Origin of the sequence: Streptococcus henryi DSM 19005 (assembly GCF_000376985.1) — a bacterium.
Lineage (GTDB): Bacteria > Bacillota > Bacilli > Lactobacillales > Streptococcaceae > Streptococcus > Streptococcus henryi.
Genome location: NZ_AQYA01000029.1, coordinates 1 through 108622, shown reverse-complemented (window position 1 = coordinate 108622; position 108622 = coordinate 1). Strand labels below are relative to the sequence as shown.

Below are 108622 nucleotides of genomic sequence, written 5' to 3'. Positions count from 1 at the left end.
TAGGGATACTGTCCACGAAAAGACTGATGAGTCTAACTTCATGGTTCATGGGAATATCGTAAGCAAGATTTAGTTCCAAACTTAACTGATTTGTGTTATACTCTTTATACATAGTCATGGCTTTCTAATTGTTTTGTCGTTATTATAATTATAAACCATGACATAGGAAAACGAGCATCTCCAACTGCGGAAATGCCCGTTTTTTTTGTGTTCTGAAGCTAGTTTTTGCCCAGCCTCTTTTTGGTGCTATTAAAGTCATCCACTACAGTTGACAAAGAGCCCTTTTAAAACAAAAAAACTAGAGATAAAATCTCCAGTTTTCTCATATTCTAAAATTAGAATTTTTTACGTTTGCGAGCTGCTTCTGATTTACGTTTACGTTTTACAGAAGGTTTTTCGTAGAATTCACGTTTACGTGATTCTTGAAGAGTACCAGCTTTAGTTACAGAACGTTTGAAACGACGAAGTGCATCGTCAAGTGATTCATTTTTACGAACTACTGTTTTTGACATGTGTTTCACCTCCTCAAGATATTGTAACATTTTCACGTTCCATACTAGAATACCTGATTTTCAAGGCCTTGTCAAGAAATCTGAAACATTTTTTCTAACTTTTTCTTTATAGTCCTCTTGACCTACCATATAAAAATCAGCCTGCATACGATTACGGAACCAGGTCAACTGTCTTTTTGCGAAACGACGCGTGTTTTGTTTGAGCTTATCCAAGGCTTCATCAAGACTTTGTTCCCTAGCAAAATAAGGGAAAAGTTCCTTGTAACCAATAGCACGCGCAGCCTGGACCTGAGGATAGTTATCATATAGCCACTTAGCTTCTTCAAGCAAGCCGCCTTCAACCATAGCATCCACCCGCTGATTAATGCGCTCATAAAGGACTGGTCTTTCATCGTTTAGGGCAATAAGCAGAGCATCATAGTCTGTTTGACTGTTCTCCATATTTTGACCAAACTTGGCCAATTCAAGTGCCCTAATGGCGCGGCGGCGATTAAGTTGGGGAATATCAAGGTCCAGCTCTGCTATTTTTCCAAATAAATCTTGATCAGATAAACTTTCCAACTCTGTACGATAAGCCAAGAGCTCCTTCTGATCTAACTCCCCGCCTAAATGATAACCTTCCAGCAGGCTCTGTAAATAGAGACCAGTACCTCCCACAATAATAGGGAGCTTGCCACGGCTAGTAATATCATTGATTGCAGCCTTTGCTTCTTGGACAAAATCATAAACGGAGTAAGTCTCGTCCACATCTCGGACATCAATGAGATGATGGGTAGCCGCAGCTTGTTCCTCAGGGCTTGCTTTGGCTGTTCCAATGTCTAAATTTCGGTAGACTTGCTGGCTGTCACCGCTGATGATTTCACCATTAAATGCTTGGGCCAGTTCAATCCCAAGAGCTGTTTTTCCCACAGCTGTCGGCCCAACAACAGCAAGTATTTTGATTTTCTCTGACATGACATTCTCTTTCTGAAAATTTTCTCGGTCCTAAGCCTGATTTTTCTTTAAGTAAACATTTTCACTTGAAATTTAGGCTTTTTTTCGTTACCATTATTATAACATAAGATGAAGAGACTTCTCAAAGAGTCAAATTTTCTTCATCAAAAGGAGACTATTATGGCTAAAAAATTTTCATTCGTTAAAGGTTTGGCAACAGGCGTTGTCGCTACTGCTGCTACTGTAGCTTGTGCTGTTTTCGCTGTTAAGAAAACAATCATTGATCCAGAAGAAGAAAAAGCAGCTTTCATCCAAGAAAACCGCAAAAAAGCAGCACGCCGTCGCGTGTCACACTAATTCTATAAAAGAATCGTTCCAAAGTGGAGCGATTTTTTGTTTTTTAGTCATAAGATTAATCTCCACCCTAGCATTTGTCATCTAAGCTTATAGACATAAAAAGTATCATCGACATCTAAAAGTGGGAAATCATTTGGAAGAGAGCCTTTAAGAATTTTTTCAAAGCCATATTGCTGTGCTGATACAAAACGCTGAGTGGTGCCAAGGTAGATTTCTTCAATTCCTTCTTCTTTACAAAATCACCCAATGTATCAACCAACTGTTTACCAAGTCCTGATTTACGATAATCTTTAGCAACAAACATTTCTTCAAAGCAGCTCTGCCATTTTCCAAAGCAATTAATGCAATAGAGCCTACCACCTTTCCGTCTCCTTCAGCCAACCAAAATTGTCCGCCATTTTCTTGATAGTACTTGCCAATTTGAAGCAAGTCCGACTGTTGCTCTAGGCCAATATCTAAACCAAATTCTTCCTGCTGAATAGTTAAGATTAGCTTGATAAGTTCTTCTTGATAGCTATCTTCATATCTAATAATCATCTTTCACTTCCTTAAAAATTGATTTTTCTACTACAAAATTATTGGCAGATTGATTGACAATAATATCAAAAGAGGATTTATATGGCTCCATATTCAACCTCCCCAATTTTTCAAAATATTATAACAAAACCTTTAACCAAAGACAATCATATTTTAAAGACTGTTACTTTTGTCATTGAATTGTCAGTATCTTCTTACAATTTTTTAGTTGACTTGTTTTTGAGATTGTGTGACAATTATAATATTAAATGAAAGAGGTTTCAATAATGATAATTGGTATTCCAAAAGAAATTAAAAATAATGAAAATCGTGTCGGTATTACACCATCAGGTGTTTTGACACTAAAACAAGCCGGACATGATGTTTGGGTTGAAAAAGGTGCCGGACTTGGTTCTGGTTTTTCAGATGAACAGTACACTGAACAAGGAGCTATTATTAAGAATAGTGCTGAAGAAACTTGGGCTGCCGATATGGTATTAAAAGTAAAGGAACCATTAGAAAGTGAATATAAATTCTTCCGTCCTGGACTCCTGCTCTTCACTTATCTCCATCTAGCACCCGCACCTGAATTAACACAAGCTTTACTTGATGGTGATGTTATTGCTATCGGATATGAGACAGTTGTTGACAACGGCACTTTGCCACTACTAAATCCTATGAGTGAGGTTGCTGGCCGTATGGCTACACAACTAGGTGCACACTTCCTTACAAAGATTGAAGGTGGATCAGGAATTCTCCTTGGAGGAGTACCTGGTGTTAAGAAAGGTAATGTTGTCATTGTTGGCGGAGGAAATGTCGGAGTTAATGCTGCACAAATGGCTGTAGGTCTCGGAGCAAATGTAACCATCCTTGATATCAATCCAAAACGTCTTGCTGAGCTCGACACACAATTTGATGGTAAAGTACAAACCCTTATGTCTAATCCACTAAACATCGCCGAAAGCGTTAAAGAGGCTGACTTACTGATTGGCGCTGTACTTATCCCTGGCGCGCGCGCTCCAAAATTAGTCACTAAAGAGATGGTTGCTACAATGAAACCTGGCTCAGTTATTATTGATGTAGCAGTTGACCAAGGTGGTATCATTGAAACAGCTGACCGTGTGACAACACATGACAATCCAACTTATCTTGTTGACGGAGTTGTTCACTATGCTGTTGCAAATATGCCTGGAGCAGTTGCCCGTACATCTACACTTGCCCTAACAAATGCAACAATTCCTTACGTACTTGAACTTGCGAATAAAGGAGCTGATAGAGCTATTGCTGAAAGTTCTGCCCTACGTACTGGACTTAACATTTATCGAGGAAAAATCGCAAACAAAGCTGTTGCCGATTCCCTAGGCTTATACTTCTTCGACATGTAATTAAAAACTTGCATCTCACGAAAGCTATAATGTGTGCTACCAAAGCTTAATTTTTATAAGAATAATAGCAAAGCAGATGTTTTCGCTTTCTCGCTCTGCTATGTTACAATAAATAAAAACAAGCAAGGAGCTCCACATGACCTATGAACTTTGTCTCGAATACGGCACTTATCCACTAACACTTGTCGATGCTTACCTTGGTCAAGACCAAGAGGCACCTGACTTTATTTCAGAAGATGCCGAACTCATTGAGAAAATTGATACAATGAATGAACTCTTTCATGAGCTATTTCTAACCATCGAGTGCCAATTTCACTACATTGGTTCTGAATTTCCTGAAAAACGTGCTCAGATTAAAGACTTATACCAAGAAGTTACTGATATCTTAAAGAAAAAATACAGTGACTACGATATCAAAATTGAGCACTTTATCTTACATTAAAGACATACTACAAAAAGTTGACCCACAAATTGTGAAGGTCAACTTTTTTATGATCTACTATGCTTTTTGTACAACGATTTCCCAAGATGCTTGACCAATTTGCTCAAATCGGGTTACTGGATAATCATTTTCAGCAGCCCAATTGGGAATGCTTTCAGTTGCCTGCGTACAGTCAAACTTAATGAGCAGTTCATCACCAATCTCTAGCTCTGCCATTTTCTTTTTAGCGTCGATGAGGGGGAAGGGACAAACCAATCCGCCTGTTTCGAGTTTTACTAAAGCCATAATTTCTTTCCTCCTACTGTTTGTTAGGTTTAACAAAGACAAAATACGATGCAGTCCACACTCCAAGAATAGTCACTGGTAGCGCAATCCAACCTTTTGTTGAGAAAACTGCAGTTGCTGTCAGTCCATTACCAATGGTACATCCGCCAGCCCATGCTGCTCCGATTCCCATGAGAATACCACCACTAACACTCTTACCTAAGGTTTTAATGTCAGGTAAGCGCCAGCGAAATTCTCCCGAACCCTTAGCAGCCAAATAAGAACCAACTAAGATCCCAAGAACAAGGAATACTCCCCAATTCAATAGAGAAGAATCGCCAGTTGTAATATAGGTAATGAGGTTAGCAGACGGTGTCGTGATTCCCAAGCCACCAACACGGCCAGTAATCTCACTTGCAGGCCAAGCAATTAAAGCAATAAGGCCGATAATAAAACCTGCTAAGTACTTATGATAGGTTTTTTCAAATAAGTAATGACGGATTCCAGTGTGTTTCGGCGGCAATGTCGCCACGACTTTTTTAGGTTTTCTAACTTCTCTGTAGATAATATATCCAGTAATTAAGACAAGCAAAGCTAGAAAATACCAAACTGAGATCCCTAAACTTCCAGCTAAATCCTCATTGATTACCCAATGTTTAGCAATCAGTTGATTTAATGGAAGGAGCGAACCTTTCTTCATGCTAGCTGCGCTTAACATATAGAAGAAAAGAGCCACCCAACTACCAATTAATCCCTCACCAGCTCGATACCATGTACCAGTTGCACAACCACCAGCCAAGACAATACCGATACCAAACAAAAATGAACCGACTAGCGCTCCCAATACTGAAAAATCTTCATAAGGATTAGAGACAATCCCAAACTTTACAAGAGTGAGAACACCAATACTTTGAACCGTAATAGCAATCAAGAAAGCATTGAAAAGAGTAAAATTCTTAGCAATGTACATATCACGGAAACCGCCTGTCATACAAAAACGAGTCCTCTGTAAAACAAAACCAAATATCAAACCAACTAAACCACCAGAAATGATTGTTAAAGCCATAAAAACCTCCTTTTTTGTTGTTTTTTATATCTTAACAAATCAAGTGAAAGCTGGGAAATCTATATTATTTATATCTGGTTATCAGAAAAATATATAGTGGGGAGGTGATTAAAGCATATAAATTATTTTTTAAACAACAAAAAGAGCTTGGAATTCCAAACTCTTTATAATTGATAATATATCTGCCTTGCAGATTAGAAACAAAACTTCAACTGACTATTGATGTTACAATTCAAATTTTAAAAGTCAAATTATCTCCCCTTCTCCTATCCCTTTTTCATCCAAGATTTCTTGAATACGGTCAAATTTAAGGCGGAAGTGTTCCAGTTTGTGACCGTCAGAACCGATTGAATATTTGTGGCAACCCAACTCTTTAACCAAGTCTAGGGCATAGAGATAGAGATGCTCATGGTCATAGAGGTACATGGATTTGCTGTTGAGTTCGAAAGCCAAATCATGGTCAATCATTTTTTGAAAAATGCGGCGGAGCTGGTCTTCATAGGTCTTTAATTCATCAACACTGACTTGGAAAAGACGGAAGCCATAGTCGAAATGCGCCAGCACATCAGCTTCCACGCGCCCAATGGCATATTCTAGCTTGTCCAAGTATTCTTGAATAATGGCATCTTTATCCATGTCTGCTACTTCATCATCTAAATAGTCGTTAGTACCATTATGGTGGACGGACAAGAGTTTGAGGTCATAGTCTTTGCCATCTAGGAAGCTGATGATATCTGCTTCTCGCGGTTGGTAGTAGCCGATTTCAATGCCACGCTTGATGCGGTTGTCATAGCTTTTGTTGAGCTCTGCTATTTCTGCCGAATAAGCCTCATAATCGGGAACATCATCCTGCTTAGTGTAGGGATTAGACAGGTCGTAGTGCTCAGTCGTCACAATGCTACCATCGTAATTATCCAAATAATCTTTAAAATCTGCATCAGAATCGTATGAAAAATGGGTATGTAGGTGGTTGTCGCGCATAATCTTCTCCTTTGGGCTTTTCTTACATTATACTCTATTTTTGAGAAAAGAAAAGGGAGTGGGACAGAACTCGACAAGTGTAAAAGAGTTCGTAGTCCCACCCCCGCTAGGCCTAGTAAGATAGTTCGAGCTTTGAAAAAGCGAAGGATTATCCACTAGGCTACTGCGTCTTGGTCATATTCCGAAAATTTATTACAGTGGCTTGGACTTGAGCCCAGCCTCCTATAATAATTACAAGTTTTCAGCCACTGCTGCAAGAAGAGCGTCGATTGCTGAAGCATCTGAACCACCGGCCATGGCCATGTCTGGTTTACCACCACCGCGACCTGACACGATTGGTGCCAAGACTTTGATGAGGTTGCCGGCATGAACATCCTTAGACTTGCTTGCCACAAGGACATTAACTTTCTCACCGATAGCTGCTACAAGGACTAAGACATCAGAGTAGTCTTTTTGTTTCCAGTTGTCTGCGAAGGTACGAAGGGCACCTGCATCTGAAACAGAGACTTGGCTTGCGATGTAGCGCACAGCTCCAGCTTCTTTGACATCTTTGAAGACATCACCAGCTGCCGCTGCTGCTGCTTTTTCTTTAAGCTCTGCATTTTCTTTTTGTAAATGGCGGAGCTCTTCAGCAAGACTAGCTACCTTGTTTGACACTTCCTTGATTTGTGGAGATTTGACTGTAGCTGCAATAGCACGCAAAGCGTCCTCTTCTTCACGGTAGGCTAAGAAAGCTTCACGGCTTGTTACAGCAAGGATACGGCGAGTTCCTGAACCAATACCTTCTTCTTTGACAATCTTGAAGAGTCCGATTTCAGAAGTGTTCTTGATGTGGGTACCACCACAAAGTTCTACTGAATAGTCACCGATTGTAACAACGCGAACATTCTTACCATATTTTTCACCAAAGAGGGCCATGGCTCCCATTGATTTGGCAGTATCAATGTCTGTTTCGATAGTCTCAACAGGGATAGCATTCCAGATTTGCTCATTGACTTCTTCTTCAATGCGGCGAAGTTCTTCAGCCGTTACAGCTTCAAAGTGAGTGAAGTCAAAACGTAAGAAGTCAACTTCGTTCAATGAACCCGCTTGAGTTGCGTGTTCTCCGATAACATTGTGAAGAACTGCGTGGAGCAAGTGAGTCGCTGTGTGGTTTTTCATGACACGGTGACGACGGCTGCTATCGATTTCAAGTGTGTAGCTTGTTCCTACTGACAAGCTAGCTAAGACTTCAACTGTATGAAGGGCCTGACCATTTGGTGCTTTTTGAACGTCAGTCACGCGGGCAACTGTATCGCCTTTATCGTTTTTGATAAGACCGTGGTCAGCAACTTGTCCACCCATTTCAGCATAGAATGGTGTTTCCGCAAAAACAAGAAGGGCTTGACCTTCAGAAACAGCTTCTGAGCGTTCATTGTCAGTAATGATAACTGAAAGTGTGCTTTCTAGAGTTTCCTTTTCATAGTTGAAGACTGAAGACTCAACAATACCAGCCAGGGTTTCGTTTTGCATCCCCATTGAACCGCCTTTGACAACAGCTGCACGGGCACGGTCTTGTTGTTCTTTCATAGCTGCTTTGAATCCTTGGTGGTCAATCTTATAACCGGCATCTTCTGCTAATTCCTCAGTCAATTCAACTGGGAACCCATAGGTATCGTAAAGTTTGAAGATATCTTTTCCTTCAAGCGTGTCTTTTCCAGCTTCTTTAAGCTGCGCAAGCAATTGATCCAAATGACCTGAACCAGCATCGATAGTACGAGCAAAGGTCTCTTCTTCGCGTTTAACGATTTTCTCGATGAAATCACGTTTTTCAAGGACTTCTGGGTAGTAAGATTCCATGATTTGACCAACTGTCACAACCAATTTATAAAGGAATGTTTCATTGATACCAAGACGGCGACCGTGCATAACGGCACGACGGAGAAGACGACGAAGAACGTAGCCACGGCCTTCATTTCCTGGAAGGGCACCATCACCGATAGCAAAGGCAAGCGCACGAATGTGGTCAGCAATGACCTTGAAGCTCATGTTGTCGCCATTTGGATCGTAAGTTTTACCAGAAAGCTTTTCAACTTCACGGATGATTGGCATGAAGAGGTCCGTTTCAAAGTTAGTTTTAGCCCCTTGCATCACGGCTGCCAAACGTTCCAAACCAGCTCCCGTATCAATATTTTTGTTAGGAAGTTCTTTGTATTCTGAACGTGGCACAGCTGGATCAGCATTAAATTGTGACAAAACGATATTCCAGATTTCGATATAACGGTCGTTTTCGATATCTTCTTCAAGAAGACGGATGCCGATGTTTTCTGGGTCAAAGTCTTCACCACGGTCAAAGAAAATTTCGGTATCTGGTCCTGAAGGCCCAGCACCAATTTCCCAGAAGTTATCTTCGATTGGAACCAAGTGATCTGGCTCAACTCCGCAAGCAATCCAGCGGTTGTATGAATCTTTATCGTCTGGATAGTAAGTCATATAGAGCTTATCTTTAGGGAAATCAAACCAGTCTGAACTAGTCAAGAGCTCAAAGCCCCACTCGATAGCCTCATCACGGAAATAATCACCGATTGAGAAGTTACCAAGCATTTCAAACATAGTGTGGTGACGAGCAGTCTTACCAACATTTTCAATGTCATTGGTACGGATTGATTTTTGAGCATTGGTAATACGTGGATTTTCAGGAATGACAGATCCATCAAAGTATTTTTTAAGGGTCGCAACTCCAGAGTTAATCCAAAGCAAAGTTGGGTCATTTACTGGAACCAAGTTGGCAGAAGGCTCAACAGAGTGCCCCTTAGACTTCCAAAAGTCTAACCACATTTGACGAATCTGAGCAGAAGATAATTGTTTCATAGTATAAGATACCAAGCCCGATTAGAAGGCGACTGAAAAATAGGAAACTGGCGGGAAATCCTGATTTCCCAGACAGTTTATCTTTTTTCCGAGCCTTCCGGGCGGGTTCAGTTTAGCATATTAACTAAACTAAACTTCCTTTCTTTTAGTGTTTTTTTGTCATTTGAAAGAATTCAGAAACTGACAATCACAGGACGAATTCATTGACTTTCTTTTGGATATATATTATTTGAGAAGTTTATTTTCAAGACATTAATTTGAGGCTGAGGAGCTTGCGGCCTGTTGTTCTTTGACATAGTCAATTGCAATAACCAGTGAAATGACCAAGCCCGCATATGAATCCTCGTATACTTCAACATTATAGGTAGATGTCATACGCAGCCATTCTTGTGAAATTCTAGCAATTTCTTGACCATTCTTTCTTAGAACGAAATCCATATCCCAGATATTTCCTTGGACTTCAATTCCCAACCCTTCAATAGTATAGCGAGGTTTAAAAAAAGTGAATTCTTTTTTGATGGTAAATGATCTTCCATCAGCCAAGATAACATCGAATTTGGGTAAAAAAGTCATAAATTGTTTATCAATCTTGCTGACTAAATTCCCCTGCATATCGGAAATCGTAAAAGACTTAGGTATTTTAAAGAAAGATCCTTCAACGAGATATGTAGGAATACCTAACTCGTCTGAAATGGTAAATTTCCCACCGAGTGACCACATTTTTTGCTTAACCTGAAAAGTTTTCATTTCAACCTCCAATGCAAAAAAAGACAAGTTCACTTCACGAAGGGCGAAAAACCGCGGTACCACCTTCATTCAATGAACTTGTCATTCTCATTATGTCTTAAATTGTTAAACTGAGTAGCATGTTTTCCTACCATCCATGGCTCGCAGCAACCGCCATTTTTCTGAATCTGGTTTATTGGAAGACAATTCTCAATAATTTATTATACTTATTTTTACGTCCTTGGTCAAGCAAATTATTCAGCTGATGAACTTTCTGTTGACTCTTCAGTTGTTGAAGATGTTGAAGTTATTGAAGATGATGAGCTTGCTGTACTATCAGTTGACGCATATTGTGACAAGATGCTTGCAAAGGCATCATCTTTAACTTTAACGTTTGATTTTTCAAGTGCTTTCGCAATTACAGTATTTTGGAAGTTAGAATCACTTTGGTATTTAGCCATAAGAATTTTCTTCAAACGTTTTTTGTAAGTTTTCCAATCTGAGTCTTTTTCAGTTTTCTCAGTTGTTTTCACAATATAATATGAATATGTGTAAGTTGAAGAATCAAGAACTGAGATGACATCAGAAATACCGTCCTTGTCCTGACTGAAAGCAGCTGACATAACATCACTTGGCAAGTCAGTGTCTGCAGAGTCAAAGGTATATTTGACTTTTTTATCAGTATCAGTTGTTTTCTCTGTAGCAATTTTCTCAAAATCAGCTCCATCTGCTTTTACAGATTCCAAAACTGAATTTGCTGTTTCTTCGTCTGACAACTTGATAACAAGCGCTGTTGTATCAGGGTTGTAAGTCTCATAAGCAGATTTGTAGTTTTCAGTTGTTAGTTCTTTTTTGGCTGCTTGTTCAACAGCATATTCAACTAACTTAGTCGTACGAATTTGTTGTTTATAAGAATCACTTGTTAATCCAGCTGACGCTAGTGCTTCTGAGAAAGAATCTCCGTATGATGCTGCTGTAGTATTGTAAGCATCAGTTACGTCTTTATCAGACACTTTATCACCATACTGTTGTTCAAAGACACGTGTCAAAACAAGTGTAAGCATTGATTGTTGAGCTGATGAAGTTGTTTTAACATCATTGTAAAAATCAGAAACAGTGATAGTATCACCTTTAAGTGTAATCAAGTTAGTATCTTCTGAATTACCGCCTTTTACAGCCAAATATGTAACTCCTGATGCTAATAGCGCTGTAACAGCTACTGTAGCAATTCCTGTAACAGCTTTATTCAAGCCTTTTCCGTTTTTTGCCATTTAATAAGACTCCTTAATTTGTCATTAACTCTATTATTGTACCACATTTTCTTAAAATTGCCTTAACTTTTACAAGCTAATCTGCTCTGCATTTTTTCGAATCATAAGTAGGCCATCACCAAGGGGAACTAGTGTTGCTGTCAAATCTGGATTTTTTAGGGTTGCATCAAATAAATTTTGAAGCCCACGGTAGATGGTTCTTTGGCCTCGTCTCACTTCCATAATCGGCTTAGCAACATCTCCTCCTTGGAAAATATCATCTAAGACAACAACTCCTCCAACTTCCAATTTTTGTAAAACTTCTGGCAAGAAAACAATATATTTAGATTTTGCAGAGTCCATAAAGACAAAATCAAAAGTCTCATCTAGTGTTGAGAGCATATCAACTGCATCTCCTTCAACCAAAGTAATTTGATTACGGACATCGTACTTTGAAAAGTTTTCCTTAGCAAAGCCAATCATCTCCTCATTTCGGTCAATTGTTGTAATTTTTGCATCCGGTGCATTATCTGCCATTAATAGAGCAGAAAAACCAATGGCTGTCCCAATTTCTAAAATTTTCTTGGGTTGCATTGTTTGCATTAACAGTCGGAAATAAGAAACGGTTTCGTGGGGGATTATAGGAATATTTTCTTTTCGTGCAAAAGCTTCTAATTCAGCCAAATGTCCTTCATTTTCCTTTTGACGTGTTCTCATAAAATGAACAATATTTTCAGATACAACTGGACGTCGCATGTTATGATTAGCATTTTTACTGTATGATTTAACCAAATTCTCTCTCTTTTCTATAAGGTTTTGACTAGAAACGTCAACTTTTCTATTATATCAAAAATATCAAAAGTGAAAAGGAGCAACTGACACATTACTCCTAATTGAATCTTTAAACTTTATTCACCAAAAATATCAATAATTTGAGATAAGTTCTCAATTTTTTGATTGATTTTTGATTCTGGCTGCCCTAAATTAATAGATTGTATTCCAGAATTTTCAGCAACCTCAACATCCAATCTGCGATCTCCGATATAGTAGGTCTGCTCCTTGTCCAAATCATACTTTTCAATCAGATAGTCCACCCCCTGAGGATGAGGCTTACGGATAAATCCATTAGCCGAGGTAATAACTTCCGTGAAATATTGGTCAATTCCCAATCGAGCCAGCACTGCTCCTGTTGTCGCACCTTTATGGGTATAGATAAAAAGTTGAATTCCTTTTTCTTTGGTAAATTGCAGAGCTTCTTTGGCATGTGGCATGAGATTAATCATGTGGTCACGCGCTTCTTGTTCACGGTTAAAAAAGCGCAGCAATTCTTCAAAAGGCAAATTATGCTCCGCTGCTAAACGTCGAAGGAGAGCACCGACGGACTCTTTTATTATAAAATCAAAAACGAAGTCTTCATCAAGTTCAATTTGATAAGCCTCATAAAGTAGGACCAGTACTTCTCTTATAGCGTCGTAAGACTCGACTAAAGTACCATCAAAATCCCAGATAAAGGTTATCTTGTGCAATTTTTCTTACCCCCCTTTCTTTCTGATTATTGTTTCTATTGAGGATTAATAGTCAAATAAATACGAGTCTAGGGTCATTCTTGTCCTAGACTCTTTCTTTATGTTACAGTTCTTCCGCAATTTTGTTCAGCCTGCGCAAACGATGGTTTACACCACTCTTTGTTAAAGGCGGTTCCATATTGTCTGCAAGCTGCTGGATTGAAGAATCTGGATTAGCAACGCGAATTTGAGCGATCTGCTGCAATTCAATGGGTAAACTTTCTAATCCTACAGTATCCATAATCTTTATGATATTGTTTATGGTCTTCATGCTAGCTGTAATAGTTTTTGCAATATTGGCCGTTTCCGCATTATTTGCTCGGTTGACATCATTACGAGTTTCACGCATAATCTTTACTTCTTCAAAGGCTTGACGGCAATCCATAGCATCAATAACGATTAAGAAGTCCATAATGTCTTCAGCTTTTTGTAAATAGGTAACAGCACCATTTTTATGTTCAATCACCTTAGCATCCAGCATGAATTTTCGCATCAAAGAGGCTAAGTCTTCTGCGTGATCCTGATAAACTGAAAAGATTTCTAATTGGTATTTCCCTGATTCAGGATCTCTGATTGTACCTGTTGCCAGAAAGGCTCCGCGAAGGTAGGAACGTCCTTTATCATCGTTTTCAAGGATACTTGGTTTAATACCAGTTTCAATGCCAAAAAAGGAATCAGCTAATTGCAAGTCTGACAATATCTCGTTAACATCTTTATCAATAAAAACGGTGTATACACGATTCTTTTTGAGATTTGTTTTTTGATGGTATTTGATTTCAGGTACAACGTTATAAATGCCTTCAATAAGGTTATAGATGTGTCTGGCTATTTTAGCATTTTCAGTTGTTATTGAAAGTGTCAAGCCTTGGCCTGTTAGTCCGAGACTTCCTGACATTTTGATAATTGCTGACAACTCACTCTTATCAATTCCACTTTGACTGAGGATTTCTTCTTTAACTTTTATCGTAAAACTCATAAATGTTTAATCCTCACTAAATTCATCAATTCTTCAACTACTGAGTCGCCATGGTGAAAAGCTCCGCCATTTTTCAAATGCAAAAAATTCGAAGAAATAACGCGCTTGGCTAATTGACGTAAGCCATTAAAATCATGCTCAACTTGGACTAAATACTCATCGAATTTATTGGAATTCATGTAATCTTGTGGCACTTTTTCAATATTAACCAAAACTGAGTCAATAACATCCACACCTAGGTGGCGGTTAAGAACAGCTACATGGTCTGCATCTGTGAAATGCTCGGTTTCACCATGTTGTGTCATGATGTTACATACGTAGGCCACTTCTGCCTTTGTCTCTAGCAAGGCTTGTTTAATTTCTGGAATAACAAGGTTTGGCAAGATTGAAGTGTAGAGAGAGCCTGGTCCGAGAACAATCATGTCACTGTTCATGATAGCATCAACCACTTTTCGACTGGCTGAAGGTTCTTCTTCATTGTATGTATTTGTCACGTAGACGTGGTCAATCATACCTTGGTAATTTGCGATGTTACTTTCGCCTACCACTTCATGACCATCTTTAAAGACAGCGTGCAGGGTCAAGGGGTTTTCACTGGCAGGATAAATTTTTCCAGTTACGTGGAAGAATTTTGTCAGTATTTGCATAGCATTATAAGTTGACCCCTGCATTTCTGCAATTCCTGCAATGATAAGGTTTCCTAGGGGGTGACCTGAAAGAGCACCATCTCCATCTTGAAAACGATATTGAAAGATTTTTTCATAAAACTTTGGCATGTCACTCATGGCAACAAGAACATTTCGCAAATCACCTGGCGGTGTCAACTGCATGACAGAACGAAGTTCTCCTGATGAACCACCATCATCAGCAACAGTAACTATAGCTGTAATCTCTACGTCTTCATGACGCAGGCTATTGAGGATAACAGGGATACCCGTTCCACCCCCGATAACAGTTATTTTTGGTTTTTTCATGAACGGTTCACAGTCTCCTTACGGCGATCTTTATCACGGTGTGTCTCATTGACAGACCAGTCGTCTTTTAAGTCAGCAGCTAAACGGTGTGCAAAGGCGGTGCTTCGGTGTTGACCACCTGTACATCCAATTGCAATGGTTAAAACAGTCTTACCTTCCTTCTGATAACCAGGCAGAATGGGTTTAATTAATGCTGATAAATGTTGATAGAATTCTTGAGAGGACTCATGACTCATAACATAATCATAAACTGGTTCATCGAGACCTGTTAAATCACGCAACTCAGGTTTATAATACGGATTTGGCAAAAAGCGAACATCAAAAACTAAGTCTGCATCAAGGGGCAAGCCATATTTAAATCCAAAACTCATGACTTCAATACGAAATGATGTTTGGTTGCGGTCACCAGAAAACTCCTCTGAAATGGTCTTGCGTAATTGGCGCGGTGTTAGCTCAGTAGTGTCAACAACATTCTGACTAAGACTCTTCAATGGTGCTAACAGTTCACGTTCAAGCTTAATTCCATCTAGAATACGACCATCAGCAGCTAGAGGGTGACTCCTGCGAGTTTCTTTATAACGAGAAACTAATTCACCATCTGTTGCGTCTAAGAATAAAATCTTAAAGTCAATATTTTCATTGGATTCAATCTTATCTAAAACAGACGTGATTTCATTGAAAAATAAGCGACTGCGCATATCGACCACTAATGCTACTTGGTTGTTATCATTAGCTTGTTCAATCAAATCCAAAAATTTTGGCATCAAAGTGGGTGGCATATTATCAATTGTAAAATAGCCTAAATCCTCAAAAGACTGAATGGCTACAGTCTTTCCTGCCCCACTCATCCCAGTAACAATAACTAAATTTAATTTACTTTTTGTCATTTTTTCTCCTCTCGCTGTTTCTTTTACAATAAGCACTTACTCTACTTTATCTTCTTTATTTTTTAATGACTCCGAGAGCACCTGGTAATTCCTCTCTAGAGTATCTAACTGAGCGGTAATGTCAGCTAGCATCTCAGTTTGCAACTTTTGAATTTCTAATAAGTCAGATTGATCTTGCAAAACCAAGTGATCTATTTTAGCGTGCAATAGACGAATCCCTTCCTCGGATTTACGATTGACACCGTAATCATTCTTTGCTTGTAGTCTATCGTAATCAGAAGCTCGATTTTGACTCATCATAATTAGCGGAGCTTGTATAGCCGCAAGGGTTGACAAGGCTAAATTAAGCAAGATAAAAGGGTAAGCATCAAAAGAAAGACCAAAAGGATTGATAACATTAAAAGCCATCCATACTATCATTAGTAAGACAAAGGAAATTATAAAGGTCCAAGAACCTCCAAAACGAGCAACCAAATCAGCGACCTTCTGTCCAAAAGTCACCTTACTATCCCACTCTTCTTGGACATCGAGAGCTTGATAATCTTGATGTTTTGAAACATCAAAGACTGTTTCTCTAACAAAGTCATTCTTGCGGTTAGCTTTGTCAATAACTTGCTGTGCAAATAACAAGCGATATTTTGCTAAATTCGGATAACTGATAAAACTTTGAGCAGTTAAGTTTGGATGATCATGTAAGATAATCTGCTGCAAACGACTATTGAGTTCTGAAAGAAATACTCCTTCAGCTAGCTTTTTCTTCTTACCATCAACTGCATCAATTAGATATTCCTCTTCTACCATTGTGCTCCTTCTTTCATTAGCCTATTATAGCAGAAACTCACTGAATTCTCAGTGTTTTTACTCTCTATTTATAGTAATTCCCATAACTGTCAAATGACCATTACTGATTAAGGTAATAACAAGACGAGCAAGTTCTTTTGCCGGCATAGAGAAACCCGATTTAATCCACCAAGCTAGCGTCCCAGTAAAAATACTGGTCAAATAAGAAACGATAAAGTCAGTTGGAACAGGTTGACCGGACTCTGTCACATTGAGTTTGCTCAAAATGTGGGCATATTTTTGTCTGACCATGTCTCCAAAATTTTTCTGCATCAATTCTTGTGAGACACCCTTGAGCGCCAACTGAGCCAAAGAAGAATTTATTTCCAAGGCATGGTAAAAGTTGAACAACAATTCTTCCGCTTTTTTGACCATAACTGTGTCCTCGGTCGCCACTTGTGCCGCATCAATCATATCAGACATTTGCTGCAAGAGTTGATCTTGAATCCCTTTTTGGAGAGCATCTTTATCAGCATAATGGGTATAAAAAGTTGCACGATTAATCATTGCTTCATCAGCAATATCCTGTACAGTAATTTTCTCATAATCCTTCTGACTTAGTAATTTCGTGAAGGCATCAAAAATCAATTTTTCCGTTCTTAAGTAACGAATATCAGTTAGTTTCATTTTTTCCTCCGAGATAATCAACAGATTGTTGACTAAGTGTTGTTTAAACAACAGATTACCAAAAATCAACGATTGCAATTAAAAATGAAAGTTTTATAATAACATTATAACAAACAGACTGTTTAATAAGCAACAGAATGTTGATAGGATTGAATTGATATCCTAGAATTTAGAGGTAAAACATGTATAGAGCAGGTATTGATGTCGGATCAACAACAGTTAAGCTAGTTGTCTTCGACCAAGATAATCAATTGATTTTTTCTAGATATGAACGTCATTTCTCAGACGTTAAGTCTGCAACCATTAAAGTCTTAAGCGAAGCCATTGATGAAATCGGGGATAAAACGGTCTCCATCGCCATCACTGGTTCTGGTGGAATGGGCTTGTCAGATGCCGCTGAAATCCCTTTTGTCCAAGAGGTTATCGCAGCTACAACGACAGTTGAGCACCAAATTCCCCAAACCGATGTGGTTATTGAACTAGGCGGTGAGGATGCCAAAATGACCTTTTTCGGCGATTCCCTTGAGCAGCGGATGAACGGGACTTGTGCTGGTGGAACAGGCGCTTTTATTGACCAAATGGCAGAGCTTCTTAAAACTGATGCCAATGGGGTAAATGAACTAGCCAAAAACTATGAAACCATCTACCCTATTGCCAGCCGTTGTGGCGTTTTTGCCAAAACTGATGTTCAGCCACTCATCAACGAAGGAGCCAGAAGAGAAGATATCGCAGCCTCTATTTATCAAGCTGTGGTCAATCAAACCATTGCTGGTTTAGCTTCTGGCCGTAAAATTACTGGCAATATCGCCTTTCTTGGCGGCCCACTCTATTTCATGAGTGAACTGCGTCAGCGTTTCATCGAAACCCTTGATATCAAGGAAGAAAATATCATTTTCCCAGAAAATCCTCAACTCTTTGTTGCTATGGGAGCAGCACTTGATGAGGAACAAACACAGCTTTCGTTCTCTCAAATCATGACTAATCTCAAGCATAATTCTTCGGATTCACTGGTTCCCAAAAACACCCTAGATGTCCTCTTTAAAAGCCAAGAGGAACTTGATACTTGGCGTCAGCGCCATAACCAAGCAAGTGCCCAATATCGTGACATAACAACTGTTTCTGGACCACTCTTTCTTGGCATCGATGCGGGTTCTACTACTTCAAAAGTTGTTCTCATCGATCCAGAAGGCGCAATCGTCTTTGAGCACTATGGCAACAATCAAGGACAACCCCTTGAAAATGTTATTTCCATTCTCAAGGAAGTGTACCAGCAATTGCCAGAACAGGCCTATATCGCTAGATCATGTGTGACAGGTTATGGAGAAAACTTAATCAAAGCAGCTCTCCGTGTTGATTACGGTGAAGTTGAAACCGTGGCTCACTTTAAGGCTGCCAATTACTTTAACCCTGGAGTTGATTTCATCTTGGATATCGGCGGTCAAGATATGAAGGCTATGTTTGTTCAAGATGGGGCTCTTTCAAGTATTCAACTCAATGAAGCTTGTTCCTCAGGCTGTGGCTCCTTTATTGAAACGTTCTCTAAATCCCTCAAATATGATGTCAAAGATTTTGCCCAAATCGCTCTTCTGGCTGAGTATCCCGTTGACTTAGGATCAAAATGTACGGTCTTTATGAATTCAAAAGTTAAACAGGTTCAAAAGGAAGGTGCTAGCGTTGCAGACATTTCTGCTGGTCTATCCTACTCCGTTATCAAGAATGCCCTTTATAAAGTAATCAAGCTTAAGAGACCCGAAGACCTGGGAGAAAAGATTGTTGTCCAAGGTGGAACCTTCTACAATGAAGCCGTCCTTCGAGCATTTGAACTCGTTAGCGGTCGCGAAGTTGTCCGTCCAAGCATTGCTGGACTCATGGGAGCCTATGGCTGTGCCCTCATTGCCCAAGAAAAATATGAAGATGAAATGGCTCATCTGACCCAAGACCAAATGGCCATGGCCTAAGGAGGAAAGAAATGATAAATGAAAATTTAATAAACTCTAAAATGGGCTCCGGTCTTATGGGCTTAGAGGAGCTTGAAAATTTCAGCTCTGAAAAAGAATTCACTCGTTGCGGACTTTGCGAAAACAATTGTGCCCTAACCGTCACTATCTTTCCTGATGGCTCTAAATTTGTAACGGGTAATCGCTGTGAACGCGGTGCTGAAAAAGTCACCAAGATAAAATTCGACCGTAGCAACGCCAAAGAAAACCTCGTTGATTACAAGTACAAAAAATTATTCAAATACAAAGCATTGTCAAAACGTGATGCCATCCACGGTGTCATTGGTATTCCACGTGTTCTCAACATGTATGAAAACTACCCACTCTGGCATACTATTTTGACAGAACTTGGCTTCCGTGTACAAATTTCACCGAAATCAGATAAAAAACTCTTTGAAAAAGGGATTGAAACCATTCCTTCTGACACTGTCTGCTACCCTGCTAAGATGGTTCACGGCCATATCCAAGCCCTTATTGACAAGAAGGTGGATGCTATCTTCTATCCTAGTGTCATTTATGAGCAAATTGAAAATAGCAAAGCTCCAAACCATTATAACTGTCCTATTGTCCAATCCTATCCTGAAGTCATTGAGAAGAATGTTGACCCTATCCGTGATGGAGAGATTAAATACTTCCATCCCTTCATTAATTTGGCGGATGAGGAATCTGTGGTCAAATCTTTAGTTAAAGCTTTTGCAGATTACCAAGATATTAGCTCTGAAGATATTAGGTCAGCAGTTGCAAATGGTTTCCAAGCGCTAGCTGATTTCAAAAAAGACCTACAAGACAAGGCAGATGAGCTTTTGACTAGCCTTGCCATCAAGGGTGAGAAAGCCATCGTCTTATCTGGTCGCCCTTACCACCTCGATCCTGAAATCAATCATGGTATCGCTAATATTATCACTCAAGAAGGTTTCCATGTTCTGACTGAGGATATGGTTTCAAGCCTAGAAGAAGTCAATGGCTTGCGCGTTGTTAACCAATGGGTCTACCATTCACGCCTTTATGCTGCTGCTAAAGTTGTTGCAAAAAATCCTAACTTAGAACTGGTTCAGCTCAATAGTTTTGGCTGTGGATTGGATGCCGTTACCACTGACCAGGTTGAAGAAATCATGCGAGGTCACAATAAGCTCTACACTGTTCTCAAAATTGACGAAGGCAGCAATATGGGAGCTATTCGTATCCGCCTACGTTCCCTCAAGGCAGCTGTTGAAGAACGTGACAATAAGCTCAAAAAAGCCAATCTTGACCATATCTTCAACCAAGCTCCGCAATTTAAGACACCAGATGAGGAGATAGCTCCACAAGAACCTGTCTTCACCAAGGAAATGAAGAAGACTCACACTCTTCTCATGCCAATGCTATCCCCAATTCACCAGAATGGATTGATTGAAGAAGCCTTCAAACAGGCAGGCTATAATGTGGTTATCCTACCTGCTATGGATCGTCAAGCTGTTGATGTCGGCCTAAAATTCGTTCATAACGACGCCTGCTACCCAGCAATTATCACAATCGGGCAGTTGGTTGAAGCACTGCAATCGGGTGACTACGACCTTGACAACACCAGTGTCATGATGACCCAAACCGGCGGTGGCTGTCGTGCAACAAACTATATTCCACTGCTACGCAAGGCTCTTAAAGACGCAGGTTTCCCTCAAATTCCAGTGGTTTCCATCTCCATGGGTAATCAGGGGACTGAGGAAACACCAGGCTGGAATATCACCCTCCCATTTGTCAAGCGCCTGCTTATCAGCGTTCTCTATGGCGACCTCTTTGAGCGCGTCCTCTATCGCGTCCGTCCTTACGAAGCTGTCCCTGGCTCTGCCAATGCCCTTTATGAAAAATGGCTGAGCAGCGCTAAGAAAAACATCAAGTCAGGCTCCTATTTTGAATTCAACCGCAATATGAAGCGTATCATCAAGGACTTTGACAACCTAGCAACAGTCGATTTTGGTCAAAAACCAAGAGTCGGCGTTGTGGGTGAAATCCTGGTTAAATATGCTCCAACTGCCAACAATGACATCGTTGCTATTATTGAAAATGAAGGCGGTGAAGCTGTTGTCCCAGACCTCATTGGCTTTATGAATTACTCTCTTTTCAATAATATCTGGAAGGCTGATGAACTCAACATGAGCCAAAAAGCAAAACGTTTTGCTAAACTTGGCATTGATGCCATCAATCTCTTGGAAAAACCAATGAACAAGGCACTAGAAAAATCTGAGCGCTTTGAAGGCATTGAATCCATTTATGATATCGCTGAGGACGCTTCTAAGATTATTTCCATCGGTAATCATACTGGTGAAGGCTGGTTCCTAACTGGTGAGATGATTGAACTTCTCAACAATGACGTCAAGAACATCGTCTGTCTTCAACCATTTGGTTGTCTACCAAATCATATTGTCGGAAAAGGTATGGTTAAAGAACTTCGCCGTCAATACAAAGGTGCAAATATTGCCCCAATTGACTACGATCCTGGATCTTCAGAAGTCAACCAGCTCAACCGGATCCGTCTCATGATGACAACCGCTAAGAAAATGCAGAAAGCTCAGCTATCTCAATAAAAAATCAAAACACGAAATCCTTTGAGCCCATAAGGCTATGGAAATTTCGTGTTTTTCTTTGTATTTATGGCCTGATCAATCCACAATAATCCCTAAAGAATCTAAAAGTGTTAATGCTTCTGGATAGCTAAATTGAGCTTCTTTTATAAGATTACGAGTGACATCAATAAGGTAGCCTTTTGCCTCTTTGAAATTAGCCTTGCGCAAATCACAATCTAAGTAAGTAGTCCCATTCAAAGAACAAGAAGAAAAGAGTGCTTCTGTAAGCTGACAATCTTCAAAACTAGACTCTTCGATCTGACTTTCCCTAAAGTCAAATTTTTTCAGATTCAAATTAACAAAGGTATTGTACTTAAGATAGGAGTTTTGAATTTTAACAAATGGCTGAGCCAAAAGATTCTTTGATCGTAAAGACCACCAATCTAGTCCAATGAGATTGCAATCTCTAAAAAAGCCTGCTTCAAGAGTGGATTGCAAACAACGTGGACTGATGATATGACAATTCTTAAAATCACAATTGCTAAAATGACAATTCAAAAGCGTCACTTGCTCAAAACGACAATCAATAAAACGACAATCTGAAAAATGAAGATTTTCAAGCAAATCTCCAGAAATGCTCTTGCCTTCAAAAATCTCTTCTTCAAAATACTTCATTTCTTTCTCCTCATAAAAAAGCGCCATGGAGGCGCTTTGATAATATTATCTGTATAAATCAAACTAGTGGTTCCTCAATTGATTCAACAATGACATATGGCATCTGCTCAGATATTATCACCAAAAATTACTAATACCATTTAGTCAAAGTACCACCAAGCATACTTAGCAAACCAAAAAGCAGACTAATGAGAATTGTGGTCATGAAATCTTCAAAGGCATTGCCATGAACAATGAGTTGCCATAAAGATCTGATTAAAAAAACTATCGCGATAATAATCAAACTTGATTTTATTTTTGGCATAATAACCACTCTTTCTTTGTCTCTACCCAGTTAGAGCGACATTAGATTGTGGGAGCCTAAGAGTCTGATACCATGAATACAGAATTAATGCTTACGGTTTGATACGATGAAGCATACGTGGGAATGGGATAGCTTCGCGGATATGTTTAGTACCTGCAACGAAAGTTACCATACGTTCGATACCAATACCGAATCCACCGTGTGGTACTGAACCGTATTTACGAAGATCAAGGTAGAAATCGTATTCTGACTTGTCCATACCGAGTTCATCCATTTTAGCGACTAGGGCATCATAATCATCTTCACGCATTGAACCACCGATGATTTCACCGTATCCCTCAGGTGCAAGAAGATCGGCACAGAGAACACGTTCTGGATTACCAGGGACTGGTTTCATGTAAAAGGCTTTGAAGCTAGCAGGATAGTTTACAACAAAGGTTGGAACACCAAAGTAATTTGAAATCCAAGTTTCATGTGGTGAACCAAAGTCATCACCATGCTCAAGATGTTCGTAATCTGTATCTTCATCAGCTTCATGTTCTTGAAGAAGTGTAATAGCATCATCGTAAGAGACACGTTTGAATGGCTCAGCAATGTAACGTTTAAGAGCGTCTACATCACGTTCAAGTGTTTCAAGAGCTTGAGGAGCATGATCAATAACACCTTGAATGAGTGCTTTGACATAAGCTTCTTGCAAGTCCAAAGATTGTTCATGAGATAGGAATGAATATTCAGCATCCATCATCCAGAATTCTGTCAAGTGACGGCGAGTTTTTGATTTTTCAGCACGGAAAACTGGACCAAAGTCGAAAACACGACCAAGAGCCATTGCTCCAGCTTCAAGATAAAGCTGTCCTGATTGACTTAGGTAAGCAGGCTGACCAAAGTAATCTGTTTCAAAAAGTTCTGTTGAATCTTCTGCTGCATTTCCTGAAAGAATTGGGCTATCAAACTTGATAAAACCATTTTTTTCAAAGAAGTCATAAGTCGCATAGATAATGGCATTGCGTACTTGCTGGATAGCAACTTGCTTACGAGAACGGAGCCAAAGATGACGATTATCCATAAGGAAATCTGTACCGTGTTCTTTTGGTGTAATTGGATAGTCTACAGAGTCACCGATTACTTCCAAGTCAGTCACGTCCAATTCATAACCAAATTTTGAACGTTCATCTTCTTTAACAACACCAGTCACATAAACAGATGTTTCTTGGCTAAGACGCTTAATGGTATCAAATTTAGCAGCTCCTTCTTCTTCACCAAATTTTTCAAGGAAATTTGGTTTGAAAGCTACTGCTTGGAAAAAGGCAGAGCCATCACGTAGTTGAAGAAAGGCAATTTTTCCTTTTCCAGATTTGTTTGCAACCCATGCGCCAATAGTGACTTCTTCACCAACATGTTTAGGCACATCAATAATCGTTACTAAATCTTTAGTCATCGTTTGATTTTCTCTTTTCTAATTTTATCTATGTATTATTTTATCATTTCTAAAATAGATAGCAAAGCTATTTCAGAAAGATTATGCTTCCATAAAGGCTTTGAGGCGGCGGACAGCTTCTTTAAGTGTGTCAAGGTCAGTTGCGTAACTCAAGCGAACATTTTCAGGTGCACCAAATCCAGCACCAGTCACAAGTGCAACCTCTGCTTCTTCTAGCAAAGCATTTGTAAAGTCATTAACGTCATTAAAACCTTTCATTTCCATAGCCTTTTTGACATTTGGGAATAAATAGAATGCACCTTGAGGTTTAACTACTTCAAATCCAGGCACTTCGCAAAGTAATGGATAAATTGTATTTAGTCTTTCTTCAAAAGCTCGTCTCATTTCTTCAATAGAAGATTGATCACCAGTTAATGCTTCGATTGAAGCATATTGGGTAACAGCAGCAAGATTTGAAGTTGTTTGACTAATGATTTTAGCCATTCCAGAAATGATTTCAGGTTCACCAACAGCAAATCCCATACGCCAACCAGTCATTGAAAAAGTCTTAGACACGCCATTAACCACAACTGTTTGTTTACGAATAGCTTCTGATAAACTTGAAATGGCAGTAAATTCATTACCATTATAGACCAGGCGACCATAAATATCATCAGCCAAAATTAGGATATCATGTTCAACTGCCCATTCACCAATTGCTTGTAATTCGTCACGACTATAAATCATGCCTGTCGGATTTGAAGGTGAATTTAGAAGAATTGCTTTAGTTTTATCTGTGCGAGCAGCCTCAAGTTGCTCAACTGTCACTTTAAAATCATTGCTTTCAACAGTCTGAACGGTTACAGGCACTCCATCTACCATCTTGACTTGGTCCACATAAGAAACCCAACATGGTGTTGGAATAATAACTTCATCTCCAGGATTAATGACTGTTGCAAAAAAGGCATAGAGGATAAACTTAGCACCTGAACCAACAACAATCTGATTACGGGCAACTGAATAACCATAAAACTTGGTCATATAGACATTTATCGCATCTTTTAATTCCGGTAGACCTGAAGCTGCTGTGTAAAAGCTAGCTTTACCATTTTGAATAGACTCAATAGCAGCATCCTGAATATTTTTTGGAGTAACAAAATCTGGTTCCCCTAAAGTTAGGGATAAAATATCCCTTCCCTCCGCTTTTAGTGCTGCAGCACGCGCACTAGCAGCTAGAGTAACACTTTCTTCCATTTCCAACACACGATTTGATAATTTTGTCATAAGCCCTCCTTTTTAATGAGCTCGCCTGTTTCAAAGCTAATGAGATAAAAACCATTATCAGCTGTCACTTCCCAGATAGGTTCTTGATTCGAAAGACCAAAAACTACTTTCGAAATCCCTTTTGCACCTGAACTCTTCGCTACTTTCTCTGCCTGTTTTCGACTAATGCCTTCTGATTCCTCAAAAACAAATATCTCTTGGTCCTCTTTGCTAATGACAACGACTTCTTTTTCGTCTTTAGAATTACTTCCAAAAACACTATAGTAAGCCTGTTTACCATTGTACACATCAACCGAAGTGATCGTCTTTAATTCCGCAAATTCTTTTGCAAGAGCTTGGGCTTCTTTTTCTGCTTGCCAACGTGGACTTAAAGCAGAATAAAAGACAGCGACTATTGCTATTAGAAGCGCAATGAAAACTAGGGTAAAGCCAAGTAAATACTGCTTTACTGGTGTTAATTTCTTCATTGCTTCCTCCTTAATACAATATCTATTTCATTATACCAGAAATTTTGCCAATTCTACCAGCCTGTCCTCATTTTTTTCCTGAGACACATAAAATTCTTCGGACAATGCTTTTTGAATGATTCCACCGTAAGATTTAGTTAAAATCCGATTGTCCAAAATAAGAACAGCTGACTTTTGACTATCACGACGCATAGTTCGACCAATAGCCTGTTTAAGTTTAAGGATAGCTATTGGTAATGAATAATCATAGAATGGACTTTTACATTCAGCTAGAAGATGATTACTTATTTTTTTGACAAAAAAGTCCTCAGGATTGTCAAAAGGAATACGTGCAATAACTTCAACCATTCTATCTGGATTCACAAAATCAACACCCTCCCAGAAAGCGCCTGTAGCCAGCAAAATAAAGCTCTCGCCACGATCAAAACGTCGTTTAACGTTATAAGCAGAGCCATTTTTATCCTGTGTCAAGTGTCGAACTTCCCACTTATCCAGAATCTCTGAAACTTTCAGCATCATTTTTTTGGCATTAAAAAGTACTAAGATCGGCTTATCCAGACTTTCAAGTTTTAAAAGACGTTCTGCAATCGCTAAACAATAATCTTCCTCTGACACCTCATCAACTCCAGGCATTGTTTCATCAATCCAAATCTTTTGATTAGGTCTCTTTTCTTTCGGAATTGCTACATAACGATAGTCATCAAAGCCCAGCAACTGTGCCAAACTAACTTTAGGACTAATTTGTAGTGTCGCTGAAATCAAATAGGTCTTTCGAGTTTCTGGTAAGAAAGCATTAAAATCTAGGATAGCATCACTAGCCGCATTTAGGTAAACAGTACGCTTTTCATTTTCTTCTTGAGATTCTAACCAAAAATCATCAAATTGTGGATTAAAGCAATCTCGCAATTCCTCAACTTCTGGAAGTGAAAGCTCCGTCACCAGATGACTTATTCTCTCAATCTGATCTGATGAAAGTCTCACTTGTCTATTCTGATGCAAATTTAATACAGCCTGCGATAGCTCGAAACTGAGACCTTCTAGGAGTCTTTGCTCTAAAAGTGGCCGTTGGTCAACCAAGCACTTCTGTGTCTTTTGTAGTAATTGCGTCAGATTAACCTGTCTTCGTGAAAACTGCTCTAAATTAAAAATCAATTTTTGAGCCTCGTCAAAAACTAGGATTTTACCAGCCGCAAAGGCTTTATCATCTTGAACACGCTCAAAAAAATAAGAGTGATTTGTTACCAAAAGTCTACTCGACTCCGCTCTTAAGTAAGACAATTGCCAGAAATCAACATCATAAAACTGAGATTCTGCACTCAAATGTCCATCATGCTTAATCAAATCAAAGTAGGCTTGATAGCGTTGCTTTTGCTTGATTTCATCTAAATCACCAGTTACAGTTTCAGTCAGCCAAACTAAAATCTGCATTTTATAGCGATTAACCAAGCGATTGTCCCCTTGATTCCTTAAACTATTATAGAAATTATCTAATTTAATATAGTTACGAGGACCTTTCAGACTATGGCTACTGATTTGAAACACTTGAGACAGCTGTTTAACTTCATTAGCCATCATTTGGTCTTGTAAAACTTTAGTTGGAACAGACACGATTATTTGAGTGTTTTCTGCTTGCTTTAAAAGAGGCAACAAATAGCCGTAGGTTTTACCAAGGCCAGCTTGAGCTTCCAAAAAACTAACTTCCCTTTGATCAAGTTCTTGCTCCACAAGATTTGCAAATTCTGATTGCTGTTCTCTTGATTCCAAACCGAGCAGGGCCATATTGACATCGAAGTCCTCTGAAAGATGACGTTCAGACTGGACTGAGCTGGCTTTTTGCAAGACTAGTCCACCTACCAGTTGATGTTTTTCATGGGCAAAAAGTCTCGACTTTTCAAAAACTTCATCAACAACCATCCGAGTTTCAAATAAAAAATTATCTGATAAGTCTAGAATCTGCTCCAAAGTTTCCTTTGGTAAGCTAGCAATTTTTTCTTTTAGTTTAAAAAATAGCTGAGCTGTTGCTAAAGCATCTGAAATCGCAGTATGAGCATCTGAAAGTTCCAACTCCAATAATTCTGATAAATCTGGTAAAGTGTATTTTTCAAAAGTCGGATAGAAAACCTGCGCCAACTCAACCGTATCAACTCTGGGCGTCCGAAGTTCATAACCTTCAAAAAATAATTGTTCTGCTAAAAGATTGGCGTCAAATTTGACATTGTGAGCCACGAAAACACAGTCTTCGATTAATTCAAAAATGTCTCTGGCAACTTGAGAAAAATCTGGTGCCTTTGCCAACTGCTCATCTGTAATTCCAGTTAATTTAATAATGTGTTCACTCAAAGGCTGATGGGGATTAATATCAGTTTGATAAGTATCAACAATCTCATCACCTTGAATAATCACAATCCCAACTTGAATAATCTCTGCTGTCGAATGGGCACCAGTAGCCTCTAAATCAACAACAGCATATTTACGCATTTTATTTTCCGTCATAACATCTCAATTATACCACATTACCTAGTGCATTTCTTTAGAATGGTATGACAATCTCAGACAAAATCACCTTAAAAGCAAAGCTTAAAAATAATCTTCAAATCGATAAATGTAATCTTTTCGACTCATTCGATTAAATGCTCTGCTATTTCCAAAAGAGATTGGACAGAATATTCAAAATAAACTTAAATTATGATATAATGACTGTAACTTTCCCTTTAGGAGTAACTATGAAAAAAACTAAACTTAATAATTACTATCTTGAAATGAAAGAGCACTACTTGGATGTCGATTATTACAAAGAAAAGCGTCGAATTCGTGTTCTTTTGCCCAAAGATTATAATAAGGAAGAATGGGCTAGCTACCCTGTTTTATACATGCATGACGGCCAAAATATTTTCTATAGTAAGGAATCATTCTCAGGTTACTCATGGAAAATAATTCCAACGATTAAGAATCATAAAGAGCTGCCAAAGGTTATTATCGTTGGTATTGATAACGCAGAGGGCAATCGACTAAATGAATATGCCCCTTGGATGACTGATGTTGGTACAACTCGTGAGACTGCCAGTGTTGGTGGCGATGGCATGGCCTACGGTGAGTGGGTAGTCAATACCGTGAAACCTTTCATAGATAAAACTTATCGTACAAAACCTGGCCGAGAAAATACACTCTTAGCGGGCTCTTCAATGGGCGGTATCATCACTGCCTATATGGGGGCTGCCTACCCTGAAGTTTTTGGAAATCTAGGTGTTTTCTCACTTGCTTCATGGTTTAGCGAACGTGATTTCTTGCGCTTCTGTGACTCTCATCCTTTAAATAAAGACAGTAAAGTCTTTATCCAAGTTGGAACTAAAGAGGGTGATGAAGTTGATGAAACCTTTGCACCAAATATGAACCAGGCTTATATTGATTGTACCCTACACTACTATCAGTCTCTTCTTAAAACTGGCCATCCAATGGAAAATATTCAGTTATTGATTATGGCTAACGAGATTCACCATGAAAAACATTGGGCTGACCATTTTATTGAATTCTTACATTTTACTTTAAAAGATTAATAGTTTTTGTGGCAATCACTGACTTTGCCAAACTACCATACACTCTTTGCTATTATTTTAAAATAAAAGATATAAAAAACGAATGACGTCACTAGAAGATTTTTAAACTTCCCTTGAGTCATTCGTTTTTGTTTACCTTTCATCTAGTTTGAAAAAAAGTCATTATACTCAAATAAAACCAAAATGATACATCGTCAGTTTTGACTTGCCTATTCCAGTTGAGACAAAGAAGTTCCTTCAAGACCAATCTCCAAGAGACTAAACCACTCCTGGCGCTACCTGCACCTCAGTTCTTGTTTGAAAGCTAATTCACTCGAACTATACCATTTTGGTTTTCAAATACTATTATTTTAAGCCAGATTTGTTATAACTGCCTTTTAAGACAAAGTCAAAGCCTACTGATGTAGGAAATTGAATGCTGCTATTTGGCTTGTTGAAAATTAGTTTTACACTAGATGTTGCATAGTCTTCTGGTAAATCAATATAGAAATTACCTTGACTACTTTTCTGCATTTCTTTTCCTGGCCATGCTCCGAGTGGCATTTGAACTGGATTTCCATAGTAAGCATAGACATTAGCTGCATCCCAGCCACCTGGATTCTCAAAAGTGATGCGTGTCATCCCTTCTGAGAGATTGTCATTGCCTACAGACTCGTGATTGCCGTTGATATCATAGATATGCCCAAGTTCAATTTCATAACCTGCTTTATTCTGTGCAGGATACTGAACCTTAGTATCCGGATTGTTAAAAATAATTCTACCACCTACTAGGTCTTCTGATAGTTCAAGATAATAACCGTAATCATCTTTTTGCATTTCTTTCCCTGGCCAAGTTCCAGCTACTGGATTACCTTTACTATCATAAACATAAGCAAAAACTTTATTCCAGTTCTGAGTGTTTTTGAAATAGACACGGTTTGCAAATTCAGACACTTCTGATTGATCAACTTTACTACCAACTTCAACAACTTTTGTAATAGGTTCTGTCATCACAGTTTCTGAAATTGTTTGTCGTGCTGTTTCAACACCATCAGTATAAGTAACTTTGAAAGTAATCTCTTTTACGCCATCTTTACCTTCTGTTACCGTACGTGAAGTTCCTTTTGCCAATTCTGCGTTTTCAACAGTTTTTGTATCAAACGGAATTGAAGCTTGCTCTGTTACTTCCTTATATTCCACTGTTGAGGCTGTGCCCGTTAATCCATTTTTAGAATAGATACCGTTCGCTTTCAATTCAAAACCAACATTTTGCGGATATTGAGCACCTTGATTATTAGTGAAAAGCACTTTAGCGCCATCAGTCACATAGGATTTTGGAACAGAAATAGTATAACGTCCAGATGAATCTTTAGTCATCTTAGTACCTGGCCATGCACCTAGGAGTTTTGAGTCTTTAGAAGTATACATATAAGCGTAAACATCTGTCCAATTATCAGGATTGTCAAAATATAGACTTGTCTTGGCATTTGGATCTTCCTTAGTAAAGGTATATGTTTTTGAACTTACTTTGTCAGCAGTATCAGTAATTGTTAAAGTAATTGTGACACTTTGACCAACTTCCAAATCATCACCAATTCTTACCTTATCTCCATCTTTAAATGTAACTTCGTTACCTTTATTAATCTGATAAGTCGCCTTCTTAGCATCAGAGGTTTTCAGGGTAAGTTCCGTTGCTGATGTAATGGTATTATTACCTTCATTATAGCCACTTATTGATGCGGAAGCTTTATTATCTTCAACATTGTATAGTACTACAACTGAACGGGCTGGCACATTACCTGTGATTCTATTATTGGCTACAGTAAATGTTTTTCCAGATACTTTATCAATATAGGTTCCATTTGCTAGCTTAGTTTCTGAATTGATATTTTTTTCATTGCTGACGAGATTAACAATAACAGTGCCTTTGTTACCACGTTCGATCATGACAACCTGTTCGTCACCGTTAGGATTACGGATATATTCAGACTCACCAATCATAGTATTATTAAATTTATTAACTGCAACAACTGACTTGTCTTTGTACAAGTTACTACCTGCATCACCAATTCTGCTCTGTCCTGTGAAACGTGTTCCATTACCACCACCTACTGGACGAGAGAAGAAAAGTGGAGTTCCTTTTGCACGTGCTGTAATCATTGCCCAGCCTAATTTGAGGTCTTCATCACTCATCCAAGTTGATTCTTGATCATCGTTAGCATAGGTATCATGTGACTCAACCCAAAGCACAAGATTAGATGGATCTACAGCTGCTTGATAATTTCCTAGATTTCCTGAATTAATTCTACGATCATGCAGTGCATCTCGAATTTGTCGTCCATAATTTGAGGCCGTAATACTCATCAAATTTGCATAACTTGCATCCTTTGAAATTGAGTCTTGTAGGACTTCTCCATACTGGAACTCAGAACCATTATTCAAAATAACATTCCAAAAATTACTTCCGTATTCACCAGGTAATTCAATATGCTTTGCAGCATCATATCGGAAACCGTCAGCACCGTCAGCGACAGCATTTTTCAAAAATTTAAGCAAATACTGCTGCACTTCATAACTTTGTGTATTCCACTCGTAAAGGCCTAACAGAGAATTCTGAGTGACATCATATCTATCATTCCAATTTCTGATTTGTGTATTGCCACGAGTCCAGTTTGGAATAGATTTAATATAAGCATCAACTTGGTTATAATCTGAAGTGGTATGGTTCAAAACAGCATCAACAATTATTTTAATACCATATTCTTCAGCAACTCTGTTCATTTCAATAAACTCAGCTTCAGTCCCGAGTTGGTAGTTACCTATGGTGTAGAGAGTCGGTTGGTATTGATAGTACCAATTTGATAAACTCTTATCTCCCCCTTTTCCTGCTACTACTGCATTTATTGGCGAGGTTTGAACACTAGTGTACCCCGCGTCTTTGATTGCCGCCATATTATCTTTTATAGTATTAAAAGACCAACACCAAGCATGAAGAATTGTCCCGTCTTTCATTGAGACTTCTGAATGAGAACTTGCTGAGCTTGTTTCGCTATAGACATTAGTGTCTTTTACAAGAACAACCGTTCCAAACAAGGTTAGAATTAAGGTTGATTTGAACAGTAACTTCTTAAACGATTTTTTCTTGCTTTTCTTGAGCATGAAGAATCTCCTTGATAATAACTTTTTAGAGCGCAACCGCTTTCATTGTGATGTAAAATAAAAAACCAAATACAACTGGTTATATACTAGCATTTATCAAAATTCTATATTTATCTTATAATTTTTATCTCCCTAAATCCTTATATTTTATTGCAATCGGTTGCAACTCTTTTTGTATTATAACATATAAAAAATATTATAGAACAAGAAATGATGAATTTTCTAAAAAATTATCCATTTGTAACATTTTTGACCAAAATCTGATATATAAATTGCTTTGTGCTTGCTAAAATTCAAGAGATACTCACTAATACTCGAAGAGAATAGAACACTTCATTACTATACTAGGGAGCACAAAAACTCCCTCACCAGAAAGATAAGGGAGTTGGTTTTCTTCAAATAAAGGATTACTCTTCAACTAGTTGAATATCTGCACCAAGTGCAGTCAATTTTTCGATAATGTTTGAATAACCACGAAGGATAAATTCAATATTTGTAATTTCTGTTTTTCCTTGAGCCATCAAACCAGCAATAACTAGCGCTGCTCCCGCACGTAGGTCAGTAGCTTTTACCTGTGCACCAGATAATTGATTTGGCCCATTATAAACAATTTGGCTACCCACAACAGAAATATCTGCACCCATACGAGCCATTTCAGGTACATGGTTAACACGTTTTTCATAGATTGTATCTACAATTGCACCTCGGCCTTGAGCTGTTAAAAGTAATGGTGTGATTGGTTGTTGTAAGTCAGTTGCAAAGCCTGGGTAAGGTGAGGTTTTTACTGATACAGCTTTCAAGTTTTCTTGAGCTTCTACGAAGATAGAATCCTCTTCAACTGTCATACGTACACCCATCTCTTCTAATTTTGCAATGTAAGATTCCAAGTGTTCATAAAGGACATTGGTTACACGAATACCTTGTCCAACAGCAGCTGCCATTGCAATATACGTTCCAGCTTCGATACGGTCTGGGATCACTTGATGGCGTGTTCCATGTAATGTTTCAACACCTTCAATGACAATAACGTCAGTACCAGCCCCACGAATATGGGCACCCATATTATTTAGAAGAGTTGCAACATCAATAATTTCAGGCTCACGCGCAGCATTTTCAATAACTGTGCGTCCTTTTGCTTTGGCTGCGGCAATCATTGTGTTAATAGTTGCACCGACACTTACAGTATCCATATAGATATGTGCACCATGAATAGGCTCACCATCTGTTGCAAGTCGCATTGACTCACCCTCATATGAAATACTTGCACCCATAGCTTCAAAAGCCTTCAAGTGAAGGTCAATTGGGCGAGGGCCTAAATCACATCCACCTGGTAGACCTACTACTGCTTGACCAAATCGACCTAGTAAACTTCCATAGAAATAGTAAGAAGCTCTGAGACTATTGATTTTACCGTATGGCATTGGTACATCTTTAACACCACGCGGATCAATTTCAAGAGTTTCACCATCACGATTAACCTTAGCCCCCATAGAGACCATAATATCAATCAAACTATCTACATCTGAAATAGCAGGAACACCGTCAAGAGTAACAATATCATCTGCCAAAATAATAGCTGGGATTAAAGCAACGACACTATTTTTAGCGCCTGAAACAGCAACTTCACCTGAAAGTGGCTTGCCACCGTTAATAATAATTTTACGCATTACATTCAAATCTTTCTGATAACTAGAATTCAACCTTTTAATTCTAACATATATTAGAATATTTTACAAATCAACAAAACTATGGATTTTAAAATGGAGTTTGGATTCTATACAGGTTGCTTTGTTATCAAGGAAATTTAAAAACTGCAATAATTGCTTTGCTACAAGATAATGGAAAAGAAGACCAAATTGGCCTTCCTTAAATACCAACTACTAGTTAGCCAGCACGTTTGATACAGAAGTTCATATCCCCCTCTCATAATCACAACCAGTAATAATTACATAAATCTAAACAATATGTAAAAAACTTTAAATTAATCATCTATCATCATTCAGCAATAAATACTACAACCGATGTAACACCTTCTTCATCACGACCAAATTGAATACTACTACCATTTCTTAGTTTTCCTTTAGATAATCCCAAGCCTAAGCTTACTCTTGAGTAGTTCTTTCTAAAAGAGAAAGAAGAGTAAAATTTCCACTTATTATAATAAAAATCCATAGCTAAATATTTTTCAGATACTATTTCATGGAACTCGCTACTTGCAAATGAAGCTTCTTCAAAAAGAGCTGTCCCTCGACTATCAACCGTTTTCCAAGAGCTGCCATCAGGACGAACTTCACTTTTCCCTTCAGTAAACATATAACCATAATCAGCTTGTTCCTGAGCTCGTATTGATGCAATTTCTCGTCCATATGATGTTGAGGTAACTGGTTCTAATCCCTGAGCCACTCTATCCGCATTTAAATACTCAAGGAAATATTTGGTAACCAAGTCCATATCAATGGTATTCTTAATCTTAGCTAATTCATCTTTTGAAAATCTTGAAAGACCAATATAATTGCCGTTAGCGTTTTCGAACAATTGATCTTCATTGTAGGTATTTAGATAAGTGAAGAGAGTACCATAGGTAGATGGCATAGCGACATCGCCAGTAGCCATCCCAATCACTTCATTTTGAGCTGGCGTTAACTCTTTAGAGACAACAGCACCATTTTTTTCTGTAACGATATAGTAGGCTTGTTTCCCTTCTTTTAAAACTTTAGTTTGTCCATAAGGGATACTAGCATCCTCTACATATTCTGTTTTAAAGATTCTATTGTTATAATCGTAATAATCATCATCAAACGGAGTTAATTCTTGAGTATATTGATAATATGTTCCTTGCAAAATCATCTCATTAACCGGCTCTTTTCGATTTTCTTTAACCACTTCACGTCCTGTTTCCATGCCATTTGTGTAGGTGATTTTATAGGTTGTTTCAACATAGCCATCTTGACCAACTGTTTTTACTTTAGTTTGTCCCTTTTCTAAAGTATCATCATCTTGATATTCTGTTTGATATTGTAAAACATCTTTTGTTGTTTCAGTCTTCGTTGTTATCTTATCTTTAGTCCCATTCAAGATAACCTCGTCAACTGCATCTTTTTTATTTTCTTTAACTTTTTGTCGTTTACTTTCGACACCATCTTTGTAAGTTATTTTATAAGTTGTTTCAATGTAACCATCTTGCCCTTTTACCTTGACTTTGGTTTCGCCCTTGTATAGGCTATCGTCATCTTTAGTAATAGATTTATATTTAATTATTTCTTTCGTTGTTTCAGTTTTGCTCGTTACTCTAACTTTAGGATCAAAGGTATCTTCTGCATACCAACCAACACCCTCACCTTTCCAACCTTTCTTGATTAAAGAATCGTACTCCCCCTTACTCAATGTATAGTGATGAGCCCCAGCCTTTTTCGCATTAGGATTATAAAGACGGTATACTTTTGATGATCCTCCCGATTTCCAACCAACACCTTCATACTTCCATCCAACTTTTACAAGCATGTCCTTTTCACCCTTGCTAGTTGTATAATGGTGGTCACCAGCATTTGGATTATATAATCGGTAAACATCAACACCATTTTGGGGAGCAGTCCATGCACCACCCTCATACTTCCAACCGACTTTAACTAAAAAATCTTTTTCTCCAATTGCAGCGGTGTAAAAATGTTCACCACTATTCGGATTGTATAAACGGTACATTCCAGTACCATTTTCTGCTGAAACTGTTGTTGGAAATAACAAAATTCCAGATATTGCAGCGACGTAAAACATTTTCTTTTTCATTATCTAATCCCCCATAAAAAGATAACTTGATATTTCAAACAAATTATAACACACAAAAAAAGCGATAACAATGGTTTTTGTTTCGCTTTTTTAAATAATTTAATAGTTTTTAATTAGATAAATTTTTGATAGTTAATGAAACTTACCTCACGACTGGTACCCAAAGCTCCATTTCGTAGTCATCTGAGTGCATGTCGGCTTCTGAATATACTTCAAAGTCTGGGGCTCCAGAATGACGATAGCCTGTTTCTGGAAAGAAGACTTCTAAAACATACTTCCAAGCCTGGTGAATGGATCCTGGGATTGGTCCCTTAACAGGAATAATGGCATATTCAGCTGGTTCAACTTCTATGATAGAAAGTCCCAATTCTTTAGCCTTTTCTTGTCGGTTACATCATAGCCAGCCATATAATTGATGAGATTTTCTTCTTTGACATCCGTACAAATACCATAGGATTGCCCATTTCCCAGTCCTTCCAAAGTTTCAAAGGAATAAGTGCTGTAAAGCTTATCCCATAGAGCTGGGCATTGACTATTATCAACTCCTTCTAGTAAGAGGCCTGCTACTGCAAAAGCATCTTTCTTTTCAATTCTGATATCCATATCTTTTCCTCCTGTTATTTTTAGTGATAATTTAACGGGTGGGAAGACCTTATAGGCACTTCCAGAGCGAACTTGAGTTGGGGTGGAACCATGAAATTTCTTAAAAGCTGCACTGAAAGCATCAGCTGAATCATAGCCATATCTGACAGCAATATCAATAATCTTTTCTGATGTTTCTTTTAAATCATTAACAGCTAATGAAAGTCTACGATTTCTCAGATACTCCGACAAACTCATATCAGCCAAAATCGAAAAGAGCCGACTGAACATGGCATAGGAATATCCTGATAGCTGCTGAACTTTCTTAGAATCAATTTCTGAATCCAAAACAGTCTCTAAATAATTCATAGTTTGGTTAAATTGATGCATCATTTATAAAGATACCAAGAACGTTGAAATAGTCCAGCAGACTGTACCAAGCAACAGACAAGGAAAGCAATCTCCCTTCTTCTAGCAACTTAAATCAACGTTCAATTCCTTTCTTCACCTCTCACTGAAAGTATAACAGAATTTATACCCCATTGCCCTAGAAATTTTGAACAAAGATAATGGGATTCCAATACAAAAGAAACCGCCATATCAGGTGATATGACGATCTTTATTTTTCTATTTAGTGGCTTCTTTCAAGGCATCCACCTTATCCAATTTTTCCCATGGTAGGTCGATATCTGTACGTCCCATGTGTCCATAAGCCGCTGTTTGACGGTAGATTGGACGTTTGAGGTCAAGCATTTGGATGATACCAGCTGGACGAAGATCAAAAATCTGACGAACTGCTGCTTCAATCTTGCTTTCAGCAACTGTATTTGTTCCAAAAGTGTCGACACGGACAGAAACAGGTTGCGCCACACCAATCGCATAAGCTAATTGTACTTCTGCCTTGCTTGCTAGACCTGCTGCTACGATGTTTTTAGCAATGTAGCGAGCCGCATAAGAAGCGGAGCGGTCAACCTTAGTGGCATCCTTACCTGAGAAAGCACCGCCACCGTGGCGAGAGTAACCACCGTAAGTATCAACGATAATCTTACGACCTGTCAAACCTGAATCTCCCTGAGGCCCACCGATAACAAAGCGGCCAGTTGGGTTGATAAAGAATTTAGTCTTGTCATCAAGATATTTTTCTGGAATAACAGCTTTGATGACTTGCTCGATAACATCTTGATGAATTTGTTGGTTAGTCACATCTGGATCGTGCTGGGTTGAAATAACAACCGTATCCACACGAACTGGCTTGTCATTTTCATCATACTCGACAGTAACCTGTGATTTAGCATCTGGACGTAAGTATGAAATAGCTCCAGATTTACGCAAGTCAGCTAATTTTTTAACTAATTTGTGAGAAAGTGAGACTGGCAAAGGCATGAGTTCAGGCGTTTCGTCAATAGCAAAGCCGAACATGAGACCTTGGTCCCCTGCACCAATCAAATCTAGCGGATCTTGATCATCATCACCACGAACCTCAAGGGCTTCGTTGACACCTTGAGCAATGTCTGGTGACTGTTCAACCAATGAAGGATGTACCCCAACTGACTCAGCAGCGAAGCCATATTCCGCATTGGTATAACCAATTTCAGCAATAGTATCACGCACCACACGGTTGATATCAACATAAGCTGTCGTTGAAATCTCACCAAAAACATGGACTGACCCAGTATAGACAGCTGTCTCAGCTGCCACGTGAGCCTCAGGATCCTGAGCTAAAATAGCATCCAAAATAGCATCGGAAATCTGGTCTGCAATCTTATCAGGATGCCCCTCAGATACAGACTCAGACGTGAAAAGTTTACGTTCTGACATAAAAATGTCCCCCCTTAAAATTTTTGAAAAATTGCCTATCACTTTGAGTGAAAAGCACTTGTCGAAAAAAACTAGGTTTTCTTTCCAATTCAACTTACCAGTCTGTTACGACGGAAAAACCAAGATTCGATTAATAATCTTGGGCTTTTCCTAGTAAGTCTCTTAGGAAAAATCCCATAGGATTTTCCGTTGTTTTATGAGCGAGTTCACTCACCATAAAACAAAGAGAGTTACAAAGTACCACTTTACAAGGACAACTTCTCGCTGTCCTTTTCGATTCAAAAACAGTTAGAGGCTAGGAAATGCGGGCGAAGGCTATACTGGAGTATGCCGAGCCAAGTTGACAACGCATATAACTGTTTTAGTTCGAAAAGTGTCTTATCGGGACTCATTACAATACCACCTATTGTACCATGCTTCACGAAAATATGATATAAAAAATTGATAAATTACTGATAATTTTTCTCTATCAAAAGCAACAAAAATAAGAAAAATGTATTATACTATATTTATGAAAACATATGAAAGACTATACGACTACCTCAGTCAACAATCCGACTTTACAAGTGGCGAAAAACTAGCACAGGAATTTGAATTATCCCGCACTGCAATTTGGAAAGCAATCCAAACATTAGAAAGCAAAGGCATTCAAATTGAATCCGTAAAAAACAGAGGATACAAAATTATCTCAGGGGATCTCCTTCTGCCAGAAAAAATAAGTAGAACTTTGGGGATAGATGTCTCTTTAAATGAAAAAAGTGATTCAACTCAACAAGATGCAAAGCGAGGAATTGAAACTGATACAGCAGCCCCTCACCTTTATCTAGCTCCCAGTCAAAAAAATGCCAAGGGAAGGTTCGGACGAACTTTTTATGCATCTGAGCAAGGCGGCATTTATATGTCACTCCATCTCAAACCAAACTGTCCATTTGATGACGTCCCTTCCTACACTCTCATGGTTGCTTCAAGCATCGTCAAAGCAATTTCACGCTTAACTGGTATTCAAACCGACATTAAGTGGGTTAACGATATCTATTTGGATGGGAAAAAAATAGCAGGCATTCTAACTGAGGCTGTCGCTTCTATCGAAACAGGTCTCGTGACAGACATCGTCATTGGAGTTGGCCTAAATCTCCATGTTTCTTCTTTGCCAGAAGAATTGCAGAGCAAAGCAACTAGCCTTTGTACTTCAGAACCAAGCATCACGCGCAATCAATTGATTACAGAAATTTGGCACCTCTTTTTCACCATCCCAGAACATGAATTAATTCGAGTCTATAAAGAAAAGTCACTCGTTCTAGATAAACAAGTGACCTTCATTGAAAATGATGTAACCATAAGTGGCATTGCAGAAGAAATAACAGACCAAGGACATCTCATTGTAAGACTTGAAAATGGTCAAGAAATGACGCTTCGCAGCGGTGAAGTCAGTCTTTCTTCTTGGTAGCTGAAAGAATAGCCTGAGTCACTTTTGTCACACGATAGACGCGTTGTAAATCTCTTAGAAGTAAGATTCCCCAGAGAATTGCTACGAGGTAAGATCCCGAAAAAATGGCTTCATTAAAAAAATAAGTTTCAAAAGCACAAACAAGTGCCATTAACAAAAAATGTGCAATATTCATAGTTAACATTATACCAAAAAAAGATAAGAAAATGATAGATGAACTCCCTGCTATCTAGCAGACAAGGGATCAATCAAATATCATTTTCTTTTTTCTATCTTAAAATAAGCTTTAGCTAGCGGACTCTTAGAAAGAAAAACTAGCAACAATTTCAGATTACAAATTATTAAGAAAGACGTTCTTCCTTAACATACTTAACTGGCAACCACTCTAAAAAGGCTTCAAGCTGTTTTTCCCAATAATACCAATCATGGGTACCATGGTCATTGCGATAATCAATATCCAAGCCGTATTTCCTCAACTCTGCGATACCAACTTCATTGGCCTGGTAAAGAAAATCTTCGTAACCACACCAAGCATAGAACTTGGTGCGCTTATCAGATTTTTGAGCCAAAGTGGTGAGATAGTGCTCTTCAAGCGCTTTGCTATTATCCAAATCCCCAAAAATACCTTGCCAATAAGGTTTTTGTTCAGGTGATTTATCAATCAAATCGCTAGCATTGAGATTAAGGGTACCCGAAAATGCACCTGCATGTGAAAAGTTGTCAGTAGCCAAAGCCATTTTATAAGCCCCATAGCCTCCCATAGAAACCCCAGCAATAAAAGTTTTCTCACGCTTTTGGCTCATATTTGGGAAAAAGCGGTGCAGAACTTGCGGCAATTCTTCCGCCAATGCAGTAAAGTAAGGCAAACCATAAGCTGTATCAGTGTACCATCCCAAATCAGTTGAAGGCATAACCACAATAAGATTCGTATGACGAAGCAAACGTTCAATAGCAGTACGCTTCTGCCATGAATTCTCATTGCCACCCATACCATGTAACAAGTAAAGAACTGGAATATCCTGGTCATCTACTTCATCAGCTGCTAATTCAAAGGCATCTGGATAAATGACATTGACCTGCCACTCCATCCCTAAAACTTTTGAGTTATATTCAATTTTAAAAAATGCCATAAATTCCTCCTACAAGAAAAGACCAGTAAACTAGCCTTTCCTTATTTTTAAATTTTCAAACACTGAGCTACCTTTTCTCTTACTGAAGAATGGAAACTAGTCTTTGAATTCTGAGATTATTAACGCACTTCCATGACAACCGGTAAAATGGCTGGGCGGCGTTTTGTTTGGTCAAAGAGGAACTTAGCAAGGTCATCGCGAACAGAACCCTTAAGTTCACCCCAATCAAACGTATCTTGAGCTAAATAATTCTCAACAGTTGTGTTCACCAAATCTGCAGCCTCACGCAAGATGTCGCGACTCTTCTTAACATAGACAAAACCGCGGGTATGAACTTTCGCTTTAGAAATAATTTTCTTTTCACGCTTGTTAACTGTGATAGCTACAATGAAAATACCATCTTCAGATAAGACTTTACGGTCGCGAAGAACAATATTCCCTACATCACCAATGGCATTACCGTCAATCATGACATCCCCAGCAGGAACACTTCCTTCGTGAAGGAATCCATCCTTACTATGGACCATAATATCACCACGTTTAACGATATAAATGTTCTCTGGAAACATACCAATTTCTTGCGCCACATCAGCATGAGCTGCAAGATCACGATACTCCCCTTGAATTGGGAAAAGATATTTAGGATGCAGAAGGTTAATCAACAACTGTAAATCACGTCCATTGGCATGACCTGATACACGCAAGTTTTGAGTAATTAATTTGACAGAACCACCAGCTTTGTAAACCAAATTTTCTGTACGTGCAACCACTGCTTCTTTAGCAATACTTGGTGTTGTAACGATGTAAACCAAGTCACCTTCTTTAATTTGAACAAAACGGTGACGACCGATAGCCATCTTTTGTAGGCTGTTAATTGGTTCACCCATACGACCCGCATCCAAAATAATTAACTCATGGTCTTCAAATTTGTCCATTTCTTTCGGCTTAATAATAAGCTTTTCATCAGATACACGAAGACGTTTCATACGAATAGCTGTGCGTACAATATTTTCAACATCATATCCAGTCAAAACAACTCGGCGACCATGATCTGCTGCTGAATCAAAAACTTGTTGAATACGAACAAGGTTAGACGCAACTGCTGCAACGATAACACGCCCTTCAGCATCCGCAATTACATTATCAATTTCAACACCAACTTCTGCTTCGCTTGCAGTTTGGACAGTGCTTGTCGCATTTGCAGAATCTGAAAGAAGTGCCAAGACACCTTCGCGTCCAATTTCTGCTAAACGTGATAAGTCTGTCTTGTAATATGGACGAGCAGCCTGATCAAATTTAAAGTCACCAGTGTAGACAATATTTCCTTCTTCTGTCCCAACAACAATACCTAAGCTTTCTGGAATAGAGTGAGTTGTTTTAAAGAATGAAATGGTTGCATCTTGAAAATCAATTTCGGTTTCCGCATCCACAACATGGAAATTATTGAATTTCTTTGGCCCATTATTCTTAACAAATAATTTAGCCAATTCGATTGTCAAAGGTGAACCAAAGACAGGTGCTTTAACTTCAGAAATAATATAAGGAAGTGCACCGATAGCATCCGCATGCCCATGGGTTAGGAAAATCCCTTGCACACGCTTCTTGTTTTCAATCAAATAATCAAGGTTTGGAATAACCACATCCACACCTAATTGTTCATTTTCAGGGTACTTGAGTCCTGCATCAAGTACGAATATAGAATCATTTACTTCAACCACATAGAGGTTTTTACCGTTCTCACGGACACCTCCAAGGGCGATAATCTTAATATCGCTCATTAGATCTCCTTTTTGGAATTTTTATTTTCATAGCAGAGCTTTTAACACAATCAATTTTCAATGATAAATACTTGTTTACTATCTTTCAATTGATTTCAAATGTAGAACTCTGACGCTTTTTCTCACAAACGGTCCTTGCCAAAACACCCATTCATGTGGGCATAGACAAGTCGAATTACAGCACTATTATTGTACCACATTTTCAAAGATTTTTCTGGAAATAACCATATAAAAAAGGAAGCTAGGCAATGTCCTTTCGTTAATACTCAAAGAGTATTAAAAATCTACCCTATCAACAATTTTTTGATAAGGTAGAACTTTCTTTATGAAGTTTAGCAAGCGATCTTTGATACTCTAATAACCTACATGAAACACTTACTTTTGACATCGAACTTGAACCCAGCACAAGAATTTTTTTTGAATCTTTTAAACTCCAGTTGGTAAGAAGACAGACACCCTTGTTCCTTTTTGAACTTGGCTAGTCAAGCTAATGCTGCCATCAAGATGTTGGATGATGCTCTTAACTATGGCTAAACCTAGACCACTTCCCTCTCTTTTATGAGAAGCATCCGCTTGATAAAAACTTTCAAAAGCGCGGTCCAATTCCTGAGAAGCCATGCCAATGCCCTTATCAGAAATAACAACTTCTAGGCTATCTTCACTTTTTCTGACCTTAATTGAAATCTCGATAGGCTCTTTTGAATATTTTACAGCATTGTCTAGGAGATTGATCCAAACTTCCATCAAAAGATTGGCATTAGATAGCAGAGTCATCTCAGGACAATCCAGACTAATCTCAATGGTTCGATGGGACCATTTTTCTGTAATCAGAATAATGGCTTGCCTCAACTGCTCATCCAGCCTAATCAGGTCATCTTTTGCAAGCCTAGTCTGATTTTCCACTCTAGACAAACTGAGAATCATATCCGCTAATTGAGATAAGCGCTGCGTCTCTTGGGCTAGAAGACTTAGAAGTTCTTTCTTTTCTTCTTGTGGTAAATCCTGCTCCTGAAGAAGCTCTGCTATGCCCGAAAGGGAGGTTAAAGGCGTCTTAAACTCATGGGCAACACTAGAAACAAAGCTACGACGCATTGCCTCCAGCTGACCTAAGTCCAGAGCCATATGATTGATATTTAGAGACAATTGATCCAATTCATTAAGATAAGGGTAGCCTTTGCGCGAGGTTTGACTTCGATGAATTTGTGTGGAGAAATCCCCCTTGGCAATCTCAATGACCGCTTGATTCATCTCAATTAGGGGCTGCGTCAAGCGATAGGCCCCAAACCACATAGTCAATGCCCCAAATCCGATAGTTAGGGCACAGGTCAATAGCAGAGCTAAAATCAAGTGATTTCTATCCCACTGACCTTGGTTGAACCAAAGCAATCCCCCTACAACTAAACCTGTCGCCAAAAGACAACTTGAAATCAAGATAAAGACAAATAAGAGGGTAAAATAAGGTCTTAAGGGCATGCGGAAAAGACGTTTTTTAGTCATTTGAATCCTCGTTTATAATAGCCTTGTAACCAACACCACGAACGGTCTGAACTTGGATTAAGGGATAGGCTGCAATCTTTTGTCGAATTTTTTTGATACAGGCATCAATCAGGCGTTCATCATAATCTTCTTCCATGCCCCAAATAGCATCAAGCAAATCCAGTCGAGTAAAAATTTTATTGGGCTGACCTAAGAGATGATAGAGAACTTGGAATTCCTTTTTTGGAAAGGTCAGCAGGCTCTTCCCATTTATCAAACTGTAGCTCTCCTCATCTAAAACCAGGGAACCAATTCTAATTTGATGATCTGCATTAATTTGTGCTCTTCGTAGGAGTGCCTTGACCCGTAAACTAAGTTCTTTCAAAACAAGGGGTTTAACCATATAGTCATCAGCACCAAGCTCAAAACCATCTTCCAAATCCTCTAGCTGTCCTTTGGCAGAAACAATAAGAATTGGCAAGTTGTAGTTAGCTGCTCTTAGAGCTTTAATCAAGCCTAGTCCATCTAAATGGGGCATCATCAAATCTGTAATCACTAAATCAACTTGAGTGGATGATAATAAGTCAAGTGCCTCTTGACCATCTGAGGCCAATAAAACACTATAACCATCTTGTTTTAGGCGTGTTGAAATCAGCTTTTGAATCACCCTATCATCTTCAACGACCAGAAGTTTAATCATGATAAATCCTTTACAAATGTTCTTCTACTTATTGTATCATGATTTTTTAGTTATTAACTTTAACAAGCTTAGCATTTTCCAGACGATAGACCGTATCCACCACATCTAGGATGCGCTCATCATGAGTTACCATAACGACAGCTGTCTGTCTTTCCTTAACCTCTTGGCGTATCAGCTCAGCCACTTGACGGCCACGACTAGCATCAAGACTTGCTGTCGGTTCGTCAGCAAGGATTAAACTTGGTTGGTTGAGGAAGGCTCTGGCAATAGCTGCGCGCTGCTTTTGACCGCCTGAGAGCTGTTTAGGGTACTTTTTAGCACAGTCTGCAATCCCTAATTCTGACAGCAAAGCTTCTTGACGTTGTTTTATCTCTGTTTTTGAAAAACGTTTAGAGAATTTACCAATCATGTCTAACTGCTCTGCTATTGTCAAAAATGGCAACAATTGATGATTTTGGAATATAAAGCCAATTTTTTCACGACGGAGTTTGGTCCACTCTTTTTGTGAGCCAACCTTTTCTCCATCGAGATAGATTTCTCCAGAATCAGCTGATAGGAGGGCACCTGCAATGGATAAGAGAGTACTTTTACCAGAACCCGAAGGTCCAAGGATGGCAACGAACTCACCAGCCGATACTTGTAAGTCAAGCTTATCTAAGATTGTACGTTCTTCTTCACCATCTTGATAAGACTTACTAATTGCTTTTAAGTTTAAAACTGACATCAGTCCTCACCTCCATTGATAATTTCGATTGGGTCAATACGGCTAACTTTCAAGACAGAAATCAAGCCAGCCAAGAGACAAATTAGGATGAAGGCAGCCGATACCGTCAAGACATCCCCATAGTTTAGGAAGAAGGGCATGCTAGCTGGAAGAACTCTTGATAAGAGAATAGCCAAACCATCACCCAAGACAACTCCAAAAAGTGACAAAAGGAATGTTTGCGAGATTTCTTGATAAGCAATCTCTGACATTTTTGTTCCAAGGGCCTTCATAACCCCAAATTGCTGGCGTTTTTCCAAGGTTACAATATAGAAAAAAACACCTAAAATAGCAGCTGCAGCAAGGACTAAGACCCAGAGAATCATATTCAAAGTTGACTGTTCAGCACTATAACCAGGAATCTTGCTGATTAAACTTTGCTTATCAACAATTTCAAGATTGTTAAGTTCTTTGCTTGATAGGTCCTCATCTTGAGTCACAATAGCCTGTGGAAGCCATTGATATTGTGGATTCAATTCTTGGTTCATTTCAACAAAGGTCTCTTTTGAGACATAGGCTGCCGCAGTATGACCATACATGCTATTCTTAGTAAAACCGACAACAGTCAGGGTTTTCTCAGAAGCCTTATCAACGATTTTATCACCGATTTCAAAGCCGTCTTCCTTGTAAGAATCATTTAAAACAATAGTATCCGTTTTGCTTGCAGTCTTTCCAGAAATGATTTCAGGTGCAATAAAACTATCGGTATCAACGGCAAAATAAGTGACGTCAATTTTATCTTTCTCACCCTTTTCAGCAAAACTACCTCGTTGGATATTTAGGGCAGTAGCTGTCTCAAGATCCAGTTCATCTATGCTATCTTGTTTCTCTTCTGAAAGCGATGAATAGGTAATAACCTGATCAGCATCATCTGCTACTATAAAGTAAGTAGCATCCATATTTTCGATACTAGCGCTTACCGCGCGTGCCAATCCATTCGTTAAACCAGACAAGAAAACCACCATGAACATCATGAGAACAACAAGTAGCTCAATAAGTAGGTATTTCTTCTTGTAAAAAAGCAATTCTTTGAAAGCTATTTTCATCATTTTTCCTTCTTTCTATTTTTATCTACTATAGCATAAGTTTATGACCTCAATGTGACGCAATAGAAAAAACTGGAGGTCTTCCAGCTTTTTACATTATTCGAAAAATTGATAATAGTCACTGAGCTGCATCTGTTCTTTTTCAGTGCTATTAAGATCCTTAACAATCTTACCATCCTTCATGACAATTAAGCGATTACCATATTTCAGAGCATCTTCCATATGGTGGGTAATCATGAGAGCTGTCAATTTATCCCCAGTCACAAACTCATCCGTCAAATTCATAAGAGATACACTTGTCTTAGGATCAAGGGCCGCAGTATGCTCATCGAGAAGCAAGAGTTCAGGTCGCTTTAGTGTAGCCATAAGGAGACTAAGTGCTTGCCGCTGCCCTCCTGATAAAAGACCTGTCGGAGTCTCCAAATGCTTTTCTAAGCCATTTCCAGTTTTAGAAATCAGACCAGTAAATTCTTCTGTAAAGGCATGAATTTTTCTTGGGGAAAAGCTGCGCTTGTCACCTCGGTATTTAGCAATGAGGAGATTCTCAGCAACTGTCATACGTGGAGCTGTTCCCATTTTAGGATCTTGGAAAACACGCGCTAGATACTTAGCTCTTTTTTCAGCTGGAAGATGCGTAACATCTTCTCCCATGATGAAAATGCTGCCGCTAGTTAACATCAAAGTCCCTGCAATGACATTAAAGAGGGTTGATTTACCAGCACCGTTTCCACCAAGAATGGTTAAAAAGTCATGCTCATAAATATCAAGATTGACATCATCAAGAATCGTTTTCATTTCATCAAAGCCATTATTGACCTGAACAGTCGCATTTTTTAATTCTACAATTTTTTTCATCGCGATAAGGTCACTCCTTTGAAGAATTTATTTTTCAGTACTGGTACCATGAGGCAGATTGCTAGGACAAGGGCACTGAAGAGTTTGAGGTAATTAGTATTGAAACCAAGTGCAATTACAGCTGTAATCAAGAATTGGTAGAAAATAGAACCCACAACAATGGCAATAAGACGTTCCAAAAGAGTAAGGCCTGTTGAGTAAAGAACTTCACCGATGATAATGCTGGCAAGTCCAATAACGATAACCCCAATCCCTTTTGAGACATCAGCGTAGCCATCCTGTTGAGAAACCAGGGCACCTGACAGAGCAATTAAACCATTTGAGATGACCAAGCCCATAACTTCCATTCGGTCTGTGTTGATCCCAAAACTTTTAGCCATGTCGCGATTATCACCTGTAGCGATGTAGGCTTGGCCAAGTTTAGTATACAAAAAGTAAATCAGCCCTGCTATTACCAAAACCACTGCTATCAAACCAAGTATCAAAAGGTTGCTGTCTTTAGCAAATGGAAGCAAATCTTGAAGCGTTCTGCTATCCAAGAGACCAAGATTAGCACGGCCCATAACCATGAGCATGATAGAGTTACAAGAGGTCATAACCAGAATTCCCGCTAAGAGGGTTGGAATTTTACCTTTTGTGTAGAGGAGACCTGTTACCAAGCCAGCCACACAGCCAGCGAGCGCTCCAACTATGGTTGCTAAGAGAGGGTGAATCCCTGCATTCATGAGGGTAACAGCCACTGCTCCACCTAAAGGGAAAGAACCTTCTGTTGTCATATCAGGAAAATTCAAAATCCTAAAGGTCAGGTAAATTCCTAAACCAAGAACTCCCCATAAAAGGCCTTGTGATATTGATGAGATAATCATGTTCTAACTCTTTCTATTAATCTTCTTCAACTGCAATTTCAGCTTCTTTAAGCACACTGTCAGGAATAGTAATACCCAATTCTTTGGCAGCTTTTAAGTTGAGTGTTGGTGTTCCAGTGTCAATGACACTAACTGGGATATCTTTAACTTCTTTACCATTCAACAATTTAACCGCAATTTTTGCAGTTTCAACACCCAAGTCATATTGACTTTGGTTAATGGCAGCAAGGCTTCCTTGTTTAACCATTGTGTCTACTGTTGAGTAAACTGGGATTTTAGCCTGATTAGCTGCTGAAAGGACAGTTGTAAATGCTGAAGCGATGGTATTATCTTGTGGAACCCAGATGGCGTCAACCTTAGTTGTCATGACTGCCATAGTAGTTGTAATTTCATTGGTAGATGGTACAGCATAAGGAACAACTGTCAACCCTGCTTCTTCCGCATACTGAGTGAAAGACTCAACTTGAGAAACAGAATTATCTTCACTGCTGGCATAGAGAATACCGATTGTTTTAGCATCTGGAGTGATTGAAGTAATCAAGTCAACTGTTTGTCCAGTAGGTACCTGGTTAGATGTTCCGGTTACATTGGCTTCAGGTTCTTCAAGATTCTTGACTAGTTTTGCTCCAACAGGATCTGAAATTGCCCCCATCACAACTGGAATGTCGCTGGTTGCTGAGGCCAAACCTTGGGCAGCAGGTGTCGCAATTCCAATCAAGATATCATTTCCATCATTGACCAATTTTTTGCTCATGGTTTGAATCTTACTTTGGTCAGCTTCTGAGTTTAAGAGGGTTAACTCAATATTATCACCGTCAAAACCAGCATCAGCTAAACCATCTTCAATCCCCTGCTCAATTTGATCCAATGCTTCATGGGTTACAAACTGAAGGATTCCAACTTTTACCACATCTTTTTGTGCGACAGACTGGCTGGAATTCATGTTATTATAAACCAATGATCCAGCAACTAAAAAGCCAAGTGCCACCAATGTTCCAATAAGTGCTTTATTTTTCATAATTTTCCTTCTCCTGATTCCATTACTTCAACACATATAATTATTAATGAGACAACTAAAAAGAAAAAACGCCTAGCAAGAAACCTCACCACGCGCTTTTTAATCTTGAACTAAGACTCAGCGCATAGATACTTTTTAGAAGTACTCCAAAAGCCGTATCTATGCACACACATAAACACAACTTTTACCTACGCCAGCTTTGCCAATGAGTAAGAGTCTGTGTCATGTTCATCTTAGTATCCTCCTGTGTTTTTTCTTTAATTATATACTAAATTCTGAAAATTGCAAGCGGTTTTGAAAAAATTTCCAAAAATATATTTTACATACGCCTTATGGTATAATAGGTAGAATAGATTTTAGAGAGGAGAAACCATGTCTTTCGACGGCTTTTTCTTACACCATTTAACTAAGGAATTACAAGAACAGGTCCTTTATGGACGTATCCAAAAAGTAAACCAACCTTTTGAACGTGAATTGGTTTTAACCATTCGTAACAATCGACAAAATTATAAACTTCTTCTTTCCGCTCATCCCGTTTTTGGACGTGTTCAAACAACAAAGGCTGAACTTCCAAACCCTAAGACCCCTAACACTTTCACAATGATTATGAGAAAGTATTTGCAGGGAGCTGTTATTGAATCCATTACACAAATCGATAATGACCGTATTCTAGAGATTGCTGTTTCCAATAAAAATGAAATCGGTGACCACATTCAGGCTACCTTGGTAGTGGAAATCATGGGTAAACACAGTAATATCATTTTGATTGATAAAGCTGAGAGTAAGATTATTGAATCCATCAAACACGTCGGCTTTTCTCAAAACAGTTATCGGACTATTTTGCCGGGGTCAACTTACATCGCGCCTCCTCAGACTGACAGCGTCAATCCTTTCACCATTAAGGATGAGAAACTTTTCGAACTTCTTCAAACGGAGGAATTATCAGCTAAAAATCTTCAAAAGCTTTTCCAAGGACTTGGTCGCGATACTGCCAGCCAATTAGCTGCGCAGCTGTCAAACGACAAACTTAAAGAGTTCCGTAGCTTCTTCGCCCAAGAGATTAAGCCTAATCTCACTGAAAAAAGCTTTGCTGCTGTGCCATTTACCGATAGTGGCCAAAGTTTTCCAAGCCTTTCTGAACTACTCGACTACTTCTACCAAGACAAGGCAGAACGTGATCGCATCGCCCAACAGGCCAGTGACCTCATTCACCGTGTTCAAAATGAATTAGATAAGAATATCAAGAAGTTAGGTAAACAGGAGAAAGAGCTAGCTAACACGGATAATGCCGAAGAATTCCGTCAAAAAGGGGAGCTACTGACCACCTTTCTTAGTATGGTGCCAAATAATCAGGATAGCGTTGAGCTTGACAACTATTATACCAATGAGAAAATTACCATCGCACTCGATAAGGCCCTAACACCTAACCAGAATGCCCAGCGCTATTTCAAGAAATATCAAAAACTAAAAGAGGCTGTTAAACATTTGACCGGACTAATTGATGAAACTAAACAAACCATTAACTACTTTGAAAGTGTAGACTACAACCTTTCACAGGCTAATTTGGATGAAATCGAAGATATCCGTGAAGAATTGGTTCAAGCTGGTTTCATGAAACGTCGTTCAACTGATAAACGCCACAAGAGGAAAAAACCTGAACAGTATCTTGCTTCAGACGGTAAAACCATTATCATGGTCGGACGAAACAATTTGCAGAATGAGGAATTGACCTTTAAAATGGCTAAAAAAGGTGAATTGTGGTTCCACGCAAAGGATATTCCAGGCAGTCATGTTATCATCAAAGACAATCTCAATCCCAGTGATGAAGTCAAGACAGATGCTGCCGAGCTAGCTGCCTACTATTCTAAAGCGAGATTATCTAACCTTATTCAAGTCGATATGATTGAAGCCAAAAAACTCAATAAACCTAGTGGTGGAAAACCAGGCTTTGTAACCTATACTGGACAAAAAACACTACGGGTGACTCCAACTGAAGAAAAAATTCAATCAATGAAGATGCAATAAGAAAAAATGAGTGGTTATCCTTTATCAGGAAACTGCTCTTTTTCATTCTTTTAAACAAGAAAGTCACATAAGTAAAAAAAACATCTTAGAGAAAATCTCTAAGATGTTTTTGGTTTTCTAAACCTTTAACCTAAAACTAGATTATTTTTTAAGGTTATCGCAGTATCAAATAATTCAATAAAATACACTAAATTATTAACCTACTTTTTACCTTTTTTATTCTAAAATGTAAAGTACAAACAAGTACAATATACTAAAGGGGTAGTAAAAAAGGTATTAAATTGATGAGTTCAGCAGGCAAGACAAAAGGCATCTTACTGGATGCCTTTTACTGTTATAGAAAATCATTGTCCTTATCCTCAAACCAGTTTCTTCTCCTAGCCCTTGATAACTCCAGATGAGTTGAAAAACTTCCCACTGTGAATGCACTATAAAGACAAATCACAAATTTCTCTAACCAATTCATTTGCTCTATATACTCTTTAAAACAACAATAAAAATAATGCTTTTGTAGTGGCTCTAAAGCTTTTAAACGTGTTTTAACATCGTCAGCATATTTTTTATTTATATCATGATAGGTTTTTGAATAATAGGGGTCATTTTCAATATCAGTATAAAATGTTGCCATTACACAATCATGAACACTAATATAATAGCCTTCTATTATTGCTCGTCTAGCAAAAAATATCAAAGCTATGAAAGAGGCAATAAATGCAAGTACGCCCCCAATCATATCCCAAAATTCAGACGCATACAAACTGCCAGAGATTGCATAGTTAAAACTGAAAAGTAAAACCACAAAAAGAATTATCCAAAATAAACCTTTAACGATAAAATCCGTTGCAAATGACCTACGTTGCCATTTTTGTTTAATTTTCAAATGTATCTCCTTATTATTGATATATTTAACAAATTGTATAGATTGTCGTTGTTCCAGCAAATATATCTACTTTTTCTCTATAAAAAAAATTATACTTGTTCATGCTCTAATGGTACAACTGCTAAGGTCTTACCAAGACTTGCCAATACTTTTAAAACTGTATCAAGTTGTGGGCTAGTTTTACCAGTTTCCATCCTAGCAATAACTGGTTGACCAACACCGATCATCTCCTCTAGTTTCTTCTGACTAATGCCCTTTTCATTTCTAGCCTCGATAAGCTCACTCATGATAGCCACGCGCATATCACTTTCTAAAATTTATTCTTTGCTGAATAACCCAGCTCTTATATTTTTCCAGTTACTACCGATAGCATTATTTTTAAGCATCTTACTTCTCCAGTAATCAGTAAATATCTTTCCTGTGCCCAAACTCAAGAGCTAGAATAACCATTTTATCATCTTGAATATCACAAATTAGGCGATAGTCGCCAATACGATAGCGCCACTCGTTAGCATGGTTTCCTGTTAAACCTTTACCATTGGCGCGTGGGTTGTCTGTGCCCTCTAAGTGCTTATCAATCCAAGCAAATAACAACCGCTGTATCTGCTTATCTAGTTTCTTAATCTGCTTTTGAGCCTTTTTAGAATACTCTATACTGTACATATTACAAGCCTAGCTCTTTCTTAAAATCAGCATGGCTAATTGTCTCTGGGTCTGCTTTGTATTCAGCATAGGCTTGTTTATAAATTTTCAAATCATACTCATCTTCGATATCACGCTCTAAGGCTTTCTTGAAAAGACTTGAAAGACTTTGTCCTGTTAATTGAGCATAACTTTTGAAAAACGTTTCTTCTTCTTGATTTAATCTGATAGTTACTGTACTCATGTTATTTCCCTCGTTTCTTTGTGTTACATTGTAGCACATTTTAAGGTATTTGTCAATTCTCACAATAATAAAAGCACCTAGTTTCCTAGATGCTAGCACAATGACACGGATTCGCACCGTGGCTACCTCTATCAAGGTGTACTCCTTCTATACTATCCTTTGTGCTTAAATCATTATATCAAACAGTATTAAAATTTATCAAGTAGCATCTATATGAATCGCTTTTATAAATACCCTTTTCCAATTTCTAATATTATTGGCATTTTTAAAGGATTTCTCATACCAATGCGTACCAGTTCCGGGCGTTGTGTACTTTCTTTTAGCTGCTAGTAATTTCTCCCTGTTAGCAAAGAAAAATCGTCTTTGCTTTTCAGAAACAAAACCTTTCCGCTTTGGTCCATAATATTGCGCTCTTGCGTAAGGTGGGTTATAAACTATAGAATTTCCGACTACATGCCCAGATGCTCGCAAATTACCGCTTTTCTTTGGGATATATTTATTGGTATCAAGCATCATTTGGTTCATCATTGCTATCTTTCCTATTTGTAAGGATTGTGGACTAAGTTTTTTCTCTATCCCGCCTAAATCTATCTTAATACTAATAGCTTTTCCCATGTTATACCTCCTCTAATTTATTATGATATACCCCCATATTAGGTAAAGGCACAATGCTAAAATACAAATCAGAATAGGTATCAAACCACTGATTCAGCTTAGTATAGGCTGATGATTGAGCAAGAAATAGTATCCTCTGACAAGCTCCAATAACATTCATACGATTATATACATAAACCTCTTTTACAGTCTCTAGCACATCCTCTGGGCTTGTCTGTACTCTAATATCTGTTATTTGCTTGATAGTTGCATATTTTTGATAAGCTAGCATATCTTGATTTTTAGCAGCATCAAACATTTTTCGCTCAAGGACACTATACTTAGGATGTTCTTTATCTCGCATGAAATACCACTTGAGCCATAAAATCTTCTCTCGATGTATTACAGAAATACGCTCTATTTTCTTCTTAGTCATTTCTACCTCCTAAATCATCAATCTAACAATTCTAACCATTCACTTTTAGAAATTATTGTATGGGGCTTGTTCGGCGTATGATACAAAGGTTCTAAGCCTTTATTAACTCTAATATAGTCCATCTTATCCTCATGAGTGGGAAAGTATAAGACTTCTGTTTCATCCCCGTTTAGGATACGATTGCACCAATCATCAACAATAACTGGTACTTGCCACTCACGCCATTTTTTAAGATTTTCTAACAGTTCATTATCACTAAATAGCTCGCCATCAATTCGGAAAAATTCTCCTAGGTCATTGTTTCCCTCAACAATAATAAACTCTGGCATACTTCTATTGCTCAATAATTCCTTGAGCTCTCGTAACTCTTTGATTTCTTTTAGATACTTCCTCAATTTCTAACCTCAATTCTTCAATCTGCCTTACAACTCCAAAAATTTCATGGGTCTTATAAGATTGTTCAAGTATAGCCTTTGCTGCTTGGGTTCTTATAAACGGATTAACCTTGCTATCCATCATAATATCATTGAGTACAGAAACAGCATTGGATGATGCCAAGTAAAGCATTTGAGTTGTTTTATCCATCATCTCATCTTGCTTTACCCTTAATGTCTTTTTAACTGCTGCAACTTTTAGATACTTATGACCTGTCGCCCTAGATACCCCTGCTTTTTCGCAAGCCTTCTCTATCGTTGGTTCGGTAAGCATGGCATCTATAAATTTGACTTGTCTGGATGTAAGGCTATCATTTTCATTTCCTGCCATCCGATACCTCCTAACATGTAAAAAGGGGATAGTACCCCCTATGGACTAAAATAACCAACCATTTTAGCTATACCCTTTTTGGTGATTTGCCTAACTTCCTGCAACCTCGTAAAGGGTGATGGCTGTGAAATTTGCCCCTTTTCAAAGGCTCTGATAATTCTTTTTGAGTATAAATTGGCTGATTTTATTTGATGCATTGGTACTCTCTCTTGTTCTACAATGTCAGCATACAAATTAAATGCTTTTTCCTCTAACTCAGTATCTTTTAGCATATGTTGCAAAACAAGCGTAAATACCAATGCTGTATGATACTTCTTATAAATCACTCGAATTTAACTCCCAATGAACGCCCAACGCTATATAATTTTTGGTATGTATCATAACCTAAAGGGATTGAATTAGCTAATGAATAAGTTGAACCATTAGCCGTCATCAAGGTTATTAAACCACTAAAAGCTATTTTAAAATCTTCGTCAATAACATCTGCTAGCGCTTGCTGATGAATGTCTTTTGGTTTTGATGTGTACTGGTTTAGCAAGACCACTGTATTTTTAAAGCTCTCGATAGTACGCTGTGTTAATTCGCGCGCCTCTGGGTCTGCTCCCCATTTTTCAATAACATAATCCCCAAAAAGTTCCTCAACAGCCCTTAACTTATTTGGTCGCTCTTCTTCAAAAGTCTGTTTTTCAAGATTGTAACGACTACTAATACGCGAGATAAACCCTTCTAACTCCGCCACCTTAGTATCAGTTTCAAATGAAAAATTCTTTTCCCTATCAATTCGGGCTTGTTCTAATTCTGTTTTAGCTGCATCAAGCTTTTCTTTATATTCTTCTAAAGCCTCATGCTTTGCCTTAACTTGAGATACGATAGATTGAATTTTAGGCAATACATTTGATGTTGTCATTTTAAAATCCTCCTTATGACAAATAAAAGAACCCAACACAATAACAAAGCCATAAGCCTTGAAATTTGCATTGGGTTCTTCCTCTAGCATTATTTATTAAATTAAACTGTCAACATGATTAGTCTTTTTATATGGCACGCCAGCCCTAAAATGGATTTCTACACTACCATGACTTACATTATTGACTTTTTTAATTATACCATCTTTTTCTAAAATTATCCAGCCTTGGCTTAATAATTCAGCTACTGATTCCATTGGTTGAATATCTTTAAAATCCACGTTTTCGCTCCTTTATTTCATTTTATTATAATCTGAATACCCCTAGCCTATTGATTTCACTAGGTTTTTAGGGTTCGTATGCTAAAATACTACCCTTTTTGTGTCCCCTATGGATGATTTTTCAAATTGGTTAGATTGCCACGCTTGATTTATTTGGTCGTGGAAAGCATGGCAACTACTTCTAAATTGGAGCGATTTCTTACCCCATGAAAAGTGTCTATTTTTGTTTAGATTTGTAAGTTAGTTCATTATCACGTAACATCATATTGATGCAACTGATAGTATTATACAAACTAGAAAATACACCCTCTATCTGCTCTTTGGAATAACTAGCTCCCTCAAGCATGGCATCAAGTGCTAGTTTTTCTTGTTCATCAAGCCATTTTTTTAATTCCTCATAAGTCATTTTAAGTCTCCTGTTCAAAAATTAATAAGTTGTTGAATTTTCCAACCAAACAACCATAAAGATAGAGATATCAAGTTTTTTCATGGTTTGTTTAGGTTTGTAAGTTACGCACAAGCAAGTCTTGTTTTAGGGCGCTATCAATATAATTAAAAGCAACCAAAATCGCTTCAAGTATAGCTGTTTTCTCAAGCATCGTTTCCTTACCATCAAGATACATTTTTACTTCATACTGTACTTGCTCATCTAATCTCTCAAAGACAAGTGTTTTGATTTCATCATAAGTCATTTTAATTCTCCTGTTCTAAAATATTTTGTTTTTTAGCTGATTGATTGAGTAACGCTTATCTTTGATACTAAATACTTTGAAATAGTTACCATCTAGCCCTGTACGGACACGACTTGCAACACGTTCGCTATATAGGTTTGCTATTTCATTATTGCTTAAATTGGTTGTGATGATAGTATTTTTTCGATGACTAAGCACATCAAAAATAAACCCCTCCTCCCATGCTGACTTAGATTGACCCGATGAGTTACCAAGTTTAACCCCTAAATCATCTAAAATCAGATAATCAGCCTCTTTCAGCATCCGCGAATAATAACCCTCTTTGCTAGTAAACTTAAAACTCTCTCGGATCTCTCTTAGTATCTCGGTAAGGTTAATAAATAATACGCTCTTAGGCTCTCCTTTGGCTCTATATGCCTCATTCAGCTCTTTTGCAAGAGAAACAACTAGATGAGTTTTTCCAACCCCTGTAGTGCCTGTTAGCAAAGTATTTCCATTCATACCATCCAGATATTTTTGAGTTTGACTTTTTACAAAATCTAACATCTGCTTTTCCTCTGGTGACTCAATAATGAAATTATCAAAAGATGCCGCTTTTAAGTCTTCTGGAATTGTACTGTCTCGCATAAGCACATCATAGGTTTTCTGATAGATACCAGCATTCAAATGTTTCTCTATATCTCGCTGTACCTGCTTATCTATCTGCTCCTTGGCACATTTAGGACAAAACGGAGACGGTTTCCGTGGTTTATCTTCCCCAGAAATTTTAACAACTCTATCAAGCTGCATTAACGGGATGCCATGAATGGGACAATTCTCTTCTAGTGTCTTTGTATTTGCGATAAATTCATCTTGCGTTAGCATATGTAACTCCTTTTTCTAAAATGGATTTTCTTCTGACCAGTTCGCCAACCATTCTTCACGGGTTTGTGATTCTGGTTTTGAATTATTTTGCTGTTTCTTAGCCTCACGCGCTGCCTTATTATTTCTAATAAGCTCTACCGTCAATAGGTTATCCTGTTTCCATCGCTTGAGAATAGCTTGAATATAAGCAAAATTAGCCTTACCTTGACCTACTGCCTCTCTCAATGCCTCATGAATAACATCAGCGCTAAAATCCTCTAGCATGTACTGTAATTCTTGCATCTGTATTGGCGATAAGGCTTTTCCCGTTTCTTGCTCAAAAGATTTATATAGATTTACAAAGTCTTGGTTAAGGGTAGGGGGAGTAGGTGATTGTTCTTTATCTACTTCTACTCTTTCTCTATCTCTTATCTTTTCTTCTCTACTCTTCTCTACGTAACTATCTTGTGACAAAGTTACGGTTTGGTGTAACGTTGTTACACCACTCTCCCGCTTTTTCTTTTTTCTCATCCTTTCCATCCTTACTGCTGATTGAGTTTTTGAGCCTATACGTTGTACTGCACCCGGTAATGAAACTTCATCCTCTGATACTTCAACCAGTAACCCTTTACGTTTTAGAAAATCAAATACCACTCCAACATCCTCTACTGTCTCATCAATATCAAATGCAAGCTCTGATACAAAATCATCTTCAATACTTTCAAAATACAATGAGCCATTATTTTTTAGACTTTTCAGTAACAATTTTAGATAAATAGTGGTATATACATACCCTGCTGCCATCCTTTTCAAGGCTTTCATTTCTTTTTGTTCAAAAAAATCATGCTCCATCTTCAACCACCAGTAACGCTTTTCTTCTGCCATTATTTCTCCTCTAAGATAACATCACAAAGACTAATATAATCACACTCCATTAATGATATATGGCTTTTAATAACTTCTAGTGAGGTTGCCATACCATCCAGCTGCTCTTCTGCCAAAAACTCTTCAATTTTTCCGATTGCTTGTAAAGCTCTATCGTGACTCATCATAAACTCAGTTAATTTCATAATTCCTTACCTCCAAATTGTTCTACTGCTTGATTTCGTCACACGTTCAATCAGTTCGTCACGCGCGTGCTTATCCACTTTATCGCTGATGAAAACAACATCTAAACTAGGTGAGTAATGCGCCTTACCTCTCCACGCATCACCATCAATAATAAATACTTTCAAAATAGACCTCCTAGCGTACAGTAAGAAAAGCAATAATATCTGTCCAAAGATAAAACACTTTTTTGCTACTTTCATAAGGACTTTGCAGCCTCCGAAGTCCTAGGCGTTCCCAATTATCTAAAGTTGTATACGATACTCCGAGGCGCTCTGACGCTTTCTTTTTCGATACAATATCGACCCCATCATAGTGCTCCTTAAAAAATTCAAACAATTTATTCGCGGTTAATATTCGTATTTTTAAATCTGCTAATTCATAGCCTTTAGAATAGGTGCCCGTACCCAATTCAAATTGGTCTAAATCAATTTTGTCTAAATCAATTCCCATACTCCCCTCCTAGTTGTAACGTTTACCTGCAAGCTGAATATAACGCCCATAGCGCTCTTTTACGTGGTCTGTGGTGTTTTCCTCTGCTTCATCAATTTGTGGGCTAATATCAAGCTCTATATAGCTCTCATAACGCCATAACAAGACGAGAATAACCAAATATACGATAATCAAGATAATACTTTCAGTTGGTGTTAAATTTAACTCATTCATTGTCATACTCCTTGAAAAATCTATCTGATAATTCTGTGTGTTCTGAAACAAGATGCTTTAGCCCATTGGTTGCTACTGCTACAAGAGCTGTTGCTTTGTCTTGGTCAATATCACTAATAGCCATCTCTAAGGTGCTGATAACATTTTCCAGCTCTGCACATAGCAATTCATAGTTGCTTAAAATCTTATCGTTCATGTTGTCTAATAGTCTCCAATTCTTTATCATCATCACAATTTATCAACTTACAAGCGATTAGGTCTAATTCTTGATATAACTGTTCAGTCATTTCAGAAATAACGCAAAATGCTTGTTTCATTTGATAGAGTAAAACAACGCTATCTGCTCCAGCATTATCAGCAAGCAGTAAAGCGCGACCTAGCTTTTGGATAATTTCAATACGTGGGAGCAATTCATCAATTTGGTTTCCCTGCTGTTTAATGTTTCGTGTACTTAATGTCATTTTGATTTTCTCCTTTGTTTTTGGTAAAATTAAAGTGATATATTTTATAAGGGCGATAATTTTCACTCTTACTAAATACCTAACAAAACCACGCGCCTTGCCTTGCTTGAGTTTTGTTATTTTTCCTTAGCCGTGTACGTTGGTTTGGTCGCCTGTACATGGCTTTTTGCTTGGCTTAAATTTCTTCTACTAGCCAAGTCATCACGCTTTCATAGATGCGTTTAGGAGCATCATAGTTACCATTCTCAACTTTTCCTAGAGTTGGTGGTGTGACTCCTAACTTTTTAGCTAATGCCACTTTACCTAAACGCTCAACAGCTCGTTTTTTTCGGACTTTTACAGCAATTTCTTCTGTAATAAGCATCTTTTCACTCTCCTTTCTAACGAAATTATTTTCGTTTATATTTTGATTATAACTGAAATTATTTTCGTTGTAAAGGGGTTTGCGAAATTTTTTTCGTTAAAAATAAAAAAATATGTTATAATCATTTTGGAAAGGTGGTTTTACCTAATGAATAGATTGCAAAAATTGCGAAAAGAAAGAGGCTTATCTCAAAAAGCTCTGACAGAAATGCTAAATGATAAGTCTGATTTTACTGTTACTCTACGGACTGTCCAAAACTGGGAGGCAAATAGAACACCGATAAAGTCTGCGCCTGCTCAAATACTAGCTGATTTCTTCGGTGTAACTGTCCCATATCTTCTAGGTTATCATGAGGAAACTATTGCTTTTGAATTTCCTAGTGATGAAGAAGGTTTTTATAAAGAGACTCAAAAACTAATTGATATGGCTGAGAATATTGAACAAGATAGCGATATTTACCCTCAAGTTCAGCAAGTCAAAGATATGGCTATACTGGTACGAAGTAGCCGAGAAAAAATAAAAGCTCGGTATGGTCAAAAAGTATATCAGGAACTAAGCGACAAAGAGACAGACTTTGAATTTTATAAATATCTAACTTTTTTATTAGATAAAAAAGAATATCTTAAAAGTGATTTGCTAGTCTTTCTTTCTTTGTTAGATTCATCAGATAAAGAAATTATTTTTAAAATGATTACCGAATTTAAAAAATAATAATCATTCTATTGTAATAACATGTATAAATACCTAACAAAACCACGCGCCTTGCCTGCTGATGGAAAGAAAGGTACAAATACATGAAAATCAAAGATAAAATCAAAAAGAACGGTCAAAAAGTTTACTATGCTAGTGTTTACCTAGGAGTTGACCAACTAACGGGCAAGAAAGCCCGTACAACTGTTACAGCCACTACCCAAAAGGGCGTTAGAATAAAAGCGCGTGATGCTATCAATGCTTTTGCTGCTAACGGCTATACAGTTAAAGACAAGCCAACAATTACAACGTATAAGGAGCTTTCTAATAGTTGGTGGGATAGCTATAAAAGCTCTCTCAAGCCAAATACGCAACAATCATACGACGGTTTAATAAAAGTTCATTTATTGCCTGTATTTGGCGATTACAAGCTATCTAAGCTAACGACACCTATTATCCAACAACAAGTAAACAAATGGGCTGAGAAAGCAAATAAGGGCGAAAAAGGGGCATATGCTAACTATCGCTTTCTGCATAACATGAATAAGCGTATTTTGAAATACGGTGTTTCTCTGCAAGTGATAACATATAACCCAGCTAACGATGTTATCGTGCCACGTAAGCAACAAAAAGAAAAAGCTGGTGTAAAATATCTAGATAACAAAGAGTTAAAACAATTTCTTGATTATCTCGATATCTTAGACCAATCAAACTATGAAAACCTGTTTGATATTGTCCTATACAAGACTTTGTTAGCTACTGGTTGCCGTATCGGTGAGGCTCTAGCTCTTGAATGGTCTGATATTGACCTAGATAATGGTATTATCAGCATTAACAAGACACTCAACAGATTTCAAGAGATAAACTCGCCTAAATCAAGCGCTGGTTATCGTGATATACCAATAGACAATGCAACGTTACTTATGCTCAAGCAATATAAAAACCGCCAACAAGTACAATCATGGCAACTAGGGCGGTCTGAAACGGTTGTATTCTCTGTATTTACAGAAAAATATGCCTATGCTTGTAATTTAAGACAACGCCTAAATAAGCATTTTAAGGCTGCTGGCGTGACTAACGTATCATTCCATGGTTTTCGTCACACACATACAACAATGATGCTCTATGCTCAAGCTAGCCCTAAAGATGTACAATACAGACTAGGGCACTCTAACTTGATGATGACTGAAAATGTATATTGGCACACTAACCAAGAAAACGCAAAAAAAGCTGTCTCAAATTATGAAACAGCAATCAATAGTTTATAAGGGTTGCCCCATCTTGGGTTACCCTCTTACTATACCTAATTTTCACTAGGGGTAGTAAAAAGGGTAGTAAATTCTAAAAAAGCACCTCGGGATGATGCCCCAAAGTGCTTAATATCAAGGTTTCTAGCCCTTTATGCAATAAATAAATTATTTTTTAAGGTTGTAGAATGATTTGATACCTTTGTATTGAGCAACTTCACCAAGTTGATCTTCGATACGAAGCAATTGGTTGTATTTAGCAATACGGTCAGTACGTGACAATGAACCTGTCTTGATTTGACCAGCGTTTGTTGCAACTGCGATGTCAGCGATTGTTGAATCTTCAGTTTCACCTGAACGGTGTGATACAACGGCAGTGTAACCAGCTTCTTTAGCCATTTCGATAGCTTCAAAAGTTTCAGTAAGAGTACCGATTTGGTTAACTTTGATAAGGATTGAGTTAGCAGCACCTTCTGCAATACCACGTGAAAGGTAATCAGTGTTTGTAACGAAGAAGTCGTCACCAACCAATTGAACACGTCCACCTAGGCGTTCAGTAAGAGCTTTCCAACCGTCCCAGTCGTTTTCATCCATACCATCTTCGATAGTGATGATTGGGTATTTGTTAACCAATTCTTCAAGGTAGTCGATTTGTTCTGCAGATGTACGAACAGCAGCGCCTTCACCTTCAAATTTAGTGTAGTCGTAAACTCCACGTTCTTTGTCGTAGAATTCTGAAGAAGCACAGTCGAAACCAATCATGATTCCGTTTTCGCCAGCTTCATATCCAGCAGCTTCGATAGCTTTAAGGATTGTTTCTACACCATCTTCAGTTCCTTCGAACTTAGGAGCGAAACCACCTTCGTCACCAACAGCAGTAACAAGTCCGCGTTCTTTAAGGATTTTCTTAAGAGCGTGGAATACTTCAGCACCCCAACGAAGACCTTCTTTGAAAGTAGGTGCACCAACTGGCATGATCATGAACTCTTGGAATGCGATTGGAGCATCTGAGTGAGATCCACCGTTGATGATGTTCATCATAGGAGTTGGAAGAACTTTAGTGTTGAATCCGCCAAGGTAAGTGTAAAGTGGCACTTCAAGATAGTCAGCAGCAGCACGAGCTACAGCGATAGACACACCAAGGATAGCGTTGGCACCAAGTTTACCTTTGTTAGGAGTACCATCAAGTGCGATCATTGCACGGTCAATAGCTTGTTGATCGCGAACATCGAAACCGATGATTGCTTCAGCGATAACGTTGTTTACGTTGTCAACAGCTTTTTGTGTACCAAGACCAAGGTAACGTGATTTGTCACCGTCGCGAAGTTCAACTGCTTCGTGTTCACCAGTAGAAGCTCCTGAAGGAACCATACCACGTCCGAAAGCACCTGATTCAGTGTAAACTTCTACTTCAAGTGTTGGGTTACCGCGTGAGTCAAGGACTTCGCGAGCGTAAACATCAGTAATAATTGACATTATGTTACTCTCCTTATGAGTTTAATATTTTTACATGTTAATAATACCACAATCTCAGTTAATAATCAAACTAAAATGCGTTATTATGAAATTCATTTTTATTTTCAAAAGATTTGTATTAAAATGTTTTCCTTTCTCTTTTCTTTCCTTAGATTATTTAAAACTTTTATCATTTTAGATGATATTTCTTTAATTATCTTACGATTTAGTTATGCTAGATTCATCTATCAAATCTATTTAACTGTATTTTCCATAAGAATAAGGTATAATTTGCTTAATAAGTATTGAAAAGAGGTGTTTCATGGAAAATTTAGATCAAAAAGTTTTACAGGCTTCAAGTGGCGAACATCGTTTTGACCCAGATCAACAACGTCGTTTCTTAGGGACATTTGAAGAGCGAGTCATCTTAGCTATTACTCTTGAAGATGCACGTTTAGAAGTTGTCAGAAATCAATTAGCTGATATTTTAAATCAAATTATCAAAATCCACGAGAACCCCCACGTCAAACTATCTTCAAATCTTCCCAACAGTTTACAAATGAATTACATGAAATTAGCTAATCAGATTAATTTAAATGTAACTGTCATACGGGAAGATAAAAGCTTATCCCCTTACGGTGTCATTATTCACTCAGATAAGCCTGTTGATATTATTAATCCAGATATAAGAAGTCAGTTTCCAAACTTGTTTGAGGAGCCAAAACCCTCTTCTTCTGAACAAACTGAAAAAAAATCTCTCTGGAAAAAAATCTTTGGTTGAATTTTTATTTCAAGATAATTTAGGGTTAGACGTGAAGGAGTTTCCACAAAAACTACTGAGGCCATGTTCTATTTCAAACATCAAAAGGGGCTGGGCAAAAACTCCAGAATACGGTAAAAGGCATAGAACTTCGTTATCCAAAACGTTGATTCTATGCCTTTTTAAAGTGTCTATTTTTCAAAAGAAGGGTATAGATTGAGTTTTTGCCCAGCCTCTTTATCTTTCATTTATAAAGTTATTTGTTGTAATTAATACTAAATTTCCAATATTTAGTGCTGTTCGTCTCAAGTTTTCTTGAGCTTGAGCCAGTGTATTCTCTAGACTATCAACTGAAGCTATGATGGGGAAGGCTGCCTGAATCTTATGGCTTGGAAAATCTGGCAAATCATCCTTTAAAGAGCCACAAATAGCAATAACTGGAATGTCATCTGGTGTTCTCAGAGCCACTCCTACTGGAGCTTTTCCTGATAGACTTTGTTTATCCATACGTCCCTCGCCAACAACAACTAGGTCTGCCTTCTTCACACGCTGGTCAAAATTTAGAATATCAAGAACAGCATCAATTCCTGAGAGAAGTTTCCCTCCTGCAAAGGTTACCAACCCTGCTGCCATTCCTCCTCCCGCTCCCGCACCAGCCATATTAAATATATCTGGATTAGCCTGCTGGTAGAACTTTCTCATCCTCTGGTCTACACTTTCAAAGTCTTGGCTGTGAAGACCTTTCTGACTTCCAAAAACATAGCTAGCTCCTTCTTTTCCACATAAAGGGTTTGTAACATCTGTAATAATGGTAACTGAAACTCTTTGAAGGGTATTTTCTTTGGGAGGCAGAATAGAAGAAATTTTCCCTAGATTTGCTCCCACTGCTTCTAGTTCCTTTCCTTGCTTGTCCAAAAAGCGGTAGCCTAAGCCTGCTGCCATACCAATGCCACCATCATTGCTGGAACTTCCTCCAACTCCGACCATAATTTGAGTAAAACCTTTTTGAGTAAGGTAAGCTAGCATTTCCCCAACGCCTTTAGTGGTGACTCTTAAAGGATTTCTTGCATTCTTTGGGACCATTTCAAGTCCACAGATATCAGCCATCTCAAAAACCGCAAGGTTTTCTTTGCTAGCATAGTGTGCGTTAACTAGTTTCCCAAGAGCACCAGTTACCTGATGCGTCTTTATTTCCAAAGAGAGACCGTCAATGAGGGCTACCATAGTACCTTCGCCACCGTCTCCAACTGGCATTAGGTCAAAGCTTGCATGGGGCAGAGATTGAGAAAATCCTTGACGCAGTGCTTCAGCAACTTGACGAGCTGAGAGACTTTCTTTAAATGAATCTGGCGCTATAAGAATGTGCATGTGCTACCTCCTGGACTTTATTATACTTGTATTATACCGAAAATGGAGAAATTTGGCATGTAATGGTCAGTGCAACTGCAGAGCTAGGTCATCTCTCTTCAAAAACCTATATAAATGGTTATTGCCATATAGTAAAAAATAACTGAAATGAAACTCAGTTACTTTTCTTTATATATTTATTTGTTGGGTAATCAGCTGGGGCTATTTGTGTTGGCTGTCCAAGTACCATCTTTGCCAACTGATTTCCTATAAATGGTCCAATTGTTAATCCTGTTGATCCTAAACCACTAGCTACATAAAGGCCTGGCAGCTCTGCTATTTGTCCAAAGAAAGGCGAAAAATCACTGGTATAGGCACGAATACCTACTCGAGCGCTTTTTTGCTCAGCGGCCTCAAAATGTGGAAAATAAGTCTGAGCTTGATTTTGAAAAGAATCAAGAATACCTTGATTTAGAGTCAAATCGAAGCTCTTATCATTTTCATGGCTGGCACCAAGACTGATTTTGCCATTGTCAAAAGGAATGATATCAATTTCTCCCTCAGGCATGACAACCGGATAGGCGTCTGTATTCAGGTTTTCAAAGTAATAATCGCGGAGCTGACCCTTTTGGGGACGGACATCCACTTTAAAACCAAGCGGAGTTAAAATTTGTCCCAGCCAAGCACCCGTTGCTAAGATTACCTTATCAAAAATCTGACCATCAATCCTGTATCCCTCCTCAAGAGGTTGGATTTGAACTTCTTTATTGATGTAAGTAAGCTGACTGGCTGACAAGAGAGTTTGGGTCAATTTAGCTCCCTCAACTCTGGCACCACCTGAGGCATAAAGCAATTTTTCAAATCCTTGTAAACCGGGGAATTTTTCCTGAGCTTCACTTGCTTTCAAAAGTTTAATCTGTCCAATTATGGGTGATTCTTCCAAACGACTGAGAGCCAAATCAAGAAGTTCTTGTAGCTTATCTTCATTTTTCCTGAGTAGATAGACACCTGTTTGCTGGTAGAATGAAGTGTCAGCACCAGTTTTTTCTAAGTCAGCAACTAGGTCAGGGTAAAAATCAGCACCCAAGCGGGCTAATTTATACCAAGCCTTGTTACGTCTCTTAGAAAACCAGGGGCTGATAATCCCTGCTGCAGCCTTGGTAGCTTGCCCATGTCCGTAATCAAAAACAGTGATTTCAAGATTGGAGTCTTGTGAAAGATAGTAGGCTGCAGTGCTTCCCACTGCTCCCGCTCCCACAATGGCAATTTTTTCTTTTTTTGACATAACTAGACTCCTAACCTAAGGCAACATCCATGACCATCATAATTACAAAGCCCAGCATGAGACCAAGTGTTGCAACGTCTGTATTACCATTGGTTTGAGATTCTGGAATGAGCTCTTCAACTACAACGAAAATCATAGCTCCTGCAGCAAATGAAAGGGCAAAGGGTATGATTTGAAGCATTAACATGACCAAGGCTGCTCCTAAAACGGCTCCAATTGGTTCAACGATGGCCGACATAGAACCGAGATAGAAAGCACGCGCACGCGATTTCCCGTCCGCACGTAAGGGCACCGAGAGGGCAGCGCCCTCTGGAATATTTTGTAAACCAATCCCCACTGCCAAACCGATAGCTCCCATAACAGCTGCCGCAGATGGCTGACCAGTCGCAAGGGCACCGAAGCTAACCCCAACCGCTAATCCTTCAGGGAAATTATGGATGGTTATAGCCAAAAATAGCAGAGCTGTTTTTGACAGTTTTTTCTGAGGCTGAATTCCTTCTACTTGAGAAATTTCATCACCAATATGCAGATGGGGAACCAAAGCATCGATAATACGAAGGCTAAAACCACCTAGCAAGAACCCTGCTGCAGCCGGAAACCATGACCAGCCACCATAACCATTATCTTGAGCATAGGCAATTGAAGGTTGCAAGAGAGACCAGAAAGAGGCCGCAATCATAACACCAGCAGCGAATCCCATCATAACATCTAAGAGCTTACGACTGATATTTTTAAAGAAGAAAACAATTGCTGCACCTAAAATGGTACATCCCCATGTAAACAATCCTGCTAGAAAAGCCAGCAAAACCACATTTTGCGAACTTATCCATTCAAACATAAGACTACCTTCTTCCTAAAGATGACTAAATGGATTGGTCTGTGCTTGACTAGCAATGAAAGTCACATTCCACTGGTTTTCATATTTCCATTTTTCCATTTTTTCAATCAATTTTTCAATAAATAGGACTTCAATATGATGCCCAGGATCAATCCCTAACAAACCATTTGTAATCATTTCTTGAGCAGTATGATAGTAAATATCACCCGTCACGTAAACGTCAGCTCCTTTAGCCAAAGCTTCCTTGTAAAAACTTTGACCACTTCCGCCACAGATAGCGACACGGCGAATTACCTTTGTTTCTTGACCATAACTAACGAGCCTTACACTGTCAAGATTAAAAGTATCTTTAACTTTTAGCGCAAACTCAGAGAAAGTCTGTCTTGGAATATCGCCAATACGGCCAATCCCATAGCTATCATGTGTTAAAGAGAGTGGTTTAGTAAACTTAATCCCTAGTCGATCACAGAACCAGTCATTGAGACCATCCGGAACAATATCAATATTAGTGTGACTGACATAAACAGCAATGTCATGCTTAATCAAATACAAGTAAATTTTGTTTTGCGGTGTAGCAACAAGATCACTCAATGGACGAAAAATCGGGGCATGCTTGGTGATAATCAAATCAACACCTTTTTCAATAGCCTCAGCAACCGTTGTCTCACGGACATCCAAAGTTACCATAACACGATCCACTAATTTATCTAAGGTTCCAATCTGCAAACCTGAGATATCCCCTTCCATAGAAAGTTCCTGTGGACAGTAGGCCTCATAACGTTCAATTAACTCTCTAGCTTTCATTGATAGCCTCCTTGATAGCTTGGATTTTTTGGGAAATAGCAGAGCGGTCATCCTCATGACTCTCAGGAACATGACTTAGAGCAATTTCTAGCTTCCCTAGTTCCCGTTGCCACTTAGCCTTAAATACCTGAGACTTTTCTTGCAAGAGGTGAGGACCAAAGCGAAGCTCACGAGCATCTAAGTCCATTTGACCAGGTTCAACAACCATGATTTCATAGAATTTATCATTCTCAGTCATGATTTTTTCGGCAATAATCTTGAAACCATTTCGTCCTAGCCAATCGCGTAGTTCATCTTCACGGTTATTAGGTTGTAAGATGAGTCGGTCAACATTGGTTAACTTAGCTCTGCCATTTTCCAAAATATCAGAAATTAAATAGCCACCCATACCACAAATTGTGATGACTGAAATATCGTCTGCTTCTTCGAAAGCTGCAAGGCCATTGGCTAACCGTACTTGAATCTTATCAGAAAGGCCTGAGCTAGCAACATTTGTCACGGCAGAATCGTAAGGCCCCTTAACAACTTCTCCAGCAATAGCAAAGTCGATCAACCCTTTTTCCATAAGGTAAATCGGTAAATATGCGTGGTCACTGCCCACATCTAAGAGGCGAGCCCCTGTCGGTATATAGTTTGCAACGTCTTGGAGACGTTGAGATAATATCGTTTGCATAATGTGTCCTTTTGTCATTTTATCTTCTTATATTATAGCAGAAATTGAGAGAGTGGTAACTCTTTTCAATGTTCAAAGCCATTTTTTATAACAGATAAAAATTGACTCGTAGTATAATAGTAGGTGAAAGGAAGTGATACTATGAAACAACCTAAATTGGGAGCTTTAACTACTCTACTATTACTTACTTTAAGCCTGAGTGCCTGTCAACCAGATATACAAAATTCTACGAGCATTAGTACCACAGAAACCAATACAAAAGAAAGCACCTCCTCTACCAGTCCAGAGGCTGACAAATCAAATGAATCCTCAAAAATAAATACAAAAACAGGTTCGTCTAATAATCAGGATGAACCTAGTATTACAGATACAAGTGATCAAAACTTCTTATATGATTCGATTTTAACTGGCGACTTTAGCCTTATTGCAGGTACTTGGGAAAATCAACAAACCTATCTAATGATTGCAAGTGACGGTAGTGTTCAAGGTGACCTTTTTCTTACTGATGCTCGACTTGATGGTGAAGTTGTCATAATGACTGTCATCACAGGTAGTGGTATTCCTCAAACACTATACTATGTCCCTGCCAATATCAAACTACCTTCATACTACTTCAATAAAGATGGTGAGGTAGATGACTCTGACACAAGTCGTGAACGACTCTTCCTAACTAAAGACCTCATTCATGGAGATGATAACTACAAAGACAAGGTCTTTTATAGTCAGTAATTATCAAACATCATAATTCATCAGACATTATTAAATTTTTCACTAAAACAAAAAAAGGCACTCTGATTTCTCAGAAAGCCTTTTTCTTATACTGTTTCCAGTCTTATTTTGCGATTGGGTAAACAGAAACTTGTTTTTTATCGCGACCTTTACGTTCGAAACGAACAACACCTTCAACTTTAGCGAAAAGTGTGTCATCTCCACCACGACCAACGTTAGCTCCTGGGTAGATGTGTGTTCCGCGTTGACGGTAAAGGATTGATCCACCTGTTACAGTTTGTCCATCAGCTGCTTTAGCTCCAAGACGTTTAGCTTGTGAATCGCGTCCGTTAGAAGTTGAACCTCCACCTTTTTTGTGGGCGAAGTATTGCAAGTTAGAAAGATTAAGTTTAATCATTTTAATTTCCTCTCGTTGAATTTAATAAATCACAGGTTGACGGACATATTCTGGAGAATTTTCCGCTAAATTCTCAAATCCAATCACAATAGACTGAAAGAGAGTTTGCCAGACCTGCTCTTGTTGTTCTGTGAATCCTGATGGTTTCGAAACCTTCAGATATCCACCATCATCGACTAATTCAAGCGCTGGTTCATGCCCAGTCATTTCTTCAATTGAGTTAACAAAATTGAATGCTAACATCGAAACTGAGGCACAAATCACATCAAAGCCGTATTCACCGCTTCCAGCATGTCCTGTGATAAGCATCTCAGACCAACCAGACGCATCTTTTGTAAATCGTGCTTCAATCATGCGACTAAAAAATTAAGCGTTGATAGCGTTGATAACAACTTTAGTGTAAGGTTGACGGTGACCTTGTTTACGGTGTGAACCTTTTTTAGGTTTGTATTTGTAAGTAACAACTTTCTTTTGTTTTCCTTGTTTTTCAACAGTTCCAACAACAGTAGCTCCTTCAACAACTGGAGTACCAACTACAGTTTTGTCACCACCGACAAGAACAACTTCGTTAAATGTAACTTCTGCTCCTGCTTCAACGTCAAGTTTTTCAACGTAGATAGCTTGACCTACTTCAACTTTAACTTGTTTTCCACCAGTTTTGATGATTGCGTATGTGCTCATTATGCACCTCCTATAAAATTTTGTCTGAGGATATCCCTCTTGTGAAGACTCGCCTAAATCGTGAACCATAGAGATTACTTGATACGATTTTCGTGCGGTTGCACAGGATGTGCATTTAGTCAACATTGCTATTTTATCACGTCAGAAATTCTTTTTCAAGGATTTAGCGTCATTTTTCAAAAAATATTTCAGTAGGTAAAAGTGACCAAAATTTAAAATATTTACACTGTTCATTCTATGAATTAATATCGGTATCCTATTTGTATGAATACTTTTTTCCTTTTCATTGATTTCAGTAGCACAACTTCCAAGTACTATGTTATAATACTAAGCTTTTCTGATAATTCATTCGATTACGCTTTAACATTTTTGAAAAACTTGAAAAGTCTGGGCAAAGATTCCAGAATACAGTAAAAGGCATAGAATTTCATTATCACAAACGTTAATTCTATGCCTTTTTAAAGTATCTATTTTTCAAAAGAAGAACTCAGATTTGAGTTTTTACACGACTATTTTTTATGTCTAAAAAGTTCCAAAATCCTCTACTGATTGATTAGTCTCATATATTTCAGTACTCACAGCCTGTTTTTCTCTAAATTTCTGTGCCTCTTCATAGGTCTCAAAACTCTTTTGTGCTTGAACATATTGATTACCATTGCGCCAATTGGTATTTCTTACAACCCACATCTTGTTCACTCCTTACAATGCTAACAACTAATTATTAGATGTTAACTAGATTCCTTTAAAAAAGAGGGGAAACTTCATTAAGTTCTGTCTAAATCATTATATCGTAATAAGGAATTAAATCATTAATTCAGGATTATACGATCAAGAATAAATGTCTTATGAATACAGTGATAAGGAATCTTCCATAAATATTAATGATGTCAGTTTAACAATAATAGTCTTGAATGTCAAATCTTCACCACTTGAAAACATAAAGAAAAGAACACTACATGTTAAGTTATCAGAGGGCGGAAACTACTTTGAAAAGCTCTTGTTTTTTAAACTCATTAGCAGAGCTTGGCTAGTCTACCTTAATTTTTAAGCTTCTTCCAAAAAATCTTTGCATGATTTTTTCGAATTTTTCAAGCTCTGTTTGAGAATTCTTTGTGATAATCTGATAGGTTTCTTCTCCCTCATGATAGTAGTGATTAGTGAGCTCGAAACCGTTCTTTTCATAAAAGGCAAGTCGTTTAAGGCGTTGGCTATAGTTTTCGCTCTGCTGATCCATAGGTTCTATAGTGATAAGGACTGGTTTCAGTCCTGCTGTCTGAATCAATTCTTGCAGAATAAGACTGCCATACCCTTGGGACTGATGTTCTGGAGCGACAGCCAGCAAGAGAATAAAATAGAGCTCTGCTGTCTCGACTGTATAGGCAAAGGCTATTAAGTTACCTTTTTCTTGGTAGAGATGCCATCTCCCAAGTCTGCGCCAGCTATTGACCATTAAAAGCCACAAGGAAATCCTTTCCTGGGGCGGAAAGGATTTGTAATAGAGTTTCTTTAAGTTGCTAAATGTTTTCAATCCCATTGTAGGTTCACCAAGTCAGTCATTTCTTGATAGGCTGTATCCACCTTAGCTCGAGTTGTTTGGTCAATCTCATCACGGTATTTCCCGCCTTCAATAAAATCTTCAAGGATTAGGGTTCTGTAGTCGTAGAGTTCAAATCCTTCTTTACCAATAATACCTCTAGCAGTAGCCTGAACCATGGTTGGATGAGCTTTGACGGTTTTCACAATAGTCTTTTTGTCTTTCTTCTCAAAGGTAACATCCATGAGGAGGCCGCGCTCTGTCCATATGTCATCTACTGTTTCCAAACGCTGATTTGAGATGAAGTTTCCCATGGAGTAGATGATAAACTTCTTCTCGCCATCTTTTTCAAGGGTTTCTGAGGGTTCCGCAACGTGTGGGTGACCTCCAAAAATAACATCGGCACCCCAATCAACCATTTTATGATAAAGGTCAACCTGATCCTGAGTAGGTTCTAATTGGTATTCAACTCCCATTTGAGGCATAACAATGGTAACATCTGCTTTCTTTTCAGCTTCTTGAATTTCTGCTTTGATTTGCTTCTCATCAAGGTCTGACATATGAGCATTATACTCTTCCGTTGTCAAATTAGCTTCCATGCCATTGTAACCATAAGAATAGCCTAAAATTGCTATCTTAATACCATTAACTTCTTTAATCAAAAAATCTTCACTACTTCTATCCTCTTTATAGATACCAATTGTTGAGAGACCTAGCTTTTCAAACGTATCAAGAGTATTGAGAGCACCTGATAACCCTGAGTCAAGAATATGGTTGTGGGCTAAATCAATAACATCATAGCCAATTTCAGCTAAATCTGTTGCAATCTCACTTGGCGCATTAAAAAGAGGGTAGCCTGCTAATGGATAATCTGGGCTGATTGTACCTTCATAATCACCAATAGCAAGATCTGCCTTTGAAATCCAATCTTTCACATAGGTAAAATATGGTTTAAAGTCATAACTGCCATCGTCTTGTGCAGCACTGCTGTACAGACCGTCGTGAATGAGAATATCTCCATTGGCTACTACACGCGCGGTTCTGACTTGCTTATTAGACTCTACTTCAGACACAGTCTTTTCCTGACCTGGTCTTTCAAAAATCAAACTGTAAAGGCTGGAACCTAATAAAATCACCAATATAAGAGATAGACAGGCTAAAATCGTACGCTTGTACTCCATTTTTGAAAACATTTTCTTTACCTCCATTCTTACATTATAGCACTTTTGATCTATTCCTTCTCGCATTAACAGAGAGAGTCTACAAAAAAAGGGCTGGAAATCCAGTCCTTGATAAACTTTGCGATGAGACCTCACTAATCAATGTAGGCGATGACTTCTACTTCTACCTTAACATCTCTTGGCAAGCGAGCCACTTCAACTGCTGAGCGAGCAGGGAAATCTGACTTAAAGGCTGTAGCATAAACATTATTAAATGGAACAAAATCGTTCATGTCAGACAAGAAGCATGTCGTTTTAACAACATGGTCAAAATCTGTTCCAGCCTCTGCCAAAATCGCAGAAATGTTTTTTAAGACTTGCTCAGTTTGTTCTTCAATGGTCTGACCTACAATTTCACCAGTTTCAGGCGATAAGGGAACTTGACCAGATGCAAACAGAAAGTTTCCAACGATTTTACCTTGAACATAAGGTCCGATAGCAGCAGGCGCTTTATCTGTATGAATAGTTTTTACCATGTAATTTCTCCAATTCTCTTTAATTGTGTCCATTATAGCATAAATTTTCAGAAAATTAAAATCATTCTTTCCTGAGATTGATGACTAACCTCTTGCGCTAAACTGAGAAGCAGAACTGTTTTTCCACTTACTTAATTCCGAATTTGCGTCTCTGTTCCTTATCTGAAAGCTCTTCATTCGACATATATGACCCAAGACAGAGTTTTTCCAAGAAAAATTGTAGCAAAAAAGACTTAAAACATTTCTGACGCTCACTTCATTTCTTCTGAATTGGAGGCATGCGAAAGAGTTTTTCAAGTCTTTTTATTCTATTTTTAATTGTGCTTTTTTAAGAGAAGATTACAGTAGGTCTTCAATCAAATCTTCTACTTCGTCTTGTTCTGCCTGTGGTGTGATTTCCGTAATCATGATTCCAGCTACAGCACGTTCAACCAAACCTTCGACATCAAGTCGTTTTTCATACTGTTCAACATTCTTGATTTTTGGATTTGTTTTGGGACGGTCTGGGGCAAAGATCGTACAGCAATCTTCAAATGGTTGGATTGAAATGTTAAAGGTATCAATCTTTTCAGCAATTTCAATGATTTCAAGTTTATCCATGGTTACAACTGGACGGATAACCGGAGTTGAAGTCACTGCATTGATAGCCTGCATGGATTCAAGTGTTTGGCTTGCAACTTGACCAAGACTCTCGCCGTTAATGATGACAAGTCCATCACGTACTTCTCGAATGCGGTCAGTTATACGCATCATAAAGCGACGTGTCAGCGTCATCAAGTAAGCTTCTGGTGCTTTTGCTTTGATTTCTTCTTGAATTTCCGTAAATGGGACTTCGATAAACTGGATATTACCACCAAATTTTGTCAATTTGCGAGTCAAGTCTTGAGCCTTTTTAAGGGCACCTGGACTAGTGTAAGGTGGGCTGGCAAAGTGAACAGCTTCAATATCAACCCCACGTTTAAGAGCGAGATAACCTGCAACTGGTGAATCAATACCACCAGACAACATCAGCATCCCTTTACCTGAAGTCCCGACTGGAAGACCACCAGCCCCTCTGATTTCTTCATGAGAGATATAGGCTGCTTCTTCACGGATTTCAACCTTCAAAGTCACATCAGGTTTTTTCATTTGTGCCTGAATATTTGGCAGCACATCAAATACAGCATCACCCAAGGTATGGTTCAAGTCACGGCTGTCTAGTTCAAAGTTGTGGTCACTTCGCTTGCTGGCAATCTTGAAAGTCAATCCTTCGTGGTAAAGGTCTGTCATAATTTCCTGCACTGCTTTTTTCAAAACCTCAACATCTTTTTCCAATTTATAAACTGGTGAGAAGGCTTGGATACCAAAAATTTGTTTGAGTGATTCCGCAACTGGCTGGTAATCTGTCCCGTGCAAGTATACATGACAGCGATCACGATCAGCTGTAACATGAACGTCTGGGTAGATTGAGAGAACGTGTTGAATATTGCGTTTCAATTTATTGATGAAACGCATGCGGTTTTTACCTTTTGTCGAAAGTTCGCCATAGCGAACCATAATTTCTGAATAAGTTAGCATGATTATATCTTTCGTTTTTTTTGATTAATGAGCCTGCAAATCTATGCTAGGCTTTATTGTAACTGAGGAATTTCAAAAATTCGCTCTTTAGATTCAATTTGAGTCCAGGTCTATCTCACTTTTTGCGTTTTGTTATAAACTTGCTTAAAGATAGTCAAGAATTGCTCTACCTGACTCATGTCATTGTCGTCATCTAGGCTGATTCGGACAGCCGTTTGGGCTTGCTTAGTTGGAACACCCATGGCAATCAAGGTTCCTGCTGGCTTACCTGCTTTAGAGGAACAGGCTGAAGTAGTCGAAATATAAATCTCATGCTCCTCAAAAGCATGAACCACAACTTCCCCTCGAACTCCCTTAATGCCAAAAGTAAGGATATTAGGCGCAAAGTCGTCACTCTTACCAGAAAAAATACTGATATCCTCATATTTATCCAACTCGTCATGAATGAGGTTACGCATAAGAGCAATCTTAGGAAGGGCTGTTTCTTCCTTATCCATGACTAATCGCAGAGCTTTTGCAGTGGCAGCGATGCCAGCCACATTCTCAGTCGTTGAACGCATATCTCCTTCTTGCCCCCCACCAGTTAGCAAGGGCTGTAGCTTCTTACCTTCCTTACGGTAAATAAATCCAACACCTCGAACACCGTGGAACTTATGACCTGAAAAGCTGGCAAAGTCAACGCGGTCAGTTAAATAGGTATCAGTCGGAATCTTACCAATAGCCTGCACCGCATCAACATGGAAAGCAATGGTCGGTTTATCAGCTAAAAGCTCAGAAATTGCTTGGATTGGCTGAATAGCGCCAATTTCATTATTGACAGCCATGACTGATACCAGAATAGTATCTGGGCGTAAAAGCGCAGCCAACTGATCCACATCCACAAAACCTTGAGAGGTTACTGGTGCGTAAGAAATCTCAAAACCATGTTGGCTCAGCCATTTTGCCGACTCCTTAACCGCTGGATGCTCAATGTCAGAGACAATGATGTGCTTGCCATAACGTTCTTTTTCAAAGGCCACCCCTTTAATGACCCAGTTGTCACTTTCGGTACCGCCTGAAGTGAATAGAATTTCATTAGATTTGACCCCAAGGAGATCAGCAATCTGCTTGCGACTAGCCTCCAAAATACGGCTGGCCTTGGTCCCAAGATTGTGCAAACTTGAGGGATTTCCAAAAATCTTGCTAGCGACTTCCTGATAGGTCCTTAAAGCCTCAGCATAAGGAATGGTCGTCGCAGAATTATCAAAGTATATCATATTATATCCTTCTAAAAAATCAATCGTTCTTATTATAACACATAATGGTTCAAAATCTTCATCTTTGAAATCTAGTTTTGAGTCGCATTTCTTAAGAGAAAGTTCTATAATAGAAAAACGAGTGGAGTAATCAATTTTTTAAGTAGAAACATACTAAAATCATTAAAAGGTAGTATACTTCACATAGTAACAATAACATATGTTAAACTGAAAACTGCTTAGGTCTGGGATGAAAAAAAATAGACGTTATAACTTGGAAACACAGTAAGTCTATTATCTTTTTTCTGCTTCTTCTAGGCTTTGCTATTTAATTTAGTAAAAGGAAGTTATTATGTCTCAAAATTATTCACGCCAAAACAAGAAAAAAACAAGCAAATCCAACACACACATTAAAACTGGTTTCACGGCCTTTCAAAAAACATTAGCATTTATTGGGTCTATCCTAAGTATTATCGTAGCTACTTTGACTATACGTAATGCTATCACAGGGGCAAATCAGAATAAAACTAACGACTCATCTTCAACAGGTTCTACCACCATTATTATCAAAGAAAAAGATAGCAACACAGAAGCTTCAGATTCTAATTCTGGATATGTTCAGGACAGCTCAATTCAAGAGAGTTCAGCAGATGCCAGCACAGATTCTTCAACTGAAAGCAGTCAAGCTCTTGAAAACCAAGACACAACTCCAGCAAGCACTGAACAAACATCAACTGAAGCCAGTTCATCTGAATCAACTCAATAGAATTATACTGAAATGACAATAGATACTGACACTATTTCTTGGATTCATTCATTTAAGGCCAACGGACGTCGTCCCGATCTGAAACGAATGAAAGTTTTGCTGGAAAAACTAGGTAATCCTCAAAAGACCTTTCCTGCCATTCACATTGTTGGCACCAATGGCAAGGGTTCTACAAGTAGCTATCTCCAACACATACTGACCAGCTCAGGTTACAAGACAGGGACCTTCACTTCACCTTATATTCATCATTTTAATGAGCGAATTTCTATAGACGGAAAAGACATTTCTGACCATGACTTGGACCAGACAGTCCAGCAGATTAAGCCTATTATTGAAAATCAAGATATTATTGCCAAATTTGGTAAAGTTACCGAATTTGAACTGGTAACCTTGATTATGTTTCACTATTTTGCCACAATTAATCCCGTTGACATTGCCATTATTGAAGCTGGGATTGGCGGCAGTTACGACTCAACCAATGTCTTTAGACCGCTGGCTCTCGTCTGCCCCTCTATCAGTTTTGATCACCAGGACACGCTTGGTGACACACTGACAAAAATCGCTGAGCACAAGGTGGGTGCACTGAAAAAGCAAGTCCCCTTCATTTTCGGTCCAGTGACAGAGGAAGTCCGCCAAGTCTTCTATCAAAAAGCCAGAGAACTAGCTAGTCCAACCTATGAACTTGGACAGGATTTTCATCTTTTGGAAAATGGCAGAGCTTTTGATTTTGTTTACCAAGACCAGACTATTTCTCAAATCGAGCTAGCCATGTTAGGACAACATCAGAAAGCTAACGCATCTTTGGCAGCCATGACAAGCCTTATCCTAGCTCCGCTATTTCCCAAAATATCAACCGAACATGTCAAAAAGGGTCTGGAAAATACACACTGGCCGGGCAGAACGGAGCTGATAAGGGACAATCTCATGCTGGATGGCGCCCACAACGAAGACTCCATCGCCAAGCTGGTCCAAGTCCTAAAATCTCAGTTTAGTGACCGCACCATTCATGTGCTCTTTGCCGGAATCGGTCGAAAACCACTGGATAAAATGCTAGAGCAACTTGCTGATTTTAATCTAGCTATAACTAGCTTTGATTTTTACGAAGCAAGACCGCTGGAGCTATATCCAGATAAGTATGCCAAGGTAGAAGATTTCAGAGACTGGCTGAACCAAGCAGAATCTTCTGAAGACTTTTTTGTCCTAACAGGATCACTATACTTTATCTCACAAGTTCGCAATTATCTCTTATCAGAAAAATAGAACCAGCTCAAATCCAAAATGATTTGAGCTGATTTTGTGTTTTAAACTTTTGAGGCGATGACTTTATACTCAATGAAAATCAAAATTAAAGGGAGCATGCCGATGCAAACTAGCCTGATGATAGGTAAGAAGGCTTAATAATCTATCATTTTGATTTTCGAAGAGTATTATTCAAATTATTTGAGTAAAGCCCCTGTACAAATATTGAGATTAACGCATGGTTACAAACTCTTCAGCTCCCGTCGGATGAATAGCTCAAAAGATTTGGGGAACCTTTTGAGGAGGAAGGGATTGACCTTCCTTTTTTTCAATAGAGGCTATTCAGACAAGGAAAAAGGAAGGTTTGAAATATATTACTGACCTGTAGCTACTTTTCTTAACGCATGGTTACAAACTCTTCGGCTCCCGTTGGATGAATAGCTACCGTATTATCAAAATCTTCCTTGGTTGCTCCCATTTTGATTGCAACTGCGAAGCCTTGAATCATTTCGTCAACGCCGTAGCCTATACCGTGGAGACCAACGATTTTTTCGTCTGGTCCTTGTGTGACTAATTTCATCTTGCAGGCTTGGCGATGGCTAGTTACGGCTGTATACATAGACGTAAAAGTTGAGCGATAAACCTTGATATCATCTTGACCATATGTTTCAATAGCAGCTTCTTCGGATAACCCAACCGAGCCAATGGCTGGATGGCTAAAGATAACGGTTGCCACATCCTTGTAGTCCATTTTTGCATTTGGTTTGTTGTTAAAGAGGCGCTCTGACAATTGGCGGCCTGCCTTAACAGCAACTGGCGTCAACTCGAGCTTCCCGTTCACATCGCCAAGGGCATAAATGCCTTCAACATTGGTATTTTCAAATTCATCGGTTGCAATAAAACCTTTTTGATTTAGAGCAACGCCAGTTTTTTCCAAACCATAACCTGTCACATTTGGACCACGCCCAATGGCCCAGATAAGTGTATCAACTGTGTAGCTCTGGCCATTTTCCAAAACTAAAGTCAAACTGTCATCATCATTTTTGATGACTTCTTTGGGAATAGCAAAGCTGTGTAGGTTTGGACCATCTTCTTTCATGCCATCAACTAGGGTTTCAACGATTTCCTTATCAAAGGTTCTTAGCGGGCGCTCTTTTCTGACAAAGAGATGCGTCTCACTTCCAAGTGAATGAAGCACACCTGCAAGTTCAACAGCGATATAACCAGCACCTACAACTGCTGTACGTTTAGGTACAGCATCCAGTTCAAAGAAACCATCAGAAGTGATACCATACTCAGCACCAGGAATGTCAGGATAGAGTGCATGTCCACCTGTTGCAATGAGAATATGGGGAGCTGTGTAAAGTTGCCCAGCCACTTCTACCGTGTGAGCATCTACAAAAGTAGCATAATCATAGATACGTTCGACGCCATTACCATCAAAGCCACGTTCATAAGAGGCATGAATGCGATCAATGTAGGCTTGACGATTTGCTTTTAACGTTTCAAAGTTAAAGGCTTCAGTCTTGACATCAAAACCATAGTCTTTAGCATATGTATTGATGGTTTCAGCAACCTGAGCTCCGTACCACATGACTTTTTTAGGAACACAACCTAGATTGACGCAAGTACCCCCAACCTCTTTGCCTTCAAATAAAATAACTTTTGCACCATGCATTGCTGCACGATTTGCACTAGCAATTCCACCAGAACCGCCACCGATTACAATATAATCATATTCTTTTACCATTGAATTAACTCCTGAATTTATGATAAAACGACTCTACCACAAAACAATGCGATAGACAAGAAATGTGTACCAATCGGCACACAATTTAAAGAGATAATGATTTAGCTCTCCCTTTATAAACTTTCAGCAAATTTTCGTTTGATAAAGTCTGCTGAGTTAGCTAACTTTTCTTCCTCTTCCTTTGGAAGACTCAATATAACCTGCTCAACGATACCATGACGACCAACAATGGCAGGATAGCTCAGGTAAGTATCCAGTGGTTCATAGTAATTGGACACCGGTAATTCTTCATGACTATCAGACACAACTGCTAAGGCCAGACGAATGGCTGCGCTGGCAATACCATAGCTGGTGTATTTTTTACCATAAAATACAGTATGCCCGCCAATTATGACTTCATGGGCAATGACTTCAAGTTCTTCTGAACTGGCAAATTTTGAAATAGGCTGGCCCTTGATACGAACTTGGCTCCAAGCCGTAAACTGGGAATTCCCATGTTCACCCAATTATAGCCGTAAACACTACGAGCATCAATGCCAAATCGTTCCGAGACAGCACGTTTCATGCGAGCCGTATCAAGCAATGTTCCTGTTCCAATCACACGCTCTTTGGGTAGACCAGAATAGTGCTGATAGAGGCTAGTCACGACATCTACAGGATTGGAAATAGCAATGATAATTCCTTTAAAACCAACGGACTTCAATTTCTCAGCGACAACTGGAACTTCCTTAGCTGTAAAAGGGAGTTCAGCAAAGCGATCCGCATTTGGATTATCTTGCAGAGTGATATTGCCCAAGGCAGAAATAACAATATCCGCATCAGCCAATGCCTCGTAATCATTAACAATAATATTAGCATGCTGGTTGAGGTTGGCTGCAGCATCAGTGAAATCTACCGCATCGGCTGTCACTTTCTTTTCATCAATATCAATCAAAACGTAATCGTCAAAAGCACCCTGTACTATCAAACCATGTGCAACTGTTGAACCAACATGTCCCATTCCAATAATTCCGACTTTGCGTGACATATGTTTACCTCCGACTTATCCAATGTTTTACTCTTTGAAAATCATAATGATACATCGTTAAGCTTCCTCGCCTAACTCCAGGTATGTCTTTGTAAGCTTGCCTTGTCTAATTTTGATTTTCTTTAAGTATTAGTCTTATTATACTCTTTCTTCTTTAAATTACTAGACAGAAAAAAGCTGGAAAAAACCAGCTTCTTTAACAGATTAACTGACAAGACAGAAAACATTAATTTAAATCTTGTAGAGGTCCAAAAACGATTTTTTCGATGTCTGCCAAATAAACTGACAAAGCCTGTTGAGCTTCAACGTAGGATTTCAATACTGGATTAGCTTCAATCTTAGCTCCCATCCCTTGAATAGCAACTTGGTCTTCGTCACTTGGCATTTGACCCGCCTGCATTTTCATATAGAGTCCTTGTTGAAATGACATGAATTCATCCAAAAGGGCTTTTGCCTCAGCATCAGCATCAATTTTAGCCTTCTGTTCAACAACTGTTTGGTATTCAGGAAGGGCGCGGATGCCACGTTCCAATTCATTTGCTAAATCATAAATATTTGACATAATAACTCCCTTTTAATTAATAGTAACTTTATAGTTTGTATTTTCTGCGATAACCTTTTGCGCATGCTCCAGGTCTTTGGCATTTTTAAAAGAAATCTGAAGGATACCGAAGCTATCTTCACGATTTTCTTCATTGATATGAATATTGACCAAGGATGTTCCGCGAAGCAATTCCAAGATTTGCAAAATAACATCTTCTTCATCGGGAACATCTACAAAAAGATCAAAGCTGCTCTCGACACCACCACGCTTGTGAATTTCCATTTCTTTCCGAGTCAGCCGGGCATTATTGAAATAGTTCCAAATCCCGTCTTCATCCTCCTGGGAAATAAGCTCCGCTATGCTGTCTAATCGGTCTTTAAAGTCAGCAATTCGTTCCAAAACAGCTTCCTTGTTGGTCACCAGAATACTGGTCCACATACCAGGCTCACTCTCAGCAATACGGGTCATGTCACGAAAACCACCAGCAGCGAAACGATTGGTCATTTCATGGGTATTTGCATAATCCCCGGCCTGCTCCATAAGACTGGCTGACAGGATATGAGGAAAATGGGAAATCTGACTGGTCACACGGTCATGCTCTGCTGCATCAATCTGGATGAAACGGGCGTGCAAACCTGACAAGACATCTTCCAACTCCGAAATCGTTTCCGTTTTCGTTAAAGTACTTGGTGTGAAGATGTAATAGGCATTTTCAAAGAGGTTAACATCTGCTGCAATTGCTCCTGATTTGTGAGAACCTGCCATGGGATGGGAACCTACAAACTGGACAGGACGACCTGTTAGGTACTTTTCTGCAGCATCTACAATTTCTCCCTTGGTTGAGCCAGCATCTGTAATGATGACATTGGTCTTGAGCTCCATTGTTGCCAAATCTTTTAAGAAATTAACGGTCTGCTTAATGGGAACAGTCAATATAATGACATCCGCTAGACCAGCAAATTCCTTGAAATCATTTGTAGCCTCATCAACAATTCCCCGCTCCAAGGCGATTTCACGCGATTTGTCGGAGCGATTATAGCCTAGAACCTTATAATTTGGGTGATTACGCTTGATACCAAGCGCAATGGACCCACCGATAAGTCCCAGTCCAGCTATATAAATAACTTTTTCTTCCATGCATACTCCAATCTATCGCTGACTAAAGGGCTCTGCTATTTCCCAAAAAATCAAAATCTTGGAAAAGAAAATAAAGCTTTCCAAGGCTGATTTTGTCTTAAAAATTCTTAACATAGTCACGGTGCTTGGCAACCGCTTCTTTAAGCTCTTCCATATTATCTGAAGAGAATTTTTCAAGGATTTCAGTGGCAACCACTGTAGCCACAACCGATTCCATGACAACACCTGCTGCAGGCAAGGCCGTAGGATCTGAACGCTCCACTGTTGCCTTGTAAGGTTCATGTGTTTCAATATCAACCGACATGAGTGGTTTGTAGAGGGTTGGGATAGGCTTCATAACCCCACGAATAACTAAAGGCTGACCGTTAGTCATACCACCTTCAAAACCACCAAGATTGTTGGTACGGCGAGTGTAACCTTCTTCTGGAGACCAAAGGATTTCATCCATAACCTCAGAGCCACGAAGGTAGCCATCTTTAAAGCCAAGACCAAATTCAACACCCTTAAAGGCATTGATAGAAACGACTGCTTGAGCTAGCTTGGCATCCAATTTCTTATCCCATTGAACATAGGAACCAAGACCTACTGGTACACCGCCAACAACGGTTTCAACGACACCACCGATAGTGTCACCTTCTTTTTTAATCTGGTCAATATAGTCCTTGATTTCTTGTTCACGTTCTTGATTAACAACAGAAATTTCAGACTTGCTGGCTAATTCCTTGATTTGAGATACCGTCAAACCATCTGCGACATCCACTTCTTTACCACCAAAGACAACCACATGATTGGCAATCTCAATATCAAGCTCTGCCAAAATGCGTTTGGCTACCGCCCCAACTGCCACGCGCATGGTTGTTTCACGGGCAGATGAACGCTCAAGAGAATTACGCAAATCATCAAAGCGATACTTCATGCCACCAACAAGATCAGCGTGTCCTGGACGCGGATGGGTAATCTTACGCTTGGTTTTCAAACGGTCTTCGATATCCTCTGCTGACATAATGTCCAACCATTTTTGATGGTCCTTATTGATAACATCCATAGTAATTGGAGCACCTGTCGTCTTACCGTGGCGGACACCAGATGTAAAGACTACTTGGTCAGTTTCAATCTTCATACGGCCACCACGACCATAGCCACCCTGACGACGCTTCAAATCAATATTTATGTCCTCAGCAGTCAAAGGAAGACCTGCTGGAACACCTTCAATAATGGCCGTCAAACGCGGCCCGTGCGATTCACCTGCTGTCAAATATCTCATTTATTTCTCCAAGTATTCTTTCATTTCTTCAAGTGGTATTTGGTTAATAGCTGCGCTTCCTAATTCAGGAACGATGACAGTCTTAATAGAGTTTCCTCTAGCCTTTTTATCGTGTGTTAGCGCTGCATATAAATCATCAACGTGCCATGGCTCATGAGCAGTTGGCAGACCATATTTAGCACACATGGCCTCAATTTGATCAGTGATGCCAGCCGGCATAAGACCTTTTTTCTCAGCAACACGAGAAATCTGTACCATACCAATAGCGACAGCTTCGCCATGCATGACTTTACCATACCCAGCTGTCTGCTCAATTGCATGTCCAATTGTGTGTCCAAAATTCAAATACATGCGAAAACCGCCTTCGAATTCGTCTTCGACAACAATTTTTCTTTTAACATTGCAAGAATGATAAATAATCTGCTCTGCATTTTCCAGAATAGATTGAGGTTTGCCATCCAGTTTTTCAAGTAGATCCCAAAGTTCTACATCGTCTATAAGGCCATATTTGACAACTTCTCCCATGCCCTCAATCAGCTCGCGTTCACCTAAAGTTACAAGGACATCTGGGTCAATTAAGACACCTTTTGGTTGAGTAAATGTTCCAACAATATTCTTTGCTTTTGGCGTATTGACACCTGTTTTACCGCCAATAGAAGAGTCTACCTGTGCCGTTAGGCTTGTTGGAATTTGAAGGAAAGGAATTCCCCTCATATAGGTTGAAGCCACAAATCCAGCCAAATCTCCAACGACACCGCCACCGAGTGCAACTATGCCATCGCTACGGGTCATATTATTCTCAATCAAGAAATCATAGGCTTTATTTACTGTCGTTAAATTCTTAGAAGCTTCGCCTTCTAAAAATTCAAACAAAATCACTTCAAATCCAGCTTCTTCCAAGCTTGATTTCACTTGATTAGCATAAAGATCTCCAACATGATTGTCTGTTATGATCGCAATCTTCTGACAATTCCAAATAGAACGAGCCCACTCACCTACTTTTGTAAGGGAACCTCGTTCAATAAGGATGTCGTAAGGATTTGTACTTAAATCAACATGTAATTTCATATTCGATACAAAGGGTATTGAAACTAAGATTACTAAGTTTTCTCATAATCTGTCGTATTTTCTGGACAGAAAGTGTCAGAGCGACTTTAAGTTAATATCGTTGCTCCTACCTTAGTTTATTACCCGTGTTCAACTAGTTTGCTAGCTAAACGCTCCTTTCCTTCTTATTCAAATTAAACTTATTTGTACTTCTTCTCTAGTTCTTTCCAAATCTCATCACTTGGCATTTCCTGACCTGTCCATGCCTCAAAAGCTTCTGCTGCTTGGAAAAGAAGCATTCCCAATCCATTGATAGCTTTAAGTCCACGGCTACGCGCTAACTTTAAAAATGGTGTTGCAAATGGTTGATAGATGACATCAGCTACTTGGAGATTTTCAGGGAAAGTCATATCTTCGCTAACAATCATAGATTTTCCATCCATACCAACACTAGTAGCATTGACAAAAAGATCTGAAACTAGAACTTTTTCCTGAATTAGCACTAAATCTTCTACTGGAAAAACCTCAATAGCGACACCTGTCTTTTGAGTTAATTCTTTAGCTTTGGCTTTAGTTTCTTCTAAAAAATCCGTCTGATTAAAGATATTAATCTTTTGAGCACCGTTTAGAGCAGCTTGTGTAATTAAGGCAGTTGCCGCGCCGCCTCCACCAAGAATAGTCATGACTTTATCTTTGACTTCAAAAGCAGCAAATTTTTCTAAACTTTTGAAAAAACCAATTCCATCTGTATTGTGACCAATCAGCTTGCCATCACGATTGATAACAGTATTAACAGCCCCAATCAATTGTGCAGAATCTGTCAATTCATCCATATATTGGATGACAGTCTGCTTATATGGCATAGAAACATTGATTCCCCACATATCATAGCGACGGATATTCTTGACTGTTTCTTCCAAGTCTTCCTCAGGAATGTCCCAAGCTACATAAACACCGTTGATACCTAACTTATCAAAGGCATAATTATGGATAAAAGGAGAAATAGAGTGCTTAATTGGTCTCGCAACAACCGCTCCTAATCTAGTATGTCCATCAATCTGCATCAAGTACCTCCCTGATTTTTTTCATATCTGACAATGCAATCTGACCTGGAGCACTGGCTTGCTCGAGACTTGCAAATGTCCAGCATGAGCCAACGACATCACCAGCTAAACGAGAAATCTTTCCAAGTTTTCCCATAGACATAGTCGCATATTTTTGTTCTGGATTGAGTGCTTTAAAACCACGAGTATAATTCATCAAATCCAAGACATCTTGCTCACTTTTTGGCATCACTGCAATTTTAACCACTCTTGGAGCAAGAGCAGTTAACTCAGAAAAAGCTTCCATCAAATTTTCTGGCGTTTCTTGGAAATTATGATAAGAAAGCACCAAATTAGGATATTCCAACATTTGTTGGAAAGCTTCCATATGAGAAAAATATTCAAAATCGATATAGTCTGGATTGAAAATGGCATTGACATCCTTTATTAACTGGACATACTCTTCATCAGTCAGACTAATATGACCGCCTTCTTTATCTGTTCTAAGGGTAAAGATGACTTCTCTTCCTGCGAATTTTTCAAAAATAGCAGGTGCAACTGTCATAATGGCATCTTTTGGCAGAAAATCTGCGCGCCATTCGATGATGTCAACATCTTCATATTTGGAAAGATCTATTGCTTGAGCCTCTTCTAAATTTCGAGGCATAATAGGAACTACTATTTTCATTGATTAACCTTTATTGTATAAACTTTTAAATAATTACTGCTGACATCAGCTGGGTTAGTGGCAAAATCGCCTGGAAGTTGTTTTAAGTCAATATAGCTATGCTTTATTGAACCAAAACCTTTCTCAAGTTGCTTTTTAAATTGTTCAACTGTCATATTAGCAGCATTGGTAGATGCTATAATAGTCCCTTTAGGGTTTAATAATTCAACAGCTTGAGCAATTAATTTATGGTAGTCTTTAACTACTGAGAAAGTTTGTTTTTTATTTCGAGCAAAACTTGGTGGATCAATAACAATAACATCGAATTTTAAATCTTTACGCTTAGCGTATTTAAAATATTCAAATACATCCATCACGATAAAACGATGGTTATCGGTTGGAAGACCATTAGCATCAAAGTGTGCCTGAGATAATTCACGTGATCGTTTTGCTAAATCTACTGAAGTTGTCTCCGAGGCTCCGCCCATAGCTGCCGCTACAGAGAAGGCTGCTGTATAGGAAAACATGTTTAAAACTGTTTTTCCAAGCGCAAGCCCATTGACCAAAGAATCACGAACTTCATGCTGATCAAGAAAAATCCCTGTCATCAAACCATCATCCATAAAGACTGAATAGCGAACGCCATTTTCCAGAATAGTAAATGTGTCTGGTGCTTCCTGACCATATAAATGTGCTGATTCATAGTCTAAGCCTTTGAACCTAATCTTTTCATAGCCACCTTTAATCTCTGGATAAACTGTTTGAAATGCATCAACAATTACTGCGCTAAGATTGTATACAAATGGGTTATACCAAGAAAGCAAAGCATAATCACCATACAAATCAATAGTCAGTCCACCAAAATTATCGCCATCTTGGTTGAAAACGCGATAAGCAGATGTCAGATCTGATTTTTCATAGGAATGTCTTTTCTGTCTAGCTTGTTGAAATAATGCAACAAAGTACTCCTTAGTCAAGTCCAGAGATTGATTCGAGAGAAACCAACCAATCCCTTTATTTTGATTTGAGAGATAAGCAGTACCTAAAAACTGTCCTTTCGAGTTATGTAGGTTTACCAATTCATCACCGCCTGTTACATTTTGAAAATCACGACCATCCAATAATTGGATACCTCGTCTAATTTTCTTCTCAGCTAAATGATCCACATATAGTTTTTTCATAACCCCTATTATAACAGAAATCATGGTATTTTGCCAAATTTGCTTGAAAGTGCTTTATTTGCACTTTTCCATTGAGTTACAAATTTAAATTTATGATATAATTTAGATTGAGATTTTGTCTTTTAGGAAAAAAACAGTAAGGAAATTTTATAGTGAAAAAAATAAAAGATTTTGTCCTTCATGTTATACACACACGACTGGGCTTCATTATGACGCTCCTGCTAATCTATTGGTTAAAGACCATGTGGGCTTATCATGCCGATTTTAGCCTCGATTTAGGAAACCCATATCAAGTTTTTCTCTCCCTTATTAATCCAATCCCTATTGGATTGCTTCTACTTGGGATAGGACTTTATATCAAGAAAACTAAGCCATTCTATATAGTAACTTGGATTATCTATGCTATTATCAATATTCTTTTAATTGCTAATTCTATTTACTATCGAGAATTTTCTGATTTCATTACCGTCAGTGCCATGTTGGCCAGCAGTAAGGTTTCAGCGGGTCTAGGTGATTCTGCACTGAACTTACTAAGGGTTTGGGATATCTTTTATATATTAGATTTTCTCCTGCTCTTGATTTATTTCATTTGGAAAAAAGTTAAGAAGTTAGATGCTTTCAAGCTAGATACAAGACCATTTAATAAGAGAGCAAGTTTTGCAATCACTGCTCTGTCCGCCTTGACTTTTTCAATCAATCTCTTTTTAGCAGAAATTGATCGCCCCGAACTATTAACACGTGGTTTTTCCAACACTTATGTCGTAAGAGCTCTAGGTCTGCCAGCTTTTACTGTCTATAGTGGTAATCAAACTTACCAAGCCCAAAAGGAACGTAATCAGGCGACAGCTGAAGAACTCGTTCAAGTCAAAGAATATGTTTCTGAACATTATGCTGCTCCAAATGAAAAGTATTTTGGTATCGCTGAGGGTAGAAATGTATTCATGATTCATTTGGAAAGTTTCCAACAGTTTTTAATTGATTATAAACTCCAGATGGATGGTCAAGAATATGAGGTTACACCCTTCATTAACTCTCTTTACCATTCAAACAGTACTATCGCATTCTCAAACTTCTTCCATCAAGTTAAGGCTGGAAAAACTTCAGATGCTGAGACTTTAATGGAAAACTCCCTCTTTGGCCTCAATAGCGGTTCCTTCATGGTTAACTATGGTGGTGAAAATACTCAGTTTGCAGCTCCAAATATTTTAGCTCAAAATGGTGGTTATACAAGCGCTGTCTTCCACGGAAATGTGGGTTCATTCTGGAACAGAAATAATGCCTATAAACAATGGGGTTATGATTACTTCTTCGATTCAAGTTATTTTTCTGAACAAGATGATACAAACTCTTTCCAATATGGTCTAAACGATAAGTATATGTTTGCTGATTCTATTAAATACTTAGAGCACATGCAGCAACCATTCTATACTAAGTTTATTACTGTCAGCAACCACTATCCCTATACAAGTCTAAAAGGTGAGGCAGAAGAGGAAGGTTTCCCATTAGCTCAAACTGATGATGAAACCATTAACGGTTATTTTGCTACTGCAAATTACCTCGATGCTGCTCTAAAATCATTCTTTGAATACCTAAAAGCGACTGGTCTTTATGACAATTCTATCTTTGTTCTCTACGGAGACCATTACGGTATCTCAAATTCTCGTAATACTAGCCTGGCTTCTTTATTGGGCAAGGATTCCGAAACATGGACAGAATACGATAATGCTATGCTCCAACGCGTCCCTTATATGATTCATATTCCTGGATATACAGAAGGATTTATCAGTGATACTTTCGGTGGTGAGGTTGACTCACTTCCAACTCTCCTCCATATCTTAGGGATTGATACAAGCAACTATGTTCAACTTGGACAAGACTTGCTATCACCTGACAATCAGCAAACAGTCGCATTTCGTACCTCTGGAACCTATGTCACACCAGAATATACAAGTTACAGTGGTCGTCTCTACTATACACAAACAGGTTTAGAATTAACCAATCCAGATGAAGAGACATTGGAAAAAACTAAAGAAATCCGCGCTGCTGTTTCTAAGCAATTATCTGTTAGCGATCAAGTTCAAACTGGGGATTTACTCCGATTTGACACTGATAATGGCTTGAAAACTGTTGATACTACAGCTATCTCATATACTAAATCACTTAGTGCTATGAAAGCTATCGAAAAAGAATTAGGATCAGAATCAACTAGCTTATTCTCAAAATCTGGAAATAAGAGTACAGTTGATTTATTCCAAGCTCCAAGCTACTTACAACTACATGAATCAGATAGCACTGAATCTAGTGATAACAAAACAGAAACCAGTCAGTCTAGTTCTTCTGAAGAAGATTCCAACAAACAATAATATAAAACACGTTTCAGAAAAAACTGAAGCGTGTTTTGTTATTAACAATAATCATTTTTACAGACAAGTTTGCTTTTTCAATCATTCTTCTCGCTATTTGGAAATACTCAATGAAAATCGGACTAGATAAACTGACATTAGCACACTAGGCTGATGGAGCTATTGATAAACTAAAAACTTATCTTTATATTTTCGAAGAATACAGATATATTGAGCTACAATTTTTTTAAAACAAAAAGAGTTGAGAAAACTCAACCCTCTAGTTATTATTTACCAAGTTTAGCTTTAGCTGCATCTGCAAGAGCTGTAAAAGCTGCTGCATCGTTAACTGCCAAGTCAGCAAGCATTTTGCGGTTAACTTCGATTTCAGCCAATTTCAAACCATGCATCAATTGTGAGTATGACAAGCCGTTCATACGAGCTGCCGCATTGATACGAGTGATCCAAAGTTTGCGGAAGTCGCGTTTTTTCTGACGACGGTCACGGTATGCATAGTAGTATGAGTTCATTACTTGTTCTTTTGCAGTACGGAACAAGATGTGTTTTGCACCATAGTAACCTTTAGCTAATTTAAGAATACGTTTACGACGTTTGCGTGATACAACGCCACCTTTAACACGTGCCATTTATATTTTCCTCCAAATAGTTCTCTAAAATCTAATTATGCTCAACACTAACGATTAGCGCATTTGTGTAAGCATTGCTTTAATACGTTTGAAATCTCCAGCATTTACCATTCCTGCTTTACGAAGATGACGACGTTGTTTTTTAGTTTTTCCGTGGAAACGGTGTGATGTAAAGGCACGGAAACGTTTCAATCCACCAGAACCTGTACGTTTAAAACGTTTAGCTGATGCGCGGTGTGTTTTTTGTTTTGGCATTTTAGAATTCTCCTCTTAAAATATAGTTAACTAGACAATTATTTCTTGTCAGGAATTGGTGCAAGTTGCATAAACATTTGGCGACCATCCATCTTAGCTCTTTGCTCGATAATGGCGATATCTTGAGTTGCCTCCGCAAAATCTGCAAGTACCTTAGCTCCAATTTCTTTATGAGTAATCATACGTCCTTTAAAACGAATAGAAACTTTAACTTTGTTACCTTTTTCAAGGAACTTACGACCGTTACGAAGTTTTGTTTCAAAGTCACCTTTGTCGATAACTGGGCTGAGACGAACTTCTTTTACAGTCACAACGCTTTGTTTTTTACGTTGTTCTTTTTGTTTCTTTTGATACTCAAATTTGAACTTACCGTAGTCCATAATTTTCGCAACAGGCGGTGTAGCTTGCGGTTGGATTAAAACCAAGTCGACATTTGCCTTATCTGCGAGAGCTTGAGCCTCTGAAAGTGGCTTAATGCCTAATTGTTCACCTTCAAGACCAATTAAACGAACTTCGCGGACACGAATTTCGTCGTTAATGAATAGATCTTTCTTAGCTATGATCTTCACCTCTTCATTTTTTTAGAGAAAAACGAAAGCGGACCTGATAAATCAAGCCCGCACACATTCATAATATTCCTAATGGAATCTTGACATGTTGGGCCAGACAACCTTAGTCGCAAGGCGAGAAGTTCTCACTTCTGCTTTTCTCATTGTTAATAGTATAACAGGAGATTTACCCTCTGTCAATAATTTTCTCCGCTTTTTCTTGAATAAATTTTACAACACCTTGAATGTCTACTCCAGTAGTATCAAAAGTGATGGCATCATCAGCTGCTTTTAGCGGTGATACTTTGCGATGACTATCTTTATAATCACGCGCAGCAATCTCTTCTTTTAAAGTTTCGAAATCTGTTTCAATTCCTTTTTCTTGGTTTTCTTTAAAACGGCGCTCTGCTCTTTCCTCAACAGAAGCAATCAAGAAAATCTTTAGTTCTGCGTCTGGTAAAACAACTGTACCAATGTCGCGTCCATCCATTATGATGGCTCCCTTGCTTGCAATACGTCTTTGTTGATTAACAAGTTCTTGGCGAATTTCAGGAAGTGCTGCAACCCATGATACATTGTTAGTCACATCATTTTGTCTGATAGCTAAGGTAACGTCTTGATCTCCAAGAAAAACAGTTTGACTTCCATCTTCAGCACGCCCAAAAGAGATTGGTGACTCTGAAAGCAAAGTCAAGATAGCTTCTACATCTTTATCTTTTAAATCATTTTGCAGAGCAAGATAAGTTGCACAACGATACATAGCTCCAGTGTCTAAATAAGTATAGCCAAGATTTTTAGCGATAATCTTGGCTACCGTACTTTTTCCACTAGAGGCTGGTCCATCAATAGCAATTTGAATTGATTTCATAATTCCTCTTCTTCTAATTTATATAAACAGCATCACCAGGGTTGGCATACCAATAACCCATTGTCATATGTTCAGGATTCAGTTCTTGTAGCTGTTCTACGCTGATTCCAGCTCGAGCAGCAATTGATGCAGCCCCTTCACCAGGCAAAACCGTAATGGTTTCGCCACGAGCTTGTGATGAGGATGCTTCTTCACTTTCAGACTCTGACTCAGAGTCTTCTTCAACTTTAACTTCTTCTTTACTTTCTTCTGTCTCAGTTGCTACACTGCTTGAAGGTGCACCATAAAAAACCGATGTTTCCTCAGCTCTATTACTGCCGCCATTTGAAGTGTAAAAAACTACAAACAGAATAGCTAATACAATAACAAAGAATGCTGCCAATAAAGCCGTTAAGAAAGGTGTTGTAAACACTCTATTTCTTGACTTTCTTGCCAAACCACCTTCCTTATTATCCACCATCTTTGTTGTCCATGGTTTTTTTGCCATGATTTCCCCCTTGTTAAATCAATTAATCCGTATTACAATATTACTATGAAAGTCTCACTTATTCCAGAAAAATGTATCGCTTGTGGCCTTTGCCAAACCTATTCTGAACTTTTCGACTATCAAGACGATGGTATTGTCAAATTTACTGATAGTGACGATTTAACAAAAGACATCTCAGATAGTGATGTTGATGCACTCTTAGCAGTGAAAAATTGTCCGACCAAAGCTCTTACAATCTCGTAGGAGCTTTTTTGTCGTCCTTATAAAATTCAAAATAATCCAATCCTGTGAAATTATCAATCAAATCAACTTCTCCCCTAAAATCAGGGTGAACAGCCAAAGCATCTAAAAAGTACTTTTTAGGCCATTTACGCATGTAAAAGATGCGCTTAGGTTGATTTTTAATAACCAAGGTTATATTTGACTTAGTAACTTCCACTTTTTGAATTTGAGCAATGGCAACCTTGGATTTTCTAAAAAAATTCAAGGATACAATGTTTAATTTTCCATTTTCATCGATAACAAAATAGCGATGGAAACCTGATCCAAAAAGAACAATAAAGATTCCAAATAGAATAAATACTTGGCTCGGAATCTTTGTTCGTTCGAACAAGAGCGACAAGGCAATAAATATCGGTGTAAATGTTAGAGACCAATAAATAATTGACCAAGATAATTCTGGTTGCCAGTGATATCTCATTTTACCAAATAATTTAATCATCAAGATACCCCCTGTTAGCTCTATTTTAGCATATTTCTATATTTTTTTCTTAAACTATTTTAAGATTTTGCAATACCAATAATAACATCAACGGCTTTTTCCATAGTTTGTAGACTGACAAACTCAAAACGCCCGTGCATGTTCTCACCACCAGCAAAAAGGTTTGGTGTTGGTATCCCCATGAATGAGATTTTAGAACCATCTGTTCCACCTCGAATCGGCTCGATTACTGGTTCGATATCAAGATTTTCCATTACTTTTTTGGCGATTTCAATTGGTGTCATGTCTTTTTCAATAACTTTTTTCATATTGTAGTATTGATCAGTTAACTTAACAAGAACACGCTCGCTTCCAAGTTCCTCATTCATCTTATTTGCGATTTCTTGGACAAAAGCTTTGCGATTTTCAAAAGAGGCATCTTCAAAATCACGAATAATATATGAACTAAATGCCTGATCTACCGAACCACCCATACCATGAAGGTGATAGAAACCTTGATAACCGTCGGTTTTTTCAGGACGGTCTGCTACTGGCAATTGGTTGTGGAAGTCAATGGCTAATTGCAGAGCATTAATCATTTGATCCTTAGCAGTTCCAGGATGGACATTTCGGCCCATGAAGTCAATATCAAGAGCTGCTGCACTAAAGGTTTCATATTGGAGTTCCCCAAGTGGTCCGCCATCTACCGTATAGGCAAAGTCAACATCAAAGTCTTCTACATCAAATTTATTAGCACCGATACCGATTTCTTCATCAGGTCCGAATCCCACTCGAATGTCACCGTGTTTGATTTCAGGATGGGCTACTAAATATTCTATAGCCGTCATAATTTCAGCGATACCTGATTTATCATCTGATCCGAGGAGTGTTGTCCCATCAGTTGTAATCAAAGTCTGACCATGGTAGTTATTCAGATTTGGAAATTCTTCTGGAAGAAGTGAAAATCCAGATTGTCCAAGCTTAATTTCGCCACCTTCATATGATTCAATGATTTGTGGATTAACTCCTTCAGCGTTGAAATCTGCTGTATCCATATGTGCAATAAACCCAATTTTGCGCGTTTTACTGCTATCATTTGACGGTAATGTACCAACAAGATATCCATTTGACGATAAATAGTGAACATCTTGCAAACCGACTTTTTCCATTTCAAGTTTTAAGACATTGAGAGCAAAGTCAACTTGACTTTGTGTAGACGGTGTTGTTGTGCTTTCTGCATCACTACGTGTATTAACTTTAACGTATGTTAGAAAACGATCCAACAGGTTTTCATATGACATAAATAATTTTCCTATGAGTCATTGTGTCCTTGTAAACAAATTACTTCGAACAACTCGCTCAACTGTTTTCCTTTCACTTTCTTATTGTTAGCGTACCTTTTCCAATAGAAAAAAATACGGGAATAATATCATTAGTATTATATCAAAAAAACAGCCTTTTGGGCTGTTTTTCAATGCTATTTTACAGAAGATTTGAGATAAAATCTTAAATCAAAATTTAGATAAAACCTGTGTAAAACTTTGAATATTACTACTATTCTTAAAGCTATTCTGCAGCATACCAGCCAATGCCTTCATCACGCCAACCTAATTTGACAAGGTAATCACGTTCAGATGCTGACAGTGTGTAGTGATGGCTCCCTGCTTTTTTAGCGTTTGGATTGTAAACACGATAAACAGGTTTATCGCCACCCGAATACCAATTAACACCTTCATATTTCCATCCTACTTTCACAAGATAATCACGCTCTCCTACTGAAGTTGTGTAATGGTGATCCCCAGCATTAGGGTTGTAGAGGCGATAAACTTCTGCTCCATTTGTTGGAGCTTGCCAGCCAATGCCTTCATCACGCCAGCCAATTTTACGCAGGTTATTTCGTTCTGAAACTGTACTTGTGTAGAAATGCTCTCCAGAATTTGGATTATACAAACGATACATCGGTGCTATGTTTTCTAGAATAGTTACCTTAAAAGGTTCCATAGCAACTTCCTGTACCACCCATTTTGATGTTAATCCAAGTCGATTAAGCTCATCAGCAAATGCTTGATTTTTACTAATATCAGATAGTGAATAGTGAACTGTTACTTCACCAGGTTTTAATGCCTGCCATTGACCTTTTTCATCAAAACTTAGAATAGATGAATCAGAAACCGTAATATTAAAAGAATATTCTGTCTGTGCCAAATAGTGATCGGCTGGACGTTTTAATTGTCCTGTCTGTCCAACAACCAAATTTCGAGAAAGACCTTCAGCCTCAAAACCAGTAAAATGCGGGATATCAGAAACTGTAACATCCACAAAAACAGCAACCTCATTTACAATCATTTTAAGATTATCCAAACCTAGCTGTTTCAATTCCTTTTTGTGACTATCACCGTTACTCAATCCAAATAAAACTTGAGTTTTTCCTGGTTTTAGCGCTTTCCAGTTACCAGCTTCATCAAAGCTAAGGATACTAGGATCAGAAACTTTCATGTCGAAGGAATAAATCGTATCTTTTAAAGGTGAATCTTTCGGACGACGAATTTGTCCTGTTTGTCCGACAATTAGATTTTCAGAAAAGGTACTTGGTTCATACTCAGAGCCACCAGTACTGTAAAAAATCTTATCTTCTACTGAAGATGAAATGTCTGAAGTTTTAGGCTCACTGTTTCCTATTGTTTCATCTGCATTAGCTACATAGCCAATATTAGTCAATAACACGATGCATAATAAAAAATAAAGTGATTTCTTTTTCAAATAATCTTCCTCCTGAAATATTACTCCTATTGAAATGAGTGCGTTTTCAACAACACCTCTTATTTTATCAATTAATAAATTTATTTCAAGTGAAAACTTACACAATGTAAACATTAGTGACTATTTTGTCTAACTTTTAGAAGGTTTCAACCCAAAAAAAACACCTTCATTTTATTTTGAAGGCGTTTTTTAATCCAGAAGTCAATTAGTCATCAATTGGCTCACTTATTTTTTCAATAATCTCACCAGTTTCTGCTGCAACAGTATATTCATATTCTAAACCATTTGCGTAATCTTTAAACTCAACTTCATAAACTGGTAAGGCAGTCTTATTTCCAATTTCAATCGTCAATTGACTTACTGCGTCTTCCGTTAAACCTGCATCTCCAAGCGCTCTCAACTTAACCTCTTCCCAACTGATACTATTTTCTGTCGGCGGAGCAAGCTCTACTTCTGTCTGACTTGAATCGCTTATGACTTCATTGGAAGAATCTTGGATAAGTTCGGCATTTTTATCAATTTCTTCCTCTAAAACCTTTCCAGTCTTGGCATCGATTGAATAACTAAAGTCTCCGTCAGAAGTTTCAAAGTCAACATTGTAGGTTGGTACTAATCCAGATCTTTCTTTTTCAACAAAAGAATAAGTAACATCTGTCTTTTCCACACCTGCTTTATCATAAGCGATCTGAAGAGCATCAGACATTTCTAGCTCATATCTAAAATGACTTGAATAGTATAGCGCTCCAGCTGAAAAAACAGCTATAGTTGCTAGACCGCTTAGGAGAATGTTTTTTGTTTTCTTATTCATGGATAGCACCTCACTTTTCTTTTAATCATGCAATAAAAATCAACTCTTGGAAATTAAGCGTTTCATCCGCCTGATTTCTCTTGCTACCAGTTTAGCACTGCTACGATTATTACTAGCAAAGAGCCCTTTTCTATTAAAATAACTCCAATGATAATCTTGTGATGTTAAAGATAGTCTTCTTTTTTGCTTATTTGGTGATCGATAGCCCTTTACTGTCTGTTTTCTAAACTTTGGATCATGGGCTTTTACAGGAGCAATATCCAGTTCCCAGTGACGTTTATCGTTTTTCTCTGCATAATTAAAACTAGCCCCATTGATGATACCTTTATCCCAAACTCTCTCGGCATCAACTTCATTTAGGAAATTTCCCTCATTATCAAGGATAAATTCCGTATGAAAACCAAGTAAAATCTTGATGTTGATTGAAAAATGACCATTAGGGTACATGGCATCGTCACCCATAAGACTCAGTTTATTGTGAAGACGAGCCGATTCATAAAGCGTGTAATCCGCATTTCGACGCCACCAAGTCTGACCTTTTTTTCTTTTTAGGAAAATAGCTAGCGCTTCTCTGTCACTTAATCCTGGTTGTTTAAAGTGGTTTCGAATATATTGAGCTTGCTGGCTAGAAATGACATAGCGAAATTGATGAATTTGTTTAGCAAAAAGAGTTTTCTGACACATTTTGCTTCCAACAAAAACAGAGGAAACCACGCTGGCAAATGATTTCCAAAATCCATGATCCGGTGGTAAATCAGGTGATATTCTAGCCACCAAATAATCATTTTGCTCTAATTCTCCAGATAAATCTTTTGGAAGATCCGCCATCTTAAGTACAATCTGTAACATTTCCTCCCTTGAATGCCAGAGCTCTGCATTTCCCCAAAGGTGAAGGAAAAGAGGAGAGCCGATTCTCAGGTCAGAAAAATCAAGATTCTGATTCATAGCCGCGACGAGTAAGTCTGTTGACCAGCCAAATGATTGACATTCAAGAATAGTTTTCACTCGTCTGTAGTTGGCTCTCAAACCATCTTGGCTAAACTCACATTTTCTCAATTTTGACCACATTAAGCACTCTCCTTTATAAGCCTATTATAACAAAAAGAAGCCCATTAGGCTTCTTTTATCAGTTCTTATTCAGCTTCTGCTGGACGTGATTTACGGGCAATATCAGATAGAATATTTTCCACAAATTCATCAATTGTTTCGGTATGTGTTGCTTTTGAACCGTAACGGCGGACGTTAACCTCACCGTTTTCTTGTTCTTTATCACCGACAACTAATTGATATGGAATCTTGCTGGTTTGTGATGCACGAATCTTGTACTGCATTTTTTCATTGCGGTCGTCCACATCAGCACGGATGCCTTTATCGCGAAGTTTCTTAGCAACTTCCCAAGCATAGTCAATGTGAGCTTCGTTTGAGATTGGGATTACTGTAACTTGGTGCGGAGCCAACCATGTTGGGAAGGCACCTTTGTAGTTCTCAATTAGGATAGCTGTAAAACGTTCCATTGTTGAGATAACACCACGGTGAATCATAACTGGACGGTGTTCTTCACCATCAGCACCGATGTATTTAAGGTCAAAGCGTTCTGGAAGAAGGAAGTCCAACTGGATAGTTGACAACGTTTCTTCGTTACCAAGAGCAGTCTTAACTTGGATATCCAATTTAGGACCATAGAAAGCTGCTTCACCTTCTGCTTCAAAGTATTCTGCATCCATTTCATCAAGGGCAGCTTTAAGCATGGTTTGCGCGTTTTCCCACATTTCGTCATTATCGTAATATTTTTCCTTATCTTCAGGGTCACGATAAGAAAGACGGAAACGGTAATCAGTCAAATTAAAGTCTGCATAAACATCAATGATGAGTTGAAGAGCTTTTTGGAATTCTTCCTTGATTTGCTCAGGTGTGACGAAAAGGTGACCATCATTAAGAGACATCTCACGTACACGTTGAAGACCTGAAAGGGCACCTGATTTTTCATAGCGGTGCATCATGCCGATTTCAGCGATACGAATTGGCAATTCACGGTATGAGTGTACATGGTGTTTGTAGACTTGAATATGGTGCGGGCAGTTCATTGGTCGAAGAACAAATTCTTCACCATCACCCATGTCCATTGTTGGGAACATGTCTTCTTTATAGTGAGCCCAGTGTCCAGAAGTTTTATAGAGCTCAACTGAAGCCAATGGTGGTGTGTAAACGTGTTGGTAGCCTGAAGCCAATTCTTTATCTACAATGTAGCGTTCCAATTCACGACGGATTGTAGCGCCATTTGGCAACCAGATTGGAAGCCCTTGTCCCACTTCTTGTGAAATGGTGAAGAGGTCAAGCTCTTTACCAAGTTTACGGTGGTCACGTTCTTTAGCTTCTTCACGCATTTGGAGGTATTTTTTAAGGTCTTTCTTGTCAAACCAAGCCGTACCGTAAACACGTTGCATCATGGCATTGTCAGAGTTTCCACGCCAATAAGCGCCAGCCACATTGAGAAGGTGGAAGACTTGGATACGTCCAGTTGATGGCACGTGAGGACCACGACAAAGGTCAACATATTCGCCTTGACGGTAGATTGTCAATCCACCTTCGTCCTCTGAATGCTCTTCGATCAATTCCAATTTGTAAGGATCGTTGGCAAAGATTTGGCGAGCTTCGTCTTTTGTCACTTCTTCGCGGATTGATGGGAAGTTTTCTTTGACAATTTTCTTCATTTCTTCTTCGATGCGAGGAAGGTCTTCGTTTGAAATTTGCCCTGCTGTATTGTCAGTGTCGTAGTAGAAACCATCTTGGATAGCTGGACCAACACCCAAATGAATATCTGGGAAGAGGCGTTTTGCAGCTTGTGCAAAGAGGTGAGCTGCTGAGTGACGAAGAACACCAAGAGCATCTTCGTGATCAGGTGTCACAATTTCGATGCTACCATCTTCAGTAATAGCACGAGTTGTGTCAATAAGTTTTCCATTGAATTTACCTGCCAAAGCTTTTTTAGCAAGTGATTTGCTGATAGATTCAGCGATTTCAAAAGTAGTTACGCCAGATTCGAATTCACGAACAGCGCCGTCAGGGAAAGTAATTTTGATCATGATTTAAGATACCAAGTCCGACTAGAAAACGACTGAAAAATAGGAAGTTGGCAGGAAATCCTGATTTCCTAGACAACTTATCTTTTTTCCGAGTTTTCCGGACGGGTTCGATTCCTTTCTTTAATTTTTTAATATCAATAATGTTTGGGAGTGGGACAGAACTCGACAGGCCTAAAAAGAGTTCGTAGTCCCACCCCCGCAAGGCCTAGTAGGATAATACGAGCTTTGAAAAAGCGAAGTATTGTTCACTAGGCTACTGCGTCTTGGTTATATTCCGAACTTTATTACAGAGACTTGGACTTTTTGCCCAGCCTCACTAGGGTGAAAAATATTTGTTAGAGCTTCACTCGACATCTTCTTTAGCTTGAATACCCAACGACTTTTCTTTTTGGGATATGAAGGTAGTCATTTCTTTTTGGATATCGACTTCCAATCGATTCGACAACTCCAAGAGCCACCAGATATTCTCGGCTAGTTTTTGTTCCATGGTATAGGGCGTCTCATCATAGTATCGACCTTGCTTAGTCATAACCAGACGATTGAGATTTCCAATATCATTGGACAGAGCTAGCAAGTCTTCTTGGATAGACCACTCTTTACCATGGTGTTTGACTTCTAAATCGTGGTAGGCTTTACGAATTGCAATACTTCTAGAAATTAAGTCATCTGAAAGCATCAATAAACTCCCTCTAAAAAGAAAAAACGACATCCTCAAAAGGACGTCGTAACGTGGTTCCACCTTAATTTATAGACGACAAAAAAGCCGACTAACTCAGATTGGCTATATCGTGGCCACCGTTTTATGTTTGCATAAAAACGAGGAAGGAGTATCAAGTTAATCATCATACGTCATTCACAGCAACAGACGCTCTCTCAAAAGATTTCCTTAACTCAACATGTCTTCGTAGAATATTATAGCACGATGGCTATTTTTTTCAAGATTTTTTATACTTTTTCTTCTAATTCACATCAAAAAGAGTAAAAACTTGTCTTTATATCTTCTCGAATTAGTTTAACATTTCCTAATCTAAAAAGTCTCTGACTACTTCAACTAATCGTTTTGGTGCTTTGACAGCTTTAACAGAGCCTTTTACGGTCGCTTTTGCTGCTTGCGATGGCAATTTTATGGCTGTTTTGGCTAATTTAATGGAACGATCTGTTTTTGAACCCTTGACAGTTAGTGAAAATTTCTCTTTTTTCTTACTTTTTTCTGAGATAAGGACATCAAGGTAAAAGGCATAGGCTGATTTTCCAAAATGTTCTGCTGAAATTTCATATAGTTTTTCTTCGTGTTTTTTGGCGTCTAAGGCAGGTGTTTCAGCAATAGCATCCAAGATAGCATCTGCTAAATCTTCTTCACGATAAAAGAGGGTTCCAAACATTTTGTTATCAATCAAATCATCTAAATAGGGATTGCCATGAGCGATGACAGGTGTCCCACTTGCTAGACTTTCTGTGTAAGTCAAACCTTGGGTCTCACTAGTTGATGCGCTAATGAAGAAATCTGCTGCACGATAGTAGACAGCAACTGATTCATGAGCAACCATCCCTGTAAATACAATAGCATCCACAATACCAAGTTTTTCTGCCAATTCCTTCAAATCGTTTAAATAGGGACCATCCCCGACAATGACTAATTTTACTTTAGGATTTTCAACAAGAACTTCTGGTAGGTGTTTGATAATAGCTTGAATATTCTTCTCTGAAGAAACGCGTGATAGGCTGAGCAACATTGTGTCATCAGTTGCTACACCAAGTTCTTCTCTAAGTGCGACTTTGTCAGCCTCACTAATGTCATCACGAATATAATCATTCAGATTGATTCCTGTTGGAATAACACGCTTGGGAATTTTGACTTCATAGTCATCCAAGATATTTAATACAATTCTTGTTGGACAAATGACACCATCAAGGTCATTCAAGAAACCACGCACTATGTATTTAACCATACCTGGTTTGATGAGTTTCCCATTGGCGATATACTCAACATAGTCTTCATATTGGGTATGGTAGGTATGAACAACTGGGATACGTAGCGCAGCTGCCACCATTTTCCCTAGTAAACCTACGCTGAACTCAGTCTGTGTGTGGATCAAATCTAACTTATATTGCTTTGCTATTCTATATGAAGAAATTAAGCCACGATACACGACGCGACGATCTGTAAAGGAGATAAACGGAACGCTAGGAAGTCGAATGATTGTCGGGTCCTCGAAGCGTTTGACATTCTTGTCTGTTGTAGTGAAAATGTAAACCTCGTGCCCCTGTTTTTCTAATTCCTCCTTTAGAGTCCGAATACTTGTCGCTACTCCGGATACTTGGGGAAAATAGGTATCTGTGAATAATCCAACTCTCATCCTAAATCTCCATTACTCTTTCATAAACCTCTACTAGTTGATGAGCAACTTTATCAAAACTGCGACTTTGAGCAACCTCATAGCCTTCTTCAGTCTTGTTGCTTTCTCCTGATAAAACGCGATTCAAAGCTTCAACAAATCCATCAACATCACTTGCTAAATCTGCAGAATTATCATCAATCCATCCCTTATAAACAGGAATATCTCTTAATACGGTATGTTGACGGCTAGCTAATGATTCCAATACAACAATGCCTTCAGTTTCTTCACGACTCGGGAAGAAAAAGGCATCGCTACCAGACATTGCTCCTTCAAAAACATCACCTTTAATGTATCCAGCGAAAGTTACATTAGAAGGATGTTCTTTTTGAACAATACGACGCACTTTATGTGGAATTACTAGTTTATTAGTCTCTCCAAACCAAATAAAGCGAACATCAGGCATTTTTTCAGCGACTTTGACGAAATCATCTATACCCTTTCTGATAAAATATAAGCCCGCACACATGACCACTTTCTGACCTTCCTCAATACCAAAATAATCACGGAAAGCTTTCTCCTTATCAGGATTTGGTCCGTAGTGGCTTAATTCAATACCATTTGAAACAGGATAGATGGGAGTTTTAATACCATAATTCTCAATTAGTGATTTTGAATATGCTGTTGGGGTGATGATGGCATCTGCTTTTCTATAAAAATGACATAAATAATGTCTGAAAAGAGGAGCTATTTGATTAGAAAAAATAAAGGAATCACGAAAATCCTCTTCTGTTGAGTGACCATGCATGATTACTTTTTTTCCATTTTTCTGAGCTGTCCGCATTAATTGCCAACTTTTGAAACCATAGGTATTTATATGAACTATATCATAATCATCTTTAGGATTTGTTGTGTAGTCTTGACCAACATGTTTTAGAGCTCGTTCTTGGTGTTTAATGGCACGCCCAATACCAGATTTTCTTAAATAATTCTCGGCTTCGAGATATAATAGCACTTTCATATGCACTATTATAGCTTATTTTCTGTAACATTTCATTAGCAAACCTTAAATTCAGTCTAAAGTATGATGCTTAGGCTTTTCAAAATGCCTTTGTCAAGGTCTGATACTCTTTTAAAATCAAATTGGCCTTCTTTTACCTAAGTTATCTTTGAGGTTGTAACAATAAAATTGATACTATCAATAGTGACCCTACACCTCCACCACAATCAGTTATAAATACTCACTTAAATTCAGAAATTGTAGTCATTTCAATAGAAATTAATGTAACCTCTACTATTATCATAAAAGGAAAAAACCTGCTCGAAAGCAAGTTTTTTTATCGTGTAGATCCACGACGAGTGATGCCATGGTTTAAAAGAATTTCTTTTTCATCAAGTTCTTCTTTACCCATAATCTTAGTTAACATACGCATGCTGACAGCACCTAGGTCGTAGACTGGCTGGCTGATTGAGCTAAGATTTGGACGAGTGTATTGTGTGATTGGGGAGTCATTGCTTGTGATAATTTCAAAGTCTTCTGGTACTTTCTTACCTGCTTCAAAAAGTCCGTTAAGCAATCCAGCTGCCATTTCATCTTCTGCAACTACTGCAGCTGTGGCACCTGAATTAATCACGCGCTGAGCTAAATCAAATCCTTCTTTATAGTTATATTTAGCTTCAAAAACAAGGCCTTCTTTAAACTCAAGGTTGTTTTGTTTCAATCCTTGTTTATAGCCTGCGAGGCGAACTTTACCATTAATATCATCAATTAATGGACCAGAGATAAAGGCAATTTTGTCATGGTTTTCTGCTAAGATATCAACAACATCTGCCATGGCTGCCTTATAATCAATATTGACACTTGGCAATTGATGGTCAAGATCAACAGTACCTGCTAAAACAATTGGAGTACGAGAACGTGAAAATTCTGCACGAATCTTGTCAGTCAAATGATGTCCCATGAAGATAATGCCATCCACCTGTTTGGCAAACAAGGTGTTAACAACATTAACTTCTTTGTCATCATCCTCATCACTTGATGCAAGAACGATATTGTATTTATACATAGCCGCAATATCGTCAATCCCTTTGGCTAAAATTGAAAAATAGCTGTTGGCAATATTTGGGATTACAACACCAACTGTAGTTGTTTTCTTGCTTGCAAGTCCACGTGCAACTGCATTTGGACGGTAATCCAAACGGTCAATGACTTCTAAAACCTTTTTTCGTGTATTTTCCTTCACGTTCTTGTTGCCATTTACAACACGGCTAACTGTCGCCATAGAAACTCCCGCTTCTCGTGCAACGTCATAAATCGTAATGGTATCATCTGTATTCATTTGAGTCTTCCTTTCTATTTGAAAATTACGCTTTCACTAGTATTTTATCACCTTTTGGAAACACTTTCAAGTCAAAAGCACCATTTTTTGAAAACTTTTTCAAAAAAATTTATCCATCTCTTGATTTTTTGTTGGTTTCGTGAAAAAATAGTAGCTGTAAAAGAGCTGTTTTGTTCCTGATCAACAAACAGTTTCTAATCAATGGAAAGAAGGCTTTTTATGTCTAAATTATCACAAATTTGTGCCTATCTTAATCAAGAAGGTGCTAATATTGCTGTCTTCTCAGATCCAGTAACCGTAAATTACTTGACTGGTTTTTATTGTGATCCGCACGAACGTCAAATGTTCCTCTTCGTCTATAATGACAGCGCTCCTCTTCTCTTTGTCCCTGCTCTGGAAATAGCTCGTGCTTCTGAAGCCTTGGACTTCCCTGTATTTGGTTATCAAGACTCTGAGAACCCTTGGGAGAAAATCAAGGCGGTGCTGCCATCTACAGACAGCAAAAAAGTCTTTGCGGAATTTGACCACCTCAACGTCACCAAATTTCAAGGTCTACAAACGGTCTTCCAAGGACGTTTTGAGAACTTAACCCCATTTATTCAGCGTATGCGTCTGATTAAATCTCAAGATGAAATTGACAAGATGTTAATCGCTGGGGATTTTGCTGACAAGGCTATGCAGATTGGTTTTGATAACATTTCTCTTGATGTGACTGAGACAGACATCATTGCTCAGGTTGAATTTGGCATGAAAAAACAAGGCATTAACAAAATGAGTTTTGACACCATGGTCTTAACTGGTAACAATGCTGCCAATCCACACGGTATCCCAGGAACCAACAAAATCGAAAATGATGCTCTGCTATTGTTCGACCTAGGGGTGGAAACTTTGGGCTACACTTCAGATATGACCCGTACGGTTGCTGTCGGTCAGCCTGACCAATTCAAGAAAGACATTTATGAACTCTGTCTTGAAGCTCAGTTGACGGCTCAGGATTTTATCAAACCTGGTGTCACTGCGGCTGAAGTTGATGCGGCTGCGCGAAATGTCATTGAGAAGGCAGGTTACGGGGAATACTTTAACCATCGTCTGGGACATGGTCTAGGTATGGATGTGCATGAGTTTCCATCAATCATGGCTGGTAATGATATGGTCATTGAGGAAGGCATGTGCTTCTCAGTTGAGCCAGGTATCTATATTCCTGGTAAGGTTGGTGTGCGTATTGAAGACTGTGGTTATGTGACAAAAGATGGCTTTAAAGTCTTTACTCAAACGCCAAAAGAATTGCTTTACTTTGAGGGGTAATTAGATAATGTCTTTAGCTAAGATGAAATATTGCTCTGAATGTGGTCATGCACTTATTGATAAAGAACTTGACTACGAGGGCATCATCCCATACTGTACTAATTGTTCTGCTTTTCGTTTTCCGGTTTTTAATACTGCTTGCAGTATGATTGTGCAAAATGAAAGCAAAGATAAAATTCTCTTAATCAAGCAGTACGGCAGACCAGATTATATCTTGGTTGCTGGCTATATTTCTCAGGGGGAAAATGCTGAAACGACTGTTGCGCGTGAGATTAAGGAAGAACTTAATTTAGAGACAACTTCGATCTCATTTAATGCAAGTCAGTACTATGAAGGAAGCAACACACTCATGGTTAACTTTGCAGTGACTGTGACAGGTGATGTTCAGGATAACCACGAAATTGATGACTGGGCTTGGTTCTCAATAGAAGATGCTAAAAAAGCCATCAAGGACGGCAGCTTAGCAGAGAAATTTTTGCTCAATTATTTGCAGGAATCAAATACAAGATAATTTTATCTATTAATAACAATAGGGGAGTTGAAAATTATTTCACCTCCTCTTATTATTTGTCTAAGTAGTTAGTGTAAAATAATACTCGGAAAAACGTTTACATGTTTTCAAAATAAAAAAAGTCCTATATCCTAGGAAATGACGAAATAACCCAAAAGGATATAGAACCTATGACTATTGTAACAAAGATTGGAAAAATTTTAAAGACTAGTAAACATTTATCTGAGTTAGAAACAGAAATAATGAGTTTGATGAGTAAGGTCTTTACAGAGAGTTTGGCTCATTGCTTAGAACGCTTAGATAAGGAACTTATTTCAGACTACCATAAGGATGGCTGGGAGATTGA

111 protein-coding genes, 4 pseudogenes and 2 other annotated features are annotated in these 108622 nt (G+C 38.5%); of the genes and pseudogenes, 17 read left to right on the top strand and 98 right to left on the bottom strand.

The features are described from left to right. Window positions 1-335: 335 nt before the first annotated feature. Both rpsU and miaA read right to left on the bottom strand, forming a co-directional pair. Window positions 336-512, bottom strand: a complete 177-nt coding sequence (gene rpsU, locus F601_RS0104580) for a 30S ribosomal protein S21 (protein WP_000048058.1) — start codon at window positions 510-512, stop codon at window positions 336-338. A gap of 60 nt (window positions 513-572) precedes the next feature. Continuing rightward, the gene (gene miaA, locus F601_RS0104575; protein WP_018164495.1) at window positions 573-1466 is read right to left on the bottom strand and encodes a tRNA (adenosine(37)-N6)-dimethylallyltransferase MiaA; all 894 of its coding nucleotides are present in this window, start codon (window positions 1464-1466) and stop codon (window positions 573-575) included. 159 nt (window positions 1467-1625) lie between these two features. On the opposite strand from miaA, the gene F601_RS12875 reads away from it, so the two are divergent. Then, window positions 1626-1802, top strand: a complete 177-nt coding sequence (locus F601_RS12875) for a DUF3042 family protein (protein ID WP_018164494.1) — start codon at window positions 1626-1628, stop codon at window positions 1800-1802. Between the two features lie 115 nt (window positions 1803-1917). Here F601_RS12875 and F601_RS13485 read toward each other — a convergent pair whose 3' ends face one another. Together F601_RS13485 and F601_RS12335 are read right to left on the bottom strand one after the other, a co-directional pair. Continuing rightward, window positions 1918-2106 carry a GNAT family N-acetyltransferase gene (locus F601_RS13485; RefSeq protein ID WP_248678591.1) on the bottom strand — a complete coding sequence of 63 codons (189 nt, stop codon included), beginning with the start codon at window positions 2104-2106 and terminating at the stop codon, window positions 1918-1920. Further along, window positions 2034-2339, bottom strand: a complete 306-nt coding sequence (locus F601_RS12335) for a GNAT family N-acetyltransferase (protein WP_018164493.1) — start codon at window positions 2337-2339, stop codon at window positions 2034-2036. Before F601_RS12335 ends, F601_RS13485 begins: the two co-directional genes overlap by 73 nt. Before the next feature lie 266 nt (window positions 2340-2605). On the opposite strand from F601_RS12335, the gene ald reads away from it, so the two are divergent. Both ald and F601_RS0104545 read left to right on the top strand, forming a co-directional pair. Then, window positions 2606-3703, top strand: a complete 1098-nt coding sequence (gene ald, locus F601_RS0104550) for an alanine dehydrogenase (RefSeq protein ID WP_018164490.1) — start codon at window positions 2606-2608, stop codon at window positions 3701-3703. Window positions 3704-3839: 136 nt separating this feature from the next. Next, window positions 3840-4145 carry a hypothetical protein gene (locus F601_RS0104545; protein WP_018164489.1) on the top strand — a complete coding sequence of 102 codons (306 nt, stop codon included), beginning with the start codon at window positions 3840-3842 and terminating at the stop codon, window positions 4143-4145. 57 nt (window positions 4146-4202) lie between these two features. Here the strand turns inward: F601_RS0104545 and F601_RS0104540 are convergent, their stop codons facing one another. From F601_RS0104540 to F601_RS0104480, 13 genes are all read right to left on the bottom strand, one after another. After that, complete coding sequence (locus F601_RS0104540) at window positions 4203-4430, bottom strand: sulfurtransferase TusA family protein (protein ID WP_018164488.1); 228 nt, start codon at window positions 4428-4430, stop codon at window positions 4203-4205. A 13-nt stretch (window positions 4431-4443) separates the two neighbouring features. Then, complete coding sequence (locus F601_RS0104535; RefSeq protein WP_018164487.1) at window positions 4444-5475, bottom strand: YeeE/YedE family protein; 1032 nt, start codon at window positions 5473-5475, stop codon at window positions 4444-4446. Between the two features lie 246 nt (window positions 5476-5721). After that, on the bottom strand, window positions 5722-6456 hold the full coding sequence (locus F601_RS0104530; RefSeq protein WP_018164486.1) for a PHP domain-containing protein: 735 nt from the start codon (window positions 6454-6456) through the stop codon (window positions 5722-5724). A gap of 231 nt (window positions 6457-6687) precedes the next feature. Then, the gene (gene alaS / locus F601_RS0104525) at window positions 6688-9306 is read right to left on the bottom strand and encodes an alanine--tRNA ligase (RefSeq protein WP_018164485.1); all 2619 of its coding nucleotides are present in this window, start codon (window positions 9304-9306) and stop codon (window positions 6688-6690) included. Between the two features lie 252 nt (window positions 9307-9558). Then, window positions 9559-10053, bottom strand: coding sequence for an LURP-one-related/scramblase family protein (locus tag F601_RS0104520; protein ID WP_018164484.1), 495 nt, complete (start codon window positions 10051-10053; stop codon window positions 9559-9561). 233 nt (window positions 10054-10286) lie between these two features. Next, complete coding sequence (prsA, locus tag F601_RS0104515) at window positions 10287-11303, bottom strand: peptidylprolyl isomerase PrsA (protein ID WP_018164483.1); 1017 nt, start codon at window positions 11301-11303, stop codon at window positions 10287-10289. Between the two features lie 69 nt (window positions 11304-11372). After that, entirely contained in the window at window positions 11373-12074 is a 702-nt protein-coding gene (locus tag F601_RS0104510; protein ID WP_018164482.1) for an O-methyltransferase, read from the bottom strand. 116 nt (window positions 12075-12190) lie between these two features. Next, window positions 12191-12808: an HAD-IA family hydrolase gene (locus F601_RS0104505; RefSeq protein WP_018164481.1), complete on the bottom strand. Its 618-nt coding sequence runs from the start codon at window positions 12806-12808 to the stop codon at window positions 12191-12193. A gap of 103 nt (window positions 12809-12911) precedes the next feature. Then, on the bottom strand, window positions 12912-13823 hold the full coding sequence (gene whiA, locus F601_RS0104500) for a DNA-binding protein WhiA (protein ID WP_018164480.1): 912 nt from the start codon (window positions 13821-13823) through the stop codon (window positions 12912-12914). After that, complete coding sequence (locus tag F601_RS0104495) at window positions 13820-14797, bottom strand: YvcK family protein (RefSeq protein WP_018164479.1); 978 nt, start codon at window positions 14795-14797, stop codon at window positions 13820-13822. Before F601_RS0104495 ends, whiA begins: the two co-directional genes overlap by 4 nt. After that, window positions 14794-15684, bottom strand: coding sequence for an RNase adapter RapZ (gene rapZ / locus F601_RS0104490; RefSeq protein ID WP_018164478.1), 891 nt, complete (start codon window positions 15682-15684; stop codon window positions 14794-14796). The genes F601_RS0104495 and rapZ overlap by 4 nt, the downstream gene beginning before the upstream one ends. A 36-nt stretch (window positions 15685-15720) precedes the next feature. Next, window positions 15721-16485, bottom strand: a complete 765-nt coding sequence (locus tag F601_RS0104485; protein WP_018164477.1) for a DUF1003 domain-containing protein — start codon at window positions 16483-16485, stop codon at window positions 15721-15723. 57 nt (window positions 16486-16542) lie between these two features. Continuing rightward, window positions 16543-17151 (bottom strand): TetR/AcrR family transcriptional regulator, encoded by a 609-nt coding sequence (locus F601_RS0104480; protein WP_018164476.1) that lies wholly within the window; start codon window positions 17149-17151, stop codon window positions 16543-16545. A gap of 208 nt (window positions 17152-17359) precedes the next feature. On the opposite strand from F601_RS0104480, the pseudogene F601_RS13680 reads away from it, so the two are divergent. Further along, a pseudogene (locus tag F601_RS13680) lies at window positions 17360-21706 on the top strand (acyl-CoA dehydratase activase); the annotation flags it as partial. 78 nt (window positions 21707-21784) lie between these two features. Here the strand turns inward: F601_RS13680 and F601_RS12660 are convergent. From F601_RS12660 to F601_RS0104445, 5 genes are all read right to left on the bottom strand, one after another. Then, a complete protein-coding gene (locus F601_RS12660; RefSeq protein ID WP_018164475.1) occupies window positions 21785-22363 on the bottom strand; it encodes a pentapeptide repeat-containing protein in 579 nt (192 codons plus the stop codon). Between the two features lie 395 nt (window positions 22364-22758). Next, window positions 22759-24105 carry an asparagine--tRNA ligase gene (asnS, locus tag F601_RS0104460; RefSeq protein ID WP_018164473.1) on the bottom strand — a complete coding sequence of 449 codons (1347 nt, stop codon included), beginning with the start codon at window positions 24103-24105 and terminating at the stop codon, window positions 22759-22761. Window positions 24106-24186: 81 nt separating this feature from the next. After that, the gene (locus tag F601_RS0104455; protein WP_018164472.1) at window positions 24187-25368 is read right to left on the bottom strand and encodes a pyridoxal phosphate-dependent aminotransferase; all 1182 of its coding nucleotides are present in this window, start codon (window positions 25366-25368) and stop codon (window positions 24187-24189) included. Further along, a complete protein-coding gene (locus F601_RS0104450) occupies window positions 25365-25835 on the bottom strand; it encodes a cell wall elongation regulator TseB-like domain-containing protein (protein WP_018164471.1) in 471 nt (156 codons plus the stop codon). Before F601_RS0104450 ends, F601_RS0104455 begins: the two co-directional genes overlap by 4 nt. Window positions 25836-25865: 30 nt before the next feature. Beyond that, window positions 25866-28328: a bifunctional DnaQ family exonuclease/ATP-dependent helicase gene (locus F601_RS0104445; RefSeq protein ID WP_018164470.1), complete on the bottom strand. Its 2463-nt coding sequence runs from the start codon at window positions 28326-28328 to the stop codon at window positions 25866-25868. Window positions 28329-28558: 230 nt separating this feature from the next. Here F601_RS0104445 and F601_RS0104440 point away from each other — a divergent pair, with 230 nt between their 5' ends. Beyond that, window positions 28559-29389 carry an alpha/beta hydrolase gene (locus F601_RS0104440; RefSeq protein ID WP_018164469.1) on the top strand — a complete coding sequence of 277 codons (831 nt, stop codon included), beginning with the start codon at window positions 28559-28561 and terminating at the stop codon, window positions 29387-29389. 345 nt (window positions 29390-29734) lie between these two features. Here F601_RS0104440 and F601_RS12320 read toward each other — a convergent pair whose 3' ends face one another. From F601_RS12320 to metK, 5 genes and pseudogenes are all read right to left on the bottom strand, one after another. After that, window positions 29735-32527 (bottom strand): starch-binding protein, encoded by a 2793-nt coding sequence (locus F601_RS12320; protein WP_018164468.1) that lies wholly within the window; start codon window positions 32525-32527, stop codon window positions 29735-29737. Between the two features lie 407 nt (window positions 32528-32934). Next, the gene (murA, locus tag F601_RS0104430; RefSeq protein WP_018164467.1) at window positions 32935-34194 is read right to left on the bottom strand and encodes a UDP-N-acetylglucosamine 1-carboxyvinyltransferase; all 1260 of its coding nucleotides are present in this window, start codon (window positions 34192-34194) and stop codon (window positions 32935-32937) included. Window positions 34195-34522: 328 nt separating this feature from the next. Continuing rightward, window positions 34523-36310 carry a G5 domain-containing protein gene (locus F601_RS12860; protein WP_018164466.1) on the bottom strand — a complete coding sequence of 596 codons (1788 nt, stop codon included), beginning with the start codon at window positions 36308-36310 and terminating at the stop codon, window positions 34523-34525. Between the two features lie 142 nt (window positions 36311-36452). Beyond that, window positions 36453-37285: pseudogene (locus tag F601_RS12310) on the bottom strand (AraC family transcriptional regulator). Between the two features lie 234 nt (window positions 37286-37519). After that, window positions 37520-38710, bottom strand: coding sequence for a methionine adenosyltransferase (metK, locus tag F601_RS0104415; RefSeq protein ID WP_018164465.1), 1191 nt, complete (start codon window positions 38708-38710; stop codon window positions 37520-37522). Between the two features lie 511 nt (window positions 38711-39221). Between metK and birA the strand changes: the two genes are divergently transcribed. Then, complete coding sequence (gene birA / locus F601_RS0104410) at window positions 39222-40157, top strand: bifunctional biotin--[acetyl-CoA-carboxylase] ligase/biotin operon repressor BirA (RefSeq protein WP_018164464.1); 936 nt, start codon at window positions 39222-39224, stop codon at window positions 40155-40157. Here the strand turns inward: birA and F601_RS0104405 are convergent. From F601_RS0104405 to trpX, 10 genes are all read right to left on the bottom strand, one after another. Then, window positions 40138-40332: a DUF3272 family protein gene (locus F601_RS0104405; RefSeq protein WP_026183107.1), complete on the bottom strand. Its 195-nt coding sequence runs from the start codon at window positions 40330-40332 to the stop codon at window positions 40138-40140. The two genes, birA and F601_RS0104405, sit on opposite strands and share 20 nt — an antisense overlap. 166 nt (window positions 40333-40498) lie before the next feature. After that, window positions 40499-41287, bottom strand: coding sequence for an alpha/beta hydrolase (locus F601_RS0104400; protein WP_018164462.1), 789 nt, complete (start codon window positions 41285-41287; stop codon window positions 40499-40501). A 119-nt stretch (window positions 41288-41406) separates the two neighbouring features. After that, window positions 41407-43065 carry a ribonuclease J gene (locus tag F601_RS0104395; RefSeq protein ID WP_018164461.1) on the bottom strand — a complete coding sequence of 553 codons (1659 nt, stop codon included), beginning with the start codon at window positions 43063-43065 and terminating at the stop codon, window positions 41407-41409. A 426-nt stretch (window positions 43066-43491) separates the two neighbouring features. After that, window positions 43492-44562 carry a HAMP domain-containing sensor histidine kinase gene (locus F601_RS0104390; protein ID WP_018164460.1) on the bottom strand — a complete coding sequence of 357 codons (1071 nt, stop codon included), beginning with the start codon at window positions 44560-44562 and terminating at the stop codon, window positions 43492-43494. Beyond that, window positions 44555-45241 (bottom strand): response regulator transcription factor, encoded by a 687-nt coding sequence (locus F601_RS0104385; RefSeq protein ID WP_018164459.1) that lies wholly within the window; start codon window positions 45239-45241, stop codon window positions 44555-44557. Before F601_RS0104385 ends, F601_RS0104390 begins: the two co-directional genes overlap by 8 nt. Window positions 45242-45287: 46 nt before the next feature. Beyond that, window positions 45288-45968, bottom strand: a complete 681-nt coding sequence (locus F601_RS0104380) for an ABC transporter ATP-binding protein (protein ID WP_026183106.1) — start codon at window positions 45966-45968, stop codon at window positions 45288-45290. Beyond that, on the bottom strand, window positions 45965-47050 hold the full coding sequence (locus F601_RS0104375) for an FtsX-like permease family protein (RefSeq protein WP_018164457.1): 1086 nt from the start codon (window positions 47048-47050) through the stop codon (window positions 45965-45967). The genes F601_RS0104380 and F601_RS0104375 overlap by 4 nt, the downstream gene beginning before the upstream one ends. 96 nt (window positions 47051-47146) lie before the next feature. Then, window positions 47147-47905, bottom strand: coding sequence for an ABC transporter ATP-binding protein (locus F601_RS0104370; protein WP_018164456.1), 759 nt, complete (start codon window positions 47903-47905; stop codon window positions 47147-47149). Continuing rightward, window positions 47902-48771 carry an ABC transporter permease gene (locus tag F601_RS0104365; RefSeq protein WP_018164455.1) on the bottom strand — a complete coding sequence of 290 codons (870 nt, stop codon included), beginning with the start codon at window positions 48769-48771 and terminating at the stop codon, window positions 47902-47904. Before F601_RS0104365 ends, F601_RS0104370 begins: the two co-directional genes overlap by 4 nt. Before the next feature lie 16 nt (window positions 48772-48787). After that, window positions 48788-49789 carry a tryptophan ABC transporter substrate-binding protein gene (trpX, locus tag F601_RS0104360; protein WP_018164454.1) on the bottom strand — a complete coding sequence of 334 codons (1002 nt, stop codon included), beginning with the start codon at window positions 49787-49789 and terminating at the stop codon, window positions 48788-48790. A 372-nt stretch (window positions 49790-50161) separates the two neighbouring features. Here trpX and F601_RS0104355 point away from each other — a divergent pair, with 372 nt between their 5' ends. Then, window positions 50162-51814, top strand: coding sequence for an Rqc2 family fibronectin-binding protein (locus F601_RS0104355; RefSeq protein WP_018164453.1), 1653 nt, complete (start codon window positions 50162-50164; stop codon window positions 51812-51814). Between the two features lie 334 nt (window positions 51815-52148). On the opposite strand, the gene F601_RS0104350 is transcribed toward F601_RS0104355, so the two are convergent. The 22 genes and pseudogenes from F601_RS0104350 to F601_RS0104245 form a co-directional block, all read right to left on the bottom strand. After that, window positions 52149-52694 (bottom strand): hypothetical protein, encoded by a 546-nt coding sequence (locus F601_RS0104350; protein ID WP_018164452.1) that lies wholly within the window; start codon window positions 52692-52694, stop codon window positions 52149-52151. An 89-nt stretch (window positions 52695-52783) separates the two neighbouring features. After that, window positions 52784-53080: pseudogene (locus F601_RS12305) on the bottom strand (helix-turn-helix domain-containing protein). Between the two features lie 16 nt (window positions 53081-53096). After that, entirely contained in the window at window positions 53097-53357 is a 261-nt protein-coding gene (locus tag F601_RS0104340) for a type II toxin-antitoxin system RelE family toxin (protein ID WP_018164450.1), read from the bottom strand. 1 nt (window position 53358) lies between these two features. Then, window positions 53359-53580, bottom strand: a complete 222-nt coding sequence (relB, locus tag F601_RS0104335) for a type II toxin-antitoxin system RelB family antitoxin (protein ID WP_024532383.1) — start codon at window positions 53578-53580, stop codon at window positions 53359-53361. A gap of 198 nt (window positions 53581-53778) precedes the next feature. After that, window positions 53779-54195: a minor capsid protein gene (locus F601_RS0104330; RefSeq protein ID WP_018164448.1), complete on the bottom strand. Its 417-nt coding sequence runs from the start codon at window positions 54193-54195 to the stop codon at window positions 53779-53781. Window position 54196: 1 nt separating this feature from the next. Further along, window positions 54197-54610, bottom strand: coding sequence for a hypothetical protein (locus F601_RS0104325; RefSeq protein ID WP_018164447.1), 414 nt, complete (start codon window positions 54608-54610; stop codon window positions 54197-54199). A gap of 17 nt (window positions 54611-54627) precedes the next feature. Continuing rightward, on the bottom strand, window positions 54628-54939 hold the full coding sequence (locus F601_RS0104320; RefSeq protein ID WP_018164446.1) for a hypothetical protein: 312 nt from the start codon (window positions 54937-54939) through the stop codon (window positions 54628-54630). A 4-nt stretch (window positions 54940-54943) separates the two neighbouring features. Beyond that, window positions 54944-55375, bottom strand: a complete 432-nt coding sequence (locus F601_RS0104315) for a hypothetical protein (RefSeq protein ID WP_018164445.1) — start codon at window positions 55373-55375, stop codon at window positions 54944-54946. A gap of 38 nt (window positions 55376-55413) precedes the next feature. Next, the gene (locus F601_RS0104310; protein WP_018164444.1) at window positions 55414-55701 is read right to left on the bottom strand and encodes a hypothetical protein; all 288 of its coding nucleotides are present in this window, start codon (window positions 55699-55701) and stop codon (window positions 55414-55416) included. Further along, entirely contained in the window at window positions 55698-56282 is a 585-nt protein-coding gene (locus tag F601_RS0104305; protein ID WP_026183105.1) for a hypothetical protein, read from the bottom strand. Before F601_RS0104305 ends, F601_RS0104310 begins: the two co-directional genes overlap by 4 nt. A gap of 96 nt (window positions 56283-56378) precedes the next feature. Next, window positions 56379-56561: a hypothetical protein gene (locus F601_RS0104300; protein WP_018164442.1), complete on the bottom strand. Its 183-nt coding sequence runs from the start codon at window positions 56559-56561 to the stop codon at window positions 56379-56381. 217 nt (window positions 56562-56778) lie between these two features. Continuing rightward, window positions 56779-56967 (bottom strand): hypothetical protein, encoded by a 189-nt coding sequence (locus F601_RS0104295; protein WP_018164441.1) that lies wholly within the window; start codon window positions 56965-56967, stop codon window positions 56779-56781. 91 nt (window positions 56968-57058) lie between these two features. Beyond that, complete coding sequence (locus F601_RS0104290; RefSeq protein WP_018164440.1) at window positions 57059-57253, bottom strand: hypothetical protein; 195 nt, start codon at window positions 57251-57253, stop codon at window positions 57059-57061. Window positions 57254-57268: 15 nt separating this feature from the next. Beyond that, a complete protein-coding gene (locus F601_RS0104285) occupies window positions 57269-58117 on the bottom strand; it encodes an ATP-binding protein (RefSeq protein ID WP_018164439.1) in 849 nt (282 codons plus the stop codon). A 15-nt stretch (window positions 58118-58132) separates the two neighbouring features. Next, the gene (locus tag F601_RS0104280; RefSeq protein ID WP_018164438.1) at window positions 58133-58981 is read right to left on the bottom strand and encodes a DnaD domain protein; all 849 of its coding nucleotides are present in this window, start codon (window positions 58979-58981) and stop codon (window positions 58133-58135) included. After that, window positions 58981-59166, bottom strand: coding sequence for a hypothetical protein (locus tag F601_RS0104275; RefSeq protein WP_018164437.1), 186 nt, complete (start codon window positions 59164-59166; stop codon window positions 58981-58983). The genes F601_RS0104280 and F601_RS0104275 overlap by 1 nt, the downstream gene beginning before the upstream one ends. 6 nt (window positions 59167-59172) lie before the next feature. Further along, window positions 59173-59331 (bottom strand): hypothetical protein, encoded by a 159-nt coding sequence (locus F601_RS13300; RefSeq protein WP_018164436.1) that lies wholly within the window; start codon window positions 59329-59331, stop codon window positions 59173-59175. Window positions 59332-59341: 10 nt separating this feature from the next. Continuing rightward, a complete protein-coding gene (locus F601_RS0104265) occupies window positions 59342-59656 on the bottom strand; it encodes a hypothetical protein (protein ID WP_018164435.1) in 315 nt (104 codons plus the stop codon). Window positions 59657-59665: 9 nt separating this feature from the next. Then, window positions 59666-59869 (bottom strand): hypothetical protein, encoded by a 204-nt coding sequence (locus tag F601_RS0104260; protein WP_018164434.1) that lies wholly within the window; start codon window positions 59867-59869, stop codon window positions 59666-59668. Then, a complete protein-coding gene (locus tag F601_RS0104255; protein WP_018164433.1) occupies window positions 59862-60065 on the bottom strand; it encodes a hypothetical protein in 204 nt (67 codons plus the stop codon). The genes F601_RS0104260 and F601_RS0104255 overlap by 8 nt, the downstream gene beginning before the upstream one ends. Continuing rightward, window positions 60055-60396 (bottom strand): hypothetical protein, encoded by a 342-nt coding sequence (locus tag F601_RS0104250; RefSeq protein ID WP_248678586.1) that lies wholly within the window; start codon window positions 60394-60396, stop codon window positions 60055-60057. The genes F601_RS0104255 and F601_RS0104250 overlap by 11 nt, the downstream gene beginning before the upstream one ends. A gap of 109 nt (window positions 60397-60505) precedes the next feature. Beyond that, the gene (locus tag F601_RS0104245; RefSeq protein WP_018164431.1) at window positions 60506-60694 is read right to left on the bottom strand and encodes a DNA-binding protein; all 189 of its coding nucleotides are present in this window, start codon (window positions 60692-60694) and stop codon (window positions 60506-60508) included. A gap of 147 nt (window positions 60695-60841) precedes the next feature. Here F601_RS0104245 and F601_RS12655 point away from each other — a divergent pair, with 147 nt between their 5' ends. Continuing rightward, a complete protein-coding gene (locus F601_RS12655) occupies window positions 60842-61405 on the top strand; it encodes a helix-turn-helix domain-containing protein (protein ID WP_018164430.1) in 564 nt (187 codons plus the stop codon). An 83-nt stretch (window positions 61406-61488) separates the two neighbouring features. Continuing rightward, window positions 61489-62652, top strand: coding sequence for a tyrosine-type recombinase/integrase (locus F601_RS0104235; protein WP_018164429.1), 1164 nt, complete (start codon window positions 61489-61491; stop codon window positions 62650-62652). A 147-nt stretch (window positions 62653-62799) separates the two neighbouring features. On the opposite strand, the gene eno is transcribed toward F601_RS0104235, so the two are convergent. Then, window positions 62800-64107, bottom strand: coding sequence for a surface-displayed alpha-enolase (eno, locus tag F601_RS0104230; RefSeq protein WP_018164428.1), 1308 nt, complete (start codon window positions 64105-64107; stop codon window positions 62800-62802). 301 nt (window positions 64108-64408) lie between these two features. On the opposite strand from eno, the gene F601_RS0104225 reads away from it, so the two are divergent. Next, a complete protein-coding gene (locus F601_RS0104225; RefSeq protein ID WP_018164427.1) occupies window positions 64409-64867 on the top strand; it encodes a YueI family protein in 459 nt (152 codons plus the stop codon). Window positions 64868-65083: 216 nt separating this feature from the next. Here F601_RS0104225 and F601_RS0104215 read toward each other — a convergent pair whose 3' ends face one another. The 5 genes from F601_RS0104215 to F601_RS0104195 form a co-directional block, all read right to left on the bottom strand. Continuing rightward, the gene (locus F601_RS0104215) at window positions 65084-66214 is read right to left on the bottom strand and encodes a glycerate kinase family protein (protein WP_018164425.1); all 1131 of its coding nucleotides are present in this window, start codon (window positions 66212-66214) and stop codon (window positions 65084-65086) included. A 154-nt stretch (window positions 66215-66368) separates the two neighbouring features. Further along, window positions 66369-67478, bottom strand: a complete 1110-nt coding sequence (locus tag F601_RS0104210) for an NAD(P)/FAD-dependent oxidoreductase (protein ID WP_018164424.1) — start codon at window positions 67476-67478, stop codon at window positions 66369-66371. A gap of 10 nt (window positions 67479-67488) precedes the next feature. Beyond that, window positions 67489-68316, bottom strand: a complete 828-nt coding sequence (locus F601_RS0104205; protein WP_018164423.1) for a ZIP family metal transporter — start codon at window positions 68314-68316, stop codon at window positions 67489-67491. 15 nt (window positions 68317-68331) lie between these two features. Beyond that, window positions 68332-69120: a Nif3-like dinuclear metal center hexameric protein gene (locus F601_RS0104200; protein WP_018164422.1), complete on the bottom strand. Its 789-nt coding sequence runs from the start codon at window positions 69118-69120 to the stop codon at window positions 68332-68334. Then, window positions 69110-69793 carry a tRNA (adenine(22)-N(1))-methyltransferase gene (locus F601_RS0104195; RefSeq protein WP_026183103.1) on the bottom strand — a complete coding sequence of 228 codons (684 nt, stop codon included), beginning with the start codon at window positions 69791-69793 and terminating at the stop codon, window positions 69110-69112. The genes F601_RS0104200 and F601_RS0104195 overlap by 11 nt, the downstream gene beginning before the upstream one ends. Window positions 69794-69934: 141 nt before the next feature. Between F601_RS0104195 and F601_RS0104190 the strand changes: the two genes are divergently transcribed. Beyond that, window positions 69935-70522 carry a DUF6287 domain-containing protein gene (locus F601_RS0104190; protein WP_018164420.1) on the top strand — a complete coding sequence of 196 codons (588 nt, stop codon included), beginning with the start codon at window positions 69935-69937 and terminating at the stop codon, window positions 70520-70522. A gap of 103 nt (window positions 70523-70625) precedes the next feature. Here the strand turns inward: F601_RS0104190 and rpmA are convergent, their stop codons facing one another. From rpmA to F601_RS0104145, 9 genes are all read right to left on the bottom strand, one after another. Then, window positions 70626-70919: a 50S ribosomal protein L27 gene (rpmA, locus tag F601_RS0104185; RefSeq protein ID WP_018164419.1), complete on the bottom strand. Its 294-nt coding sequence runs from the start codon at window positions 70917-70919 to the stop codon at window positions 70626-70628. Window positions 70920-70940: 21 nt separating this feature from the next. Beyond that, a complete protein-coding gene (locus F601_RS0104180; protein WP_018164418.1) occupies window positions 70941-71273 on the bottom strand; it encodes a ribosomal-processing cysteine protease Prp in 333 nt (110 codons plus the stop codon). A gap of 12 nt (window positions 71274-71285) precedes the next feature. Next, window positions 71286-71600: a 50S ribosomal protein L21 gene (rplU, locus tag F601_RS0104175; protein WP_018164417.1), complete on the bottom strand. Its 315-nt coding sequence runs from the start codon at window positions 71598-71600 to the stop codon at window positions 71286-71288. Between the two features lie 35 nt (window positions 71601-71635). Next, window positions 71636-71710, bottom strand: a sequence feature (ribosomal protein L21 leader region). 412 nt (window positions 71711-72122) lie between these two features. Further along, complete coding sequence (locus F601_RS0104170) at window positions 72123-72287, bottom strand: hypothetical protein (RefSeq protein ID WP_018164416.1); 165 nt, start codon at window positions 72285-72287, stop codon at window positions 72123-72125. 340 nt (window positions 72288-72627) lie between these two features. After that, complete coding sequence (locus F601_RS0104165; protein WP_018164415.1) at window positions 72628-73134, bottom strand: GNAT family N-acetyltransferase; 507 nt, start codon at window positions 73132-73134, stop codon at window positions 72628-72630. Next, window positions 73125-74327, bottom strand: coding sequence for a CapA family protein (locus tag F601_RS0104160; RefSeq protein ID WP_018164414.1), 1203 nt, complete (start codon window positions 74325-74327; stop codon window positions 73125-73127). Before F601_RS0104160 ends, F601_RS0104165 begins: the two co-directional genes overlap by 10 nt. A gap of 122 nt (window positions 74328-74449) precedes the next feature. After that, window positions 74450-74830 (bottom strand): RidA family protein, encoded by a 381-nt coding sequence (locus F601_RS0104155; RefSeq protein WP_018164413.1) that lies wholly within the window; start codon window positions 74828-74830, stop codon window positions 74450-74452. Between the two features lie 339 nt (window positions 74831-75169). Next, window positions 75170-76387: a tRNA uracil 4-sulfurtransferase ThiI gene (gene thiI / locus F601_RS0104150; protein ID WP_018164412.1), complete on the bottom strand. Its 1218-nt coding sequence runs from the start codon at window positions 76385-76387 to the stop codon at window positions 75170-75172. A gap of 110 nt (window positions 76388-76497) precedes the next feature. After that, a complete protein-coding gene (locus tag F601_RS0104145) occupies window positions 76498-77643 on the bottom strand; it encodes a cysteine desulfurase family protein (RefSeq protein WP_018164411.1) in 1146 nt (381 codons plus the stop codon). A gap of 331 nt (window positions 77644-77974) precedes the next feature. Here F601_RS0104145 and F601_RS0104140 point away from each other — a divergent pair, with 331 nt between their 5' ends. Together F601_RS0104140 and F601_RS0104135 are read left to right on the top strand one after the other, a co-directional pair. Then, window positions 77975-78388, top strand: coding sequence for a DUF6556 family protein (locus F601_RS0104140; protein WP_018164410.1), 414 nt, complete (start codon window positions 77975-77977; stop codon window positions 78386-78388). Window positions 78389-78400: 12 nt separating this feature from the next. After that, window positions 78401-79648 carry a bifunctional folylpolyglutamate synthase/dihydrofolate synthase gene (locus F601_RS0104135; RefSeq protein ID WP_018164409.1) on the top strand — a complete coding sequence of 416 codons (1248 nt, stop codon included), beginning with the start codon at window positions 78401-78403 and terminating at the stop codon, window positions 79646-79648. A 376-nt stretch (window positions 79649-80024) separates the two neighbouring features. On the opposite strand, the gene gorA is transcribed toward F601_RS0104135, so the two are convergent. The 9 genes and pseudogenes from gorA to F601_RS0104090 all read right to left on the bottom strand — a co-directional run bounded on the left by gorA (window position 80025) and on the right by F601_RS0104090 (window position 89287). After that, complete coding sequence (gene gorA / locus F601_RS0104130) at window positions 80025-81377, bottom strand: glutathione-disulfide reductase (protein ID WP_018164408.1); 1353 nt, start codon at window positions 81375-81377, stop codon at window positions 80025-80027. Window positions 81378-81490: 113 nt separating this feature from the next. Beyond that, window positions 81491-82404: pseudogene (locus F601_RS12295) on the bottom strand (L-lactate dehydrogenase). A gap of 226 nt (window positions 82405-82630) precedes the next feature. Beyond that, window positions 82631-82969, bottom strand: a complete 339-nt coding sequence (locus F601_RS0104120) for a YlbF/YmcA family competence regulator (protein ID WP_026183102.1) — start codon at window positions 82967-82969, stop codon at window positions 82631-82633. 9 nt (window positions 82970-82978) lie between these two features. Then, window positions 82979-84085: a prephenate dehydrogenase gene (locus tag F601_RS0104115; RefSeq protein ID WP_018164406.1), complete on the bottom strand. Its 1107-nt coding sequence runs from the start codon at window positions 84083-84085 to the stop codon at window positions 82979-82981. Between the two features lie 97 nt (window positions 84086-84182). After that, on the bottom strand, window positions 84183-85349 hold the full coding sequence (gene aroC, locus F601_RS0104110; protein WP_018164405.1) for a chorismate synthase: 1167 nt from the start codon (window positions 85347-85349) through the stop codon (window positions 84183-84185). Then, window positions 85350-86417, bottom strand: coding sequence for a 3-dehydroquinate synthase (aroB, locus tag F601_RS0104105; protein WP_018164404.1), 1068 nt, complete (start codon window positions 86415-86417; stop codon window positions 85350-85352). A 179-nt stretch (window positions 86418-86596) separates the two neighbouring features. Continuing rightward, window positions 86597-87460: a shikimate dehydrogenase gene (locus tag F601_RS0104100; RefSeq protein ID WP_018164403.1), complete on the bottom strand. Its 864-nt coding sequence runs from the start codon at window positions 87458-87460 to the stop codon at window positions 86597-86599. Then, window positions 87450-88127, bottom strand: coding sequence for a type I 3-dehydroquinate dehydratase (aroD, locus tag F601_RS0104095; protein WP_018164402.1), 678 nt, complete (start codon window positions 88125-88127; stop codon window positions 87450-87452). The genes F601_RS0104100 and aroD overlap by 11 nt, the downstream gene beginning before the upstream one ends. Then, entirely contained in the window at window positions 88124-89287 is a 1164-nt protein-coding gene (locus tag F601_RS0104090) for a class I SAM-dependent rRNA methyltransferase (RefSeq protein WP_018164401.1), read from the bottom strand. Before F601_RS0104090 ends, aroD begins: the two co-directional genes overlap by 4 nt. Before the next feature lie 209 nt (window positions 89288-89496). On the opposite strand from F601_RS0104090, the gene F601_RS0104085 reads away from it, so the two are divergent. After that, the gene (locus F601_RS0104085) at window positions 89497-91650 is read left to right on the top strand and encodes an LTA synthase family protein (RefSeq protein WP_155979155.1); all 2154 of its coding nucleotides are present in this window, start codon (window positions 89497-89499) and stop codon (window positions 91648-91650) included. A gap of 266 nt (window positions 91651-91916) precedes the next feature. Here F601_RS0104085 and rplT read toward each other — a convergent pair whose 3' ends face one another. From rplT to F601_RS0104060, 5 genes are all read right to left on the bottom strand, one after another. Continuing rightward, window positions 91917-92276: a 50S ribosomal protein L20 gene (rplT, locus tag F601_RS0104080; RefSeq protein ID WP_000124834.1), complete on the bottom strand. Its 360-nt coding sequence runs from the start codon at window positions 92274-92276 to the stop codon at window positions 91917-91919. 54 nt (window positions 92277-92330) lie between these two features. Further along, window positions 92331-92531 (bottom strand): 50S ribosomal protein L35, encoded by a 201-nt coding sequence (rpmI, locus tag F601_RS0104075; RefSeq protein WP_018164399.1) that lies wholly within the window; start codon window positions 92529-92531, stop codon window positions 92331-92333. 38 nt (window positions 92532-92569) lie between these two features. Continuing rightward, on the bottom strand, window positions 92570-93100 hold the full coding sequence (infC, locus tag F601_RS0104070) for a translation initiation factor IF-3 (protein WP_018164398.1): 531 nt from the start codon (window positions 93098-93100) through the stop codon (window positions 92570-92572). A gap of 14 nt (window positions 93101-93114) precedes the next feature. Beyond that, window positions 93115-93243: a sequence feature (ribosomal protein L20 leader region), on the bottom strand. 23 nt (window positions 93244-93266) lie between these two features. After that, window positions 93267-93947: a (d)CMP kinase gene (gene cmk, locus F601_RS0104065; protein WP_018164397.1), complete on the bottom strand. Its 681-nt coding sequence runs from the start codon at window positions 93945-93947 to the stop codon at window positions 93267-93269. A 13-nt stretch (window positions 93948-93960) separates the two neighbouring features. Continuing rightward, complete coding sequence (locus tag F601_RS0104060) at window positions 93961-94434, bottom strand: SAG1386/EF1546 family surface-associated protein (protein ID WP_018164396.1); 474 nt, start codon at window positions 94432-94434, stop codon at window positions 93961-93963. Window positions 94435-94479: 45 nt separating this feature from the next. Here F601_RS0104060 and F601_RS0104055 point away from each other — a divergent pair, with 45 nt between their 5' ends. After that, window positions 94480-94677, top strand: coding sequence for a ferredoxin (locus F601_RS0104055; RefSeq protein ID WP_018164395.1), 198 nt, complete (start codon window positions 94480-94482; stop codon window positions 94675-94677). Here the strand turns inward: F601_RS0104055 and F601_RS0104050 are convergent. From F601_RS0104050 to ccpA, 10 genes are all read right to left on the bottom strand, one after another. Then, window positions 94664-95155: an EbsA family protein gene (locus tag F601_RS0104050; protein ID WP_018164394.1), complete on the bottom strand. Its 492-nt coding sequence runs from the start codon at window positions 95153-95155 to the stop codon at window positions 94664-94666. The two genes, F601_RS0104055 and F601_RS0104050, sit on opposite strands and share 14 nt — an antisense overlap. Window positions 95156-95214: 59 nt before the next feature. Beyond that, the gene (gene pepT / locus F601_RS0104045) at window positions 95215-96435 is read right to left on the bottom strand and encodes a peptidase T (protein WP_018164393.1); all 1221 of its coding nucleotides are present in this window, start codon (window positions 96433-96435) and stop codon (window positions 95215-95217) included. Window positions 96436-96700: 265 nt separating this feature from the next. Further along, window positions 96701-97894 (bottom strand): hypothetical protein, encoded by a 1194-nt coding sequence (locus F601_RS13480; protein WP_018164392.1) that lies wholly within the window; start codon window positions 97892-97894, stop codon window positions 96701-96703. A gap of 205 nt (window positions 97895-98099) precedes the next feature. Next, the gene (locus F601_RS0104035) at window positions 98100-98702 is read right to left on the bottom strand and encodes a PepSY domain-containing protein (RefSeq protein ID WP_018164391.1); all 603 of its coding nucleotides are present in this window, start codon (window positions 98700-98702) and stop codon (window positions 98100-98102) included. Window positions 98703-98741: 39 nt separating this feature from the next. Then, window positions 98742-99770: a DUF3114 domain-containing protein gene (locus F601_RS0104030; RefSeq protein ID WP_018164390.1), complete on the bottom strand. Its 1029-nt coding sequence runs from the start codon at window positions 99768-99770 to the stop codon at window positions 98742-98744. 65 nt (window positions 99771-99835) lie between these two features. Continuing rightward, the gene (gene thrS, locus F601_RS0104025; RefSeq protein WP_018164389.1) at window positions 99836-101785 is read right to left on the bottom strand and encodes a threonine--tRNA ligase; all 1950 of its coding nucleotides are present in this window, start codon (window positions 101783-101785) and stop codon (window positions 99836-99838) included. A gap of 343 nt (window positions 101786-102128) precedes the next feature. Then, window positions 102129-102461, bottom strand: a complete 333-nt coding sequence (locus F601_RS0104020) for a nucleoside triphosphate pyrophosphohydrolase family protein (protein ID WP_018164388.1) — start codon at window positions 102459-102461, stop codon at window positions 102129-102131. Window positions 102462-102807: 346 nt separating this feature from the next. Continuing rightward, window positions 102808-104142, bottom strand: coding sequence for a glycosyltransferase family 4 protein (locus F601_RS0104015; protein ID WP_018164387.1), 1335 nt, complete (start codon window positions 104140-104142; stop codon window positions 102808-102810). A gap of 1 nt (window position 104143) precedes the next feature. Beyond that, window positions 104144-105142, bottom strand: a complete 999-nt coding sequence (locus tag F601_RS0104010) for an LTA glycolipid anchor biosynthesis glycosyltransferase, IagA/BgsA family (protein WP_018164386.1) — start codon at window positions 105140-105142, stop codon at window positions 104144-104146. Window positions 105143-105458: 316 nt separating this feature from the next. Further along, window positions 105459-106460 (bottom strand): catabolite control protein A, encoded by a 1002-nt coding sequence (ccpA, locus tag F601_RS0104005; protein ID WP_018164385.1) that lies wholly within the window; start codon window positions 106458-106460, stop codon window positions 105459-105461. A 219-nt stretch (window positions 106461-106679) separates the two neighbouring features. On the opposite strand from ccpA, the gene F601_RS0104000 reads away from it, so the two are divergent. Both F601_RS0104000 and F601_RS0103995 read left to right on the top strand, forming a co-directional pair. Beyond that, window positions 106680-107765, top strand: a complete 1086-nt coding sequence (locus tag F601_RS0104000) for a M24 family metallopeptidase (RefSeq protein WP_018164384.1) — start codon at window positions 106680-106682, stop codon at window positions 107763-107765. A gap of 7 nt (window positions 107766-107772) precedes the next feature. Further along, window positions 107773-108276 carry an NAD(+) diphosphatase gene (locus F601_RS0103995; protein ID WP_018164383.1) on the top strand — a complete coding sequence of 168 codons (504 nt, stop codon included), beginning with the start codon at window positions 107773-107775 and terminating at the stop codon, window positions 108274-108276. Window positions 108277-108622: the final 346 nt, after the last annotated feature.

Coding starts and splice junctions, on each gene's coding strand:
- F601_RS12320 (WP_018164468.1), bottom strand. CDS start 32,527: ATGCTCAAGAAAAGCAAGAAAAAATCGTTTAAGAAGTTACTGTTCAAA.
- alaS (WP_018164485.1), bottom strand. CDS start 9,306: ATGAAACAATTATCTTCTGCTCAGATTCGTCAAATGTGGTTAGACTTT.
- F601_RS0104385 (WP_018164459.1), bottom strand. CDS start 45,241: ATGATTAAACTTCTGGTCGTTGAAGATGATAGGGTGATTCAAAAGCTG.
- aroB (WP_018164404.1), bottom strand. CDS start 86,417: ATGAAATTACATGTTGATTTAAGTACAAATCCTTACGACATCCTTATT.
- F601_RS0104535 (WP_018164487.1), bottom strand. CDS start 5,475: ATGGCTTTAACAATCATTTCTGGTGGTTTAGTTGGTTTGATATTTGGT.
- F601_RS0104320 (WP_018164446.1), bottom strand. CDS start 54,939: ATGCCAGAGTTTATTATTGTTGAGGGAAACAATGACCTAGGAGAATTT.
- pepT (WP_018164393.1), bottom strand. CDS start 96,435: ATGTCATATGAAAACCTGTTGGATCGTTTTCTAACATACGTTAAAGTT.
- F601_RS0104315 (WP_018164445.1), bottom strand. CDS start 55,375: ATGGCAGGAAATGAAAATGATAGCCTTACATCCAGACAAGTCAAATTT.
- gorA (WP_018164408.1), bottom strand. CDS start 81,377: ATGGTAAAAGAATATGATTATATTGTAATCGGTGGCGGTTCTGGTGGA.
- F601_RS0104540 (WP_018164488.1), bottom strand. CDS start 4,430: ATGGCTTTAGTAAAACTCGAAACAGGCGGATTGGTTTGTCCCTTCCCC.
- F601_RS0104370 (WP_018164456.1), bottom strand. CDS start 47,905: ATGAAAAAAATTGTAGAATTAAAAAATGCGACTGTTCAGGTCAATAAT.
- F601_RS0104015 (WP_018164387.1), bottom strand. CDS start 104,142: ATGAGAGTTGGATTATTCACAGATACCTATTTTCCCCAAGTATCCGGA.
- F601_RS0103995 (WP_018164383.1), top strand. CDS start 107,773: ATGTCTTTAGCTAAGATGAAATATTGCTCTGAATGTGGTCATGCACTT.
- cmk (WP_018164397.1), bottom strand. CDS start 93,947: ATGAAATCAATTCAAATTGCTATTGATGGACCAGCCTCTAGTGGAAAA.
- F601_RS0104445 (WP_018164470.1), bottom strand. CDS start 28,328: ATGACGGAAAATAAAATGCGTAAATATGCTGTTGTTGATTTAGAGGCT.
- F601_RS0104405 (WP_026183107.1), bottom strand. CDS start 40,332: ATGAATATTGCACATTTTTTGTTAATGGCACTTGTTTGTGCTTTTGAA.
- trpX (WP_018164454.1), bottom strand. CDS start 49,789: ATGAAAAATAAAGCACTTATTGGAACATTGGTGGCACTTGGCTTTTTA.
- F601_RS0104010 (WP_018164386.1), bottom strand. CDS start 105,142: ATGAAAGTGCTATTATATCTCGAAGCCGAGAATTATTTAAGAAAATCT.
- F601_RS13485 (WP_248678591.1), bottom strand. CDS start 2,106: ATGTTTGTTGCTAAAGATTATCGTAAATCAGGACTTGGTAAACAGTTG.
- F601_RS0104400 (WP_018164462.1), bottom strand. CDS start 41,287: ATGGCATTTTTTAAAATTGAATATAACTCAAAAGTTTTAGGGATGGAG.
- F601_RS0104275 (WP_018164437.1), bottom strand. CDS start 59,166: ATGAAATTAACTGAGTTTATGATGAGTCACGATAGAGCTTTACAAGCA.
- F601_RS0104355 (WP_018164453.1), top strand. CDS start 50,162: ATGTCTTTCGACGGCTTTTTCTTACACCATTTAACTAAGGAATTACAA.
- F601_RS0104180 (WP_018164418.1), bottom strand. CDS start 71,273: ATGATTGAAGCACGATTTACAAAAGATGCGTCTGGTTGGTCTGAGATG.
- F601_RS0104495 (WP_018164479.1), bottom strand. CDS start 14,797: ATGAAAAAACCAAAAATAACTGTTATCGGGGGTGGAACGGGTATCCCT.
- F601_RS0104215 (WP_018164425.1), bottom strand. CDS start 66,214: ATGCACATTCTTATAGCGCCAGATTCATTTAAAGAAAGTCTCTCAGCT.
- F601_RS0104455 (WP_018164472.1), bottom strand. CDS start 25,368: ATGACAAAATTATCAAATCGTGTGTTGGAAATGGAAGAAAGTGTTACT.
- F601_RS0104020 (WP_018164388.1), bottom strand. CDS start 102,461: ATGCTTTCAGATGACTTAATTTCTAGAAGTATTGCAATTCGTAAAGCC.
- F601_RS0104195 (WP_026183103.1), bottom strand. CDS start 69,793: ATGCAAACGATATTATCTCAACGTCTCCAAGACGTTGCAAACTATATA.
- F601_RS0104340 (WP_018164450.1), bottom strand. CDS start 53,357: ATGTACAGTATAGAGTATTCTAAAAAGGCTCAAAAGCAGATTAAGAAA.
- F601_RS0104480 (WP_018164476.1), bottom strand. CDS start 17,151: ATGAAACTAACTGATATTCGTTACTTAAGAACGGAAAAATTGATTTTT.
- F601_RS12875 (WP_018164494.1), top strand. CDS start 1,626: ATGGCTAAAAAATTTTCATTCGTTAAAGGTTTGGCAACAGGCGTTGTC.
- F601_RS0104035 (WP_018164391.1), bottom strand. CDS start 98,702: ATGAATAAGAAAACAAAAAACATTCTCCTAAGCGGTCTAGCAACTATA.
- F601_RS0104165 (WP_018164415.1), bottom strand. CDS start 73,134: ATGGGATTGAAAACATTTAGCAACTTAAAGAAACTCTATTACAAATCC.
- F601_RS0104160 (WP_018164414.1), bottom strand. CDS start 74,327: ATGTTTTCAAAAATGGAGTACAAGCGTACGATTTTAGCCTGTCTATCT.
- F601_RS0104235 (WP_018164429.1), top strand. CDS start 61,489: ATGAAAATCAAAGATAAAATCAAAAAGAACGGTCAAAAAGTTTACTAT.
- F601_RS0104100 (WP_018164403.1), bottom strand. CDS start 87,460: ATGCAGATTGATGGACATACTAGATTAGGAGCGGTTGTTGCGAGACCA.
- F601_RS0104285 (WP_018164439.1), bottom strand. CDS start 58,117: ATGCTAACGCAAGATGAATTTATCGCAAATACAAAGACACTAGAAGAG.
- F601_RS0104085 (WP_155979155.1), top strand. CDS start 89,497: ATGACGCTCCTGCTAATCTATTGGTTAAAGACCATGTGGGCTTATCAT.
- miaA (WP_018164495.1), bottom strand. CDS start 1,466: ATGTCAGAGAAAATCAAAATACTTGCTGTTGTTGGGCCGACAGCTGTG.
- F601_RS0104530 (WP_018164486.1), bottom strand. CDS start 6,456: ATGCGCGACAACCACCTACATACCCATTTTTCATACGATTCTGATGCA.
- relB (WP_024532383.1), bottom strand. CDS start 53,580: ATGAGTACAGTAACTATCAGATTAAATCAAGAAGAAGAAACGTTTTTC.
- F601_RS0104330 (WP_018164448.1), bottom strand. CDS start 54,195: ATGGGAAAAGCTATTAGTATTAAGATAGATTTAGGCGGGATAGAGAAA.
- F601_RS0104155 (WP_018164413.1), bottom strand. CDS start 74,830: ATGGTAAAAACTATTCATACAGATAAAGCGCCTGCTGCTATCGGACCT.
- thiI (WP_018164412.1), bottom strand. CDS start 76,387: ATGCTAACTTATTCAGAAATTATGGTTCGCTATGGCGAACTTTCGACA.
- ald (WP_018164490.1), top strand. CDS start 2,606: ATGATAATTGGTATTCCAAAAGAAATTAAAAATAATGAAAATCGTGTC.
- F601_RS0104325 (WP_018164447.1), bottom strand. CDS start 54,610: ATGACTAAGAAGAAAATAGAGCGTATTTCTGTAATACATCGAGAGAAG.
- rplT (WP_000124834.1), bottom strand. CDS start 92,276: ATGGCACGTGTTAAAGGTGGCGTTGTATCACGCAAACGTCGTAAACGT.
- F601_RS0104190 (WP_018164420.1), top strand. CDS start 69,935: ATGAAACAACCTAAATTGGGAGCTTTAACTACTCTACTATTACTTACT.
- rapZ (WP_018164478.1), bottom strand. CDS start 15,684: ATGACAAAAAGTAAATTAAATTTAGTTATTGTTACTGGGATGAGTGGG.
- whiA (WP_018164480.1), bottom strand. CDS start 13,823: ATGAGTTTTACGATAAAAGTTAAAGAAGAAATCCTCAGTCAAAGTGGA.
- F601_RS0104290 (WP_018164440.1), bottom strand. CDS start 57,253: ATGACTTATGATGAAATCAAAACACTTGTCTTTGAGAGATTAGATGAG.
- F601_RS0104450 (WP_018164471.1), bottom strand. CDS start 25,835: ATGAAGAAATTAACACCAGTAAAGCAGTATTTACTTGGCTTTACCCTA.
- F601_RS0104545 (WP_018164489.1), top strand. CDS start 3,840: ATGACCTATGAACTTTGTCTCGAATACGGCACTTATCCACTAACACTT.
- F601_RS0104090 (WP_018164401.1), bottom strand. CDS start 89,287: ATGAAAAAACTATATGTGGATCATTTAGCTGAGAAGAAAATTAGACGA.
- F601_RS0104200 (WP_018164422.1), bottom strand. CDS start 69,120: ATGAAAGCTAGAGAGTTAATTGAACGTTATGAGGCCTACTGTCCACAG.
- F601_RS0104255 (WP_018164433.1), bottom strand. CDS start 60,065: ATGAACGATAAGATTTTAAGCAACTATGAATTGCTATGTGCAGAGCTG.
- F601_RS0104050 (WP_018164394.1), bottom strand. CDS start 95,155: ATGATTAAATTATTTGGTAAAATGAGATATCACTGGCAACCAGAATTA.
- rpsU (WP_000048058.1), bottom strand. CDS start 512: ATGTCAAAAACAGTAGTTCGTAAAAATGAATCACTTGACGATGCACTT.
- F601_RS12660 (WP_018164475.1), bottom strand. CDS start 22,363: ATGAAGTATTTTGAAGAAGAGATTTTTGAAGGCAAGAGCATTTCTGGA.
- thrS (WP_018164389.1), bottom strand. CDS start 101,785: ATGATCAAAATTACTTTCCCTGACGGCGCTGTTCGTGAATTCGAATCT.
- F601_RS0104055 (WP_018164395.1), top strand. CDS start 94,480: ATGAAAGTCTCACTTATTCCAGAAAAATGTATCGCTTGTGGCCTTTGC.
- ccpA (WP_018164385.1), bottom strand. CDS start 106,460: ATGAATACAGATGATACCATTACGATTTATGACGTTGCACGAGAAGCG.
- F601_RS0104395 (WP_018164461.1), bottom strand. CDS start 43,065: ATGAGCGATATTAAGATTATCGCCCTTGGAGGTGTCCGTGAGAACGGT.
- rpmA (WP_018164419.1), bottom strand. CDS start 70,919: ATGATTAAACTTAATCTTTCTAACTTGCAATACTTCGCCCACAAAAAA.
- F601_RS0104280 (WP_018164438.1), bottom strand. CDS start 58,981: ATGGCAGAAGAAAAGCGTTACTGGTGGTTGAAGATGGAGCATGATTTT.
- F601_RS12860 (WP_018164466.1), bottom strand. CDS start 36,310: ATGAAAAAGAAAATGTTTTACGTCGCTGCAATATCTGGAATTTTGTTA.
- F601_RS0104060 (WP_018164396.1), bottom strand. CDS start 94,434: ATGGCAAAAAAACCATGGACAACAAAGATGGTGGATAATAAGGAAGGT.
- F601_RS0104030 (WP_018164390.1), bottom strand. CDS start 99,770: ATGTGGTCAAAATTGAGAAAATGTGAGTTTAGCCAAGATGGTTTGAGA.
- F601_RS0104245 (WP_018164431.1), bottom strand. CDS start 60,694: ATGCTTATTACAGAAGAAATTGCTGTAAAAGTCCGAAAAAAACGAGCT.
- F601_RS0104170 (WP_018164416.1), bottom strand. CDS start 72,287: ATGTGGGTTGTAAGAAATACCAATTGGCGCAATGGTAATCAATATGTT.
- F601_RS0104485 (WP_018164477.1), bottom strand. CDS start 16,485: ATGGTAGAAGAGGAATATCTAATTGATGCAGTTGATGGTAAGAAGAAA.
- aroC (WP_018164405.1), bottom strand. CDS start 85,349: ATGAGATATTTGACAGCAGGTGAATCGCACGGGCCGCGTTTGACGGCC.
- F601_RS0104115 (WP_018164406.1), bottom strand. CDS start 84,085: ATGGAAGAAAAAGTTATTTATATAGCTGGACTGGGACTTATCGGTGGG.
- F601_RS12655 (WP_018164430.1), top strand. CDS start 60,842: ATGAATAGATTGCAAAAATTGCGAAAAGAAAGAGGCTTATCTCAAAAA.
- aroD (WP_018164402.1), bottom strand. CDS start 88,127: ATGAAAATAGTAGTTCCTATTATGCCTCGAAATTTAGAAGAGGCTCAA.
- F601_RS0104140 (WP_018164410.1), top strand. CDS start 77,975: ATGTCTCAAAATTATTCACGCCAAAACAAGAAAAAAACAAGCAAATCC.
- F601_RS0104305 (WP_026183105.1), bottom strand. CDS start 56,282: ATGACAACATCAAATGTATTGCCTAAAATTCAATCTATCGTATCTCAA.
- rplU (WP_018164417.1), bottom strand. CDS start 71,600: ATGAGCACATACGCAATCATCAAAACTGGTGGAAAACAAGTTAAAGTT.
- F601_RS0104145 (WP_018164411.1), bottom strand. CDS start 77,643: ATGATATACTTTGATAATTCTGCGACGACCATTCCTTATGCTGAGGCT.
- F601_RS0104440 (WP_018164469.1), top strand. CDS start 28,559: ATGAAAAAAACTAAACTTAATAATTACTATCTTGAAATGAAAGAGCAC.
- eno (WP_018164428.1), bottom strand. CDS start 64,107: ATGTCAATTATTACTGATGTTTACGCTCGCGAAGTCCTTGACTCACGC.
- asnS (WP_018164473.1), bottom strand. CDS start 24,105: ATGACTAAAGATTTAGTAACGATTATTGATGTGCCTAAACATGTTGGT.
- F601_RS0104520 (WP_018164484.1), bottom strand. CDS start 10,053: ATGAAAACTTTTCAGGTTAAGCAAAAAATGTGGTCACTCGGTGGGAAA.
- F601_RS0104265 (WP_018164435.1), bottom strand. CDS start 59,656: ATGGGAATTGATTTAGACAAAATTGATTTAGACCAATTTGAATTGGGT.
- F601_RS0104375 (WP_018164457.1), bottom strand. CDS start 47,050: ATGAAAATAGCTTTCAAAGAATTGCTTTTTTACAAGAAGAAATACCTA.
- F601_RS12335 (WP_018164493.1), bottom strand. CDS start 2,339: ATGATTATTAGATATGAAGATAGCTATCAAGAAGAACTTATCAAGCTA.
- metK (WP_018164465.1), bottom strand. CDS start 38,710: ATGTCAGAACGTAAACTTTTCACGTCTGAGTCTGTATCTGAGGGGCAT.
- F601_RS0104135 (WP_018164409.1), top strand. CDS start 78,401: ATGACAATAGATACTGACACTATTTCTTGGATTCATTCATTTAAGGCC.
- rpmI (WP_018164399.1), bottom strand. CDS start 92,531: ATGCCAAAACAAAAAACACACCGCGCATCAGCTAAACGTTTTAAACGT.
- F601_RS0104295 (WP_018164441.1), bottom strand. CDS start 56,967: ATGACTTATGAGGAATTAAAAAAATGGCTTGATGAACAAGAAAAACTA.
- F601_RS0104205 (WP_018164423.1), bottom strand. CDS start 68,316: ATGTTTGAATGGATAAGTTCGCAAAATGTGGTTTTGCTGGCTTTTCTA.
- F601_RS0104365 (WP_018164455.1), bottom strand. CDS start 48,771: ATGATTATCTCATCAATATCACAAGGCCTTTTATGGGGAGTTCTTGGT.
- F601_RS0104210 (WP_018164424.1), bottom strand. CDS start 67,478: ATGTCAAAAAAAGAAAAAATTGCCATTGTGGGAGCGGGAGCAGTGGGA.
- prsA (WP_018164483.1), bottom strand. CDS start 11,303: ATGGCAAAAAACGGAAAAGGCTTGAATAAAGCTGTTACAGGAATTGCT.
- F601_RS0104225 (WP_018164427.1), top strand. CDS start 64,409: ATGGAAAATTTAGATCAAAAAGTTTTACAGGCTTCAAGTGGCGAACAT.
- F601_RS0104000 (WP_018164384.1), top strand. CDS start 106,680: ATGTCTAAATTATCACAAATTTGTGCCTATCTTAATCAAGAAGGTGCT.
- murA (WP_018164467.1), bottom strand. CDS start 34,194: ATGCGTAAAATTATTATTAACGGTGGCAAGCCACTTTCAGGTGAAGTT.
- F601_RS0104390 (WP_018164460.1), bottom strand. CDS start 44,562: ATGACTAAAAAACGTCTTTTCCGCATGCCCTTAAGACCTTATTTTACC.
- F601_RS0104260 (WP_018164434.1), bottom strand. CDS start 59,869: ATGAATGAGTTAAATTTAACACCAACTGAAAGTATTATCTTGATTATC.
- birA (WP_018164464.1), top strand. CDS start 39,222: ATGAAAACATATGAAAGACTATACGACTACCTCAGTCAACAATCCGAC.